The sequence below is a fragment of the Legionella parisiensis genome (genome assembly GCF_001467945.1).
GTDB classification, from domain to species: Bacteria; Pseudomonadota; Gammaproteobacteria; order Legionellales; family Legionellaceae; genus Legionella; species Legionella parisiensis.
The window spans coordinates 1,681,102-1,773,909 of sequence record NZ_LNYQ01000013.1; the positions used below are offsets into that span (position 1 = coordinate 1,681,102).

A 92,808-nucleotide genomic window follows, 5' to 3' on the forward strand; every position below is an offset into this window, starting at 1 on the left:
TTTTTTGAGCTTAAGCAAATCGTTAACATAATGCTGAAGGTGCTCAGGGTTATCAATAAGCAAATAGACTGAAACAACTTTTTCATTAGAAGCGGGACTGGCTTGCACTATAGACAAAGAACTATCAAGCATCAACAGGGAACATAACACAGAGAAACAAGTCTGTTTTGATTTCATCGCTTCTCCCTTGGTACTTATTAGAAACCTGATTAAATTATATACACTTAATAGGGATAAGCAAACGGTCCAACATAACGAAATGGAACCCGGATATTCACAATCCGGTGTTTCCATCCGTTGTCAGACCATTGGAGACTACGATACAACCCATAGTTGCATAAAATCATCGACTTTCATTGCTGCAAGTGTATTCGTATCACTCATTGCCTGCATGATTCGTTCAACATGTTCTACAGGAAGCTGGGTACTTAAGTTCTTTTTAAATTTAGATAGTAAAACAGGAATTCCTTCTTCACGTCTGCGTTTGTGGCCAATAGGATATTCTATGGTAATCAAATCACTTTCAGTGCCATCTTTGAAAACTATTTTGATGCTGTTGGCAATTGAACGCTTTTCTGGATCAAGATAATCACGAGAAAAACGTTCATTTTCAGTAACATGCATTTTTTCGCGCAGCATATCTATTCTGGGATCTGCGGCAACATCATCTTCATAATGCTCGGCTTTTAAATCCCCAAACAATAAGCCAATAGCAACCATGTACTGTAAACAATGATCCCTATCAGCAGGATTGTGCAAAGCACCTTGCTTACTAATAATTCGAATTGCTGACTCATGTGTCACTAAATCAATACGTGCTATATCATCAAATCTGTGTTTTACGATAGGATGCAACACCACAGCGCATTCAACTGCAGTTTGCGCATGAAACTCGGCAGGATAAGATAACTTAAACAAAACGTTTTCCATCACATAACTGCCATAAGGGCGCTGAAATTTAAATATTTTCTTATCAAAAAGAACATCATAGAAGCCCCAGGTTGGAGCACTTAATGCACTTGGATAGCCCATTTCCCCTGCTTTAGCAATTAACGCTAGGCGAACTGCTCTTGAAGTGGCATCTCCTGCCGCCCATGATTTTCTTGAACCTGCATTAGGTGCATGTCTATATGTTCTTAGACTTTGACCATCTACAAAAACCTGAGATAAAGTTCTTAACATCATGTCTTTATCAGCGCCAAAAAACTTGGCTGCCACAGCAGCGCTGGCAACTTTCACCAAAAACACGTGATCCAGACCTACTCGGTTAAAACTGTTTTCCAAAGCAAGACATCCTTGAATTTCATGTGCCTTAATCATAGCGGTAAATACATCCTGCATTAAAATTGGCGCATTGCCCTTGGCGTAACTTTGTCGGGACATATAATCCGCTACGGCAAGGATAGCACCTAAATTATCAGAAGGATGACCCCACTCAGCCGCAAGCCAGGTATCATTGAAATCCAGCCAACGTATCATAGCACCTATATTGAAGGCCGCTTGTACAGGATCTAATTCATATGCTGTGCCAGGGACTCGTGCTCCGCCAACCAGGGTAGCACCAGGAACAACTGGGCCTAGGAGTTTAGTACATTCAGCAAAATTTAATGCCAAAATACCACAACCTAATGTATCCATGAGACATAACCGTGCTGTCTCATATGCTAAAGCGCTATCAATTTTTTCGTTTAGCACATAATCTGCAATATCAATTATAACCTGATCGTAATCAGGCTTAATATTATCTTCTACATAGCTGTGCATAATACCCCTCTTATATCAATTATCTATCTTGGTAATGTTCTCATCAGATCAAGCCGAAGCAATAATTAACTGAGTACCTCCCTGGGCTTCCACTACAGTTCCACCCAGGTTGCTGTGAAATGAAACAATTACCCTCTTGTCTTAATAGCTGTGAACTTTTGGGGTTCAGGTCCAGTATATTCAGACGTGGGTCTTATCAGCTTGTTATTTTCTCTTTGTTCAAAAACATGTGCTGACCATCCCGTAATACGCGACATAACAAAAACCGGCGTAAATAAAAATGTAGGAATGCCACAATAGTGGTATGCAGAAGCACTATAAAAATCAAGATTTGGAAATAATTTTTTTTCATTCCACATGACTTCTTCGATGCGTTCTGAAATATGATATAAAAGAAGGTCGCCTTTCTCCTCACCGAGGCGAAATGACCATTTTTTGATGATGTCAGAACGAGGATCACTGGTAGTATAGACCCGATGTCCAAATCCCATAATAAGAGCTTTATTAAGCAACATTTTCTTTAATTCAGTTTCAGCTTGGTCAGGATTATCAAAACGTCCTATAAGCTCCATTGCTGCCTCATTAGCCCCTCCATGCAAGGAACCTCTTAATGTTCCAATGGCACTTGTAATCGCAGAATAAAAATCAGCCAATGTAGCTGCAGTAACTCGCGCAGCAAAAGTTGATGCATTAAACTCATGCTCCGCATATAAAATCAATGACACATTCATCATTTGAGCTTCTAACTTACTCGGCGTACGCCCATGTAATAATGCAAGAAAATGTGCCCCTGTTGTTTGCTCATCACTCAAACCAGAAATTTCTTTATTGTGAAAATGCCATGCATACCAGTAGCACATTATTCCTGGGAATAATGCTAATAATCTATCCGCAATGTGATACTGTTGTGAAAAGTCATCTTCTGGTTCAATTGTTCCCAAAAATGAACAACCAGTTCTCAGGACATCCATGGGATGTGTGTTTTTAGGGATTAATTTAAGTACTGTTTTTAAAGCATCAGGGAATGTTCTAAGACTAACTAGTTTTTTTGTATATTCATCTAATTCCTTTTGGGTAGGTAATCGCCCGTAAAGTAATAAATAAGCTACTTCCTCAAACGTGGCATATTCTGCTAAGTCATCAATCGAATAGCCCCTGTAATTCAAACCTTTACCTGCTAGTCCAACTGTACAAATTGCTGATTGGCCAGCAACAACACCGGCTAAACCGCCGCTTTTAACACTCATTGTCTTCCTCCATCAATTGGTCTAGTTTTTGTTCGTATTGATAATAACCAAGTACTTCATAAAGCTCTTCCCGAGTTTGCATTTTATCGATCATAGGTTGTTGCGTTCCATCTTGAAGAATTGTCTGATAAGTATTTAACGCTGATTGGGACATCGCTCTAAATGCACTCAATGGATACAAAATTAGCGATACACCAGCCTGTTTTAATTCCTCACGATTGAATAAAGGTGTTTTACCGAACTCAGTAATATTCGCCAATACCGGCACAGGGACTGCCTGAGTAAAAGTCTGATACTCATCCAGACGGGTCATTGCCTCAGGAAATATCATATCTGCACCTAATTCGACGCAAAGCAATGCTCTTTCTATAGCTGCATTCATTCCTTCAACAGCATAAGCGTCCGTTCTTGCCATGATGACAAAATCAGGATCCTGGCGTGCGTCAACTGCTGATTTAATTCGGTCACCCATTTCTTTCGAAGACACAATAGCTTTATTGGGCCTGTGTCCACATCGTTTTGCCAGTACCTGATCCTCAATATGAATGGCAGCAACGCCTGTTTTCTCCATAAGTTTTACTGTCCTGGCAATATTAAACGCATGTCCCCATCCTGTATCAACATCAACAAGAAGAGGTAAAGGACAAGCTTCTGTAATTCGGCGAGCGTCTTCAAGAACTTGTGATAGATTGGTCATGCCAAGATCAGGTATACCATAAGAGGCATTCGCTACACCTGCTCCTGAAAGATATATTGCTTTAGCTCCAGAAAATTGCGCGAGCATGGCAGAATAAGCATTTATGGTACCCAACACGGGTAGCGGTTTATTTTCTTTGACTGTCTGTTTGAAGGCTTTGCCCATGGAACTCACCATTAGCTGTCACTCCTTGATCTTAATATGATATAAAACTAACTAGCCTGGGCCAAAGAAGCAGAATTTAAATTTCCTTTGTGAGTTCAAGTGTTTTGCTTCGCCCAAGCTACAGATTTAGTATTATGCTCTAATGAGAATTTCATCTCAATCGATTTTAATATCACCCCGAATTATATTTTTACGTAAGAAACGTGCCGGTGATAATGCATAATGCAAATTTCTAGGCAAACAGCTTATTTCGTTATTGATTACTGAAGCGAGCCACTCTGCACATAAGGGAATTGTTGTAAGACCTCGAGAACCAAAGCCAGCACAAGCATAAAGTCCTCGATAATAGGAGCCGGATTTAGCTATCCAACGTTTTGCATTGGTTTCCATGCAAGCAAATTGCTCCACAAATTTTTCCGCCTCTGCGATTTTACCAACTAAAGGAAGATAATCAGGAGTTGACGCCCTGACACCTGCCCAATGATTACTAACCTCATCAGACCATAAAACTTCCGGGGCTAATTGTTTAAGCTTAGCCAAATTATCGCGATCATCTTCAGGCTTTATTTGCGATTCGGCTGATTTTAATTCATAGGTAGCACCTAACTGATGAGTACCTTGTAATGCGGGAAGTACATGCCCCTGTCCACATAAAGGCAATTTTAAACAAGCGCTTTGCTCGGTTGTTAAAATTGCTGTCATTTGTCCCCGAATAGGCTTAACAGGCAAATGCTTCGTTTCTTTGAATGAATTAATTTTATGACCATTTGCTAAAATAAGAACATCAGTTTCCAAATCATTCACGACCCATTGATTATCGAAAAACAATTGGTTTACTGAGGTATTAGTCAATAAGGAAATACCATCCGTGTTAATTAAAAATTGACATAATTCCGGAGAGTTTATCCATCCTGACAAAGGAATGTACAACCCAGGCTTATCTAACAAAAATCCTGATAATTGCGAAGCCTGTTCCACATCTACAAGAGTCCCTAACTTTGGATAATGGGCCAGCCAGGAACGTAAGCTGGATTGGGCTGCTTTTTCCTTCTCAGAGTAAGAAAGTAATAAGGAACCGCTTAACTCACCAATTGTTGTCTGCTTTAAAATACCCTGATAAGTGCGCACAGCATATAAAAATGCGGTTAACATAAATTGAGTCAAAGGAGAGCTGTACGCAGATAGTTTAGGAAATAAAACCGCTTGCTGATTTGCCGATCCGCCGCGTGCTATTTGACTTAATTCATCAATAATTGTTACTTTCCACCCACGCTTATTCAGAGCATGTGCTGTAAAACAACCTGCCAAGCCAGCGCCTATAATTACAGCTGATTTTCTGGAATACTTTTCTGGGCTTCCCACATGCCACGGAGTATGGCGTTTTGCAGCTTTTTGTGGTGTTATTTGCGCAAAATGCGCACAAACCATATGGCGTTTGGAACCAAACCCTTTTCTTTTTTTAACAACAAATCCATGTTGGCTTAAACTTGTTTTAACAGAACCTGCAGCTGTATAAGTTGCCAAGGTAGTTTCTTTATTAGACAGCATAGCAATTACTTTCATTAAAGCATCAGACCACATGCTTTGATTTTTTTCTGGGGCAAAACCATCAAGAAACCAAGCGTCAATAAAAGCGGTTCTGAGCTGACTCTCAAGCGATGACTCGCCGCAAATTAATAGCTGCTCATAGCACTCGAGTGCATCTCCTAACATTAATGTCAGAGTCACTCTACCATCACAAAATGAAAGATGATGATATCCGGGAGTTAATACAGGATAACTTGCTATAAGTTGCTGAGCTTGGTTTTCCAATTGTGGCCAGGAAGCTAGACTTTTCGTTAAGTCAGCAAGAGATAAAGGATGCTTTTCACATGAAATAAAGTGTAATTGACATGATTTAGGAGCATATTGCTCCCACAAATCCCAACTTACAAGAAAATTCAAGCCAATTCCAAAACCAGTTTCTGCTATAGTAAATTTTTGTATTTTATCAGAAGAAAGAGACTGCCAACGTTTGATTAAGTCATTTCCATCAATAAATACATAAAGTGATTGATTAATCGCACCCTCTGCAGAATGGTAAACATCATCATACTGTGTTGAAAAAGGCAGAGCTCCATGCCACTCCAACTCTGCCTCATTAATAGGTACAAAAAAATTACTCACATACAACCACTCGATTCGTAGCCATACTTTTGGCTTCTTGTAATTCAGTCGGTTTTCTTTCCTGTATCATCTGCCGTAACTTGGGGACCATGACAAAAAGTACAATTGAAGAACCAATTGCAAATAGACCTAACATTAAAAACACATGGCTGTAACCATCATTAGTAACTAAAGGTGAAACACTCTCTTGTCCTTCGATCATCATGTTTGAACTGTAGCTGGACAAGGCCGCACCGACACCCGTATTTAACATCAACATTCCCATCATCACACCTTGTAATGATGAAGGGGCTAAATAGCCTATCATAGCATAACCAATTGGGGATATTAAAAGCTCACCAATGCTCTGCAAAATATAACTCAAGACAATCCAGCCCGGATTCACCAACCCTTCGTAGTTGGCATAAGTGATACCAATAGGTAATATGACAAAAGCAATACCTATAAAAAGCAATGCCAATGCAAATTGAGTGGGAATATTAATTTGCACTCCATTTTTGCGCATCTTATGCAGCAAAATCCCTAATAATGGCCCCCCAATAACGATAGCTATTGTATTAATATTTTGGAACCATTGCGGTGGAATGACCCCGCTTGCATAATCACGCTGTACATTATGGTCAATAAAGACCGTAAGACCCATGGGCGCTATTTGATAAAGCATCCAAAAGACAGTTCCCACAATCATGAGTACAGCAAAAGCAACTATTTTATCTTTTGCTTCTTTTGTTGGTTGTTGTTTTGCCAAATACAAAATAACACCCAACATTAACAGTCCTGTTAACAATACCAATTTTTTAGCCCAATCTGCATATTGAAGCATTTGGCTTAAAAGAAATGGGAGTAATACAATCAGAAAAATACCTAAAAGAATGGCTTTTTTTTGGGACATTTTGTCTTTTCTGGAAAAAATCGTATCTTTATCTGATAATTGTTGCCAACAATACAAACATATAATTAATGCAATCAAATTTCCCAAGCTGCTAAGAAGAAAGAGTCGTTCATAGTTCTGAGTCAACTGAAATAATCCACTTAAGCTAAAACCAACAAAAAAACCAATATTCATACCCGCATAATTCATTAGAAATGCTGTTTCACGTCGAGTATCTTCTGGAGAAAAGCGTTGAGTTAGCATGCAATTTAAACAAGTCACGTTCAAACCAGAACCCGTTAAGAAAGCCGCCAAGCCATAATAAAGAAATGAAATATCACCGAATGAAAGCAGGATACAACCAATAATTTGCGCCACCATTCCCGCGCAAAACAATGCACGATTAGAGAGCAAACGCCCACCCCAAAAACCACCAAGCAAATGCAGTCCATAATTAAAAGCAATGAAAACACCCATGACGCTATTAGCAGTGCTGATTTGAAGTCCTAACCGCCCTTCCATGTATAAAACAAGCGTTGAATAAAGAACACTGAAGCTTAATGTAGAAACAATCTGAATAAAAAAAAGAGGAACAATTCCTTGCGGCATTGATTGTATGAATTCCTTTTTGTTTGTCATGATCGACATCATCTTACTTCCTTGTTAAAGAACGTCTCTGAATATGACATGTGAAAAAATTACTGTCTAGGGTATTTTTAAAAATTTATTTTTCTTTTTTTCTGTTCCGAAAATGAGTCTGGATTTGACTTTTGGTGCGTTGCAGCAAAAGTCAAAATTGAGAGGTTATCTATCTTCTCTCCCACGGACTACGCTACACCTGAGTTACAAAAAACTCAGGCCAGAGTATTCCCATACTATTTTTTTAATTGGCTTAATACTTCTTCAGCAGCCATTTGTGTTTTTATAATTTCATTTGTTCCATGTGCACTGGAAACAAATCCAGCCTCATACATGGAAGGAGCAAAATAAATACCTTTTCCTAACATTCCATGATAAAACTTTTTAAATAAAACCTCATCTGAGGCCGCAATGTCCGCATAATCAGCAATATGCTTTTTCTCTGTAAAACAAAAGCCAAACATTCCACCTAATGAAGCACTAAAAAATGGGATATCTAATGTTTCAGCGACAGAAGCCAATGCCAAAGTTAATGCTTGGGTAGTCTCACTTAATTGGGTAAAAAATCCTGGTTTTTCAATTTCGGATAAAGTTGCAAGACCTGCTGCCATCGCTAATGGATTGCCAGATAGTGTGCCTGCTTGATAAACTGGCCCCTCAGGAGCCAAAAAGGACATAATATCTGCCCTGCCGCCTAAAGCACCTACAGGCATACCGCCACCAATCACTTTACCAAGGGTAGTAATATCAGGAGTAATTCCGAAAATCCCTTGGGCCCCTGTTAACCCTACTCTAAAGCCAGTCATTACCTCATCAAAGATCAATAAAGCTTTGTATTGATCACATAATTGACGCAATCCTTTCAGGAATTCAGGCTCAGGCAAAACAAATCCCATATTTCCAGCTACAGGCTCTAATATTACTGCGGCAATATCATCAGGAAATTTTTCAAATAATTGCGCAGTTTGTTCTAGATCATTAAAATTTGCGGTTAGTGTATGTTCGGTAACACTTTGTGGAATTCCTGGGGTTGAAGGAATGCCTAATGTGAGTAGACCAGAACCTGCTTTAACTAATAAACTGTCGCTATGCCCGTGATAACACCCGTTAAATTTAATAAATTTATTTTTTTGAGTCACTCCACGAGCCAGTCTGATTGCTGTCATTGTTGCTTCAGTACCAGAGTTCACCATGCGTACTTTTTCAATTGAAGGAATTAAAGAGATGATTTTTTCGGCCAGTTGTACTTCAAGTTCAGTAGGCGCTCCAAAACTTATACCACTATGAAGCACTTTATTCACCGCTTCGATTACAGCTGGATGACAATGTCCAAGGATTAACGGCCCCCAAGAGCCAACATAATCAATATATTCATTATTATCTACATCAACAAGATATGCACCTTTACCATGTTTAAAAAAAATAGGGTCGCCACCAACACTTTTAAACGCTCGCACGGGTGAATTAACTCCTCCAGGGATAAGTGTTTGGGCTTGATGAAACAAATCTGTTGAACGTGTCATAAAAAACCTCCATAATTATGCGGTATAATATTACAGACATTCTTAATATTTGGCAAAAAAAATGCTTTATCTTTACATCGAAGCCCACAATAGCTAAATTACGCCCTTTTAAACGAGTATTATCATGCAAGAATATAAAAAATATATTTGTGTCATCTGTGGTTTTATTTATGATGAAGCCGAGGGATGGCCTGAAGATGGAATTGAACCAGGTACACGTTGGGAAGACGTTCCCGAAAATTGGTTCTGCCCAGATTGTGGCGCCGGTAAAGAAGATTTTGACATGGTTGAAATGGAATAAGTCTTATTAGCAGGAATGTGCACTCTAAATTATTCGTCTTTATAAAATTGTAGCATGAGTGCGATGCAGCGAAACCGGGCGATACTTGGTTTCGCTGCACGGATTACAATTTACGGTTTTACTACAACCAGTATCACTACTCCTATCAACAATAAGGTCGGCATTTCATTATAAATACGAAAAAAACGGGCGCGCTTTTGATTTTTATTTTGTGCAAACCCCTTTAAATAATGTCCACATAGCATGTGATAAATCCATAAAATAACTACCAGACTCAATTTGGCGTGCATCCATCCTGCTTTCAGATAATAAGATGGATTATAACTAAGAAGCCATAATCCCAATAAAGTAGTCATTATTGCAGCAGGCCAAGTTATTCCATAATAAAGTCTTTTTTCCATTATTTTAAAACGAATAAGACTTGTTTCATCATCAGTATCGGCATGATAAACAAACAATCTCGGTAAATAAAACAACCCAGCAAACCAGGCAACCATAGCAATGATATGAAACGCTTTAATATACAACATAATTAATTTCCTGAACGATGCTTTCGTTTTTTTCGAGAATGCTTTATCAAGTTCAACGCCTCTACTCCCAATGAGAAACCCATGGCAAAATAAATATATCCTCGAGGAATATGGAAAGAAAATCCATCAGCAACAAGTACCATGCCAATCAAAATTAAGTAACTTAATGCGAGCATCTTGATTGTGGGATATTCTTTAATAAATGCACTTACTGCTTCACTAGCAAAAATCATAATGAGAATAGCACACGTAATTGCGACTGCCATGACCCAAAAGTGTGAGGTTAATCCCACTGCAGTTAAGACACTATCTAAAGAAAATATAATATCCATTAATGCAATTTGGAAAATAACTGCTTTAAAGGTTGTTTTAAATGCTCCAGTCTTCGTTTCACCAGTTAATACCGGCTCAGTGGTCACATCCTGATGAATTTCTTCTGTTGCTTTCCAAATTAGAAAAGCACCACCTCCCAAAAGAAAAAGATCACGTGCAGAAAACGACATATGAGCCACATAAAGCAAAGGTTTAGTCAATTTGATTAGATCAACTGCTACCATTAATAGAATCAAACGCATAACCCAAGAAAGCGTAAGTCCCAAGCGCCTTGCTTTTTTTCTCTGTTTGGGTGGTAGTTTTTCAGATAAAATAGATAAAATAACAAGATTGTCAATTCCCAAGACAATTTCCAATATGATTAAAACGATTAAGCCTACCGCAATATCAATAAAATCCATCAAAAATCCTCTGATATCAGAAATTGAAAAAATATATCATATACTCTTTATCTTATATTTACCTATATCTTTCTGTAAAATCTAGGGCATAACTTTATTGAAAGCATGATGTTTTTATAAAGGCAAATGATTCACTTTATTCTTTGGCTTCGATATAATATCCGCGTCATATTAATCTTGTGAGATACAGAGATCATCAAATTTATCAAAAAGCTGCTAAAGAGAAACAGAGCTCATGTACAGCCTGTTGCTTCAGCTTATATAATCCCAAGGAATAAGCATTCCATATCTAAAGCAGACATTAGCAACAATGCGCTCAAGGTTCTGAACCGCTTAATTGGTGCGGGGTTTCAGGCATACATTGTTGGAGGTAGTGTCAGAGATTTGCTGCTGCATAAAGCCCCCAAAGATTTTGATGTGGCTACAGATGCAACGCCCAATCAAGTTAAAAATTTATTTAGAAATGGACGAATTATTGGTCGTCGCTTCAAACTTGTCCATATACTCTTCCATCGCGAAATTATTGAAGTTGCCACCTTTAGAAGTCACGTAGCTATTGATGAGAGTCAGCTAACAAATGAACGAGGTATGTTAGTTAGGGATAATGCTTACGGCTCCCTTGATGAAGATGCCTGGAGACGTGATTTCACGATCAACTCACTTTATTACAATATCAACGATTCATCGATTATTGATTTTACTGGCGGCGTAAAAGATGTTGAAGAAAAGCTCATTCGTATGATTGGTGATCCAATAAAACGTTATCAGGAAGACCCTGTACGCATGCTACGTGCAATTCGCTTTAGTGCAAAATTAAACTTTAAACTTGCGCGAGAAACTGAAGCACCCTTCCCTGAGATTAGCCATCTTATTACTCATGTCTCCAACTCACGTTTATTTGATGAGATGACTAAGCTATATCAGTGCGGCAATGCAGTAGCAGTACAAGGATTGCTTATGAAATATGGCTTGTTTCAATATCTATGTCATCAAACTCATGGACTATTAAACAGTTCTTATCCTGTAAATGCGTTATTAACGATAGCTCTTGAGAATACCGATACTCGTATTCATGAGGAAAAGCCAGTTACACCAGCATTTTTATTTGCAGTTCTTTTATGGTTTCCTATGATCGAATGTGCAAAAGAGTTACAAAAGACAGGAATAGATCCGCTTCCTGCTATTGAAAAAGCGATGTCGCTTGTCCTTGCAGAGCAAAATAAAATAATTTCAATTCCTAAACGTTATACACAAATTATTCGTGAAATCTGGTTGTTACAGTACCGCTTCGCCAAGAGACTTGGAGGAAGAGCATTTAATCTTTTACAACACCCACGTTTTAGAGCAGCCTATGATTTCATGGCATTACGTGCTCTTGCAGGTGACGAATCCATGGAGCTTGCACAATGGTGGACAGCATTTCAGGATGCAGACGAAGCAGAACAAACTGAAATGGTTGCGCAGCTCACGCCTGACTTGCCGAAACGAAAACGACGTCGTAAAAAACCTAAAAGTATTAAAGCTAGTGATTCAGAATGAATGTTTGTTATTTAGGGTTGGGCTCAAATCAGCATGTACCTGAGCGTCAACTGAGAAAAGCAATCAAATCAATAAAAGCTCTTCGTTCTACTGTTATTACTAAGATTTCAGCTTTTTATTGGAACAAAGCTTGGGGATTACAAGGCCAACAAGACTTTTGTAATGCTGTGATCGAGCTTTTCACTCTTTTATCACCCTTAGAATTACTTAACGCTTGTCAAAAAATCGAGAAAAAACAAGGAAGAATTCGGAAAAAACACTGGGGCCCCAGAGTTATTGACATTGATATTCTATTATATGCGGATAAAGTCATTCACTCTAAAAAACTGGTGATACCTCACCCATATATCCAATCTAGAAGCTTTGTTTTAATTCCTCTAATTGAAATAAATCCCAAATATAAATTAAAACTAAAATCTGAATCACTTACATAATTTTTGTGCTAATTATCAAATGAGTTGATACAGCACAACCGTTCTCTTCTCTAAAGAAATTCCTAATACGATACTAATAATTTGCTCAAACTAAATTTTTTAATATTTTATGAGGTAAAATAGGTGATTATGGTAAGGAATCTACTATTATTTACAATAACAAATTCAATTGTGAGGCTGCTATGTATAAGAATATTTTATTTGCTACGGATTTGCTCAAGGAACATAATCATCTCACAGAAAAAGCAATCGCGATTGCGAAACAATTTGATGCTAAATTATATCTGTTACACGTCATTGAACTGCCTGCCAGCTTTCAATTGGCTCAAGGCCTCGGCTTTACAGAATTAGCCAACCCCGCGAAAGACGATGCACAAACAGTACTAGCTTTAATAGGCGAAAATTTTAATATTCCACGTGAGCAACAATTTGTTGAGGTAGGTTCAGTTAAAGAACATATCTTCAATAAAGTGAAAGAGTTAAATTGCCAGCTTATTATTATTGGCAGCCATTCTTCTTCTGGTTTGCAATCATTTTTGGGAAGCACAGCAAATGCTGCAGTCAATCATGCTCCATGTGATGTAATAACCTTGCGACTTTAAAAATGGCAAATCGAGTAGGAAGTAAGCAACCCTACATGTGCTAGATACACATATGGCGGTTTGAGATAAAAGCCGCCTTTTCCTATTATCCTTAGTTTATTAATCATTGTTTCTCACCAGCCCTCGAACATCGCCTGTTGCACATCCATTAATCCAGGGGATACAGAGCAACATCGAACTATAAGAAATTTGTATATCGATTATACTAACAATTAATTTTTTTTGCATGAAAAAAAATCTTACCATGGTCATATTGTAAATTAATTATTACACACCTATGAAAAGAAAAAATGAAGAGAAGCTAAATCTATTCGACTCGCTCCCTAACGAGCTTATTGCAACGATTGGCCGTCACGTAGATAAAAACAAGAATCAACTTGAAAACAGCAATAACTTTGCCTTAACTTGCTCTTTGTTTTATAACGCTTACCAGCAAGAACGCTTAAATCACAAACGATTAGTAATTAGCTTAGCCAAATCTGTTGCTGAAGGCAATCAAGACCAGTCAGAAGCAACACTGCAAAAACATCCTGAATTACTACTCTCTAGAACAACAATTGTCGATCAATCAGGGCGGATTTTTAGAAACACAACAGTTTGGGAATATACCTTATGGTCTTTAGATGTTCGCTATATGGCATCGATGATGCTTAAGTGTTTACCTCAGAATAAGCATGGGGAAGAAATACGATTGGTATTGAATAAGCAATTCGAGGAGATTGAAACCCAAGGAGTGACTTATGAATTAGACGGTGTGATTCATCGTGAAAAATACTATGACTTTGCAATCATTGCAACTTTGAACGATTACTTAAATAATTTTAATAGACAAGAATGGACTGAGCGTGATCAATGGTGGTCTACGAAGGTTGGCCAGGTACAAAAGTTACTTCCTGCCCATGTGGCACAACATTATTGTGACCCAGAGGAGTCCCTTGATCCCACACCCACGTTTAAAAAGGAAAAATTTACTCGCTCACTTAACTTCTATAATTGGATAGATGAGGACTTGAAAAATTGGTTTTTGGATTCCAGATTGGGAGTTAGTTTTGCAATGAGTAGAGCATGGGGCGAAAAAGCTCACTCATCATCCCGGGGGTATTTTTTTGGCACATCCGCAGCTCGCGATGCGATGATCGCCTTACACAAAGCAAGAACCGAGGATCTAGTATTACTTAAAGAGCAATTACAAAAACCTCTGCTTCAATCTGACACTGATGCAAATGAAAAAAGATTATTAATACCTTAATTATCATGCCAAGTTTACTCATCTCAATGGCAAATAATTAGGTAAATTCAAAAATGAAAAGCTAACTTCGAATCTAAACCCTAATAAGAAATAGCCACTAAATTCGGGGCAAAGCACTTATCTTTTGCCTTTTGATTTTTTTTTAACATGACTCATTAATCTTCTTTTTTTATTCACTTGTCGTTGAGACAATTTAACTTTTTTATTTGCGAAAGGATTTGTTCCGCCTTTAAACTCCAGCTTTAGAGGGGTTCCAACTAATCCCAGATGTTTAATAAACTCATTGTTAAGATAACGTCTGTAACTATCGGGCAAATCAGCCAATTGATTTCCATGGATTACGATTACCGGGGGATTGTGGCCACCAAGATGGGCATACCTCAATTTTATCCTGCGTCCATTCACGCAAGGAGGGGTATGTTTCATGCTGATGTCTTGAAGTAAACGAGTTAATCGTGGAGTTGAAAAAGATTGAACAGCCGAAGCATAGGCCTCATTTATATCTTTGAATAATCCCCCTACACCACTACCATGCAGAGCAGATATAAACCGAATTTTTGCAAAATTCGCAAAGTGCAATCTTCTGGATAATTCGCTTTTTACATTTTCCTTATGCTCTTCATCCAAACCATCCCATTTGTTCATTGCAATAACCAAGGCTTTACCGGACTCAATAATAAAGCCGAGCAAATTCATATCCTGATCAGTAATGCCCTCTCTAGCATCCAAAACTTGCAAGCATACATTTGCTTCTTCAATAGCTTTAAGTGTTTTGATCACAGAAAACTTTTCAATTTTTTCATCAACTCGTGATTTTCTACGTACCCCTGCGGTATCAATCAAAATATAGTTCTGTTCATCCCTAACAAAAGGAATCGCAATGCTGTCTCGTGTTGTTCCAGGCATATCATATACAACGACTCTTTCCTCACCCAAAATTCGATTAATTAAAGTTGATTTTCCAACATTAGGACGGCCAGCAAAGGCAATTTTAATTACATTATCTTCTTCAATTTTATCCGCTTGAGCTGTAAATGGTAATAAAACATCATCAAGCAACGTTCTAATACCACTGCCATGCGATGAAGAAATAGAGTGAATATCAGTAATTCCTAAAGCATGAAAATCAGCACAGGCAACATCATCATCCAGCCCCTCGGTTTTATTAATCACAAGGTGGACTTTTTTACTTAATTTACGTAAATTACTAGCAATTTTTTCATCAATTCCAGTCAAGCCAGCTCGTCCATCAACCAAAAAAAGCACAATATCAGCTTCATTGAGTGCTATCTCCGATTGTTTGGACATTAAATTATCAACAGCAATATCATCAACACCTATACCACCAGTATCAACAACAATATAGTGTTTGTTATCATGCTGAGCTTGACCATACTGCCTGTCACGAGTTAAACCAGGAAAGTCAGCAACAAGGGCGTCTTGAGTCTTGGTCAGCCTATTAAATAAAGTAGACTTACCAACATTAGGGCGTCCAACAAGTGCAATCACAGGGATCATTTATTAACTCACAGATAATTGATTAAGTATTCCATTGTCTGTTAACACAAATAACTTTCTTCCAGCTACGCTTGGAGAAATACTGACGCCAGCAGAAACCTTTGATCGAGCTATAATTTCACCTGTTTGAGCATCAATAAAATGTAGATAGCCAGTTTTATCACCTACTACTAAATCATTTTTAATTAACGTGGGTTCAGTTAATACTCTCGCTTTTAAACCAGTCTGTTTCCAATTAACTTGACCATTGCGTTTATCAATAGACCAAATGACATCATGGCTGTCTGTTAGATACAATGTATTACCGCTTAAAACCATATTTTTATATACGGAACCTGGTTTTCTCCAAATAAATTGTCCATCTGACAAAGACAGTGCGCCTATGTAACCTTGATAACTGGCGAGATAAACCACATTATTTTCCACAATTGGATCTGCATCAATATCAACTAATCGTTCCACATCACTTGGACCTGATGCATAAGCAATACTGCGCTGCCACATAACTCGGCCAGTTTTTACATCCAATGCATCCAATTTTCCATCAGAAAAACCAATCAACACCAAATTTCCCATAGCAATGGGTGATGAGCTTGCCTTCAAGATTAAACTGGGTGAACCATGCTCTGTCATCCATATTTGTTTACCATCTGCTGTATTAAAGGCATAAACTTTACCATCAATAGTCTTCACGATAACTTTTCCACCCAGAACAGCCGGCGGTGATAAAATTTCACCAGTAACCTTTTTTTGCCATAATTTGTTACCGTTGCTTTTATTTAATACAACCAATGATGAGTTATTGGTGCCCACAACAATATATCCACTGGCTACAGCAGGACCGCTAACTAACCCATGTTTCAACGTTGTAGTCCATTTCACCTGTCCATTATGCTTATTAATAGCACGAACCAACCCACTGGCATCAGCAGTATAAATAACACCACCCTGAACCACTGGTTTCAACCTTAAATATTCCTTATTTTTAGATGACTTACCAGCAACTACCGTCCAGTTTTGCTCAACCTTAACTTTATCCTTTACCAACTTGAGTTCTTTAGGTTTTGGCGTGTTGTCTTTACCCAACATATAATCATCAAGTTTTGAACATCCTTGAACTAAAGCACATAGAATTAAAATAAATAATTTCATTTTCATGAAAATTGAACCTCGAATTTTTACAAAATAATCAATAAAAGATCACTATTATGCATACAAATATAACCGAGCGGCAAAAAATACTATACTTATGAGTTATATGACCTAATACTCGGGCTATAAAAGTTATGCAGACTTTACTTTTTTATCTCCAGAAATCATTGAGTGCGATTTACTTGCTATCTCGTTAGTTTTCATTTCCAAAAATAAATTACCCATCCCATTGTTTTTTACTTCATCTAAAGCTAGTTTATAGGAACTCATAGCTTCTTGATATTGGCCTGTTGCTCCATAAATATCGCCTTTTAACTCATTAATAACAGGTAAGTAAGTTTTATCATCGATACTGCTTAATTCATTAAGAGCATTTGTATAAGACTTTTCAGCTGCCAAAATACGTGCCATACGAATTTTTGCAATTTGTTTTAAAGCAGGCATTTTGCTGTTTGTAGCAACCACTTTCAGCTCATCTGTAGCGTTATCCAGTTTATTTTTTGATACATAAATTTTCGCAAGTGTCAGATGCGCCACATCAGCATAAACCGTACTGCTATGTTGATGAGTCAATTCATTAGCATACGCTCTTACACCTTTAATATTTTGATTTGAAAGAGCAACCATCATTTGCTCATAGGCAACAGAAGCTTGTTGAGTAACCTTTGCTTGATGCCAATGTAAATATCGATAGCCGGCAATGCCAAAGAGTACAAGTGATAATACTACGGTGATAAGATTACCGTATTGCTTCCACCATTTCTTTATCGATTCCAGTTGTTCCTCTTCAGTCATATACACTGACATAACATTCTCCTGCACTCACTCTAAAAAATCTTTCAAGACCTGATTAATCATATTTTGATCCACTGTAATTTGCTCAGCCTCATTACGTAAATCTTTAATACTAATTTGCTCATTAGCCAACTCATCTTCGCCTAAAACTAAAGCCAAGCGCGCACCACTTTTATCTGCTTTTTTGAATTGGCTTTTAAAGCTCCCACCTGCGGTATTTACTGATACCTCTATCTTTGGATAAGCCTTACGTATCCATTCAGAAATTACAAGACCCCGTATTACAGCCTGCTCATTCGTTGCAATAAGATATAATGCGTTCTTTTTACTCTCTTGCTGCAAAAGATTCAAGGTTTCCATAAGTAAGTATATTCTTTCGATACCTAATGCAAAACCTACCGCAGGAGTTGGGTTACCACCTAACTGCTCGATTAATATATCGTAGCGTCCTCCAGCACATACTGTGGATTGGCTTCCTAATTTATCAGTAACCCACTCAAAAACTGTATGCCCGTAATAATCCAGCCCCCTCACCAAAACGGGATTAATTACATAAGGTACCTTTAATGCATCCAAACCATCACAGAAAGACTGAAAATGTGCACGACTTTTTTCACCAAGAACATCGATCAATTTAGGTGCATTAGCCAATAATTGTTGCATCTCAGGGTTTTTACTGTCCAAAATACGCAATGGATTTCGAGTTAACCTGCGTTTACTGTCCTCATCCAACTGATTTTCATGATCAGTCAAATACTCAACGAGAGTTTTTTTATAATCATGGCGTTCGGTTAATTCGCCTAAGGTATTCACTTGTAATTGGACAAAGTCAGCAAATCCTAATTGCTCCCAAAACTTACGGCATAGAGAAATCAACTCCAACTCAACCAGTGCACCTTGCATACCAAATGCTTCAACACCTAATTGATTGAACTGCCTATATCGTCCTTTCTGTGGTCTTTCGTGACGAAACATCGGCCCCATATACCACAGTTTTTGTTGCTGATTATGCAAAAGCCCATTTTGCAGACAAGCACGTACACAGCCAGCTGTTCCTTCAGGTCTTAAAGTAATACTATCCCCATTTAAGTCATTAAAAGTATACATTTCTTTTTCGACTATATCTGTTACTTCACCTATAGTCCTTTTAAATAGCTGTGTGCTTTCAATAAGTGGAAAACGTATTTCCTGATAACCATAGCTGGACAATACACTCACAAATATCTGTTCAATGGAACGCCAAAAAACCATTGCCTCAGGCAAAATATCATTCATTCCACGGATTGCTTGAATTCGTTCAGTCACCTATCTTCTCCATAGGAGACATTTCTGGTTTTGGGTTTAACAAAGATTGCATTTTTGATATGTCAGTGAGTCTAAGCTCTTTAGTTTCAATTGTTGGTGTTTGATTTAATGATAAATCAACAGGAGCTGTCTTTGTCGGAAACATCTGGTGAGTATCTCTGTTCTTTTGCCACCAAACTCCTACAGCAACAATCACACCTACTGCAAACAAAATTGTAAACCAACGGATAATATGTTCCGCTTTATGTGATTCCCGTTTACTTTGCTGCCATAAGAGGGCTCGATCAGTTTTTTTCTCGACAACAAACTGAGCATTAAATATTGCCAGATAGGGCTCGGGTGATGTGCCAAGCAATTTAGCATAAGCACGCAAATATCCTTTAACAAAAACAGGCTCGGGTAATAAATGGAACTCATTATTTTCAATTAATTCAATAATACGAGCCCTTAAATGCAATTTATTGGCAACATATTCAATGGTATATCCTTTTTGTTGGCGAATACTGGCAAGTTGCTCGCCTGGATTATTATTATACTCTGCGATACTCTCATCCAGCGTGGTTGTTGTATTCATTATTTACTCCACTATTATCGACATTGGAATTCAAATTATTCATGCTCAGTTCATATTCTGCAGCTAAACTGTGTTGCCCAACTTTATCAGAAACCTCCTTGGCTAATGATAATAATACCTTGTCATTCAACACTAAATCAGGATGCTTTTGTACAAGAGCAAATGCCTCTGCATCATGTTTGGCTTTAATTTCAAGTTTTAGTAATTCATAAAAAGACACTTTCTGTGAAGGATCCTGATTTAATGCTTTTACAAAATAAAGCTTGGCCTTATCTTCATTAGGGGTTGATAAAGCACAAAGACCTGCGTTTTCATAAGCTCCAGCAGTATGCAAATACTTTAGATCATTGACCGCCTTTAAGAAATAAGCTTCAGCTTTTTTATAATCACCTTGTCGACATAAAAAAGCACCGTAATTATTAAGCTGTGCGCCTCCATTTTTTGCTAGCGATATGGCTTTCAAATAATATTTCTCTGCTTGATCTAATTCTTTGGTTTGTTCAAAATAATAAGCCATTGCTGAATTAACATCAGGTGAGCTAGGTTCTTGCTCCAATGCAGTAAGAATCTTTTTTTTCGCTCTTGGCCTATCACCCTGCTTTAAATAACCTAACCCTAGCTGAACATTATATGATGCAGCCTTACTGAGATCTGGTTTTTTAAAATTTTGTTTTTCGCTTTCTTCATCATGCACGCATGCCTGCAAAAACAGACAAGTCATAACAAGCAAGAGATAAAACTTTTTTAACACGGTATTTTCACACTAAGATTATAAATGATTGCGCATTATAACCGCTTACCAATAAATTAAAAATAATTTGTCACAAATAATGATTTTATTGTAATTTGTGAATTTATAACTTCGCTAAACCCAATGTATGCTTCATTATTCTGCTGCTTGCTGCTCTTGGTTTGTTTTAGGCATAAAATGCAATTTTTGCCATCTTTTGGATCGACTTGTTCTATCCTTAACCTCTCCGGCTAATTGCCCACATGCTGCGTCAATATCATCACCTCGTGTTTTTCGAGTAATTGTATTAATTCCATGTGTGATTAATCTATCTCTAAAAGCATCAATTGTTTCCTGAGATGAGCGCTCGTATTGTGTCATTGGAAAAGGATTAAAAGGAATTAAATTGACTTTTGCTGGAACATTTTTCAATAATTTTATCAATTGATTTGCATGTTCAGGTTGATCATTGACTCCCTTAAGCATTACATATTCAAAAGTGACTTTTCTTCGAGGTTCATTCTTAAAATAGTTTTTGCATAAAGCCATCAATTGATTCAACGGATATTTTTTATTTATAGGAACAAGTTCGTTTCTTAACTCATCATTCGGTGCATGCAGCGAAACAGCCAATGCAACAGGGCTAATGTCTCTTAAACGTTCCAGATCAGGTAAAACCCCTGAAGTACTTAAAGTAACACGACGTTTTGATAATCCATAAGCAAAATCATCCATCATAATATTCATTGCAGACACAACATTATCAAAATTAAGTAAGGGTTCTCCCATACCCATCATTACTACATTTGTTATTTTTTTGTCATGAACTCCTTGTTGTTGTGATAGTTCACGGACAGCCAACCAAACTTGACCAATAATTTCGGCTGTAGATAAATTGCGATTAAAACCTTGTTTTGCGGTAGAACAAAAGGAACAATTCAAAGCACACCCAACTTGAGAGGAAACACATAAAGTTCCACGATTGCTTTCAGGAATAAATACTGTCTCGATACAATTGCCACATTCCAGTTTCAAGAGCCATTTATGGGTACCATCATTGGATTTTTGGCAAGCAACAATTTCTGGTAATTTAATACATGATCGCTCCGCCAATTTTTCTCTTAAGGCTTTGCCAAGATTTGTCATTTTTGCGAAATCGGTAAAACCGGCCTGATGAATCCATTGGATTATCTGCTGAGCTCTGTAAGGTTGTTCTTCCCAGCTATGCAGCAGTTCACGCATTTGTTGATAATTGTAATCAAGCAGATTTACTTTTTGTGTCATTTTTGCTCCAAATTTAATGACGACGCATGAGGAATACAATTAAAGGGAGCCTGTGTGCTGCGCACTCAGGCTACAACTACAATCTACAAAATCTTAGTGTCATTAAATATCAAAAACTAATTCTTATCTCTCACAAATTTCATGGGGCTCAAAGAAAAAGGCTATTTCACGAACCGCGTTTTCAAGACTATCTGAACCATGCACTGCATTTGCATCAATACTATCAGCAAAATCAGCACGTATTGTTCCAGGTGCAGCTTCTTTAGGGTTTGTTGCACCCATAATTTCTCTATTTTTCAATACTGCATTTTCACCTTGCAATGCCTGAATCATTACTGGGCCAGAGATCATGAACTCAACTAAATCTTTAAAGAAAGGTCGTGCGCGATGAATGTCATAAAAATTTTCTGCTTGTTCACGAGAAAGTTGCATCATTTTTGCCGCTATGATATTGAGGCCCGCATTTTCAAAACGAGAATAGATTTGACCAATAACAGATTTAGCTACTGCATCAGGTTTAATAATTGACAATGTTGTTTCTTTTGCCATCATGCACTCCATGGGGGGTTAGTTAAAGTGCAATATTATACATGAAATACAAGCTACATGGCTAATATAAATTCATTTTTATATCGATTATAGTCTCGATGTTCGAAGTAAAGCCGAAGTACACACCGCCATTTCTGATGTCTTATTACATACCTGTTGATGCACTCATAGTGCCCCTATGTTCTTGTCAAAGTATAAGGGCTCTCTATTAATGGCATCTTGCTCAGCATCAATTTTGTACTCAGGTAATGATTTTAATAAATCAACAACGCGAAGAATCGTCTCATAAAATTGAGTACGGTAGGAGTTAGCCCTCCTGCTTAATTCTTCAGTTTGAGCAGCAAAATCACTTATCTGCTCATCAAAATCCATATTCATTTGCATAATTTCGGACAAAATATTTACAATTTTTTCCTTTAAATCTTCCGATAGGGAGAGATTAAGAACCTCATTCATTTTATCTATAAAAAGATATTTATTGCTTTGTACTTCTGTCATATTGCAATGAATCAAAGAATTATTAATTGCTGCGCGGATTTTACTTTTTTTCTCTGAAGAACCAAAGCTCTTAAGTTCTTTTTTTAATGAGGAGATTGCTTTATCCAACTCCGTATTGAATATTTGAGCTATTCTTATCAATGAAGCCTGACTGTTAGCAATTAAATAATCATGTTCTCCTTGCACAGCATTAAACTCATCCCCTAATGCAACTAATTGTTGTCGTTCTTTTTCTATAACTTCACGTGTTGAAGCACCTTGGGCTTCTTCACCTTTAGAGTTTTCTCCAGACAGTAAATAATCGATAAATAATTTTTGTACATAAACATGATAGTCATTTGCTTGTTGCAGGATAATGCCATTAAGTACACTTCTTAATGGAACCTTTAGCATTCGATGATAAAAACTAAATGGGCTTCTAATAGCGACCACTAATTCGGTTTGTGCCAGATTGACGTTGTATCTGCCTAATAAACGTTCAGCCGTTATTATTCCATAAGTTGAAAACCAATGGCTTAATTCAGTATCAATTTCTTCCCCGTTCATTTTTCATCCAATTCAAATTTTCAAAGTATTGTATCTGTTTACAATTTACTATATTGAGCTTAAGACTTTGGTTTTTGAGCACTGGCATACATAAAAATATATGAGCATCGACGCACAGAAAATCAAGGCCTTGTAGCCAAAATAGTAGAATTGTAAAAAGATCCTATGATATAAGACAATTTATTTGATAAGTATAGTGTATTTAGCAGATGTTAAAACGATTAGATATTGATTTACAATTATTAAATAACTTTCTTCAAGTCCAAACGCCACAAGTATGGTTGGATTTCGCTGCAAATCACATCCCATTATTATTAATTGACCACGCTCATTGTGAGCGTAAAGCAGCAGCAACAGCAATTAATTTTATCAGCAAATATCCAGACAAAAAGGAATTGGTTGAAGTGATGGCGCCCTTAGCGCGCGAAGAGTTACTTCATTTTGAAAAAGTCATTAATCTAATGACTGAAAAAGGGATTCAATTTTGTTCTTTGCAGCCATCAGCATATGCTACGCACATGCATCAGCAGATTACAAGCAGGAATGTCCTTCAACGCTTATGTGATCAGTTGATCATCGGTGCCATCATCGAGGCTCGTTCCTGCGAGCGTTTTTATGCCATTATCCCCTATCTTGAGGATCAGGAATTAGCAAAATTTTACACCACTTTAATTAGATCAGAAGCACGTCATTTTAAAGACTATCTGCGCTTGGCAAAATTATATGGCGGGGATATAGAAGAACGCCTGAACTTGTTTTTAACTTTGGAAAATGATTTTATTTTAAAAACTGATACGGTATTTCGCTTCCATAGCGGAATACCGCAATGTAATTAAAGGGCCAACTTTGACCCGATTAAGTATTAGTCAAAGTCTGCCCTGATTGCAACTCTTCCTGTTCTTCAAATTTAAAGGAAGCGCTTTGTGATAAAAAATTAGAAAAGCTTGTAGTTGGAGCAGAATTTAAATCATTAAACACATCCTCAGTTAATGGTGTACCATCCGGGAAATGGACATAAGAACCATCATTGTTAGTATTAGCAGGTACATACTGATTTTCCATTAACCACAGTTCAACAAATTTCTTAAATGCTTTATTTGCATCATTTTCTTTATCGAAAGGTATACCGTCAGCACGTGTTAAAGGGGCGACATCAACTTTCCCATCCTTAAATGTAACTTTATGTTTAATAGCTTCTATCTTTACATCATTATTGCCTTTAATTTTATCAAGTATAACTGACTTAACAGCTTCATACATACGCTCTTTAGGGTGCGTTATTGCTCGGAGAATAGGTGTCTCGTCCCTATTGGTGGCATTTTTTATCAGGTCCACCGCTTCACCTGAAACTTGATTTGACGATATGTTTATTGCTTTATTAAGTTTTGTAAACATATTTAACAAATCCATCATATTAGAGCGCCAATCATTGATGGAAGTTTGTTTCGAATTAATGATATCATCAGCCAATTGTTTTGCTTCATCCCAATGCGTTTGGGGTCCACCCTCTCTTCGCTGATTTTTTGGAAGAAAATGAGACTGCCTTAACTCATCCATCGTCTTAGCCCACTCGCGCTGATGTCGAAATCGTGACTCTTCAAGAGCTTCTAATCGTTTCTTTTCATTTTCTTCCTTGTTGATCCGAGCTATGTCTTTTTCAAACTCTTTATTCGTTTCTTGTTTTTCCTTTGCAATGTCTTCTTCGGTCTTCTGTTGAGTCATAGCCTGCCTCTCTAAAAATTACAAATGAGCAAAATAGAGCCCTTTTGTATTATCATAACACAATACCTGGGGTTTGTCATCCCAATCACTCAGGACGTAACGTTTTAAAATTTTTGAGCTATTTTGATAAGAAGTCATACCCGGTTTATGAGTATGACCATGAATTAATATGTTCACTTGGTAGTATGACATATGCTTAATGATTTCCTCAGTAACCACACCCATTTCTTCCATAGATTTGTTGCTATTCATTTGACTACGAGAGCGAATTTGGTTTACTAACCGTTGACGATATTTTAGCGGTAAACTTAAAAAAAAAGCAGTAAATATTCTATTTCGAGTTAACAATCTAAAACGCTGATGTGCTAAATCTTTAGTACAATACCGATCTCCATGCACTAACAATATTTTTTCCTGCCCTAATTGAATTACAGTCGGCTCAGATAAAACGGTCCATCCGGCAAGATGTGCGAAAGTTTTACCCAATAGGAAATCACGATTACCATGCATGTAAAATAAGTTGATTCCTTGTTTTTTTAAAGAAGATAACTGATGAGCAATCTCCTTGCTCCAATCATCAATTGCATCATCACCTACCCACGCATGAAAAAAATCACCCAGGATATAAATATTTTTAACAGAAATTCGTGCCCATTCAAGAAAATGACTAAAGCGATCCTGAATAGCCTGATCTTCTGGATGCAGATGAAGATCAGAAATAAAAACAACATCTATCATAAGGGCTCTATTTGTATGTGTTCATCGATTAAATAAATTTGACAAGGACCATTGTAATGCTCGATTGCATCACTTAAACGATAAAATCCTGCGATTGACACTAACTCTGCCTCCAGAGATTGACAAAAAATTCTTGCTTCTTTATCTCCAGAAATTCCTGCCAAAGCCCTGCCTCTTAAAGCGCCATACACATGGATACAACCGTCTGCCAGTAATTCAGCACCATGACTTACCGAAGAAGTCACCACGAGATCGCCACCTTTTGCTACCACTTGTTGTCCCGAACGTACTGGTGTAGTAATTAACTTTGTTGGTGATTTTAATGAGTCATGATGGTTGTTTTCAATAGGACGTTCAATAATAGGTTTATCTTGTGTTGAAGATGCATGCAATACAGCCAAACCATGACATTGAGCCAGAGTATTATGTAATACGCTTCCTCCTTGAAGAGCAACAGGGATCATACCATGCGCACGTGCACTCTGGAGTAAAGGCTGCAAATCAAATTCTAACTGTTGTACCGACGATAGATCAAAAACAACAGGAGTATGCTCAAATAATTTAGGAGCTTTGGCGATAGTATCATCAAGTTGTTGCGAAAAAACATCAGAGTTCGTATTTAATACATGTAACACAGTAAATGTATAAAGACGACCTTTTAGTTTAAATGCTTGAGTTTGTGTGGTATTTTCACCCATGAGTATGATATCCATAACCGATATTTTTGTTTATACTAACATGTGAAAACCAATAACAGAAGGATATTAAGGTGGATAAACGGTGGTTTGAACAATATCAGAAAGGAGTCCCGCATGAAATTGACGCAAGTCAGTATTCTTCCCTCGTAGATTTGTTTAAAGAATCCTGCTCGCGCTATGCTAAAAAAACCGCGTATACCAATTTAGGGAGCGGTATTACTTTTGGTGAGCTGGATGAGTTAAGCCGAAATTTTGCTGCTTATCTTCAACAGCTCAAACTGGATAAAGGGGCTCGGGTAGCAATCATGCTTCCTAACGTTCTTCAATACCCGGTAGCCTTATTCGGCATCTTACGTGCAGGCTATATTGTTGTTAATACGAATCCACTTTACACCACAGATGAGCTTATTCATCAAATGAATGACTCAGGTGCAGAAGCAATCATTGTACTTGCTAATTTTGCAAAAACTGTAGAAAAGGCTTTAAGTTCCATTCCTACAGTCAAACATGTTATTGTGACTGAAATAGCGGACCTATTTCCAACTCCAAAACGAATCATTATCAATTCGGTAATTAAATACATAAAAAAAATGGTACCTGCTTATAGTATCCCACATGCGGTAGCTTTTAATTATACTTTGCTTGAAGGAGAACAGTCGACGTTGCATCAGGTAGAGTTGGGACATGACGATATTGCATTTCTACAATATACCGGAGGTACAACAGGCGTAGCAAAAGGTGCTATTTTAACTCATTGCAATATGATCTCCAACGTCCTTCAAGCTGAGGCATGGATTAAACCTATAGTAGGGTTAAATGGCGACGAAACAATTATTACAGCAATACCTCTGTACCATATTTTCTCTCTTACGGCGAATTGTTTGACTTTTTTAAAACAAGGAGCAAAAAATGTGCTGATCACAAATCCCCGTGATATGAAGCACTTTGTTAAAGAAATCAAGAAAGTGCGTTTTTCAGCAATTACGGGTGTTAATACCCTGTTTAATGGTTTACTAAACCAGCCTAAATTTAAAGAAGTTGATTTCAGCAAACTAAAAATTTCACTTGCGGGTGGTATGGCATTGCAAAAAAGTGTAGCCCTTAAATGGCATGAAGTGACCAAAACACCTGTATTAGAAGCTTATGGATTAACTGAAACCAGCCCTGCTGCCATCATGAATCCCATGAATCTGACGGAATATAATGGAAGCATAGGAGTGCCCGTACCTTCTACAGATGTCATCATCATTGATGATGATGAACATGAAGTACCTATAGGAACAAGCGGAGAAATTTGCATTAAAGGCCCACAAGTGACCCCTGGATATTGGAAACGACCTGATGAAACCGCCTTAGTGTTCACCAAGAATGGCTATTTAAAAACTGGGGACATTGGTAAAATGGATGAAGAAGGTTTTATTTACCTCGTCGATCGAAAAAAAGACATGTTACTTGTCTCCGGCTTTAATGTTTATCCAAATGAAGTCGAACAAGTGATTGCAATGCATCCTGGTGTTTTGGAAGTGGGCGTTGTTGGCGTTTTTGATACGGAATCTGGTGAGCGCGTTAAAGCATGTATTGTAAAAAAAGATCCTGCTTTAACTGAGGAGCAAGTGATTGCTTATTGTCGAGAACATCTTACCGCTTATAAAGTTCCCAGAGTAGTTGAGTTTTATGATGAACTACCCAAAACAAATGTTGGAAAAATTCTTCGTCGAGCACTTAAAGACTCCGCTGCTACGTCTCCAAGTCTCCCGGAGAAAAAACCTGCCGTTGCTATGTAAAATAGAATAGGGTCTGCTACAAGACCCTATTCTTTAAAAAATCACAATATAAACATCCCTCTCTGATTATTTTATCAATTGTTTCATTATGCGAGCCGTCGCACCCCATACCCAATCTTTATTTGCAGTGAATTCGCAAGTAACATACCGACGACCATTCCGTTCAATTATAAAATCTTTATAATTTTGAGCATCTTGGACTAATGCCATTGGGATCGATATTAAACGAGTAACTTCTTGATCATTTAGTAGATAAGGATGAAGCGTCTCGATACTTGCAAACCAAGGGTGGATAATCTTGCCCAAAAGGGTTTTTTGAGTAGTTAATTCTTTTATCAAAGTGATGCGCTCCGAGGTAATGCCTAACTCTTCATGTAACTCTCTAAGCGCAGTAGCATAATAGCTTTTATCCCCCTCCTCCCAGGTACCTCCTGGGAAACAAATTTCTCCTGGATGTGCGCGCAGATTATCACTACGTTGTGTCAAAATTAATGAATCAGATAATTGCTCATACAAAACAACCACAGCCGAATGCGCAAACTTTTCCCCTTTAACTTGATTTAAGTCCATTAATAACCGCTGCTATTTTAATAAAACATTCACGATATTCATCTTCCCAGTTTGAGTCAATAACTATTCCTCCACCAGCAGCTAAATGTAAAATATTCTCTTTGGCTGTAACGGTACGAATAGCAATATTCGTATCAAAACGTCCATGCCGAGAAAAATAGCCTATAGAGCCACAATAAATGCCTCGCGCATAAGATTCTTGTTCATTAATAATTCGCATAGATTCAATTTTTGGAGCTCCCGTAATAGAACCGCCAGGAAAACAGGACAAAAATGCATCAAATGGTAGAGTGGTAGCGGTACATTGAGCTTCTATTGTACTCACTAGATGATGTACTGAATTATAGCTTTGTACGTCGAATAAATTAGTTACGCGTACCGAACCTGTTTGAGCGATTTTACCTAAATCATTTCTCAATAAATCAACAATCATGACATTTTCAGCCCGATTTTTTTCACATGATGTTAATTTATTTTTTAATACTTCATCTTCCATAGGGTTAGCTGAGCGTCCTATTGTTCCTTTAATAGGAGATGTTACTAATTTACCCTCTTCATAAAATAGAAAACGCTCAGGGGAAAAACTTAAAATATCAGCATGTGCTGTTCGTAGAAAAGCAGCAAATGGAACAGGGTTTTTCAAACAAATTTTTTTATAAAAAGCCCAACTGTCCCCATCGTAATTAACATGAAATGGCTGAGTCAGATTGACTTGGTAACTCCTTCCTTCTTTTAAAAATTGATAAATGGAGGAAAATGCTTTGATATAGTTTTGTTTGCTCATCAAAGGCATACAATCACTTTTAATAGTCGCATTATCTTGTTGTTTCGCGGGTCTATTCCATAACTCCAATACTTCATCAACAATTTTAGAAGTTGACTGATGGGTATTTGCCGCAAATACAGTTACGGTTTTAGTATGATGATCTGCAATAATTGCCCAATCATACAAACCAAGATTTAGCAAAGGCATATTTTCTAATGTAGGTTGTATGCTGGAATTTATTCCTAATAGCTTTGTCCCAAGATCATAAGAAATATAGCCAAGAGCACCGCCTTGAAAAGGAAGATCTGCAACAGAGGGGATTGGTGATAAGAGTTGACTTATTTTTGTTAATAAGTGCGGCAAAGCATCAGTATTTTGATCGATTTGAATTGAATCATAAGGATAGGCGCTGATTATATCATAACGTCCATGAGCGCGATCTGTGCTTTCTAAAAGGACAAAACCAGGTAGATGAAGTAATTTTTGGTAATACTCACGCAGTGAATCATGATAGTCTAATGAATATAATACAAATCGACTCAAAATATTCCTCTTGGGTAATTATTATAAAAACTGATACTGGTACTGGGGAAGCACAACAGAATCCAATCATTTATGAGGTATTAATCCTCTATTCAATTACTTTACACACAGGGTACCAATTATTTCTATATCATATCGCTCATATCGACACATTTAGTTTTTTTACGGAATACGAATTCCATACTAATTCTCTGGTTTTTGAATTAATTTGTGAGTATGCTATGCAAACGCTTTATTGACAAGGAGCCTTGTATGGCAACAGTTGCTCAATTTGACATTACATATACTCAACTTTTAAATGAACATGGGAAATTGGTCGGACAACTACCTTCTTTTGCCCATGATCATTCTGTGCTCAAAGAACTTTATAAAACTATGGTTCTTACACGGACTTTTGATAAAAAAGCTATAGCTTTACAAAGAACAGGTAAAATGGGAACTTATGCCCCGATTAATGGACAGGAAGCAATTTCAACCGCTATAGGTCATGCAATGCGACCTGAGGATGTACTTGTGCCCTATTATCGCGATTACGCTGCGCAATTTCAACGCGGCGTAAAGATGTCTGAAATACTTGCTTTCTGGGGTGGTGATGAGCGCGGCAGTCAATTTTCCTGTAATACGGAAGACTTACCGATATGTGTTCCAATTGCCTCTCAATGTTTACATGCAACAGGGGTTGCATTTGCCTTTAAATACAGAAATCAACCTCGTGTCGCAGTAGTATGTCTTGGTGAGGGCGGTACCTCCGAAGGCGATTTTTATGAAGCAATGAACGTGGCAGGCACATGGAATTTACCCATTGTTTTCGTAGTCAATAATAACCAATGGGCAATTTCTGTGCCTAGAGATCAACAGACCGGTACCCAAACTATAGCACAAAAAGCTGTAGCAGCTGGCTTTACAGGGATGCAAATTGACGGTAATGACATTCTGGCGACAAGACAAGTTATCGGCGATGCAATCGAAAAAGCACGTCATGGTGAAGGCCCTACTTTAATAGAAGCTATCTCTTACCGTTTATCGGATCATACAACAGCTGATGACGCAACTCGTTATCAGCCTGGGGCTGAAGTTGAAAAAGCCAAACCTAAAGAACCCATATCACGATTTAAAGAATTTCTTATAGAACAAAAAGTCTGGAATGCGCAAGATGAAGAAAATCTGGTAATTCAATGTTCTGAAGAAGTAGAAAAATCAGTTAATGAATACTTGAGTATGGAACCACAGCCAATCAGCAGTATTTTTGATTATCATTATGCCGAACTACCCGAATATTTAGTGGAACAACGTGCAATAGCTATGGAGGAAGCAACTCATGCCTGATATTACTTTAATCGAGGCAGTAACTCAGGCTTTGGCTTATGAGTTAGCTCATGATGACAATGTTGTGGTTTTTGGTGAGGATGTAGGTAAAAATGGTGGTGTCTTTCGCGCCACGGTAGGATTGCAAGAACGTTTCGGTGAAAAAAGAGTTTTTGATACTCCGCTGGCAGAATCCATGATTGCAGGATTAGCAATTGGTATGTCGATACAAGGATTGAAACCAGTTGCTGAATTTCAATTTATGGGGTTTATCTACCCAGCAATGAATCAAATTATTTCTCATGCTGCTCGTATGCGTAATAGAACACGTGGGCGACTACATTGTCCTCTCGTTTTTCGTGCACCCTTTGGCGGCGGCATTCGAGCTCCAGAACATCATTCTGAGAGTACTGAGGCACTATTTGCTCATATTCCTGGATTACAAGTTGTAATTCCCTCCTCACCACGACGTGCTTATGGACTGCTTTTAGCAGCAATGCGTAATCCTGATCCAGTAGTTTTTCTTGAGCCTAAACGTATTTATCGTTTGGTCAAGCAACCTGTAGAAGATAACGGTGAAGCACTTCCCATCGGCAAGTGTTTTACTTTACAGCAGGGTGATGACGTCACATTAGTAAGCTGGGGAGCCAGTATCCACGAAACCCAACAAGCAGCGAAACAATTAGGCAACGAAGGAATTTCTTGCGAAGTCATCGATGTGGCAACAATTAAGCCATTGGATATTGAAACAATTCTAGCCTCAGTAGAGAAAACAGGACGGTGTGTTATCGTTCATGAAGCAGCAAAAACTTGTGGAGTTGGTGCCGAAATTTCCGCACAAATTATGGAAAATTCTATGGCTGATTTAATGGCTCCAGTCCAACGGGTAACCGGATATGATACTGTAATGCCCTATTTCCAGCTGGAAAAACAGTACATTCCAAGTGTTGCACGGATTAAAAACAGTGTTATGAGCATAATGGAGTAATAATGAATATTTTCAATCTACCTGATTTGGGTGAAGGCCTGCCAGATGCCGAAATTCATGAATGGTTTGTCAAAGAAGGCGATAATGTAATAGTTGATCAACCTTTAGTTTCTATGGAAACCGCAAAAGCTGTCGTCGATGTACCTTGTCCTCAGTCTGGAACTATTAGCAAATTATATGGGAAACCTGGAGATGTCATTAAAACAGGTGAACCTTTGGTAGCTTTTAAATCAGCTAGTGTAAAAACAGAAGACAAAGGAACAGTTGTCGGTAATTTAGAAGAAAGCAGTGAAATCACTGAAGATAATTTTACTGTCGGCATCCAGCCCACAGCTAAAAGTCGTATCAAAGCTACACCTGCAGTAAAAATGCTTGCTAAAAAACTTAATGTTGATTTATCTACCGTTAAAGGAACAGGAGAGTTTGGCATCATCACTCGAGGTGATGTTCAGGCGCAAGCTGACAAGAGCTCAGAAATTCCCGCAGGCTTTGAACCTCTGCGTGGAGTAAGACGAGCAATGCTCAATAGTATGACCCAATCTCATGCAGAAGTTGTACCTGTAAGTATTTTTGATGAAGCGGATACTAGTGCTTGGAAGCCAGGTACTGATATTACGATTCGCCTAATCCGTGCAATGATCTACGCCACTAAAAAAGAGCCCGCAATAAATGCATGGTTTGATACAAAACACGGTGCGCGTCAGTGTTTTGATGAGGTGCATCTTGGTTTAGCCATGGATAATGAAGAAGGGTTATTTGTACCTGTTATTCATGATGCAGGGAAACTTTCCGATAGTGATCTACGAAAAAGGATCAATGAGTTTAAAGAATCTGTAAGCAATCGAGAAATTACTGCAGATAAATTGAAAGGAGCTACTATAACACTTTCTAATTTTGGAAAGTTTGCCGGTCGCTTTGCAAGCCCAATTATTGTTCCACCGATGGTCGCTATCCTGGCCGTGGGCAGACTCTATCAGGGAGCTGTTGTCAATGCTCAAGGAACAATCGAAGCACATAATATACTTCCTTTATCGTTAAGTTTTGACCATAGAGCAGTAACTGGAGGCGAGGCAACCCGTTTCTTAGGTGCTGTGATGGAATCGTTACAAAAGGAATAAGACAAAAATCCTCTCCCTTTAAGGGAGAGGATTTGGATGTTATTGCTGCATTTTTTCTTGCATTTTTTCTTGCATTTTACCTTTTATTTTTTCAGCTAACTTCATCTTGCATTGCTGTAATTGTTCTGGACTGAAATTGGTATTAGGTAATTGCTTTTTGCCCATTGCCACAGGTAAAACACAGTCTTTAACTAACTCTTTACCTGCATTCTCCCCTCCTTTAAAATAACCATTTTGCATACAAGAGATTGCAATAGCTTTGCAGGCACCTGATCCTGCCCAGCCAAATAATGAAACGCTCATTAATAAGCTAACTACACCAATCTTTGCACATAATTTATCCATGTTTATTATTCCTTTTTGTTGAGGAAATAAATCCTATTTTTAATCAATTGCATCTAAAATATAGCATAGTATTTATATTTTGTTTTTATAGGTATTTTAAGTTCAAATTAAGCATTTTGTTTCTACAATTCTCTTGGCATTACTTGTTTCATACCTTTTACTTGAGACAAATTTCCTCTCGTGATTCCTATAATCACTGACATATTCACTAGATCCACACTATGTGCAATAGCGTTAACTTTTTTGATAGCATCAACTGTTTTACAGGATTATTAGGATTTCTCTTATCAATCATAATAGACTTGAGTGTTTTATAATGTTTTTAAACATCCTTTTCAGAAATATCAGAAGAGACAAATAAAGAGCGATGATATGTGGAAAAAGCTCAGGAACGACCCTAGGGTTTCAGTACTAGTTAATACTCTTTCTTTTATCACTTAAATACCACAAATAAAAATAGATTATTTAGTGTTATTTCACCCATACAACAAGAGTTGAAGATTGGAGTCAATCGAGATATTCATTATATCCGGTACATAATTTATGATTGAGCAATTTTATTAAGTAATGCTGCGAGTCTACATCCTGCATACGTAGCTTGTTTTTGAACTAATTTCTGAGCATTTTCCTGATATTTATTATCAGGGGTTTCATTAGGATTTATCTGATAAGCACTCTTTATAGCCAGCTTATGGGACATTTTTGCCCATCTAGCAGAATTTATTTCTGTACCAATCATTGAACAGGACATTTTTTGTTCTAATTGTTGTGCTGTATTTTTTACTCGAGCCTCATCAAATTGCCCAAGAAAAAAGCCTGCCCCATTATCCCAGTACTGATGTAAATTACTGCCTACCGGATTTTTACCTAACAAGAATAAATTACCCCCTAAATCACCCTTAGGATGTTGCTCACTGACTCGAGTTATAGCGTGTAATGGTTGATGGATGTCACCTGTTATATGAATTAACATGCGTAACGCAAGTTTTTTATCCGACGGACTCGTCTTTTTAGAGGAAAGTACCGAAGTTGCTTGTTTAATTGTTTTTACTGCATTGGTACTTTCAATAGGAGGTAAGTGAGTTGCATCACTGGAAAAAGGAATATCAATATAGTGCATTACATCATACCAATATACTTCTCTCCATCTAATTTCATCCATCCATGTTGATGAGCTAACAAAACTGGAATTGGGTGTGTTATGGGTGCGTAAACGAAGATATTTATAACACATGCTCCGGGCTTTAGGCGTTAAATTATCATACGCAATTTGTGCCACCACCCTGTGGCCTGCTGCATTCCAAGCATAGCTATTTAAAGTTGCCAAGCAAAAAACAAGTGTATAAATAATTCGTGACATAATTAACCCAAATAGGGAGACCACGCGGGCTCTTGTACATCTCCTTCACGTGCAGGAAGTCTCATTCGTATTCTACCGTCAAGTGAAACGATACCCAATACACCTTTATCCTGATTGTGGGTCGCATAAAGAATTAAACGACCATTTGGTGCAACAGATGGAGACTCATCGTGACCAGAAAAAGTTAGACTAACAATTGGTCCACCGGCTGCACTTTGTAACCCTATGTTAAATTGCTTGTCATCTCGATGCAACATAATGATATTTTTCATATCAGGTGTATAGGAAGCACGTGCATTGTAATTACCTTCAAAAGTTACACGGCTCACCTGACCATTTGCTAAAGAGAGACGATATATTTGTGGTGACCCCCCTCGCCCTGATGTAAATAATATGCTTTTACCATCTGGCGCATAACGTGGCTCGGTATCGATGGCATCACCAAAAGTCAATTGCTTCATATTACCAGTACTGATGTCTACCCCGTAAATTTTGGGTGTTCCGCTTTTAGATAAAACCACTGCCAGCTCTCTTCCGTTAGGAGACCATGCAGGGGCCCCATTGATTCCAGGGAAACTGGTAATTAAACGTCTTTGCCCTGTCTCAACTGAAACAGTAAATATTTGTGCTCTTTTTTTCTCGAAAGAGACATAAGAAATGTTTTTGCCATCTGGAGCCCAAGCAGGAGACATAATAGGCTCAGAGGAAATCAATAAGCTTTGTGGATTATGTCCATCTGCATCAGCAACTTCAAGTGAATAGCGAGTGCTCTTTAGAGTTCTTTGGACAGAAATATAGGCTATGCGAGTGGAGAAAATCCCTCTCTCTCCTGTTAATTTTTGGTATATCTCATCACTGATATGATGGGCTAATGGCCTTACTTGATTCCCGTTAATTTGAAACGTTTTTGTCAATAAAGTAGCCCCATTCGCTACAGCATCAGTTAGGGTAAAGCTCACTTCATAATGATTTCCTGCCCGGATGACATTTCCCGTTACAACACTGTCTGCGCCTAATTGCTTAAGCGTGCTTACTGACGATTGTGCATTGGCACCTTGTGGACCAGAAACAATACGAAATTGCCCTGAGAAATTTAAATCACCTTCAATAACTTGTCCAATTTCTTGGGCAGCACTATCTGAACCAAAAGAATTAATCGCAATAGGTAAAGCTGAGTTAATCCCTTGAGTTAGCTCTAAATCAAGAGCAAAAACTTGCTGTGTAAAAAGCAATAAAAAAAGTGTAATAATTCGGTTAATCACGAGTTTTACCCCCTCACTTGTTCTGGTCGAACGGTTAAACTTATATCACGAAACAGATTAAATGTTTCTGAGTCTGCGGGCACAGGTAGCGGCGATGCTTTATAAATAGCTGTTTGTGCTGAACGGTCAAGCAATGGGTCACCGCTGCTGCGAGTTAAAGTAACTTCCAATACCATTCCATCAGGGGCAAGACGTATTCTGAACTGACTCGATAAACTACTATCAACATTTTCGGGCAATATCCAGTTTCTGCCAATGGCATTTACAATAAGTGCTTTATATTTATCAACTTCACCAGCGATACGTGCCTGTCTTTCAGCATTTTTTGCTGCTTGTGCTTGTTTTGCGGCAGCAGCAGCCTCGGATTGTTTTCTTCTTTCCGCTTCTGCTTTTGCAAGCTCGGCTTTTTCTTTTTCAGCTTGAGCCTTTTCCACCATTTTTTTCTTATTCAAGTCAGCAAGCTTTTTAGCCTCCAATTGCTGTTGCTTTACTAATTCTTCTTTTTGTTTTTTTAAGTCTTCAATGCGCTTCGCTTCCAATGCTTTTTGCTCTTCGAGTTTCTTTAAACGTCTTTTTTCTTCTTCAGCTTGTTTTTTACGAGCAATAGCAATCTTATTTGCCTCTTCTTTAAGTCGAGCAAGTTGTTGTTGTTCTTTTATTCTCTGTTGTTTTGCCGCTTCTGCCTGTCGCTTGAGCTCATTTTGTCGGTTAATTTCAGCTTTTTTTTGTTGCTCCCGTTCCTGTTTCAAGCGATTTACTGTTTCCATAACTTGTTTATTATCAACACTCACTGCTTTCACCACTTCAGTTTGAGGTGTGGCGGCAATAGGTTGATCTACTCCTGGTGTATTTTTGGTTTCCGCAGTTAAAACAGGTCTCTGACTTGAATTGTCTGTTAAAAGCATCACAATTAAAAAAAGATGTAAGCCAAGTGCGGCAAAAAAAGCTTTACGATAACTGGGATTGCTTATCATGCTTGCCCCTCTGATTTTTCTTGAGATGAATCAGTCAATAATCCTACCTGCTCTGCTCCTGCTTGCTTGAGTAATGCCATTGCCTGCACAACTTTACCGTATACAACCCCCTGGTCTCCTTTAACTAAAACGTTAAGTTTTTGGTTTGATTGCTTTGCCAACTCCAATTCTGCTGCAACGCGAACAACTAAGGCCTGGGATTCTATAGGTTCTGCAGGAGTACTGCTGATATTAAGAAAGTAAGTACCTTGCTGATTCACTGAAACGATAATAGGTTCTCTATCTGTAGGTGCCAAAGTTTGACTCGCAGCTTTAGGCAAGTCCACAGTCACTCCTTGGCTCAACATAGGTGCTGTGATCATAAATATTACAAGTAAAACCAACATCACATCGATATATGGTACAACATTAATTTCTGATATGGGGCGCTCACGCTTGGTTTTTGCTCTGATCATTTCAAATTTTACCCTCTTACAGTATCACTGTTTTGTTGTTCTATAAGCGATATTAGTTCTTCCTGAAATAAATCAAATCGATTTAATAAATCATTAGCTCGTGTTGTATAGCGGTTATATGCGATAACCGCTGGTATAGCAGTAAATAAACCCAAAGCTGTAGCTACTAATGCTTCAGAAATACCTGGTGCTACCATAGCAATCGTTGCCTGCTGAGCATGGCCTAATGCCTGAAAAGAAGTCATTATACCCCAAACCGTACCAAATAGTCCTACATAAGGTGCAATAGAACCTACAGAGGCAAAAAAAGGTAAATGTTTTTCTAATTTCTCTGCTTCTTTTGCATGAGTAATTTGCATAACACGTTGTATCGGTTCAACGACTATTTTGCCTTGTTTTCTGGCTCGCACAAATTCTTTGAATCCCGCATGAAAAATAGCCGCCATCCCTTGTCGTTCATCCGAATTACTATCAATATCAGCATATAGCCTGCTTAAATCACCACTATCCCAAAATCTTTGATTAAAACTATCTGTGAGCTGTTTTTTACGATTAAAAAACCAGGCTCGTTGAAATATTAATGTCCAAGAAGTAATGGATGCAGCAGCGAGCAATATCATAACTGATTTAACAACCATACCTGCTTGCATAAAATACATTAATACATTTGCTTGATTACCCATCTATATTATCTCCAGTACCATTTCACGCTTGGCTTCATCTATAACAAATTTCAATAACAATTTTTTTATTCAATGGGGAAAGCGTTTTGGTTTCAAATTACTATTCACGCATACCACTTGAATTTTGGCTTCACACACTATTATTTCCTGCTCATTTTGCATTCTCTGATCGAATAAAAAACTACAAGCGCCTAGTTGTTGCACTTGAGTTTTAATTGTTAATAAATCATCCAATCGAGCAGGTGCTTTATAACGAAGATGTACATCATATATTGCAAAAAGAGTATCCTCTTTCATCAAATCAGAGAGGATCAAATTATTTTTCCTTAGCATTTCTGTACGAGCACGCTCAAAATAACAAAGATAATTCGCATGATAAACAATCCCCATATAATCTACGTCTTCAGCGTAAACACGGAAGGAGTGTTGATGCGTCATTGTGGCATCCATTGATTCATCCTACTCTACTGTATTTAAGCCAAAATGCTGATACGCTCTTGGTGTTGCTATTCTACCTCTTGACGTGCGCATAAGGAATCCTTTTTGTATTAAAAATGGCTCTAAAACATCTTCAATTGTGCCTTTTTCCTCACCAATTGCTGCCGCAATGCTATCAACACCTACCGGCCCACCATTAAATTGTTCAATTACCGCTAGAAGTAATTTTCTATCCATGAGATCGAATCCATGTTGATCTACATCCAACATTTTCAAAGCTTTTTGCGCAATGTCAACACTAATAATCCCGCTCCCCTTAACCTCAGCATAATCTCGAACACGTCGCAATAAACGATTGGCAATACGCGGTGTTCCTCTTGATCGAAGTGCGATCTCTCTTGCTCCGTCGGGTTTGGTTTTTACATTGAGCAATTGAGCGGACCGTGCAACAATTTGTGATAATGAATCAACAGAATAATATTCCAGACGCTGTACAATGCCAAATCGATCTCTAAGGGGCGAAGTAAGCAACCCGGCCCGTGTCGTTGCGCCAATTAAAGTAAAAGGAGGCAGTTCCAATTTGATAGAGCGGGCAGCAGGCCCTTCGCCGATCATAATATCCAATTTATAATCTTCCATGGCAGGATAGAGTATTTCCTCTATTACAGGGCTAAGCCTGTGAATTTCGTCAATAAATAGAACATCATTTGCTTGCAAGTTGGTGAGTATTGCCGCAATATCCCCTGCCCTTTCAATAACCGGTCCTGATGTTTGGCGTAGATTGACACCCATTTCATGTGCAATAATATTGGCCAAAGTAGTTTTGCCAAGGCCAGGCGGGCCAAAAATTAAAACATGATCTAGTGCATCGCTTCGCTTTTTTGCTGCATCGATAAAAATTTGCATCTGCGAACTTACCACATCTTGTCCAATATATTCACTAAGGCTTAGAGGTCTAATGGCACGATCGATAGCCTCTTCTGAGGTAGTACTTTGAGTACTGATTAAGCGGTCACTTTCCAGCATAAAGTTCTTTTAAGAGTTCAGATGAATGGTAGCATTTTATCATATGTTTTTTGAATAGCAGCTTATTTGTTAATAGATATTTATGAGCCGCATGAAGGTGATGTCTAAAAAGTAAATATCCATTAGCCCGGATTACAGTTTTACCTTCATCCGGGTCACCAAATCCCTTAGATATAAAAGATTATACTTGGCTTATTTGATAAGATAATCCCTCTTTTTGTGTGAATTCATAAGAGTCTGATGCAGGTAGTTCCGGAGACGATACTGAAGGTTTAAAGAACCGTATTAAATTCTTTTCTCGATCAAACTCTTCCTCTATTGGAGCAAACGATTTAAATTCATCAAGGCAATTGAAAAAGCGAACTGTTGAGCATATTGCAGTCACACAAAAAACTGATAATACAGATAGTGCAAAAAAAGGATTAATCGCTACTAATGGGGCTGCCATAAGAACACAATATGAAAAGATTGTACTTGATAGTGCGGCCCAAAATAATAATTCTAATGAAGTAAGAATATTCTCGAGAACAACCCCATTTTTTCTTAACGACTTTATTTCTTTAAGTTCTTTTAAAACTTCTTTAGTGTTTAATTCTCCATTTTTTGCACTCTCAAGTCCTAATACAAGAAGTTCATATAGTTTAATAGACTCCTTTTCTGATTCACCATCAAGCGCATCAATATATAGCTTGTGATAATAAGCTTTAAGCGCCTTTAATTGTCTTTCAATTTCTTCATTAAATTCTACTCCGCGAAACAATGCATCAATTTTTCTATCGCATTCGTTTAAACGTTTTTCCATTGCTGTCGACATAATTCATCCCTTAATCTAATAAAAAATTGGCACTTGTAGTGATCAGTAAATAATCAAGGACGTTTTATAGCATAATTGAAAAAACAGTTAAAGCGAACCAAGTAACTTAACCTTTAGAACTAATCTCACATCATAGTCATCTTTTCAAAAAATTGCTCCTCTGCAAGAGATTGCTCAGCGATTGCCGCGCTTAATACGTTTATGGGAGAAACGCAGTTTAAAAAAAGACACCAAACTTAGTTCTCGCTTCTCTTCTTCATTCAGTTGATAACATGATTTAATATCATCATAACATTGGAATAAATTACCTATTGATTTAATCATTAGAGCAGCACCAGCAATAAGTTAGTCCGAATCCTAAAATTAGATTGAGTAGGGTTACTGTAGTTGCACAAAGAAAAACATAGTAGTTACTAAACACCAAAAAGTCATTTCCAGTGCTTTCACAATGTTATAAAAAACAATACCTAGCGTGCTTTCAAAAGTTGTATTATGAATTTTTTGTAACAACTCAACTGCAGAAAATTGACCATTTTGACTGTAACAAGATTGTCAATAAACAATTCATAACACTCTACAATCTTTTTGGGTACATATTGCTGAAAGAAAAAAGTTTATTTAAACAAATTGACCTATTGACTCCATAATTAATTTTCGTGCCCTAAAAATACGAGATCGCACCGTTCCAACAGGGCAGTCCATTTTTTTTGCAATATCTTCATAAGATTTACCATCCAGGATATACATCCCATAACAAAGGCGTAACTCCTCAGATAAAGTAGAAAGAATTGACTCCAGTTGTTCGCCGAACTCGATATTAATCAATAGATATTCTGGGGACAATTGCACCGAAGGATAATAATTATCAGCATATTCTGCCTCCATATCCATACGCAAATTAGCAGCACGGTAATGGTTTTTGATTGTATTTTGTGTAATTCTATATAACCAAGTAGAGAATTGACTTTTCTTTTTAAAATAATGTAGATAGCGATAGACTTTAATTAATACTTCTTGCGCCAGATCACTAACATTTGCCCTATCTTGAATATGTAAGTAAATAATTTGCTGTATTTTATTATTATAGCGGGAAAACAACAGATTATAAGCTTCCATTTCTCCCTGTCTCGCCAAATTAATCAAGTCCTCATCGCTATAAGAAGTTTCTTTATTCATCACTTCCTCATAATTCCATTATAAGAACGAATGGTCAATATTTGCACTATATGTCTAATTATATACTACTTTGACTTATTTGGAGATGTAATAAACGTAATTGATGGCTTGTTATCTGGTCAAGAAATATAACTATCCGCTTTTTTTGACTTGAATTCGCAAATTCGATAAGTTGAAAAAGAGCGTTGTGAATGAGGATAATGGCTTGAGTATAAGTCTCCCTCCTATCCTGATCCATTTCCAAAACCCATGCATTGTTTGTAAATTGAATTTTTTTAACTGATGAGTATGGCCTCTGATTGGCCCAATCAATTTTCAGTAAGATAAAAATAAAGCCAAGTAAAATGGGTTTGATAAATAGAGCTATTGATGAATAAAGGATCAAAATGGCAGTCATGAGATAGATCACTAAAATCAAACGCAAATAAGTCTTTGACTTTCCTGGCTCAATTACTATTTCGGATAATCGCGACAATTTTCTTTAACTCTTGATCGTGAGGCTCTTCATGACCCATTAACCAAGCGAATAACTCCGGATCAGTGCAACTTAATAGTGAATTAAAAGCCTCGAATTCTTGTGCAGACAAATGCACTAGCTGATACTCCATAAAATGCTGCAAAATAAGATCCAATTCTAGCATTCCTCGGCGGCAATGCCATGCAAGTCTTGCTTTTTCCTTGGGATCCAACATGGGTAAATCTCTTTATAATAAGTTACAGACACATAATACACTACTGTCTTTATAAACGGAAATCATTAAACCTCTTTAAAACACTACTATGGCGAGTTTAAAAAATCAGATAAACTCCGTATATTTCAATTGACAGTTACTTCGAAGTGACTGTTTTTTTAGGTTTAAAACGATGAGCACAACTTTTACACATTTAATCAATCACAGAGTATTAACTACCTTCAAAGCATTAGAGAAAGAATTAGTACTTCTACCTCATAAAAATTATTTGTTTGATTTATCTTATCTTACAGTGATTGATGTTGAGGGCAATAAAGCTATTGATTTTCTTCAAGGACAGTTAACCTGCGACTTGAACTTCTTATCTGACATACAAATGATTGAAGGTGCACAGTGTAATCTTAAAGGACGAATTCTCGCTTTAATGGATATAATTACCTGGCAAGGAGTTAAGCTAGTACTACCTGAAGATTTACAAGAGAGCACGATTAACTCATTAAGCAAATATGCATTACTGTCTCGCGTTATGCTTAAAAAAAACACCCAATTTAATATTTTTGGATTTTATCTACAAAATCATGAAGATATTACTCCTGATACAAAGTTTTTCCCTGATGCACTTTATGCTCACACTTATACTAACCATTCATGTTCTTATCATTTAGGTAATGGATTTTATATTTTTCTAGTCCAGACTGATTATGCACATGCGATACAAGAACATTTTATGAAAAAGGAGCAATTTCTTGGTTCTTTAACCTGGCACACTTTAAGATTATTCCAACATCAAATAGAAATTTACCCCGAATCCCGAGGCTTATTTTTACCGCATAGACTTGGTTTACAACAAACACCATACATCAGTTTCACTAAAGGATGCTATAAAGGGCAAGAAATTATTGCTCGAATGCACTATAAAGCGACGATAAAACACCAATTGAAAATCTATGAAATTGAAACTGAGAAAAAAATTTATTCCGGACAAAAGCTATTAAGTAAGCCTGCAGGAACGGAAATTGGTGAATTAGTTGACTTTTCTATTCTAAAATCTGGACGGTATTTAATTGCTGTAAGTGTATTGAATGAAGCAGAGCGGAATGTGTTTTTTGAGGGACATAATCAACTAGTAGAGTTAACTAATGCATCACTTACCTTATCAAATCCACTTGCTTGACATAATCTTGTTGAAACCAGTGGGTTGAACCCACTGGTTCTTGCTTTATCATAAACTGATCAAAAAGATGAAGATCTTTCTCAAACGATAGTCCTATTATGCTTCTTGCTCAACCAGTGCATAAGATTGTAAAGTTGTTTGAGTCAAATCCAGTAATTCCCTGATCGCAACAAAAAACATAGTATAGTTTAGAATTGAACTTGCTTTTAGATCCGCCAATATAAAGCGCCAACGTTGAATTAATGCACGATGAGACTCTCCCCAAGAAGCAAGACGTGCCTGTAAATCCGGATTATCGCCATCATAGTTAATTAGTCCAGCAGTGAGTTGACGTTGCTGCCAATCCAAATCATCTCGCAATGCTTCTCTGGAGAGAGACTCCCAATGATTCTCACTTGGATGTATAATAATTTGTTTTCTTATCCAGGCGAGATCCAGGAACTCCCCAATTCCGAAATAAATCTCAGCAACCTGTGCTACCTTCATATTTCTCTTGTAAGCGATTTCGATAATGTCGGTTGCCGCAAATAAACCTCGAGTTACAGTTAGATCATGTGCCAGTGCTGGTGGAATTCCTTCACCAATAAGCTCTTGATAATGTTCATCATATTTTGCCCGTCGTTCTTCATTTAAAATCACGGGTATGGACATCTTCAACTCAACAACACCTTGGGCGTAGAGTTTTACAACTTCAGAAATATCCACGGCCCTACGTTGACTACGCAAGAACCAACGAGTAATGCGTCGAGCCAATCTGGAATAAAGCATCATCATTTCGATCTGCTTTTTAGCACTTATTTTAGTACCCAATTCTTCGATCTGTTTCCAAACAGCTTCTAAATTAAGGACAGATCGAGTAATTACATATGCTCTTACGATTGCAGAAACAGGGGCTCCTGTTTCATCCTGTAGTCTGTAAATGTAAGTAAAGCCCATCTCATTGACTATAATATTGCTTAATCGAGTCGCTATTATTTCTCTTTTTAGTGGATGAGATTGCATTTGTTTGCTAAACCGCTCTTGCAAAGGTTTCGGAAATGAGCTAATTAAAAATTGTGTCATATACACCTCTTCGGGAACACCTGAAGCCAGAATTTGTTCCTTAAGAATTGTTTTACTGTAACACATCAATACAGCAATGCTGGGACGCATCAAGCCTTTACCCATTAATTTGCGTTCCAAAATAACCTTATCGTCAGGCAAGTACTCAAGATTACGATCAATTTTTCCAGTGCGTTCCAATTCACTAATATAGCGGCTTTGTAAATCCAATGCTTGCAGCGGCTGCGATGCGGTTAAACTGATGGCTCTCGTTTGCAAGAAATTGTCACGTAGTACCAACTTGCTGACCTCATCGGTCATTTCAATTAACAATTCATTGCGTTGTTTTGGAGTCAAATCACCGACTGCTACAATGCTGTTCAACAAGATCTTTATATTTACTTCTTTATCCGAACAATTCACACCACCCGAATTATCAATGAAGTCGGTATACACCATCCCCCCACATAATGAGTATTCTACTCGTGCTAATTGGGTTAATCCCAAGTTACCGCCCTCACCTACAACTTTGCACTGTAATTGTTTTGCATTGACTCGAGTTCCATCATTGGTTCGGTCACCGACATTAGCATTTGATTCTGTACTGGCCTTAACATAAGTACCAATTCCTGCACTCCATAGTAAGTCAACTTTAGCTTTTAAAATTGCTTTAATTAACTCATTTGGCTCAATCTCGGTTTGTTTAATTCCAAAAGCCGCTTGCATTTCCTTGCTGACAGGGATGGATTTGGCATTCCGATTAAACACACCTCCACCCTTGGAAATAAGCTTTTTATCATAATCGGTCCAATTTGAACGTGGTAAATGAAATAAACGCTCTCTTTCTTTGTAACTGACTTCTGCATTAGGATCAGGATCAACAAAAATATGGATGTGGTTAAATGCACCAATTAACTTGATATGTTTTGACAACAGCATACCATTACCAAAAACATCTCCAGCCATATCTCCGATACCAACAACAGTAAAATCGTTATTTTCAATGTCTATATCTAATTCATAGAAATGACGCTTCACTGATTCCCATGCACCTTTGGCTGTAATTCCCATTTTCTTATGGTCATAACCTATTGATCCACCTGATGCAAAAGCATCACCTAACCAAAAGCCATATTCCAAAGAAATGGCATTAGCAAGGTCAGAGAAGGTTGCCGTACCTTTATCTGCAGCAACAACAAGATAAGGATCATCCTCATCAAAACATATAACGTTTGAAGGCTTGACTACTTTACCATCAATGTAATTATCTGTGATATCAAGAAGACCACGAATAAATAATTGGTAACAACCGATTCCCTCAGCCATTATTTCTTCACGAGTACCGTTCACAGGTAAAAACTTAGGTACAAAACCACCTTTTGCGCCACTAGGTACAATAACTGAGTTTTTCACTTGCTGCGCTTTCATTAATCCAAGTATTTCTGTACGGAAATCTTCCCTGCGGTCAGACCAACGCAAACCGCCGCGAGCAACTTTGCCGCAACGTAAATGAACCCCTTCAAAACGTGGAGAGTAAACAAAAATTTCAAACATCGGATGTGGTTTTGGCACACCGGGGATAATTTTACTGTTTAACTTAAGTGAAATATAAGGTTTATGGTGTCCATCTTCATTTATTTGATAAAAGTTAGTACGTAATGTAGCACTAATAGCATGAATGTATTGTCTGATTATTTTATCTTCATCAAGATTTGATACTGTATCAAGATCATTTAATATTTCTATGGATAAATCAGCAAAACGATCTTCTCGATTAGAATCATCCGCAGGATTACAGCGAATTTCAAATAAATTCACTAATTTTTTAGCAATAGCAACATTATTATTTAACGCCATTTCCATATAGTCTTGGCTAAAAGTAATACCTATTTGCTTAAAATATTTGGCATAGGTACGTAAAACAGCCACTTCACGCCAATTCAGTCCTGCTGATAAAACCAACTGATTAAATCCGTCATTTTCAGCTTGACCAAACCAAACTTTAGCAAAGGCGTTCTGGAATAATTCTTTAATCTCATCAAGATCAAATTCAATAGGCTTATTATATTGCATGGCAAAATCATTAACCCAAGCTATTTTACCATCCTCAAACTTCAATGCATAAGGACGTTCACTTATAGCGCGCAAACCGAGTTTTTCCAATATTGGCAAAACATCAGATAAAGGAATAGTGGTATCATGCTGATATACTTTTAATCTAAAGCTATTTTCTGATTCATCCAGGGGCTTATAAAAATTAATACCTAATGGTTCTTCCGGGGTAAGCAATTCAATATGTTTAATATCATAGACTGCAGTCCTTGCAGGGAACATATCACTATAAGCTCCCGGAAATGCATTTTTATAACGGGCATAGAGACTATTTGCCTGTTCTTCCCCATAAGCCTCAAATAAATGAGTTTGCAAGTCATCTGTCCATGATCGCCCTGCCTCAATCAATTTTCTTTCAATTTCTTTTAAATCATATTCAAGTGGTAAATTCGGGTTAATTTTAATAATAAAGTGAACACGTGCCAAAACTGACTCGGTAAACTGAGTCGAATAAGTAGTTTCAATGGAGTTAAAACTCTCGTCAAGAATTTGCTTCATGGCCATTCTTAACTCGGTATTAATCCTGTCTTTAGGGACATATACCAAGCAAGAGACAAAGCGCCGATATACATCCACTCGTGCGAACAAACGAATACGTTTTCTGTCTTGCATGTAAAAAATACCCATTGCAATTTCCAGAAGTTCATCTTCTGTTCCTTGAATCAAATCGTCACGCGGTAACGTTTCAAGAATATTTAATAAAACCTTTCCTGCATGACTGCGTGGATTTAATCCGGAATTTTCCATAATATGAGCTACCTTGCGTCGCAAGAAGGGAATTTGCTTCGGATTAGTATGATAAGCAGCAGAAGTATAAAGTCCAATAATTCTTCTTTCGCCAATCACCATTCCTTGTTCATTAAATCGTTTAACGCCTATGTAATCGGTATAAGCGTCACGATGAACGCTTGCTAATGTATTCGTTTTTGACGTAACTAAAATTCGTGGAGACAAGGTAAATTCACGTGCTTCAGGTGCCATTGCAGAAATACTACGTGCCATTGATTTAGTAACACTTTCACGCAAAAGTCCTAACCCGGTATTAGGAACAGCTTGTAAAACAGTTTCTTTACCTTTTTCTACCAACTCATAATCTCTCATCCCCAGAAACGTAAAATGGTGGTCTTCAATCCAATGTAAGAATGCCTTTGTTTCTTCCACCTCATCCAAGTCAAGCACTGAAGATACTTTATCAATCTCAGCAATTGCCTCTCGCACTTCAGAGCGCATTTTTTCCCAGTCTTCAAAAACGACTCTGTTATCTTCAAGTGCTCGCTCACATCCTTTATGCAATTCTTCAAGTACTTTAGGATCAGTTTGTCGATCAATTTCTAGAAATATGGGAGCCTCATGGATTACGCCTTTTTCATCTAACATTTGATTACGGGGTAAGATGCAGCAAACTCGATTATCTTTATCTCTTTTAACTCGAATACCCCCCATATGAATAGTTAGATGAGAGGATAAGCCCATTCTATGGATTACCAGACGAATCGAATCAACTAAAAATGGCATATCATCACAAATCACCTCAATGACGGTATGTGTTGTTTGCCATCCATGACGTTCATAATCTGGATTATAAATTCTAACTTTTGTTTCATGTGGCGCACGTTCGCTAATTAAAGCCCAAAAATTTACTACCGCTCCGTAAAGATCATCGATAGTCCATGCATTAAGATCTTCAAGTGCTACAGTACCATAAAGCTGCTTGGCAAATTCGGCGCAAAATTCGGTTTGATCACCAACCATAGAACTTCGAATTCTATTTACAATGGCTTCAATCAATACATTTTTACCTTCTTCAAATTTATAAGACATTGTTGCTTTACCTCGTCGATTTGCCTCAGCCCTACAGCGAGAATTATTGTTTAAATATAAAGAACCAGCCACTCTTATCCAGCCAGTAAACAAACTGTCTGGATAAGAGTGGCCCAAAAAATCATATACTCAACATGAGTTAATATTAAGAATCACTAATGGCTATGGTTTTTGTATTAACAAACTCTAAGATACCTTCTTTCGATAATTCACGACCATACCCCGACTCTCTTATCCCACCAAATGGTAACCTGGGATCTGAAGCTACAAAAGCGTTAACAAAACAAGCACCCGCTTCTATCTCATAAGTAGCTATATGCTCCCCTTTCTCCAAATCACGAGTAAACACTGCAGCACCCAAGCCATATTGACTTTGATTTGCATATGCAAGGGCTTCTTTCTCATCATTGGCTGTAATGAGAGCAATAACAGGTCCAAATAACTCTTCATCGAATGCCGGCATGCCCGGCCTCACCTGAGTTAATAAAGTTGGTGGATAATAAAACCCTTTTCCGGCGGGAATTATACCACCTACCAATAATTTAGCACCTTGTTTCAGTGATTTTTCTACTTGAATTTGTAAGTTTTCACGTAAGTCGGAACGGGCTAATGGACCAAGTTTGGTTTCTGAATCGAGCGGATTCCCCACTTTAAATGTAGCCATTTGCTCCATTATCTTCTGTGTCAATTCCTTTTCAATGGATTTTAAAACAATGATACGCTTAGCAGCAATACAGACTTGACCTGTGTTACTGAGTCTTGAACTCACAATACAGCGTGCAGCAAGATCAAGATCAGCATCTTCAAGAACGAGATAGGGATCGCTACCACCAAGCTCTAAAACTGATTTTTTTAAAAATTTTCCTGCATGACTAGCGACAGCACGTCCTGCTCGTCCACTTCCTGTCAAGGTAACAGCAATGACATGAGTATGTTCTATAACTTTGGCCGCTCCATCATTATCAACGATCAAATGTTGGAAAACGTGCGCTGGAAACCCTGCCTCTTGAAATAATTCTTCTATTTTGATGCCCGTTCCCGTTGAAATGGGTGCATGCTTCATTACAGCAACGTTTCCAGCCATAAGTGTGGGTACAGCAAAACGGAAAACCTGCCAAAAGGGAAAATTCCAAGGCATGATGGCAAAAACAATTCCAAGAGGGCGATAACATACTTTTGCTTTTTTCATATCTGTTTGGATTACTTTTGGAGAAAGGTATTCTTCTGCGTGTTCCGCAAAATACTCGCATAACCAGGCACACTTGGTAATTTCAGCTCTACCCGCCGTAATTGGTTTACCCATTTCAATTGCCATTAAATGAGCCAACTCATCTGTTTTTGTTTTTAAGAGTTGGGACAGCTGCAACATTAATGCCTTTCTTTTGCTAAAAGACGTTTTTTTCCATTCCAAATACGCTTCGTGTGATTCGTTAAGCTTTTTATCAACTTCCTTCTCATTCATGCAATCATAGCTTTGCAATATTTGTTCAGTTGCGGGATTTACAGTTTGAATTATCATAATGTCTCCGTACAGAATCAAGTATATTTAATTAAAGTTATCAACTCTCCTTGCACACTACTTTTGATTATTGATACTATTTTCATATTCTTAGATTTTCAGAAAAAGCAATAGTAGTTTAAATCAATAAATTAGTACAATTATTAAATATTTCGGAAAATCCATATTTTAAGAGAACGTGTTTTAAGCAATGGTTTTCTAATAACACTAGGATAATTAATGAACTTAAGCAAACAGCAATTCCATCCATTACACTACGTAGCGGCTTGGTCAGTGCATCTCTTTACTGCGAGTGCAGCCTGTATCGGTGTCTTTTCATTAGTAAAGATTTATCAGCACGAATACATTTTCGCTTTATGGCTCATGTATATTACTGTTGCTATCGATGCAGTTGATGGAAGTCTGGCGCGCCTGGTCAATATAAAGAAAATTTTGCCGAAGATAGATGGGGCTCTGCTTGATAATATTGTTGATTACTTAAATTATGTTATTACGCCATGTTTTTTCTTACTCGTGAAACCAGGTATGCTTCCGGCAGAATATTCTGTCTTTCTTATTGCAGCAGTTTCCATTACCTCTGCTTATCAGTTTTGCCAATCTGATGCAAAAACTCCAGACCATTTTTTTAAAGGATTTCCTTGTTACTGGAATATTACTATTTTATACATGTTTATTTTCAATACTTCTGCTTCAACAAATGCTATTATATTAATCATTCTCTCAATACTTATTTTTGTACCTGTAAAATATGTATATCCCTCAAGACTTGACTATTTAACAGACTCTAGAATATTAAAAGTACTCATGCATGTCTGTTCTATTATCTATGCTGTTAGTTCGATTTGCATACTTATTAGCTATCCAAATACAAATATCATTTGTCTTAGTCTGTCTGTGGCTTATGTTGGAATGTACTTATTTTTAAGTTTTTACAGGACTTATTATCCGATGATTAAGGCAAAAATTGCCGCACAAAAAGAATAGTTTGTATTGTGGGATAGACTTTGTATTTTTTATGATTAAAATAACCCACAAAATACACTTATTGAGGTAGTTATGTCTTTATTTAACCAAATTAAGAAATCAATTATTTTTTCTCTCATACTCATTAGCTCGGTTCAAGCAGCAAGTATTTTCCCGCGTGGATGTGAAGTTACGGGGTTTGGGTACAGTCAAAATTATCTGATTTTAAATGAAACAGGCAATCAGGCTTATTATTTAATACAAAATCATTCTGATTCTAAAATTGAATTGGAGCGTGTAAACACAGAAGAGGCTTTTATGAGTCCCCCGTTACATGCTACATTGGATTCAATGAGTTGGGGTGCATTTGCTTCTGATGTGAAAAACTTAAATTTTAAATGTTATAAACGTGTTGACGAAAATACAACTCTAGTAGACTGCCGTAATGTCTTAGAAGTATGTCAGTATCCGAGAGTTAAGTTTGCTTTGAGCAATATGGGAAATTATTGGATATCATTCAATAAGTCCCAAAGTGCAATTATCCAAGAGTCAGTGGCAAAAGGAATTTACTTAAAATGGTGATACGTGGCTAGAAAAACATTTATTATTATAGGGTTTCTTGGCTCACTTATAATCCTGTGTGGTCTTTTAAAGTTTTTTGGGACCACCCCACCTAAACTTCATTCTCAACTTTACTTTTTTACTGGGGGTATTGCATTACTTATAACAGCTATATACTTTAGAATGCTTTACTTTATAGCGCTTCAACTAATACTTATTGCAGGGCATGCAGCGATTTTATTAGGTAGTGGGCCTTATACTCAGTTTTTCCTACCTATATTGATGTGCTGCCAATTACTTACCTTCTATTTGATGTTTGGTAAGGAAAATAGTGTATTTTTAATATTGGGAATTTTTGGCATTGCCTTGCTTTCTATGGGATTTGCCTATAATGATAAATGGATATTTTTCTCAGGAAGTACACTCGTTGCTGTATATGCTTACTATAGTGAGTATAAAGGATTATCTCCTTCTTATATTTGGGCAATTCTGAATACAGTCATTGCGCTAATTGCACTTTACCGAATTCTCTTGGTGTAAACCCAATCCAATGAGTCGCAACCCTACAGATTTATATAGAAAAACCTGGGTTGCTTTACGCTTTACCCAGGCTACGAAACTACAGATAATTACTTGGATGGAGCAATTTCGACATTCAATTTAGCAATAATATCGCTGTGGACATGTACCTCAACCACAAAATTACCAATTGAATGCAGTGGACCTTCTGGCATCACAATTTCACGTTTGACAACATCAATACCTTTATCTGTCAACGCATCTTTGATTTCATTAACGCCTACAGAACCATACAACTTACCTTCGTCACTTGCCATAGCGTTAATAACTAAAGTAGTATCATTCAATTTAGCTGCACGCTGTTCAGCAGTAGCGAATGCTTGTTGGGCTTTTTTCTCAAGCTCAACTCTGCGTTGCTCAAATAGCTCAATGTTCTTAGGTGTTGCAAACACAGCTTTATTTTGTGGTATCAAGAAATTTCTACCATAACCTGATTTTACATTTACCTTATCACCTAGGTTACCTAAATTTCTCACTTTTTCTAATAAGATAACTTCCATCTTAATAACCCCTTAAATTGATTCGCCAACCCCTGAAGGGAAATACGATCTAAAATTAACTAAACTATCTAATGAACCAAGGACAATGTAGGCACATAATACAAAAGTGGGTTTCACTAATATTAACAACATTAATAAAATGAAGACTCTCACTTGTCTCTTACGAGAAAAAATAAAATAAACCAGACCAAATCCAGAAGCCAAGAAATAACAAAGCACTATGGGAAGTACATTCATAGCTAAAGGAATTTCATAAAAAGTTGCTAACGAAACCCCCAAGAATACTAAAAATGAAAGTCTCCCGCTGCGAAACGCCATTAATTCATTCCTGAAGCCTCCAGGTAAAAATAATTTTGCTTGCATTGCTCGGGCAAACATCAAGGAAATTGTCGCAGAAACAAGAACACTTAATATCTGGATTCCGAAAAATAATTGCGCCAAAATTACTGAATTTATGTCATTAAGAGCAGGCTCAACTAATTCCTGGTATTGTGCCAAAATCATTTTAAATAATTTAAATTGCTCGACAATAAAACCTGGAATCCAAAGTTGAATGAGTAGACAGCCCAAAAAAGCCAGTACAAAAAATACCCCGGCGGCTACCTGCCATCGTTCAGTATTTCGCAAACCCAATGCCGCAAAATAACATGGAAGATAGGCAATAAGAGTATTAATTAGTGCTCCGGATAATGGAATTAACATCATCAATGGAACAGAATGAATAACAAGCGCAGGCAATAAAACATCAAAGCCGGATTTTGCACCCTTCCTTAGAGTCACCAAACTTACTAAGGCAACTGAAAGCCAGGATGCAAAGGGTAATATTGAAAAAATCACAGCATAAACAATTGATTGCCGTTTGCTTTCAAGTATTACCTTGCATTGTTTTGTTATAAAATTACCTGCGCGCATCATTATTATTTATTTATGGCTATCACAATATGGCAGAAGACCAAGGAATCTGGCTTGCATAATTGCTCTTGCTAATTGTCTTTGAAAACGAGTTTGAGTACCAGTAATACGACTTGGTACAATTTTACCCGTTTCGGAAATATAATTTTTAAGTAAATTGATATCCTTATAATCTATTTCATTACCGCCTTCAGCACTAAAACGGCACATTTTTTTTCTACGAAAATAAGCTGACATAACTAGGGTTCCTCTTAAGCAGATCTGGTTTCTTTTTCTTTCTTCATCAAAACAGATTCGGTTGTAATCGCTTGTTTTTGACGAGTAATTAAGTTTCTGATAATTGCATCATTAAATTTGAATGCATTTTTTATTTCATCCAGAGCTTCAAGGCTACACTCAATATTTAAAAGAATGTAATGCGCTTTGTGTACATCATTTATTGGATAAGCTAATTGACGACGACCTAGATCTTCTTTGCGATGGATCGCCCCATTGTGTTTGCTTATGATCCCTTCATAGCGCTCTACCATTGCTGGTACTTGTTCGCTCTGATCCGGGTGCACAAGAAACATAATTTCATAATGTCTCATGATTTCTCCTTATGGATAAAAAGCCTTCTGTTATTTGAAACAACAGTAAGGCAAGGTTTAAAAAAAGCTGCTAATTATAACCATTTTAGTCGCATCATACAATTATCAAACAGTTAAAAATAATTAAATACCTGAATTAGGTAAATCAAACTACCTATTTAAAATTTTTTTATTAATTTATAGTGACAAATATCTATGAATTAGGTTACCGTGCATAACTTAAATGTATCTGATTTATAATCAACTTATTTGAAAGTTACAGAGGTAATTAATGGATATAATTTCTCTTCAGTTTGAAGAACCTTTAATGATTCATATTGGTGATGTAGCTATTAAAATTTTAGCTTTTAAAACACAAGAACATGGAAATATAAAATTTGGTGTCGATGCACCCAGATCAGTGAACGTTCATAGAGAAGAAATTTTTCATGCGATTAAGCAAAAAAAGCTTTTAGAAACCGTTGAATAATTCATCTCAAATGAGTCAGGTATCATCGCGTTCGATTATTTTTTTTTCCGGTTTAATTCTGGCCTTATCCTCTGTTATTCTTTTAATAAATCATTTCTTTTATAAATATCCGGGTAATAACTACTTTCCTGAAAATATCCCATTTCTCGCTTTAGTCCTAATTCTTTTAAACCTGGGGCTCATCCTCTATTTTCCCAAAGACAATAAAATCAGGCAAGTTGGACGGGAGCTGGTTTACTTTTTTGCAGTCATGTGTGTCATTGCCTTCGCAACAAATGCAGTGCAATTAACTCCATTCCCAATCATTGATCCACTTATTGTCATGTTTGAAGAGAAATATATGCATATCTACATGGAGTCCATAGTAACCTGGACCCATAATCATCCTCAATTCAAATATTTACTCGGTATCGTCTATGACAGCCTTCCATATCAAATGAGTATTTTGCCTGTACTGATCATTATCACATGTCGCTTTCATCTAATTAGAGAATATTATTTCTATTTGTTATGCACGGCTTTAATTGGTTTTGGCTTTTATTATTTCTTTCCTACTACTGCTCCAGCAAGCGTCACCAATAGTCCATTCTTCTCCCCAGAGCAAATTGCTACAGGCTTCAAATTCAAACAAATTCATCAATATATTAATCCAACTACAAATGAAGGAGGATTAATAGCCCTTCCCTCTTTTCACGCAATTTGGGCAGTTTTAAGTATAAATCTTCTTAGGGAATGGCCAATCCCTTGCGTTTTATTATCTATAATTAATCTCTTTCTTATTGTCTCGTGTGTCTTACTGGGATGGCACTATTTAATTGATATCATTGGGGGCTTTATCATTTTATGGATTAGCTACTACTTATTTAAATACTGTTCAATTAAAAATATAGACTCATCCGGAAGTCGGGGCCCAGCACAGCGAACTCCGTGACTTAATAAGCTACATAAAATCTCGTTCTCGTTCTAAATTTTTCTTAGTAAACCTGTAGGACGAGCAAGTTCATTTTGAATTATTTTGTTGTTGTTTAAAATAAATGCATTGTTACTTTTTAATAATTCTTTTTTAAGAACTGATTCCAGTGTTACCCCAGTCAGCTCACTTAAAAGAGGATGTACCTGCACAACCAAGGCTCCTTCATATCTTCCAATTTTAACGGGTTCATTAATCACTCTCACTGGAGTTCCCACGGGAACCATTCGAAATAAAAATTCGATATCATCGGGAAACATGCGAATACACCCTGCACTAACGCGCGAGCCAATTCCATTCGCTCGGTTTGTTCCATGAATAAGGAACGTTGGCCATCCCAAACGCAAAGCATGTTGGCCTAAAGGATTATATGGTCCTGAAGGAAATTCATCCGGAAGAAAATCTCCATTTTTTTCTGCTTCAACTCGTAGATTTTCTGTCGGGCGCCATTTGGGATTTGCTTCTTTGGCTACAATTTTAGTAACTCCTAAAGGAGTATTCCAACCTTTCCGACCAATCCCTACAGGAAACGTAATCACCACATTTTCATTTTCAGGAAAATAGTACAGACGATATTCTGCTAAATTAATTACAATTCCCTTTCTAGGAACATTAGGCAATATATATTGTGTAGGAATTATAAGTCCTGAACGTGTTAAAGAGCGCCTTGCATCAATTTGAGGGTTTGCTCTGAGTATCTCGTAATATCCAACATCGAAACGTTTTCCTATCTCATTAATCGTTTCATTTAACTCTGATTGTACATATTGAACCTCGCCAACCACATCACCTGTTTCTGGAATAACCAAGGTGGTTGCATTGGAAACAAATAAACAAAAGAATTGCATAAAAATCAAGAAAAACAACCTTTGTTTAATGAAGATTATTTTCAGTGAATTATCCATAACCATAGTCTGATGAATGAAAAGAAAGCAGCCTGGATGGAGTATAACGCAACCCAGGCTCAATATTTCATAAAAATAACAAAAGCCAATTAAAAGCTTTCATCCACTTTAAAACGTTCACCATACTTGGATTCAAGAGTCTTAAATAAATTTTCCAAATTATTTGATCCAAAATCCTTAGCATAGTTCATTGGGCCACCACGAAACGGAGCAAACCCTGTACCGAAAATCATACCTGCATCAAGCAAATCTGCATCAGCAACAACTCCCTCGCGTAAACAAGCTGCTGATTCATTAACCATTCTTAGGATTAAGCGATCTGCAATATGAGGAGGAATTGGTGTGGTAGGTTGTTTTTTAATTGGTTTCCCATTTTTGTACTGATAAAGCCCCTGACCTGTTTTCCGACCAAGTTTGCCTGCTTTAACCATATCACGCAGCTTTTGTGGTACAGTTCCTCCAAAGTGTCCTGTTAAATTTTCAGCAACAGCCAAACCGACATCTAACCCCACTGTATCAGCAAGTTCTACAGGCCCCATGAACATACCAAAAGACAGAGCTGCTTCGTCAATAGTTTCAGCACTATATCCCTCATCCAGTAGCTGTACGCACTCCATGAGGTAAGGCATCAATACGCGATTTACTAAAAATCCTGGGCTGGACTTAACCGGTAATGGCAGTTTGCCAATTTGATTGACAAAAGCGCACGAATTAAGCTCAACTTTCTTCGATGTTTGTGTACTGCTCACTACTTCAACCAGATCCATCTTAGCAACAGGATTGAAGAAATGAATTCCAACCAGACGATTAGGATTAATCATGACGCTACTCATTTCATCCAATGGAATGCTGGAGGTATTAGTAGCAATGATGGCATCCTTCTTGGCAAGTTTTTCAACTTTTTTCATGATTTCTTGCTTTACTGCAAGATTTTCAAATACCGCCTCAATAATCACGTCAGCGCGAGCAATACCATGCCCTTCAGGATCAGGGATTAAATTATCCATTGCAGCTTGTATAAGGCGCGGCTTTCGTAATTTTTTCTTGTATAAGTCGTATGCACGCCCAATTGCCGGAGCAATTTGAGTATAAGACTGATCTTGCAAAGTGACTCGCAAGCCGCGTAGAGCACACCATGCAGCAATATCGCCGCCCATGACACCAGCACCTATAACGTGCACATGATTTGCATTGAAATTACTGCCTTTTGCAAAACCTTTTAAACGTTCACGCAAGGTAAAAGCACGGATTAAGTTTTTTGAAGTAATTCCAGTAGATACTAAATGCTCCACAGAATCTATTTCTTTCAAATAAGCCCTATCGCCTGTACCGCCTTCTTTCTCCCATAAATCAACAATGGCATAAGGTGCAGGATAATGTTCTCTTCGCACTCGTTTAGCAATAGTACGACGCATTAAAGCAGCAATAGGTTTTCTTAGCCAAGCACTGTTAGTAAGTCCTTGTACAAATGAAGGTTTATGCTTTGGTGGTTTATTTTTAATGAAATAAACCGCTGCCCGTTTTAGCTGACGTAGAGGAACAACCTCATCCACCATACCTAAGCTCTTAGCTTTTGCAGCATGTACTGCATTACCGGTTAGAATGATTTGTGACAAAGCGTTAAAACCACCAATCAATTGAGGTAATCGTACAGAACCGCCCCAACCTGGATGTATACCTAACATCACTTCAGGCAGACCGATTCGAGTATCTTTTTCATCACTAGCGACTCGGTAGGTACAGGCCAAAGCTAGTTCGTAGCCACCACCCATGCAAAATCCGTCAATCATGGCAACACTAGGAATTTTTAGAGCCTGTAAACGAGCAAATACAGCTTGCCCTTTTCGCAAGAAATCTACTGCTTGGGCTGGAGTTTCAAATTTTGAAAAGGCATTTACGTCTGCTCCGGCAATAAATCCTTTTTCTTTAGCTGAATAAACAATTAAGCCAATAGCATTATTATCTTGTGTGATTTCATGCAAAAGGCTGTTGAGTTCATCTAACACTTCCTCATTAATACTATTTATAGATGTGTCTTTTCTATCCAGTCCTAACCACAGGATATTATCGCTATCGCGTTTCAAGTCCCAATGTTTATAATTATTCATGTCCTTTCACCTCAGTCACTCGTTCAAGATACATAGCCCCGCCCTGTCCTCCACCGATACAGATAGAAGCCATTCCTCGCGACTCATTTCTTTGCTCTAATGATTTTAAAACGTGTAATACGATACGTGCACCACTTGCGCCTATAGGATGTCCTGCTGCAATTGCACCGCCATCACGATTAAGTTTCTCAGATGAGGGGCCCCCCCACGCCTTTTCTAAACCTAGTTGGGTACGACAATAATTCTCATCATTCCAAGCAGCAACACAACCCAAAACTTGAGCGGCAAACGCCTCATTAATTTCCCAGCAATCCATGTCTTCTGGTTTTAATTTGTGTCTTTGTAAGATAGGAGTTGCTGCATGTACGGGCCCAAGTCCCATTTGCGAAGGATCAAGAGCTGCCCATTGTGAATCCACTATTCTTCCCATCACCTGCAAACCATATTTTTTCACTGCATCTGCACTGGCCAACAACAACAAACAAGCCCCGTCAGTGATTTGGGAACTATTACCCGGAGTTACCATGCCATATTTTTTATCAAAAAAGGGCTTTAATTTCGTTAATTTCTCTACGGTTGAATCTGCTCGTAATCCATCATCTTTTGAATAAATATGCCCTTTAGAGCCAATGATCGGTGTTACTTCCTCCATTCTATTCTCATCATAAGCCTTTGCCAGTCTTAAATGGCTTTGATTGGCAAATTCATCCATTTGTTCACGAGTAATATTAAAGCGGTAAGCAACTTTTTCGGCGGTTTGTCCCATGTTCATACCGACAATAGGGTCAGTAAGACCACGTAGCAGAGCAATCACAGGGGCAAGATATCCTGGTCTAAACTGTGTGATTAACCCTAATTTTTGACCCATACCCTTAGCAGAGTACCAACTGGCTAACCAGGATGCCATTTTTTGGTTGAACAATAATGGAGCATGGCTCATTGCATCTGTGCCCCCCGCAAGAACCAAATCACTGCGCCCGTTTGCAATCTGGATGGCTGCATTATCCAATGCTTGCATCCCGGAAGCACAATTTCTCATCACTGTAAATGCAGGTACTTTCTCACCACAACCCAGGCGCAAAGAAATTACGCGAGCAATATTTGCCTCATCTGGGCTAGGCATTGCACATCCAATAATTACTTCATCCAACTCTGTTGGAGCGAAGGGTTGTCGATTTAATAATGCTATCCCTGCAGCTACCGCTAAATCAGATCCAGAAAAAGGACCTACTCCCTTGGCCTTGAGAAATGGTGTTCGATTTCCATCAACAATATACACATCTCGACCATGTAAATTCGACTTCTGTTTCATCGATCCTCCTTATTTTTAAAGTGCGGTTACATCGCTGCAACGATGTTGCGTTAAAGAGTAGATTACCCCCAATTATTCTGTATTAAACTGAGAAGCATGTTTCTTTAGAAATAATCCAGATCCTTTAACTGAACTACATACCTCTTCACTGGTAGCAGCTCTGATTTATGAATGATAAAGAGTAGCAGTAATCATGAAAATTTGGAAATTTTTATAAAGCATTACATAAAAAATTATTAAACTAACTTCTTGAAAAAAATGAATACTCTACGATTAACAAAGCAATTTATCTTCCTTTGCATAATTATAGATCATATTGGCAATTTATAATTTTTTCCCCACCGCATTCAACCTTAATTTATAGGTAATGCATATTGACGACATAAAAATACCTGTTATACTGCGCAACCATTGATTGGAGAGATGGCCGAGTGGTCGAAGGCGCTCCCCTGCTAAGGGAGTATGGGAGAAATCCCATCGAGGGTTCGAATCCCTCTCTCTCCGCCAGTCAACGCGCCCGTAGCTCAGTTGGATAGAGTATCTGGCTACGAACCAGGGGGTCGGAGGTTCGAATCCTTCCGGGCGCGCCATTTTTAGCTTAGTAAAATCAACGATTTACCCCAAATCTTGGGGTCTTTCCCAATTACGGGGGCACTCCCCAATTAACAACACAACACCCTAACACGGGTTCTATAATTTTCAAAGTTACGAAAGCCATAAGCTCTCCGTTGTATAAGTTTCATCTTACGATGAAAGCCTTCAGTGATGCCATTTGATTTACTAAACCGCCACATTCTAACAATCTCCTCTTGCCATAGATGGAACGTTTTACCAAGTGAAACCAGAGCGCTAAAGGAGCTATTCTTAAGCGCATTAATCATGTCTAAAAATTTAGGTATATGTTTACGACACCAGTGTTGATTCATTGCTTTATATAAAGTAATTGATGAAGCTGTTGTTGAAATTGATAGATAGCGTCTATTGCTGGGTTTTCAGCAAGAAAAACATCACGCTTATGAAGCTTCTGTGGCGATAATTTATCGGGTCGTGCTCTTAATAGAGCCAATATGCCACGATTACTTTTTACTTTGCTGGATAGCTCTCTATAGGTTGTCATGCATTGATGTTGTAGCAAGCGAATGACATGAAATCTATCGGCCACTATTTTTGCATTTGGGAAATATTTTTTAACGATAGAGCAATAGGTACTACTTAAATCCATACAGACGACCTTTACCTTTTCTCGACCCGTTAAACTACGAAGGTACTTTGCTAAATCAGGCTCACTACAACCTTTGACAATATCAAAAATCTTATGTTTACGAAGGTCACAAAGAGTCGTAGCGAATCATTGCTTACGGCTAAAGAAATGTTCGTCGATACCAAGAACGATGGGGCATGGAGTATTCATCAGCTCGCGAGCTTGCTCCTTATAGTGGCGATGATACCACCGCTCTATCGTTGCCTTCCCTTTATTAAATTGCTGGGCCAAGTCTTTTTGTGAGATGCCTTGAGTATGGGCGTGGAATATAGCAGCGCTGTAAGCGCCAGGTTGAGCGTTGATGTTTTATTGATACCTGGAAATTGCTGATTCCCATAACAGTTACACGCATTACAATAGAGCTTATAGGCTTTAAATCGCAACAGGCTACGACGATGACCAATGAGCTCATGCGCTACTTCACGAGCATAGCAGGATTTCTTGCGAACCGCTTTGCTTGCACAATGACTACAGCGGGGTAATCGATTATAAGATACATCTAATATTAGTGGTTGATAACCACTCACCTTTTCTATGGTAAATCCAGGTAAATTTAAGATAAGATTATGCTTAGGCACTTTAATCTCCAATTTGATCGCGAAATCAATTAGTTAGTATAAACTAACTTGATTAAAGTGCCCCCTTAATTGGGGTAAAGCCTGAATCTGTCATCGTCCAAAATTTTATTTATGCACCAACGCCGTATGGGATTAAATTAACGATGCCCCTTTGAGGGACCCCATAATTTATTGATGATTTCAATTTTTGATGTGCAATTTAGTTTGTTCATGATTATGTGAAAAGTTCTTTGAATGGTTCGACTTGAGACTTCTAGAATTTCGGCAATTTTATGGACAGAAAATCCATTATACCAAAGATAGATGACATCTTTCTCCCGAGTGCCTAATTTCGGAATGTTTTTTATGTTAAATGGAATACTATCATAATCAAATACATAGGAATTATCATCCCTGTTTAACTTACAGTCATTTTGTTGCTGCAAATTTTTATTGATGAACTCATGAAATTTAATGTTAAATAATTCTTTAAACTCAGAACCGATGTCAAATTTCTTCAGGGATCCTATTAAGGGCTGAAAGCGTTGATAAAAATGGTTGCAAAAATCTAACAATTTTGCTTGTTCATTGAGATAAAAACACACAATTTCACGATTGTCTTCATGACTTGAGAAATAATAATGACATATCTTATATGTATTCTCTGCCTTATCTTCAACTAAATCAATATAACCGATACCATTGGCAAGATGATATTTTTTCTTTAACCTGGTAATTATTTCGCTTTGTACATTAGAGTACTCGTTCAAATAAAAACCTGGCTTTTGGGAATAGTTAAGTATTGCCAGTGGCAAATCATGCAAGAACGTTGAAGCCAATAAATCGCTATAAATTTTTGAATTACTTTCTAATTGGATAAATTTCCCGCTCTGATAGACTTCTATGAAGCCAAAAGTTTTTATCTTCGACAGCTCAAAAAATGGTTGGCAGAACTCGTCGAGTGCTCCAGAGTGGATAATTGGATGATTGAAGTCAAACTTATTCATGGCGTATATAGTTCATCTACATATTATGAAGTATATAATAGAATTAAACTATGATACCTTTTATCAAATATTTAAAAATTAGGTGGATCGGTTTTTTGGCAGCATCGTGACTGTCTTAATCGATTAGCTGTTTTAATTTTATGTTATCGTTAATAGGGTAAATATCTAATAATTTATCCTGTGTTTAATTAAATAGCAACATCATTAAAGAATCAATGTGAGTTTAAAACTATACCTCGGATTAGTATTGTTGTTAAATAATATGTCGCGTTCTCTATCGATCACGATTATTCCTTTTTTTTTCATAGGTAATCATTCTCTTTGGCAAGGAAACAGCACTGCTATTGGATACGCTATTGCCAGTTACCCTCTTGGCAGCCTTATCTTTTCTATGCTAGTTGGTCGCCAATATGATGCTTATGCCCCTAAAAAAGTACTTCAATTGACTGTTATTGGCGTTATCTTGGCGAATCTCCTCATCATCTACGCAATACGTATGGAGGATCAATATATTTTTTTCTTTGGCTTATTCTTGACTGGGTTGGGTGAGTCAACAGCTGTTGTGAGTAAAGCCATTGTCTGTTCGATAAGTGAGCAATCAAAAAAGATTTTCAACCTGGCGACACTAGAGATTGGCGCTGGGAGTGGTTGGCTGATTGGACCACTTTTAGGTGCAATGACCTATGAATTTTCCTTCATACATCAAGTACTAAGAGGCTTACCGTATTTCATCTTGCTCATTTTTTATCTGTGCCTCATGGTTGTGATTGTCAAAGTAGCTATTCCCATGACAGCCAACAAACATCAAGATATCAAATCAAGCCAGAAGCCCAAATCAATGATGAAAATTTGGTTGCCACTACTCATCTGGTGTCTGTATATCTTTGGCACCGAAATTTTTACTCATTTATTAACAGTTTTTATGATACAACAAAAATCAATAGACCTTGTTAAAATAGGTACTATTGTATCTTATATGGGTATGATATATGTTTTATTAAGTATTTTTGTTGTTATCACCAAAATTATCGCTCTTAAGGTGCCATCACAAGTTCTTATCTTTTCTCATCTTACACTATTCATCGCGAGCATATTACTCATCTGGAAGCGTGAACACACTGTCTACATTTCAGTGGCCTTATTCGCAATTGGCCAGGTTTTTGCTATGCCTGCGGGTATTGCCTTATTAGAATCACAAGTGGTTTCAGAGCACCGGGGTTTGATAATAGGTTTTGCTTCAACATTTATGGCTCTTAGTATTTTATGTGTCGGATTATTTGTAGCCCCACTGATGAGCATTGAGTTGAGCTTACCATTTAAAATTTCTGGTGGTTTATTTTTATTAAGCAGTTGCTTGTCACTAGTATGCACAATAATAAATCATTCAAAATAAGAGCCATTAGCCCCAATGCAAAACCAAGAAAATCACTGTTATAACCATTTATATCTGGTGGCATTAGTTATAATTTATTTACTAATCGTTAATAGCGTTAAAAATAAAGCCACAACTATTCACTTAATATATTCACCTAAAAAAGGCATGCATGGCCCCTGAACGACTCGAGATATAATTGCATATAACAACCGAACTGGTTTTATTGAACACAGAACCCCTATACAAAAATGCATACTAGATATAATTCATATGTCGCATTTTAGCCAATCTGAATAATATTCACTTAATAACCACGCCTTAAAATGACTATTAAACATACACATTGAATAGGAGTCGATCATGAATTCAAGAATAATACTTATCCGTTCTAAGAACCCGAATAAAATACACCAGAAAGGTCATCGCAAACATCATACTCAAAATCATAATTATCACCGCGAACATGACCATAATCATACACATGAGCAATCTAAAAAAAATGTAACAAAATTGAATTATGAAATGTTTCATAATTTTCGTTATAATCAACAATCCTGGATAAATAAATACAACAAAATCCTAGTTGATTCAAGGTTAGACTTAGCATTGGGATTGATTATAAATAATGTTTTGGATGCTCTTGGGGTTACTTCAGAAACTAAAGAAAAAGAAATATTTGAACGAATAATAAATGAACCCAATTTGCCGCTTAATCTAAATAGCGAGGGTTGGGTAACTCGCAGTTCGATTGAAAATAGTATCAATTACATGGTTAATAAAATAAAACTAGTGGAAGTTAAAGAGCAATTTCGGGACAAAACACAAATTAATCAACAAGAAAAGCTTGATATTTTTCAAAATAATTTTTCCAGGAAAGTGTTGGACTTATTACCGGATTTGTTGGTTGGGCAAACGGGAAATCTTAGGCATGGTTTTGTAGATAAATCTGTACAGGCCGCGTCGCTTAAAATATGCACATTACTTGTGATGCTCGATAATATATACTATGGCTGGGAAAACAATACCCAAAATGAAACTGAAGACCGTGCTAACCGTTCATTCAATTTTATTCTTATGGCTATAATTGTCATGGCGGTAATGTCATTACTTACTTATTTAGCAGAAAAAAAAGCAGCAAATCGTAAAGAAGATTTAGAGAGTTTAAAAAATGACTATGACAAAACCATGAAAGAAGTAAAGCATATAAGAGCAACCATAAATAGCACAGAAGCAGTTGTTAAGGAAATCTATAAGCAAAAAGCTTCATATTTTTATGACGCGAAAATAAATAAAAAAGAAGCGCAACAAATAATCGTTAACATGTGTGATAGAAAAACACGAGATGAGGTATTAGATCGGTTTAATCAAGTTTTTGAGCGCGTTGGAGAGGATGAAATTTATTTAAGCACACTGCATAAATGCATCCGGTCGATTTTAAAAGGCGATTATGACACACACGATGAATTAGAATCCAAGTTAAATGATATTAAGAGCAATTTTGAAAACCTGCTTAAACTAACAAAAAGTGAGAAAGATCCAGCTAATATTATCTTGGCTGGCAAAGATTTTGCTTTTGGGTACCCGAAACATATTTCAAATAAATGCACTGATTCCTTCTTTGGAATCAGATTTTTCGAACAGAAATCAACACGAGATCGATTTCTATTACGTGAATGTGAGGAAAACAATGAACTGGACCAACACTATGATTATAGTTTTCAAGATTAGCTTGTAACTAATTAATCAATTCAGTATGATGGTCAGAAATTGATTAGTCAAAAATTAATTTCTGACCATATTTTGACTTGATTGTATTTTTCATTCACAGGGGGAATACCATGCTTAAATGGTTACAGCAATATAATACTCACAACAAAGAAATAAAGGAAATTGACACAGAGTTTCGCAAGATGCATCAAGAAGAGCAGGAATCTGCAAAAAAATTTTATGAAACTCATAAAGAATTCTATACAAAGAAAACAGAAGACCCCACCGCTACTCACGAAACATCGCCATTTTGCTTAAAACCCAAATAATACTAATTCTATCAATTTAATTGAAATTGAGTCATGGTTCAAAAACACCGCATTTTATTGAATACTAGGCGAGCGAGGGGCAATGAAGTTGTATGCGGCGCATATCCTGATTTTTGCAAATCAAGCAGCTGAATGCCCCAAGTTTCATGATCGCGATGTTCCGCTTTGGCAATAAACGTACAGTATAGAGAATCTACATCCACTCCAGCTAAATTTCCTTCGCTACAATGAAATAGCTTATCAGCAGTAAGAACAACCTGATGAATGAAAGCCTTGGTTACGGGGATCTATAATAGAACGCCTCATTATTATCTTCTTCAAATGCTTGATTGGCTGCAAGAAGCGCTTTATCTCTTTGGGCATAAAAGGCCACGACTGCATTCATGAGTATTGGAAATGTGGGTGATGGTTTGCTCATTGCGGATGGCTTTAAGCCCAATAATTCGTTTCATTGAGTTAGAAAGACATTTGTCGTGGCACATTTTGTGAGTAGTTATTATTATGATTCTTCTTTTTATTTTAGTCGATAAACTATGTATCATACACCAACTCGTTGATCGATAACTGCTCTAAAACTCTCTATGCAAATTTATAAAAGTGTGTTCAGTAAGTTTGACTCATGTCGATTTTTGTTCCAGATCCTCGGACTCACCTAAACCTTTAAAGTCACAAAGCATATTTTCATATCAAATCGATCGACATAAGATGATTTTTAGACACAAAATGGCGATTTGGGGGCTATTTCCCTTTCCGGACACCATCTTACACCCAGCATACTATACTTAGTGTATATAAATTTCACTAAAATCTCCTGGGTGTAATTATGAGAAGTGATAAGATTGAATATTTAGGCGAAGAAAATAAACCTCAATCAGAATATAAAGTAGTTATTGTTGGTATGGGGCCATCTGGGCTAATGGCAGCTTATCATGCACTTTGGGATGTTCAACAACACTCGCCACGTTTTTGCAATATTTTGATGATTGAAAAAAGAGCAGAAAAAGATTTAGCTTTACGGCCTCAGTATATCGTTTTAGATAATGATGCAAAAAAAAATCTCTTAAATATGTTTGTCGCTGTTCTTGATGATGGTGATATTAAGTTTTTAAACAACATTTCTATTGCTCCGGAAATGAAGATAAGTAGTATACAAAGGTTTATCAAAAGGCGTATCGATGATCTAACAGATACATATACTTTTCTTCAAATTGATTACCGGTATCAAACTTTGCCTGTTGTATGTCAATTGGGAACTGGAACTATTACACTTCATGATTTACATGAAGATGAGTACTCAGATGTAACATTCGAATATTTGATAGCTGCAGATGGTGCAAGAGCTGAGACACTAGATTTAGTCAATAGCAACCTTAATAGAGAACAGCAAGTAATCAGGAAAACACCTAAAAAACTATCTTTCATGAATGATACATACCATATGGGTACCTTTGTTAGATTATCTATGAATAATGGTGGTAGTTTAAGAGAAACTCTTCCAGAAAAAGAATTTCTAGCAGCGTATAAAAAACGCGGCCATTTTAATTTATTCAATACTAAAAAAACTGATTTATTATACTTTTTACGGTTTGATAAAAACTCTTTGTATAAGAGCAATGAAAAGTATGTAAATTTTGGGTATATTGGTGAAATAGGAAGCAACCTATATCATACTATTAAAGCTATTGATGATGAGCTTAAACAGATAGACGATAATCTAAAAATAATAGATTCAGAAATAAAGGCTCTATTCGAATCTATATCTGAGATAGATAAGAAACTTAAGAGAAATGATTTAGATGAAGAAAATAAGAAATTGCTAAAAGATATTAAAGAAGATGCAAAACAACAGATTGCATTATTAACGGAGCAAAAAATTCATCTGGTAGTTGCTAGAAAAAATTTAAATGATGTCAAAGAGGCTACAGTCATTGAAAAAGTGAAATCTGATGTGGCTACTAAGTTGAAAATAGGTGAAGATGAAATAAACATTACATTTACAAAAAGTAGGTCTAATCCCAACAAAGATAAACTCAAAATAACAACCTTTAAAGGTGACAGCCAACTATGTAATAAAGCTCATGTAAGTCTTAACAAACATTATATTGTGTTAATTGGGGATTCGTTTTTTACACCATTATACCCTCTTGGACACGGATTAAATGATAGTTTTCGTGCGGCCGAATCACTTGGAATATGTATTGAAGGTTTAGCATCATTAGATGGCTATGATGACTTGTTAAAAAAACAAGCCAAATCTAGAATTGATAATATGAGCTCTATAAGAATAGGTTCTTCAGTTCTTACTACTAAGCTAAATAATATCTTTTTTGCTAATGCTCTAGAAGAAGGGGTTCAGGGATATTCATATGAAAATCAAATTAAGATAGATGGTTCATTCTTTGAAAATGAAATATTGTTTTCTGATACCTCCAAAGATTATGAACCTAGAATTAAGAAATATTTTGCAGATAAACTCAATAAACTTAATGAAATCATGCAACTCGCTATAGATAATCCAGATCTTGACTTAAGTTATATCTACCGTGAACTTAGTGACGAAGTTCAGAAATTAAATGATATATGCGAAAATAATCGTATGATTGTTGCTTCTGCTAAAGACTATATTTTAATGGGTTTAGACTCAACTATAGTATCACTTAATAATTTTAATGAAACTTTGCTGCGTGATAGGAATATCGAAGAACCAAAATATTATGAAAATCATGCACGTATATTAAAAGATTTGCTTTCTCTAAAAGAGTTCATTAGGGCGCAATCGGATGAAATAAATGAAAAATACATGGACTATATTTCAAACTTACCAGATGAAGATATAAATAAAAAAGATAAAAATGGTAAAACCCCACTATATTATGCCATTACTTTAAATAATACCGGGGCTGTAAAATTGTTACTCGAACGGGGAGCAGATATTAATCTTTATTTCGATGATAAGGACTTCATTAAGAACATTCCACTTAAAAATCTAGAATTGCTTCGTATTTTAATAGAAGCAGGACATGATCCATTTGCAGAACAGAATTATGAAGATCCGGTTATTATACCAATTAATACTATTTTAAATAACCGTTATCCAGATGGGTTGATCTATGCCTGTAATTGTTTTCTCTTGTATTTTGAATATCCGGCATTGAATGTGAGTCAAGAATGTCTCAATGAGTTTATTGATTGTATTCAAGTGTTGAAACAAGATGAAGAGCTCTACCGGAATTATCTTGAAAAGATTAAGCCTAATCTACTTGTTTTTTTTAACAGCATTGTAATGAACAAAACTAATCATGATATAGAAGATCTCGAGGGAAAAATCATTGCTTTTATGAATAACGAGGAACACGATCTTGAGGATTTACATAATTTATTTATTGACGAGGTGAGTAAACGCATAGAGGATGTTTCATCCACGATGAAAATGCAGTAATTGCTTAGAAGGTATGCTGTGTGAATTCCGACGTGGTCACGTCAGCCAAGGAGGGTCGAATACCGGGGCCTATACTCCCAGATAGCCTTAAAGGCCGGGTGTTTTTCCGCAGGGAAAATATAAGGCATCCGAAACGCTTAACCATGCCAATCACCTTCTCGTTCAAAACACACTCGCTAGATAGTTCACGATTTTTCTTTTTATAAAGAAAACAGAAGAAAAAAGGAGGCGTATGCTAGCTGAAGGATTCAGTTTTATCTATCTTCTTGTAAAATAACTCTATAGTATCTATTTATTCAACAACGGCGTAAGCTTTCAACATTCTCTTGAGAAAGTGTCAAATCTTTTATTTCTAATTGTACCGTATTCGCAATGATTTCCATTAGTTTGCATTCGGCATTTTCAGGATTGCAAATATCAAGTAAGATCTTCCTGAATAAGTATTGCTCCTCATTATCATACCCCAAAGCAATATTAATAGACTTTATGAGTTCTTGACGATCGCAATCATTGATTAACTCTCTTATCTTCCAGCCATCTTCGATTTGTAGGACTGGTGCAAGTCCTTGATGCATCATGTTGCCTAAATCCAATACAGATTTGAGCACACTCGAATTAAGTTGCTCCAGTATTACTTCGAGATTACTCAAGCTTGAAATTTTGGCGAGTCTTTTATTGCATTCAGCTTCAAGTTTTATCATCTCCTCCTTAGAGTAACCAAGGTAAAACTGCTCTGCAACCTTCTCATAAGGATCTTCATCATTCTCAGGGTTTTCCTTCGCATTTTTAAGCGCTTCGTATACCATTCGTGTACTTTGAAAATCTAATTTATTATTATTATTATCCTCAAGTAAGCTTTTTCCAGTCATATAAAGGGCCCCAAGTTGTTGTAGATAAGGTAAGTATTGTTGATTATTTTCTGATAATGGCCACTTTTCTTTATTTAGATTTATTAACATTCGAAGAAAATTAACTTCACTACATAATGTTTGAAAAGTATTATTTAGAACTAAAGTGTCAGAACTATGAAATTTCTTCAATAGAAATTCATCTAAAATATCTTTTGTAATAAAATCAATTGGGTTTTCCAAAAGGTCATCAAGGCTAGATGTGACATCAAAGGTTACAAACTCATACTCAGGATGAACTCTATCCAAGTACTCTTTACATATTCCATAGATATTTTGTGCTAGAACTTCAGGGTCGTTTAAATTAAAAAGACATGTAAACTCTCTGATCTCTGCTCCTCTTGTAGGAATCATTATTTTACCATCTTCTATGATTTTTGAAATATTCACTCCTGTCCATGCTAAGTGCTTTCCATCCGGAGATCGAACTATTTCGGTGTTTACTAGTTTTAAGTAATTTTCATCCAAAGAGTGGACAAACTCTGTGTTTAGCGTAAAGAATTCTCTTTCTCGCTCTAGTGGTTGCACCCATTTGGTTAGCCATTCCCGATAATTTTCATTGTTCCCCATAGCTGATAGGAAAACATGGTATATTCCCCCCATTTTTGAACTTAAAAATCGATTTGCCCACACTGCTCCCATAAGTTCAAGTTCTGCTAGAGTTTCCTTATACTTCTTTTGCTTCTCTAAGTCATTATTAAGGTCTTCAATTTGTTGGTAAAGCGTCATTGATTTTTGTATAAAGTCAAACATGAACCCCCACAAATAAGAATAGGATGTATTTTACTGTCCGTTTCTTTTGCTGGTATTTGTTTATCAGTATAGTTGATAAAATTCATTGATTCCTCTCCGCCAACCAATCTTGTCTTCCTTTTGCGTTTCGCCGAGATAGTAGCGTTAGGAGCTTCATATACGTGTAGCAGATTTGTAACAAAGTGTAATATAACTATAGTTATTTCAAGCAGTTCTAGACAGTAATTGCTAAATTGTTACATCGCAAGCTGCTGATTTTATTATATTTTAATCTTGATCAACTTGGCTGCGAACCAGGGGGTCGGAGGTTCGAATCCCTCAGGGCGCGCCATTTAAACCAGTAGGATCAGGGAGTTAAGTTCCTTGTTGTAAAGACTAAAAAAAGTACTGTAGCAAATTTGTAACACTTTTTTAAAATCCTACTATATTATGACTCCTCTTTTCAAACCTAACGAATTAATTCGGTTAGCTGCACCCCTCAATAGATCCCCAGATAAGTGCGTATAACGCAAAAGCATCTCAAAGCTGGACCATCCACCAAAATGTCACTAACTGGTAAATATTGCTCGTCAACAGCTGGACTCACAAACCCTACAAAGAACGCGAGTAAACTGTCCAGGAGATATGTAAGATGATTGAAATTTCAAAGCCTACACTCTATCAATATTTACGCGAAGCTGAGCTAGATAGTAATAAAACTATCACTTCTTATGCAATAATGAATGTTTAGGCATAACATGTAAAATTTGAAGAAGGTAATTATATATGAAATTTGGACATACTATTATTTATGTTACAGATGTAAAGGCGTCATTGTCTTTTTTCGAAAAAGCATTTGGTTTAAAAACTCGTTTTATCCATGAATCTGGATATGGAGAATTAGAAACAGGTGAAACTACCCTGGCTTTTGCTTCTCACGATTTAGGATCAAGCAATCTTTCTAGTGGTTACATAGCTGGAGACAAATCTATTAAACCACTTGGGGTGGAAATTGCCTTAATTACTGACTCGGTTATCCAGGCACATGCTCATGCTGTAGCCGTAGGTGCAACGTCTCTTCTAGAACCCTTAGTAAAACCTTGGGGACAAACAATATCTTATATTCGTTGTCCAGACGGCACTTTAGTTGAACTATGCTCACCCTTATTAACCTAGGAATTTGTAATGTCCTCTAAACAAGGCACTGTTGATTTTATTCTTGAGCAAATTACAACTGCAGGAACAGTTTATGCAAAAAAAATGTTTGGGGAATATGCCATTTACTGTGATGACAAAGTAGTAGCTTTAGTCTGTGATGATCAACTGTTTGTAAAACCAACCAAAGCAGGAAAGGCTTTTATTACTAATTATATTGAAGGGCATCCATACGCTGGTGCAAAACCTTATTTACTAATTTCGGGGGAAATGTGGGATGAAAGAGAGTGGCTAACAGCGCTCATTCAAATTACTGCATCAGAATTACCATTGACAAAAAAGAAGGCTCCTAGCCGCAAGCGTATAAAAACATAATATGCTCTCCAAAGGGGTATCTTCCTTAGCGTACGTTTCCGTACCTTTGGACTTCAAACCCCATTAGTTTTTTTGCTATCCCTGCACCAACTGCTCACCATCGATAATTACACCCAGAAAGTAGCCATATTATTTTTTAATTATTATCTTACCTATAAAAAAATTGTATACCCCAGATACAAATATTCAATTTCATTTTTTATATTCTCATCGGTAGGATACGGAGCGATCATTTTATACTGTCCAACGTTGCATCTCGCGGAGCATTTCATATCTCCCTTGAGCGAGGGACTGTTCCTAATGGGAGCATCTAAATATTACGTTATGGAAAAAAACGATGACTGCATTGAAATTAGAAATTTTAAAAAAAAGAGCGGAAATTGACAGCAGCTTTACAAGAGAATCTGCTCATCAGAAACAAATACTACAAGAGATTCAAGAGGAACTCGAGCTCGAGAATAAAAAGCTATCCCCTAAAGATCGCCTCGCATTAGAGGATGTCTTTTTCTGGGGAACGTTCACAAAGGAGTCTGAGCGATTATCTCATTCTCTCGTAACAAAAGCAGTATTATATTGTAAGCTCAGAAAAATATTGGAAGAGTTAAACTACTTCATCGATGATCACTTTTATCAAGAACTCGGCATCAAGGATACGTTAAGTAAAAAAGAAATCGAGCGCATCTTATGCAATTTCTTCAGAGAAGTTGATGATGCAATTGAACTTATCAATCATAATCGATCAGTATATGAGTTGGTGGTGGATTTTTTAAAATCAGCCCTTAATTTTGTTTGTTATGTATTGTCGTTTACCACACATCCCGGATTCTTTAGTACATCAGCGCAACCATTGTATGAAACCAAATCGAGCGTCATAAAACTCATCGATTTAAAAAATGAATTAGCTCAATTATCCAACCTTGATGCAAAAGATGATGAAGATTTACAGACATCATTAAATACAGGAAAGAAATTCTAAATTGTCGGGCAACTAATTGCCCGACTATAATCCCGCTCATCGAATTACCAATCCAAATTTATTCCAAAAAACAATGAACCTCATTCAAAACGAACGTAGCCTTTATGGAGCAACGCGCAATCAAGGTTTCAACTCCCCATCAACTGACAATGGAAAAAATACCAATATCTTCATCATTCTTGATGAAAAGATCGCATCCATTTCATCAATTTTGAATTTTCAAAGCACTTATTCAGGAAAAGAAATGAAAAATTTGAGGGGAAAATAAGATTTTCAAACAAGTCATTTTCTATAATAGCAAAAGATGGTGTAGTCCTGATTTTGCTCTTCATCAAACCTTGAATTACGTTAAACTCATCACCTTTCTAAAATTGTTAATTTTACAACAATTAATATGAGTAATCTTTAATAACCAAAGTGGTCCTCAAATTCGAATATGAGTGAGAATTATTCAGTAGGTTCTGATAAATACTGAACAAACATAAATTCCAATTTTACTTTAATCAGCACCTATAAAGAGTTCTTGAAATACCATTATCAGACCTTAATATAAGCTACATCGTGGAATTTATTATCCCCCCAATAAAATAGCCTTGATTTAAACTTCCAAGATTCGCAATTCTAACTCTTGGTATACATATCAACCCCTGCCCCACTACTTCTGGAACAATATTATTTTCTAGAATCTCTAGCAAAGTTTTTCCTAGTACTGGTTTTATTACAGCTCTTTCTTCATTTTCCATCCAGTAAAGCTGAAGATAAACTTTTGTTGCCTTTGGATTGTCAAAACCAACATAAGAAAAGGTTTCTTGAATAACCCCACTCTGAGCGGTATTCACATCCATATTGGGTACAGCGCGAAGAGCCTCATGAATCTGACTGAACAGATTTTTAAAATTGATTACATCAATGTTTATATTATGTGAAATAGTAAGTGTTAATTGCGGCATTGTTTATTTTCCTACTGAATTTTAGGTATTTCAATCAATGTAAGAATATTTATGGCACCATGAAAAAATAAAATTTTTACATTGCTCCATTATTCTCCTTTTTGTTGATTTAGAATCAATACTTATTAATCCCTCCTTATCTTTGCTTTTGGCTAATCTATTAAAAACACAAAACTTTAACCCTTAACTTTATAATTTTCAAAATTTCCAAACCCATAAGCACGGCTCTGATTCAGTTTCATCTTGCGATGGAAGCATTCTGTAATGCCGTTTTTATGGATTTGGGTGTCGTGATATAAGGATAATTCCTAAATCTACTGGAATAATATTCACTAAATTATTTTTCAAAATGAGCATTGAAATTTCACTTAAATATCACTATAGATTAATCACAATGCACTTTATAAGGAGGATGAATAACAACTACTCAAGAAGTAACATTTAAATCATATCTCTTATCGTTAAATTGAAAAATTTTTTGTTTCATTGTTAAAAATTAATTTAAAATTAAGAGGATTTAAGCTATGTCATCAGTTCAAATAACATTTCGTTCTGTTTCATACTCATCGGCAATTGAATGCCATATCGAGAAACATTGTAACAAACTCAAGAGAATCTATAGAAAAATAAATCATTGTCGAGTGGTCATCGATAGGGAGCAAAATAATCGACTTAAAGGAATAATGTTTCGTGTAAGCATTAATCTGACTATACTCGGCAAGGAAATCAGCAGTAGAAAGCAGAATCAAAATTTATATATTGCTCTACGTGATTGTTTTGCAGCTATTGAAAAATTATTAGAAAAACAGTTTAAAAGGAAAAATACAACCAGAAGATATCCTTTCTCTCTTGGTGAGCATCATATGCATGCAGAGCTACAATTATAGTGAAACTAAATAATATTTTTCTTTCAATTGCTAGTGGGGTAACTATATTAATACTGCCCCACTAATAAACATAAAAGCTGTTGTTAGTATATTTTCCCTCTCTAAAATAGATTAAAAATAGTACTCTTTATCTCTTGAAATTTAATTTGTTAGCCCTATCTACAGAGTATTCCAAACTAAATTATGAGGAGAATGTAATGAGCAAGTTAGTTCGAAGAAATTATTTTCCTGCAAATAACGTTGTAGGAAGCTTATTAGAACAATTTTTTAATACAGTACAAAATCAGGATGAAAACGATACCTCATTTATTGAAACCAGCGCATGGGCACCATCTGTTGATCTTAAAGAAGAAAGTGACCGATTTCTTGTGATTGCTGATCTTCCTGGAGTAAAAAAGGAAGATATGGATATTTCTTTAGAAAACCATGTACTCACCATAAAAGGTGAACGAAACATTGAAAAAACTGAAAATCAGAAAGACTATACCAGGAGAGAGCGAGTTCAAGGTCAATTTTACCGACGCTTTTACTTACCTGAAACAGCCAATGATAACCTCATTAGCGCTCGTTATACTAATGGCGTTTTAGAAATAATTATTCCTAAAAAAGAAAAAGCAGCTCCGAAAAAAATTGATATTTCAGTAACAGAATAAGCGGATTTTCATTGAGGTTTACTGAAACATCAGATAAAGCATCATAAAACGCTCGCTTACCCTAGGAAAAACACCATTTTTCAGGGTGTATTGTTTTATACACCCTGATGTAGCAATTGAATATAACAGCCAAGTTCCTTCATCCTAGTCGAATTCAACCGTCTAATGTGATTTCAATTAATAAGATAAATATCCAATTGGCTCTTTTACCTATTACACAATCAGTTAGTCTATACATCACTCCCTATGTACATATAAATTGGTGAAAAAAATTTATACAAAATTCATTCTTGTTAAAACACAAAAAGCGTTGAGTTATTTCAATTCAGGTCGTCTCTAGGCCTGTGGATTGAGAATCCATATTATCCCATTAAGGTAGCTTGCAAAAATAAGCCATATTAAATAAGGTATTAATAATAGTGTGATCCCTCTTTCCGTATTTTTAATTTTTAAGATGATGATTGCATTCAAACTAATCATTACCACTATCCATAAAAAACTAAATCCTATCCAATGCAGTTGAAAAAAGAGTGGTGTCCACATCCAATTCATGATGAGTTGTACTAGATAAAGATTAAATACCATTTTAGTTTGGGGTTTGCTACGATTTTCCCATAATCTAAACCCAACAATCGCGAGAAATGCATATAATACGGACCAAACAACGGAAAAAACCCACCCAGGAGGAGTTAGAGTTGATTTATATAGCCCATCATACCAAGAATAAATATTCGCTTGCGTTAATAGACCTAAAAAGAAACCTATTAATTCAAAAGATAAAATCCAAATAATCAATTTAATGCCTTTTGTTTTGCTCAAAATCTTCGCTCCATATTTTTGTTAGTCTTTAACTGATTATAATAATTTAAAGCCATCACCCTCGCCTCATGATGATTAATAATCGGCTTAGGATAATTTGTATTTAAATAGATCCTATTACACTCGGTTGACTCCCAAGGTGCATGAATTGACTGGTTGTCTAATTGAGAAAGCTCCGGAACCCAATGACGAATATAACTGCCATCAGGATCAAATTTTTGACTTTGTAATACTGGATTGAAAATACGAAAATAAGGTGCTGCATCAGCACCACATCCGGCGACCCATTGCCAACTCGCACTATTATTTGCTAAATCCGCATCGACAAGTGTATCTAAAAACCAATCGGCGCCCAAACGCCAATCTATGAATAAGCCCTTAGTCAGGAATGACGCAGCAATCATACGGACACGATTGTGCATGTATCCTGTTGCCCATAACTCTCTCATGCCCGCATCAATGATTGGATAACCGGTCAACCCTTTCTGCCAGCAAGCCAACAACTTCTCATCGTTGTGCCACGGAAATGCATCAAACTCCTTCCTGAAATTCTCCGATGGAAGTTTTGGGAAATGATAAAGTAAATACACTGAAAACTCCCGCCATCCGAGTTCTGAAAGAAAATGTTCCGCTGATGATAAATCACAACCAGGATCAAGCTTTGCAAACTCAATTGCTCTTAAAATGGTCCATGGACTAATTTCACCAAAATGCAAATGAGGGGATAAGCGTGAGGTTGCATTTTTAATAGGAAAGTCTCGATTTTTTTTATAACCATTAAGATGGCTCCCAATAAATTCATGAAGTTTAAGTTGGGCACCATCTTCTCCAGGAGTCCAATATTCGCTAAATCGGGCAGCCCAATTGGTGGTGGGCAATAATTTCCACTCCATAAGCTTATCGCTTCGCACGTCAATTCCAGCTGGACGATGTTCCAAATGACTAGCTGGTTGAATATTGAGCATTTGCTTACAGTATTTCCAGTAGGGAGTAAATACTTTAAAATAATCCCCGGTTTTATTTTTAATCGTCCAAGGTTCATGAAGCAAGCCGCCGTTAGAACTTAGTACTTCAATGCCCTGTTCTAACAATGTTGTTTTAATCTTTGTATCACGTGGAATAGTAGCTGGCTCATAACAGCGATTCCAATAGACATAATCAACAGAAATGGTTTTGGTTAAATCCAAAATAATCTCTAATGGATCGCCCTTGCGAAGAATAAGATTTAATCCACATTGCGCTAGAGAATCACTTAAAGAGCTTAGGCTATGATGAAGCCACCAGGCTTGGGCCCCTCCTAAAACACTATTATTTTCATCATAAATATAGAGCGGAATAATAAATTGATGATGAGAACACGCATCAATAAATGCAGGATTATCATTCAATCTTAAATCGTGTCTAAACCAGATTAATGCGGTAGTCATATAAATCTCAGGTAGATAGCCAATGTTCTAATTTATCATAATAAATTCATAGAAATGAGTAGAATAAGTGCGTTACATTGGAAAAAGCCTGGCTCATATTTTCTTAAAGCACTGAAGATGTCACATTTGATTTTTTGAAAGTAACAATCAAATTTGAATCTTTCGTATTGGTGGCCATAGAGTTCGGATCATAGCACTTTGGTAATTCAAATGCTTGACTGTAATTACTTTGAGAGTAGCTTACACTTTTGCTATTATCTTGTTCTCGCGTAATTTTTTGCGCTACGTTTAAGTTCACTATCAACTGCCCCTCTTTAACAGAGACATCAACTTTACTATCAGCGCCTTTTGGTAATTTTATTTTGTAGATAATCTCATTTTTTCTTTCCTTAATTTCAATATTATTTGTACTACCAAACGGCATTAGAGTGTGTTGATTCACCAAGTTATGTTGCATTTGTGAAAATTGACTTTTCATAAATTGATCCATAGCTTGCTGCATTTGATTCATTTGCTTCAAAATAGCATTAGGTGATTGAAAGAAAGGTTCGTTACTAAAGGGATCCACTGTTGCTTGCTGATTACTCGTTTGCGCTTGATTATTTAGTTTTGCCTCAAGTGCTATGGCTCCTGCTGATATCATAGTGATAAGAGGAACAGAGATTATAGGAAGCAGTTTGTTTTTCATCTAAATCTCCTTTCTAAATGTGATTTCGAAAATTCAATTTTTTTTGGATAAGCAGTTATGAGTTCATAGTTATACTCAATTTTACTCATCAAAAAACATGACTTCGCCAGGAGCAAAATCATACAAACCACCAATAATTTTAATGATTTTTTGATCCCTTAGCTCCTTTATAATATTACTTTTATTTAGAATATTCCGAATACTATGTTGATCTTTTTTACTAATCGTTTTCATAAATACTCCAATCCGATAACTGATTTATTCTTGCTTCTTTTGAATTTCCATAACGTTATTCTCTATGGTGTTACAAATATCATTCAGAGGTAAATGACTCAAATTCTCAATTGAAAAGGGGTTTTGTAGCTCCACACCTATTTGGTCTAATGAAAAAAGAGCATAGGCGACCAAAGTCACGATAATCGGGTTAATATACGCAGAGTAATTCACTAGAGCTACAGGAAGTATAATCAAAAATAAAAGGATAAATCGACGTGATTTGATTGCCATCACAAAAGGCATGGGCGTTTTTAATATCCGTTCGCATGCTCCTTGACAATCCAAAACTGTTTGACGAAGCTCTTCTGCTTTCAAAAAAGAAAACTGGTTTAATTTTCCACTTTCTTGCTTCTGCGACAACATTGAAGCCAGCTTTGATGAGATTAAATTAGGTTTGTGCTGCCAATGCTGCAATTCAGCATATGTATCATTAGATAATAAATGTTTTATTTCTTCTATAGATGTAACGCCCCTAAGACTATTTTTCATAAGATAAGGCATTGCCGCAATTAGACCTAGTATTTTATCTATTTCGTCCCTATTTGAAGACTCTATGTAACTTGTTATAATAATTGCCAAGTTTCTACTGCTATTAACCACATTGCCCCATAGTTTTCTTGCTTCCCACCAACGATCGTATCCCGCATTAACACGAAAAACTAAAATCAACCCCATAATTACCCCTGCATACTCAAAAGGACTTATCGGCAGAGACAGCGAGGGAATTGAAATACTTAATAAAGAGATAGAACACGCATAGATACATGCCGCCAAGACCTTTTTCCATACTCTGGGAGTAACCGAGCCATTAATGGCTAGCGCACACTCCATGAAATTAGGATATTCATATTGGTTTATAATTTTCTTATTTTCTTTCATAGCAATCACACCTGGTTTATGCTTACAACTTCTAGTTTTTTCGCATAATAGTTATATCTAAGAATCAATTAGCACTCGATCTTTATCTTTCAATTAACGCTTTTGCGTTTCGAAAACTGATCAAGGTGGCATTCAATTGCCGATGAGTTTGAACTGATGTCATAGCTTAAATCCTCTTAATTTAAATTAATTTTAAAAAATAAAACAAAAATTTTTCAATTTAATAGTAAGAGTCGAAACGTCTATTTACATCGTAAGAAGTTGTTATTAATCCTCATCAAAATAAAGCATTGTAGTGTTAATAGGGATTATTCGATCAAATTTCAAGATATTTTTTAAATAATTTTTAAGAAAAATTAGCATTCCATCATAACAATAAACCTTTAAGTGCTATATCATGAAGCAACATAGGCTTAGCCAGGCCTATGTTGCTTGAATAATTATTATTCTGAGGTAATTGCTATTTTTTTCTCAGTAGCTGCTTCTTTTTTAGGAATTAAAATTTCCAGCACTCCATGCGTATAACGTGCTGTGATTTTTGAATCATCTGCTGTTTGCGGCAAACTAAAACGTCGGTAAAATTGGCCTTGAGTCCGTTCTCTGCGTGTATAACCACTGCGCTCTTCTGACTTTTCAAAATGACGCTCTCCTTTTAAAGTCAACACATGTTGCTCCAAAGAAATATCGATGTCTTCGATTTTTACACCAGGAATATCAGCGAGCACTACAAAACGGTCTTTTTCTTCTTTGATATCCACAAGAGGAGACCACGAGCTTGTTTCAATATAGGAGGTATCCTCTCGAAGCGGATTAAAAAAGTTTTCCAGTAAGCCATTCATTTCTTGATACATAGGCAATGTTCTTCGTAAAGTATTCATAGTATCTCCTTGATTAGTGTTTTAGATAATCTAAAAATAGGGTCTTGATGGTCTCATTTCAAGGCCCCAAAATTTTTTCTTGCTCTCATAGAACTAAATCGCTTATTCTTGCGCGCCATATTATGGCCCCATATAGGGTGTACATTATTTATTAGTTAAGGGGAATGAGTGCAATGTGAATCACTTGCTCGAAGTTGCAATTAAATTGTTATCAGAGCGCCACCATACGGGGCAGGGTTTAAAACAAGAACTTGAAAAAGGTTTTTCAAACCATCCAGAACTTCACAAAGTGATAGAGTCAACAGTAAATCGACTTAAGGAGCTTCATTTACTCAATGACCATCATAAAGCTGAAACTTTAGCAGCTCGTTATGCACATAAAGGAAACCGATTTATTTCGCAAGTACTACATCAAAAGGGAGTCAATAACGAAGCCATTCTTCAAGCACTTCAAAATATGGGTGATGAATACTCCAAAGCAATGGATGAAGCACGTCGAAAAATGAGAGGTATGCATGGTGAATCATCTAAGCAAAAGAAAACACTACTGTATCGTTTTTAAGTGGCCGGCTGTTCTTTTGATTCGATAAAGCAAGTATGTATTACATTGACAGAGCAAGGTCTCCTTGATTCATCAGATAAATCAAAGGAGCCACTTGAATAAGGATTGTACTACCTTAAGCTTTTACTTAGAACCAAGCTTGTTTGCAGTTCAAATTTGAAAACCGACGATTTCTCGTCGGCTTGGGAAACATTGCACAGGCTGTAAAAATGCAGGCATTTACAGCCTAAATTCCAGCTATATCTATAGTATTCATTTGTATATCCATTCGCTTATTAGCACGCACAATAGAAACAGTGACTTGGTCCCCTACTTTTATTTCCGTAAGCATATTATATAACACATCATAATTAGGAACAGCATGACCATTAAGAGCTACAATAATATCACCTAATATGATTCGTCCCCAAGCATCTCGATGAGTACCTCTTAAATGCGCTAGAGACGCAGGAGTATCAGGTAAAACATCCGCAATCAATATCCCTTTATGTATACCCAATTGACGTGCAATAGTAGATGGAACACTTTGAATACCTATTCCAGACAATACCACTCGACCATTTTTTATAATTTGCGTTACGATACGTTCAATATCATCCGCAGGAACAGCAAAACCAATTCCAGCAGATGAACCTGAAGTAGAGTAGATCAAGGTGTTCATGCCAATTAACTGCCCAGCACTGTTTAGTAAAGGCCCGCCAGAGTTACCAGGATTAATTGGAGTATCTGTTTGAATCATGTTCCGGATTGTAACCCCACCGATCCCAGGAACTTTCCTCCCCAATGCAGAAATAACTCCTTTCGATAAGCTATGATCCAAGCCATAAGGATTACCTATTGCAATCGCCTTTTGACCCACTATAAGATCATTAAGATGGACTATTTGAAATGGCGTAAATTGCTTTAATAAAACCAGGGCTTGCGGTGCATCAATCTTTAAAACCGCAATGTCTTTACGAGGCTCTGCTCCAACTACTTTTGCAGGAACAGTCATTTTACCCAGAGTAATTGCCAGCTTATCCGCTTCCTTAATCACGTGATAATTCGTCACAACATATCCGTTATTATCCCAGATAATTCCAGAGCCAGCCCCATCTTTGACTTCCATTCTTTCAAGTGAAGAATTGGTGACTGTTGTCAATCTGTGAACATAGACTACTTTAGGTGACGCTTCATGAAAAACTTTAATTGTATTTTGTTCATCAGGAAGAAGAGAGTTTAGATCCAAACTGTACCCTGGGAAAACCAGAATAATGTATAAAGCAAAAGAAATAAAATATATAAACCGTTGTTTTGCCATCGATATATCTCCACTAATTAGCTTAAACCTAGGGCTCTTGCATAACCAGCATTGAAAAGACAATATTGAAGAAAAAAACTTAAAAAGTGAACTGCCCCAGGACTTCAAAATATTTTGCAACCTATTGGAAACACAGTCAATTGCTCCAATAAATGCTAGTTCCTGTTACTCATTCCTGCCATTTGCTGTATAACTCGCTGTCAAAGAATTGCTGCTGATATTCGGAACCTTAGTACCAAGCTTAAAACTGCTTTATCAATTCTTTAACAGAATCCATTATAAATGACTTGAAATGTTCCTTCGGATATTACTTAAAATTGTCTAAATTTTACTCCGTAAATATATTGAATACGCTACTCTCAGTAATTAAAGAATCGTTAAAAGATATAGTGTGTCCATAAAACTAGATTTCATACACGTGCTCTGTGTTACACTACACATTCACTTTTTCTCTTTTCCACGTGACAAGGTAAACTCATGCATATTTCACAAACAGTACAATGGATTCAATCAATAGTTATATCACTTAATCTATGTCCTTTTGCAAAACGTGAAATGGATAATAATGCTGTAAGAATTGGAATGAGTTCTGCCACCAGTTTCGAAGAGGGAATAGACTCCTTAAAAAAAGAAATTGAGCACTTAAACATCAATCCTACTACGGGTACTACACTTCTTCTTTTTCCTTATTTTTTAAGTGATTTTCTTATATATTTAGACTTCGTTGATCTTGCCAATGAAAATATAGTGCAGACAGGACATCAAGGGATATATCAATTAGCTACATTTCACCCGGCATACCAATTTCATGATACCAATATTGATGATGTAACTAATTATACCAATCGTTCTCCCTACCCCATGTTACATATATTAAGAGAAGATATGCTGGATCGTGCAATTGACTATTATGGAAACACTGAAGCAATTCCAGCGAACAACATCCTTCGCCTCCAGAGTCTTGGATTAGCAGAAGTAAAAAAACTTTGGGTTGAATCGTATTCGTGATATGGATTAAAGCTGACTACCCCCAACAATTATCTCTTGTACTTATTTTCCACCGTATTAAATTTTCTCAACATTTTGAACATTTGAAGTCGACATTTGAGCTAGGTTCTTCCTTTTTTCCTTCCAATATTTAGAAAATAAGAAAGGAAAGATCTGCCCCAAATGAGTTTCAAACTAAAACCAGGCCTATATTACGAAGATCTGCTTTGTAGAAACTAACAACTTCCTAAGAATAGAAATAGAAAAATCAAACGCACGTATTCTTTCATAGTATTTTTGTAATTCCATCTCTCTTAAATCTTCTGATTAGGAACTGCTATACTACAACAAACATTAATTACTCCCCTCATTTAATAGTTAAGATAAAGGTTTAAATAGCTTAATGTCAAAAATAAAAATATATAGACCCCAAAATTTCCGTACCTTTTTCTTCGAAATGGCGACTCCTTATCGTTGGTGGTTTTTTTTCATGCTGCTTGTGGGTATTTATTCATCCATCCATAGTGTGTTACAGCCCTATGTTTTAAAAATTCTTTTGGATGCAGTCGCTCATGCCGAACAGAAAAAGTTTCTCGAAGTCAGTCTGAAGCCAGCGTTATTACTTATTATCTTGGGATTTATAATTACCTTTATATGGCGTCTTTATAATTATATCGTTTTGCGGTCATTACCAAAAATGAAGGCAGATATCATTGCTGCAACCACTGCATATTTAAGAGATCAGTCATACGTTTTTTTTCAAGATCATTTAAGTGGCTCAATTAGTGCAAAAATTTCCGATTTAACAAGCAACATCCAGAATATCGTTAATACTTGGTTTAATATATCCAGGCAAGGTTTAACCATTATCTTTTCTATTGCTATGGTTGGTTTGGTTAGTCCTTATTTCAGCTTAATTTTTTTCGTTATATCAATCGCTTTTATTGCTACAGCATATTATTGTTCTCACAGTATTAAGCCCTATGCCAAAGCTTACGCTGAAGCACGAGCAAAAAATGTAGGAAACATTGTTGATTGTTTTTCTAACGTGCTTAATATGCTTTTATTTGCCAGAGAAAGCTATGAAGCACAATATTTAGAAAAAACAACAGCCAGTGCTGTTGAACATGATAAATCCATGCAATTTAAAAATATGCTCAATGCCTCCCTACTTGGTGGGTTTGCTTGGATTTTACAAGGGTCATCTATATTGTTACTACTTTTTCTCGGTAATAAAGGGACAATTTCTGTTGGGGATTTTGTATTGATCTTTATATTAGCAATTACAGTGATTGATCAGATCTGGTTTCTTACCGAGAGCTTATTAGTTGTGGGTGAACAAGCAGGACAATGTCAACAAGCTATTGATACGATTTTTACAGAGCATTATCAACAACCAAATCCAGAGGCCCCATCTCTTAACATTACTCATGGGAAAATTCTCATTGATAAGGTTTGTTTTGGCTATAAATCTGATGACATTATTATTGAAGACCTAAGTACTCATATACAAGGGGGTTCTAAAGTCGGCTTGGTTGGTTACAGTGGAGCCGGAAAAAGCACATTGGTTCAACTCATCATGCGTCTTTATGATGTCCAAAATGGAAAGATTTTAATAGACCAGCAGGATATTAATACAGTGAGCAAAAAAAGTCTGCGCGAAAATATAGCGTTTATACCTCAAAACCCTAGTTTATTTCATCGCACTGTTTATGAAAATATACTGTATGGCAGAATTGGTGCTTGTTATGAGGAGGTTCTTAATGCCGCTAAAAAAGCTCATGCGCATGAATTTATTATCAACTTACCTCAAGGATATGACACCTATGTTGGAGAAAGAGGGATTAAATTATCTGGCGGACAATGTCAAAGAATTGCGATTGCAAGAGCGATTTTAAAAGATGCGCCTATTTTGATCTTAGATGAAGCCACAAGCTCACTGGATTCTTTAACAGAAAAGCTGATCCAAGAATCATTACACATTGCAATGAGCAACCGAACGGTTATCGTGATAGCACATAGATTATCAACCATTTTATCTATGGATAATATTCTAGTTATGGACAAGGGTAAAATCATCGAAATGGGTAACCATAAACAGCTAATTGATGCCGGCGGTTTTTATAATACATTATGGAACGCTCAAAGCGGACATAGTTTTATTTAAAAAAATAGAACGTGAACAAAAAAACATTGGGGTCACAAACTCAGACTACTACAACAAATGGGCTGAACAGTCTGAGTCTGATCCTTTGGTTATGAAGTTAATATTTTATTTTTTATGTAAACACCTGCTGGTTTTAAATTACTGTCAAGCCATGCTCCACTCAAACAGGTATTCGTTTTCCAAATAGCTCCTGAACGAAAATCATCCGAGTAGTTCCAGTTCGTCCATCCTATTTGTTTACTAGCCATTAACTGCATGTACCGATCGGACATAGTAAAATCGTTCGCACCATCTCCGCTAAAGGTTTGGGTCCCAAATTCCGTTACAAAAATAGGTAAGACTTGAGATGCACTATCAAGAGCATTTAAATACTGTTCCCTATGGGAGGCTGCGTAAAAATGAAAGGTATACATAACATTAGGGAATGGTACTGGATTGTTAATAATTTCCTGATAAGTACCTCCTTCAGAAACCCCTAAGGAACTCCATCCCCTGGTACCGACGAGAATGGGTGCATTAGGATCAATGGCGCGGATTACTGGAATAATCTGCTCAGCATAATTTCTAATTGTGGTCCAACTGACACCATTAGGCTCATTTGCAATTTCATATAAAAGATTATTTTTGTTTTTATTTGCTGTAGTGATATCCGTAAAGAATTTTTTTGCGCGAGTTAAATTATAGTTAGGATCACCAGGATTCAGTATATGCCAATCTACTATTACATAGATTCCTCGATCATAAGCTTCATTAATAAGATTATTCACTTGATTGGTATATTTAACTGGATCTGTTTCATAGCCTCCTTCTTGAACATAAAGAGACAATCTGATTACATTAGCTTTCAAGTTATCAATCAAATAGTCCATAGATCCGGAGGTGATGCACGTTCCCACTCCGTACCATTGCAAACCATGGGTACTCATTCCCTTTAACTGTATTGGATTTCCCATTTTATTACATAGTTTGGCGCCACAAACAGTTAACTGACCATTTATAGCTAAAGGCGTGCTTCCTGTTTGCGAAGTTAACGTAATTGTCTCGATACCGTTTGCAGTAGCAGTTAAGGGTTGAGGTGAAAAATCTACAGAATATCCTGCAACCTCTTCAGAGGAAACAGTATAAATAATGCCATCGGTAAGTAGAACAGTATCTGAACCAGAACCATTGGCTAAAGAGACCGTTTTGATTACCGCTGCCGCTCCATCATTAGGAGTAAATGTCAAAGTCAAGGCAGATAAGGTTGCAGGGCCCCCCGTTACGTTTAAAGTTACCGAAGCTTGAGCAACCTGTACACAATGATACGTTAAATGAGTAGAAGGTGCGTTCGATCCCGCAACTACGCTGGAAGGTGAAAATGTTGGAGCGCAATTATATCCATTAAAATTAATGGGGGCAGTTGAAAGTTGGTACATACTACCCTCTTTTAGTTGCGTCACCGTCTCAGAGGTATTCCAGGAAACGGTTTGAGTTAGAGAGCCTCCGTCCTGATTACTTAATAATACGGTAGGATTACTACTGTAACCGCTTAATTCACTGGGTAATGCTTGCAAATTAATGGTGATTTTTCCTGTTTGTGGCGTTTTGGTATAACTTATAGTCGAAGTGACTTGCTGATTTACGGTCAATGCAAAACTATTAGGAACAGCACTTCCTTGATAAGTATTCCCCATACCGTCAGCTACTGTATCAGCAGACAGGGTATAATTTCCAACAGCTAAGTCATTAACATTAATTGTTGTATCCCATGCAAGTTGTATATCATTTATTTTCTGACCATTCATGAATAAATGAACTAAAGCATAGTTTTGTGTCACTTGATCGGGTTTCTTAGTAGAATTTTTTAGTATTAAAGTACCTGTCTCTACAGGAGTTTCTATATATACATTAGTACTTCCTTCGATATGAGTATCTGAACTTACTCCATATTTAATAAAAATAGAGCTGCCTATAGGTAATTTCGAATCGGCCCCTGGGTATGAGGGAAAATGCAAATTAAAGGTAGCCAGGTATTTACCATCAGTTTGTGCTTGGGAAGTGATATTCAGTGCATTATCAGGATAAGGTAATGGACTAAAATCCCCCCAAAAATTAGTATTTAACGCGGATGAATTCTTAAATGTTACGGTTGCATTTTGAAAATCCACGGGTTTGTTACATCCATTAGTCAATTTTAAAGTAACTGATTTCCAATGTTGATCCCCTGTTGTTATAAATTGTGTTGAAATACAGGCCGTTGGCTGAGGAATAAGGGGGGAAGATACTGGTTGTGCAACCCCTGCTTGAGCAATTGCAATCAATGTTCCCAAACCTAAAAGGTGATATCTCATAAATCGTTCCTTATGAATTAATTGAGACAACTAAAATTAAATTTAAAAAAAACTTCATCCCTAAATTTTTTATTAGGGTCAAAGACCATATACTAAAAATTTTTTAAAGTAAAACCAGGTTGTTAAGTTTGGAAAAGTTTATGTGTCTGGGTATTTTTACTGCGAACGAACATAAGCAGAATCTACTTCTTTTCTTAAAAATTAAAAATCCAAGTTTCGAATTAATTTGGTTCTAAAAACCAGTCGGGAATGTCTCGTTTACTCCAATGCCCCAAATGCCGTTTACGTATTTTATAATACTGTCGGTATGCTTTTATTGGATCTTCTTGTTTAAATTCATCGGGTAAAGCCTGGGGTCTCTTAGTCAAACCATGATCTACAAGAGGTGGAAGTGCCAAAGTCAAAATCACATCATAAGATTTGTGATTGTATGTGTGGTTAAATCGATATTTGTATTCTTCATTTAATGCACAGGCTAATTTTTTCAGCCATAGCCAATTAGACAATGATTCATTCACCCATAATACACATGGATGTTTTAAATGGGTCGGTTTATAAGGCGCTTCGATTTGATGCAACCACAAGACGGAGCATAGGAGTTGTGCCGATTCAAGTAACATTTTAACCACATGCTTATCACAGTGAAAACGAGCACATTGGGTTATATCCGAATCTAAGTAAAAAATATTCATTTTATCTCGGGTTCAATTTCAGCAGCTTAGACTTTGCCCTAACAAACCATAGTTTTAATAGATTGTAGTCGAAGCAAGTTACCAACTAGTTTGGCTGAAAAAATTAAAATTTTATTGGATTAAATTTCCATTATTTTCCAGCAAAGAATAACAGACATTGATTATCCTCCGATCTTTCTTTTTATTTTTCAAGGGCCCCTTGTAATCTGGAGTTTTGATAGATAACTTGCTTTTGGTAGTCAAATACCCCGAAAACAGTACTTTAAAATACTCGAGGATTAAATCAGGATGCTTCATTTAGAAAAAATTTTATATTTGCCAATATAAGTCAACTTATCAGATGTAAAAGATCGGTAACAGGACTGTTTATTTTAAGCTCGATATGGTAAATCAACATCTGAGACTTCTGCATGGTAAAAAATGACCTTAAAGGTGTACGAGAAAAAATTTCAAGTCAGCAGTGTCAAAAAACAAAATCGATAGCACTACAATATCAAATTATCTCATGAGTTATTATATGGCAAATAAAACGAAACGGGTCATTGTCGCTGCAATAGGAACTTTCCTAGAATGGGCTGAATTTACTTATTTCGCTTATATTGCCAATATTATTGCTGTATTGTTTTTTCCCGAGCTGAGTAGTCGTCTGGGGTTAATTGCAACTTTTTCTGTTTTTGCTGTTGGCTATTTTTTTCGACCATTAGGCTCTCTTTATTTTGGATATCTAGGGGATAAGCTGGGCCGACGCCTTGCGTTGCAGGCATCGATAATGCTTATGGGCGTTTCTTCGCTATTGATTGGGAGTCTTCCTACCTACAATAGTATTGGAGTTCTGGCACCAATTTTATTGGTTTTATTACGATGTACTCAAGGTTTTGCTGTTTCAGGTGAGTTTAATGGCAGTGCTATCTATTTGATTGAGCATGATCTAGAAAAACCTTGTCAGGCTGGCAGCTGGACAGGATTTGCTTCAGCATTAGGAATGATGTTTGGTGGATTGATGGCTACTTTAATTTCTTTTAACCAGATGCCCGTCTGGGCCTGGCGTATTCCTTTTCTATTAGGCACTTTATCTTGCTTCTGTGCTTTGTATTTTCGAAGAAACTTGAGTGAATCCCCTGCTTTTTTAGCAATGACAAAGGAAAGGGTAACAAACCCTCTAAAAATTTTATTTAAAAATTACAAAAATAAATTGCTCAAAGCCGCATTACTAGTGGCCGCATTGAGTATTTATATCTATATCATGAATGTTTATTATGCTACTCATTTAACAAAATACACTACATTGCAGGCCACTGAAACAAAACTCATTGTAACCCTAGCACAAGGATTTGTTGCTTTATTTATCTTTTCAATAGGTATTCTCGCTGATCAGATTAATGAGCAACGTCTGATTGCGATTGGTTTAATTGGTTATTTTATATCTGCTCCTTTGGCTTATTTAGTTCCTCAAACCAATTCATTTATCTTGATTTTGTCAGCACAAATTCCATATGCTTTATGCAATGCCCTAGTTGGCGTACCTATATTTAAGCTATTGAATGATTTTTTTCCAACTCATATAAGGTATAGTGGTGTATCTATTGCCTGGGGAGTAAGTACAGCTATTTTTGGCGGAACAGCTCCATTGGTTGCAGTTTATTTACAAAACTTATTCACACTCGCGATTGCCCCTGTATTTTATATACTTTTATCAGCTGCCATTGCCTTGCTTGTTTTGCAAAATGAAAAAGCATAAGGTAGATCTTGCAAGATTAGATCTATTATTGCTCATCCTGTTGTTTTTTATGACTTGGCAATCCATCCTTTTCCATACGTTTTGGTATCTTTTAAATTTTTAACACCAAAGAAACATTACTCTTATTCGGGATGAGCCTCTTTTCGTCAATGGAGAAACCTACCCCTATTACAGTATAGAGGTAGCAGAAAAATTTTTTACAGAGGGAGAGGTGTCTCTCTTGTTCCAAACCTCCTGATGCATCGATTTTTTGGATAGCGTCTTATATCCAAACTATCTATGTTTAAATATCCGATTTATATCTGGCTCAGCTTCAACTATATTATCTGAACTGGTAATAGCTTCTTCTTTATCCGTAACTGTTTCTTTTTCTACTGAGTTCTTTTTGTCTTTTTCTTCATCCAACACTTGTTTGGATATATCCAAAAAAGACCATCTTTTTGTAGCATTGCCAGTTTTTTTTGCACCATTAGTTTCTTTCGACATCATTGTTTTACTCCTTGCGAACAAATTATGAACATTACAAGCACGATATATTAACTTTAGCAGATATAGGTAATTTAATTATACTTTAAATGTCAGGGTAGGCTCTTCCTGCGGATACTCAAGTTCGAAACCCTTTTCAATTAAAGGACCAAAATATTCGGCAATTGTGCGGACAGGCTTTTCCAAATATAAAGATTCCCCAGGTTTTGCTTTAGGATTAATATTTTCTTTCTTAATCCAATTTTGCATCATTTCCTCATTATAAATATTGATCTCTTTCGTTTGCATATTGATTGTAGCAAACATGGTCAATTCTCGTTCAGGACTATTATTATCAAACATCGCCACAGATACATTAGAACCTACTAACTCCTCTTGATTTAAAGATTTCATCATTTCTCCAGGAACTGCTTGATGTGATCCCAGAAGACCTTCTGTATGCTCATATCGTTGCGTCGTTTTCCCTCGACCATGCGCTCGTTCAACAGCAGATGTTACATCCGTAGAAATCGCAACAATATCTACTTCACCATAGCGCTGATTCGCCTCTCGAAGCTCATCAGGTTTTAATTTGGTTTGGTCATGAAGAAAACCAGGGTATCGTTCTCCACCCAGTGTCGTGCTTTTTTTTGCTATAACTTGCATTACCCTTTCTTTAACCAACAAGGCCTCTTCGTATGTGAATTGAGAGTATTTCAGGGGATCTACTTCTGGTTTCTGCAGAAAAGGCTTAAGCCTATCCGCATTATGATGAACGAGTTGATTCCATGCTATAGGTTCAGGCTCATATTGGCCAATAACTTTTGAAACGAGTTTAAGGCAACTCCCTTTTCCAGAGGCAACTCCTCCAGTAGTAAATACAG

Annotated in this window: 85 protein-coding genes, 2 tRNA genes and 3 pseudogenes (1 of these 90 only partly in view); 31 read left to right on the forward strand and 59 right to left on the reverse strand. The window is 36.8% G+C overall.

The window, feature by feature from the left end; translation table 11 throughout:
* From Lpar_RS13510 to hemL, 7 genes are all read right to left on the reverse strand, one after another.
* On the reverse strand, positions 1-177 hold the 5' portion of the coding sequence (locus tag Lpar_RS13510) for a glycoside hydrolase family 18 protein (RefSeq protein ID WP_058518421.1). The gene continues 1,272 nt to the left of window position 1, outside the view; only the first 177 of its 1,449 coding nucleotides appear in the window; it begins with the start codon at positions 175-177; its stop codon lies beyond the left edge, outside the window.
* A 138-nt stretch (positions 178-315) separates the two neighbouring features.
* Positions 316-1,764, reverse strand: a complete 1,449-nt coding sequence (locus Lpar_RS13515) for a bifunctional 2-methylcitrate dehydratase/aconitate hydratase (protein WP_058518422.1) — start codon at positions 1,762-1,764, stop codon at positions 316-318.
* Positions 1,765-1,892: 128 nt separating this feature from the next.
* Entirely contained in the window at positions 1,893-3,011 is a 1,119-nt protein-coding gene (gene prpC / locus Lpar_RS13520) for a bifunctional 2-methylcitrate synthase/citrate synthase (RefSeq protein ID WP_058518423.1), read from the reverse strand.
* Positions 3,001-3,885: a methylisocitrate lyase gene (gene prpB / locus Lpar_RS13525; RefSeq protein WP_058518424.1), complete on the reverse strand. Its 885-nt coding sequence runs from the start codon at positions 3,883-3,885 to the stop codon at positions 3,001-3,003. The genes prpC and prpB overlap by 11 nt, the downstream gene beginning before the upstream one ends.
* A 144-nt stretch (positions 3,886-4,029) precedes the next feature.
* Positions 4,030-6,039, reverse strand: a complete 2,010-nt coding sequence (gene mnmC, locus Lpar_RS13530) for a bifunctional tRNA (5-methylaminomethyl-2-thiouridine)(34)-methyltransferase MnmC2/FAD-dependent 5-carboxymethylaminomethyl-2-thiouridine(34) oxidoreductase MnmC1 (protein WP_058518425.1) — start codon at positions 6,037-6,039, stop codon at positions 4,030-4,032.
* A complete protein-coding gene (locus Lpar_RS13535; RefSeq protein ID WP_058518426.1) occupies positions 6,032-7,558 on the reverse strand; it encodes a peptide MFS transporter in 1,527 nt (508 codons plus the stop codon). The genes mnmC and Lpar_RS13535 overlap by 8 nt, the downstream gene beginning before the upstream one ends.
* A 227-nt stretch (positions 7,559-7,785) precedes the next feature.
* On the reverse strand, positions 7,786-9,072 hold the full coding sequence (gene hemL, locus Lpar_RS13540) for a glutamate-1-semialdehyde 2,1-aminomutase (protein ID WP_058518427.1): 1,287 nt from the start codon (positions 9,070-9,072) through the stop codon (positions 7,786-7,788).
* Between the two features lie 124 nt (positions 9,073-9,196).
* Here hemL and Lpar_RS13545 point away from each other — a divergent pair, with 124 nt between their 5' ends.
* On the forward strand, positions 9,197-9,373 hold the full coding sequence (locus tag Lpar_RS13545; protein ID WP_019232400.1) for a rubredoxin: 177 nt from the start codon (positions 9,197-9,199) through the stop codon (positions 9,371-9,373).
* A 110-nt stretch (positions 9,374-9,483) separates the two neighbouring features.
* Here the strand turns inward: Lpar_RS13545 and hemJ are convergent, their stop codons facing one another.
* Both hemJ and Lpar_RS13555 read right to left on the reverse strand, forming a co-directional pair.
* Positions 9,484-9,903, reverse strand: a complete 420-nt coding sequence (gene hemJ, locus Lpar_RS13550) for a protoporphyrinogen oxidase HemJ (protein ID WP_058518428.1) — start codon at positions 9,901-9,903, stop codon at positions 9,484-9,486.
* 2 nt (positions 9,904-9,905) lie between these two features.
* Positions 9,906-10,637 (reverse strand): TerC family protein, encoded by a 732-nt coding sequence (locus tag Lpar_RS13555; protein ID WP_058518429.1) that lies wholly within the window; start codon positions 10,635-10,637, stop codon positions 9,906-9,908.
* A gap of 213 nt (positions 10,638-10,850) precedes the next feature.
* Between Lpar_RS13555 and pcnB the strand changes: the two genes are divergently transcribed.
* The 4 genes from pcnB (at position 10,851) to Lpar_RS13575 (ending at position 14,461) form a co-directional block, all read left to right on the forward strand.
* The gene (gene pcnB, locus Lpar_RS13560) at positions 10,851-12,176 is read left to right on the forward strand and encodes a polynucleotide adenylyltransferase PcnB (RefSeq protein WP_058518430.1); all 1,326 of its coding nucleotides are present in this window, start codon (positions 10,851-10,853) and stop codon (positions 12,174-12,176) included.
* On the forward strand, positions 12,173-12,610 hold the full coding sequence (gene folK, locus Lpar_RS13565; RefSeq protein WP_058518431.1) for a 2-amino-4-hydroxy-6-hydroxymethyldihydropteridine diphosphokinase: 438 nt from the start codon (positions 12,173-12,175) through the stop codon (positions 12,608-12,610). The genes pcnB and folK overlap by 4 nt, the downstream gene beginning before the upstream one ends.
* Before the next feature lie 182 nt (positions 12,611-12,792).
* A complete protein-coding gene (locus Lpar_RS13570) occupies positions 12,793-13,212 on the forward strand; it encodes a universal stress protein (protein WP_058518432.1) in 420 nt (139 codons plus the stop codon).
* Positions 13,213-13,489: 277 nt separating this feature from the next.
* On the forward strand, positions 13,490-14,461 hold the full coding sequence (locus tag Lpar_RS13575) for a hypothetical protein (RefSeq protein ID WP_058518433.1): 972 nt from the start codon (positions 13,490-13,492) through the stop codon (positions 14,459-14,461).
* 117 nt (positions 14,462-14,578) lie between these two features.
* Here the strand turns inward: Lpar_RS13575 and der are convergent, their stop codons facing one another.
* The 9 genes from der to Lpar_RS13620 all read right to left on the reverse strand — a co-directional run bounded on the left by der (position 14,579) and on the right by Lpar_RS13620 (position 23,412).
* Entirely contained in the window at positions 14,579-15,979 is a 1,401-nt protein-coding gene (gene der, locus Lpar_RS13580; protein WP_058518434.1) for a ribosome biogenesis GTPase Der, read from the reverse strand.
* A gap of 3 nt (positions 15,980-15,982) precedes the next feature.
* A complete protein-coding gene (gene bamB / locus Lpar_RS13585; RefSeq protein WP_058518435.1) occupies positions 15,983-17,137 on the reverse strand; it encodes an outer membrane protein assembly factor BamB in 1,155 nt (384 codons plus the stop codon).
* Between the two features lie 126 nt (positions 17,138-17,263).
* Positions 17,264-17,938: a YfgM family protein gene (locus Lpar_RS13590; protein WP_058518436.1), complete on the reverse strand. Its 675-nt coding sequence runs from the start codon at positions 17,936-17,938 to the stop codon at positions 17,264-17,266.
* Positions 17,939-17,953: 15 nt separating this feature from the next.
* Positions 17,954-19,231, reverse strand: a complete 1,278-nt coding sequence (gene hisS / locus Lpar_RS13595) for a histidine--tRNA ligase (protein WP_058518437.1) — start codon at positions 19,229-19,231, stop codon at positions 17,954-17,956.
* The gene (locus Lpar_RS13600) at positions 19,224-19,805 is read right to left on the reverse strand and encodes a helix-turn-helix domain-containing protein (RefSeq protein WP_058518438.1); all 582 of its coding nucleotides are present in this window, start codon (positions 19,803-19,805) and stop codon (positions 19,224-19,226) included. Before Lpar_RS13600 ends, hisS begins: the two co-directional genes overlap by 8 nt.
* Positions 19,780-20,556, reverse strand: coding sequence for a type IV pilus biogenesis/stability protein PilW (gene pilW, locus Lpar_RS13605; protein WP_058518439.1), 777 nt, complete (start codon positions 20,554-20,556; stop codon positions 19,780-19,782). Before pilW ends, Lpar_RS13600 begins: the two co-directional genes overlap by 26 nt.
* Positions 20,557-20,691: 135 nt before the next feature.
* Positions 20,692-21,819, reverse strand: a complete 1,128-nt coding sequence (gene rlmN, locus Lpar_RS13610) for a dual-specificity RNA methyltransferase RlmN (RefSeq protein WP_058518440.1) — start codon at positions 21,817-21,819, stop codon at positions 20,692-20,694.
* A 123-nt stretch (positions 21,820-21,942) separates the two neighbouring features.
* Positions 21,943-22,368 carry a nucleoside-diphosphate kinase gene (ndk, locus tag Lpar_RS13615; protein ID WP_058518441.1) on the reverse strand — a complete coding sequence of 142 codons (426 nt, stop codon included), beginning with the start codon at positions 22,366-22,368 and terminating at the stop codon, positions 21,943-21,945.
* A gap of 165 nt (positions 22,369-22,533) precedes the next feature.
* Positions 22,534-23,412, reverse strand: coding sequence for a hypothetical protein (locus tag Lpar_RS13620; protein ID WP_058518442.1), 879 nt, complete (start codon positions 23,410-23,412; stop codon positions 22,534-22,536).
* Positions 23,413-23,621: 209 nt separating this feature from the next.
* Here Lpar_RS13620 and Lpar_RS13625 point away from each other — a divergent pair, with 209 nt between their 5' ends.
* Positions 23,622-24,248, forward strand: a complete 627-nt coding sequence (locus Lpar_RS13625) for a MiaE family protein (protein WP_058518443.1) — start codon at positions 23,622-23,624, stop codon at positions 24,246-24,248.
* Positions 24,249-24,267: 19 nt separating this feature from the next.
* On the opposite strand, the gene Lpar_RS13630 is transcribed toward Lpar_RS13625, so the two are convergent.
* From Lpar_RS13630 to minC, 3 genes are read right to left on the reverse strand one after another with little or no spacing between them, the layout of a single operon-like run.
* Positions 24,268-25,134: a hypothetical protein gene (locus Lpar_RS13630; protein WP_058518444.1), complete on the reverse strand. Its 867-nt coding sequence runs from the start codon at positions 25,132-25,134 to the stop codon at positions 24,268-24,270.
* An 18-nt stretch (positions 25,135-25,152) separates the two neighbouring features.
* Positions 25,153-25,872 (reverse strand): UDP-2,3-diacylglucosamine diphosphatase, encoded by a 720-nt coding sequence (locus Lpar_RS13635; RefSeq protein WP_058518445.1) that lies wholly within the window; start codon positions 25,870-25,872, stop codon positions 25,153-25,155.
* Positions 25,869-26,570 (reverse strand): septum site-determining protein MinC, encoded by a 702-nt coding sequence (gene minC / locus Lpar_RS13640; RefSeq protein ID WP_058518446.1) that lies wholly within the window; start codon positions 26,568-26,570, stop codon positions 25,869-25,871. The genes Lpar_RS13635 and minC overlap by 4 nt, the downstream gene beginning before the upstream one ends.
* A 71-nt stretch (positions 26,571-26,641) precedes the next feature.
* On the opposite strand from minC, the gene Lpar_RS13645 reads away from it, so the two are divergent.
* Positions 26,642-28,354, forward strand: a complete 1,713-nt coding sequence (locus tag Lpar_RS13645; protein WP_058518447.1) for an AMP-binding protein — start codon at positions 26,642-26,644, stop codon at positions 28,352-28,354.
* Positions 28,355-28,420: 66 nt separating this feature from the next.
* On the opposite strand, the gene Lpar_RS13650 is transcribed toward Lpar_RS13645, so the two are convergent.
* Entirely contained in the window at positions 28,421-28,924 is a 504-nt protein-coding gene (locus tag Lpar_RS13650; protein WP_058518448.1) for an NUDIX hydrolase, read from the reverse strand.
* Positions 28,905-30,233: an aminodeoxychorismate synthase component I gene (gene pabB, locus Lpar_RS13655; protein ID WP_058518449.1), complete on the reverse strand. Its 1,329-nt coding sequence runs from the start codon at positions 30,231-30,233 to the stop codon at positions 28,905-28,907. Before pabB ends, Lpar_RS13650 begins: the two co-directional genes overlap by 20 nt.
* 252 nt (positions 30,234-30,485) lie before the next feature.
* Here pabB and pdhA point away from each other — a divergent pair, with 252 nt between their 5' ends.
* From pdhA to Lpar_RS13675, 3 genes are read left to right on the forward strand one after another with little or no spacing between them, the layout of a single operon-like run.
* On the forward strand, positions 30,486-31,559 hold the full coding sequence (gene pdhA, locus Lpar_RS13665) for a pyruvate dehydrogenase (acetyl-transferring) E1 component subunit alpha (protein ID WP_058518451.1): 1,074 nt from the start codon (positions 30,486-30,488) through the stop codon (positions 31,557-31,559).
* Positions 31,552-32,526 (forward strand): alpha-ketoacid dehydrogenase subunit beta, encoded by a 975-nt coding sequence (locus Lpar_RS13670; RefSeq protein ID WP_058518452.1) that lies wholly within the window; start codon positions 31,552-31,554, stop codon positions 32,524-32,526. The genes pdhA and Lpar_RS13670 overlap by 8 nt, the downstream gene beginning before the upstream one ends.
* A 2-nt stretch (positions 32,527-32,528) precedes the next feature.
* Positions 32,529-33,644 (forward strand): dihydrolipoamide acetyltransferase family protein, encoded by a 1,116-nt coding sequence (locus Lpar_RS13675; RefSeq protein ID WP_058518453.1) that lies wholly within the window; start codon positions 32,529-32,531, stop codon positions 33,642-33,644.
* Positions 33,645-33,683: 39 nt separating this feature from the next.
* On the opposite strand, the gene Lpar_RS13680 is transcribed toward Lpar_RS13675, so the two are convergent.
* From Lpar_RS13680 to Lpar_RS13735, 11 genes are all read right to left on the reverse strand, one after another.
* A complete protein-coding gene (locus Lpar_RS13680) occupies positions 33,684-33,989 on the reverse strand; it encodes a hypothetical protein (protein ID WP_058518454.1) in 306 nt (101 codons plus the stop codon).
* Between the two features lie 541 nt (positions 33,990-34,530).
* Positions 34,531-35,349, reverse strand: a complete 819-nt coding sequence (locus Lpar_RS13685; RefSeq protein ID WP_058518455.1) for a S1/P1 nuclease — start codon at positions 35,347-35,349, stop codon at positions 34,531-34,533.
* 2 nt (positions 35,350-35,351) lie between these two features.
* Positions 35,352-36,611: a Tol-Pal system beta propeller repeat protein TolB gene (tolB, locus tag Lpar_RS13690; RefSeq protein WP_058518456.1), complete on the reverse strand. Its 1,260-nt coding sequence runs from the start codon at positions 36,609-36,611 to the stop codon at positions 35,352-35,354.
* Positions 36,612-36,616: 5 nt separating this feature from the next.
* Positions 36,617-37,585 (reverse strand): cell envelope integrity protein TolA, encoded by a 969-nt coding sequence (gene tolA, locus Lpar_RS13695; RefSeq protein ID WP_058518457.1) that lies wholly within the window; start codon positions 37,583-37,585, stop codon positions 36,617-36,619.
* Positions 37,582-38,040, reverse strand: coding sequence for a protein TolR (gene tolR, locus Lpar_RS13700; RefSeq protein ID WP_058518458.1), 459 nt, complete (start codon positions 38,038-38,040; stop codon positions 37,582-37,584). The genes tolA and tolR overlap by 4 nt, the downstream gene beginning before the upstream one ends.
* A gap of 8 nt (positions 38,041-38,048) precedes the next feature.
* On the reverse strand, positions 38,049-38,723 hold the full coding sequence (gene tolQ, locus Lpar_RS13705; RefSeq protein ID WP_058518459.1) for a protein TolQ: 675 nt from the start codon (positions 38,721-38,723) through the stop codon (positions 38,049-38,051).
* A 69-nt stretch (positions 38,724-38,792) separates the two neighbouring features.
* Complete coding sequence (locus Lpar_RS13710) at positions 38,793-39,173, reverse strand: YbgC/FadM family acyl-CoA thioesterase (protein WP_058518460.1); 381 nt, start codon at positions 39,171-39,173, stop codon at positions 38,793-38,795.
* A 9-nt stretch (positions 39,174-39,182) separates the two neighbouring features.
* Positions 39,183-40,187, reverse strand: coding sequence for a Holliday junction branch migration DNA helicase RuvB (gene ruvB, locus Lpar_RS13715; RefSeq protein ID WP_058518461.1), 1,005 nt, complete (start codon positions 40,185-40,187; stop codon positions 39,183-39,185).
* A gap of 181 nt (positions 40,188-40,368) precedes the next feature.
* Positions 40,369-41,001 (reverse strand): DUF5638 domain-containing protein, encoded by a 633-nt coding sequence (locus Lpar_RS13720; protein ID WP_058518462.1) that lies wholly within the window; start codon positions 40,999-41,001, stop codon positions 40,369-40,371.
* A gap of 618 nt (positions 41,002-41,619) precedes the next feature.
* Positions 41,620-42,177 (reverse strand): sigma-70 family RNA polymerase sigma factor, encoded by a 558-nt coding sequence (locus Lpar_RS13725; protein WP_058518463.1) that lies wholly within the window; start codon positions 42,175-42,177, stop codon positions 41,620-41,622.
* Between the two features lie 446 nt (positions 42,178-42,623).
* Positions 42,624-42,869, reverse strand: coding sequence for an FAD assembly factor SdhE (locus Lpar_RS13735; RefSeq protein WP_058518465.1), 246 nt, complete (start codon positions 42,867-42,869; stop codon positions 42,624-42,626).
* Between the two features lie 172 nt (positions 42,870-43,041).
* Here Lpar_RS13735 and ygfZ point away from each other — a divergent pair, with 172 nt between their 5' ends.
* Entirely contained in the window at positions 43,042-44,043 is a 1,002-nt protein-coding gene (gene ygfZ / locus Lpar_RS13740) for a CAF17-like 4Fe-4S cluster assembly/insertion protein YgfZ (protein ID WP_058518466.1), read from the forward strand.
* Positions 44,044-44,139: 96 nt separating this feature from the next.
* Here the strand turns inward: ygfZ and Lpar_RS13745 are convergent, their stop codons facing one another.
* Entirely contained in the window at positions 44,140-49,017 is a 4,878-nt protein-coding gene (locus Lpar_RS13745) for an NAD-glutamate dehydrogenase (RefSeq protein ID WP_058519278.1), read from the reverse strand.
* A gap of 145 nt (positions 49,018-49,162) precedes the next feature.
* Positions 49,163-50,536, reverse strand: a complete 1,374-nt coding sequence (locus Lpar_RS13750) for an NAD-dependent succinate-semialdehyde dehydrogenase (protein WP_058518467.1) — start codon at positions 50,534-50,536, stop codon at positions 49,163-49,165.
* A 219-nt stretch (positions 50,537-50,755) separates the two neighbouring features.
* On the opposite strand from Lpar_RS13750, the gene pcsA reads away from it, so the two are divergent.
* From pcsA to Lpar_RS13765, 3 genes are all read left to right on the forward strand, one after another.
* Positions 50,756-51,520, forward strand: a complete 765-nt coding sequence (pcsA, locus tag Lpar_RS13755) for a phosphatidylcholine synthase (protein ID WP_058518468.1) — start codon at positions 50,756-50,758, stop codon at positions 51,518-51,520.
* Between the two features lie 72 nt (positions 51,521-51,592).
* On the forward strand, positions 51,593-52,081 hold the full coding sequence (locus tag Lpar_RS13760) for a hypothetical protein (RefSeq protein WP_058518469.1): 489 nt from the start codon (positions 51,593-51,595) through the stop codon (positions 52,079-52,081).
* Between the two features lie 162 nt (positions 52,082-52,243).
* Positions 52,244-52,600, forward strand: a complete 357-nt coding sequence (locus Lpar_RS13765) for a hypothetical protein (RefSeq protein WP_237759415.1) — start codon at positions 52,244-52,246, stop codon at positions 52,598-52,600.
* A gap of 89 nt (positions 52,601-52,689) precedes the next feature.
* Here Lpar_RS13765 and rplI read toward each other — a convergent pair whose 3' ends face one another.
* The 4 genes from rplI to rpsF are packed head-to-tail and all read right to left on the reverse strand — an operon-like array spanning position 52,690 to position 54,641.
* On the reverse strand, positions 52,690-53,139 hold the full coding sequence (rplI, locus tag Lpar_RS13770) for a 50S ribosomal protein L9 (RefSeq protein ID WP_058518471.1): 450 nt from the start codon (positions 53,137-53,139) through the stop codon (positions 52,690-52,692).
* Positions 53,140-53,151: 12 nt separating this feature from the next.
* Positions 53,152-54,054: a hypothetical protein gene (locus Lpar_RS13775; RefSeq protein WP_172465767.1), complete on the reverse strand. Its 903-nt coding sequence runs from the start codon at positions 54,052-54,054 to the stop codon at positions 53,152-53,154.
* A 6-nt stretch (positions 54,055-54,060) separates the two neighbouring features.
* On the reverse strand, positions 54,061-54,288 hold the full coding sequence (gene rpsR / locus Lpar_RS13780) for a 30S ribosomal protein S18 (RefSeq protein ID WP_010653600.1): 228 nt from the start codon (positions 54,286-54,288) through the stop codon (positions 54,061-54,063).
* A 14-nt stretch (positions 54,289-54,302) separates the two neighbouring features.
* On the reverse strand, positions 54,303-54,641 hold the full coding sequence (gene rpsF, locus Lpar_RS13785; protein ID WP_058518472.1) for a 30S ribosomal protein S6: 339 nt from the start codon (positions 54,639-54,641) through the stop codon (positions 54,303-54,305).
* A gap of 271 nt (positions 54,642-54,912) precedes the next feature.
* Here rpsF and Lpar_RS13790 point away from each other — a divergent pair, with 271 nt between their 5' ends.
* Entirely contained in the window at positions 54,913-55,110 is a 198-nt protein-coding gene (locus Lpar_RS13790; RefSeq protein WP_058518473.1) for a carbon storage regulator, read from the forward strand.
* A 10-nt stretch (positions 55,111-55,120) separates the two neighbouring features.
* A complete protein-coding gene (locus Lpar_RS13795; RefSeq protein WP_058519280.1) occupies positions 55,121-56,041 on the forward strand; it encodes a phosphatase PAP2 family protein in 921 nt (306 codons plus the stop codon).
* 32 nt (positions 56,042-56,073) lie between these two features.
* Here Lpar_RS13795 and Lpar_RS13800 read toward each other — a convergent pair whose 3' ends face one another.
* From Lpar_RS13800 to Lpar_RS13810, 3 genes are all read right to left on the reverse strand, one after another.
* Complete coding sequence (locus Lpar_RS13800) at positions 56,074-56,928, reverse strand: L,D-transpeptidase family protein (RefSeq protein ID WP_237759416.1); 855 nt, start codon at positions 56,926-56,928, stop codon at positions 56,074-56,076.
* 146 nt (positions 56,929-57,074) lie between these two features.
* Positions 57,075-59,093, reverse strand: coding sequence for a 3-hydroxyacyl-CoA dehydrogenase NAD-binding domain-containing protein (locus Lpar_RS13805; RefSeq protein ID WP_058518474.1), 2,019 nt, complete (start codon positions 59,091-59,093; stop codon positions 57,075-57,077).
* The gene (locus tag Lpar_RS13810) at positions 59,086-60,405 is read right to left on the reverse strand and encodes an acetyl-CoA C-acetyltransferase (protein ID WP_058518475.1); all 1,320 of its coding nucleotides are present in this window, start codon (positions 60,403-60,405) and stop codon (positions 59,086-59,088) included. The genes Lpar_RS13805 and Lpar_RS13810 overlap by 8 nt, the downstream gene beginning before the upstream one ends.
* Positions 60,406-60,822: 417 nt before the next feature.
* On the opposite strand from Lpar_RS13810, the gene Lpar_RS13815 reads away from it, so the two are divergent.
* Together Lpar_RS13815 and Lpar_RS13820 are read left to right on the forward strand one after the other, a co-directional pair.
* A tRNA-Ser gene (locus tag Lpar_RS13815) sits at positions 60,823-60,912 on the forward strand.
* A gap of 6 nt (positions 60,913-60,918) precedes the next feature.
* Positions 60,919-60,995: transfer RNA gene (locus Lpar_RS13820), tRNA-Arg, on the forward strand.
* 72 nt (positions 60,996-61,067) lie between these two features.
* Here the strand turns inward: Lpar_RS13820 and Lpar_RS13825 are convergent.
* A pseudogene (locus Lpar_RS13825) lies at positions 61,068-62,244 on the reverse strand (ISL3 family transposase).
* A gap of 137 nt (positions 62,245-62,381) precedes the next feature.
* Positions 62,382-63,230, reverse strand: a complete 849-nt coding sequence (locus tag Lpar_RS13830) for a helix-turn-helix transcriptional regulator (RefSeq protein ID WP_058518476.1) — start codon at positions 63,228-63,230, stop codon at positions 62,382-62,384.
* Between the two features lie 217 nt (positions 63,231-63,447).
* Between Lpar_RS13830 and Lpar_RS13835 the strand changes: the two genes are divergently transcribed.
* The 4 genes from Lpar_RS13835 (at position 63,448) to Lpar_RS13850 (ending at position 70,080) form a co-directional block, all read left to right on the forward strand.
* On the forward strand, positions 63,448-64,623 hold the full coding sequence (locus Lpar_RS13835; RefSeq protein WP_058518477.1) for an MFS transporter: 1,176 nt from the start codon (positions 63,448-63,450) through the stop codon (positions 64,621-64,623).
* A gap of 342 nt (positions 64,624-64,965) precedes the next feature.
* Entirely contained in the window at positions 64,966-66,333 is a 1,368-nt protein-coding gene (locus tag Lpar_RS13840) for a hypothetical protein (protein WP_058518478.1), read from the forward strand.
* Between the two features lie 110 nt (positions 66,334-66,443).
* Positions 66,444-66,641 (forward strand): hypothetical protein, encoded by a 198-nt coding sequence (locus tag Lpar_RS13845; RefSeq protein ID WP_058518479.1) that lies wholly within the window; start codon positions 66,444-66,446, stop codon positions 66,639-66,641.
* Positions 66,642-67,464: 823 nt separating this feature from the next.
* Positions 67,465-70,080, forward strand: coding sequence for an ankyrin repeat domain-containing protein (locus Lpar_RS13850; RefSeq protein WP_058518480.1), 2,616 nt, complete (start codon positions 67,465-67,467; stop codon positions 70,078-70,080).
* Between the two features lie 296 nt (positions 70,081-70,376).
* Here Lpar_RS13850 and Lpar_RS13855 read toward each other — a convergent pair whose 3' ends face one another.
* The gene (locus Lpar_RS13855; RefSeq protein WP_058518481.1) at positions 70,377-71,741 is read right to left on the reverse strand and encodes a hypothetical protein; all 1,365 of its coding nucleotides are present in this window, start codon (positions 71,739-71,741) and stop codon (positions 70,377-70,379) included.
* A 765-nt stretch (positions 71,742-72,506) separates the two neighbouring features.
* Here Lpar_RS13855 and Lpar_RS13860 point away from each other — a divergent pair.
* The 3 genes from Lpar_RS13860 to Lpar_RS13870 all read left to right on the forward strand — a co-directional run bounded on the left by Lpar_RS13860 (position 72,507) and on the right by Lpar_RS13870 (position 74,226).
* A complete protein-coding gene (locus Lpar_RS13860; protein WP_058518482.1) occupies positions 72,507-72,896 on the forward strand; it encodes a VOC family protein in 390 nt (129 codons plus the stop codon).
* 9 nt (positions 72,897-72,905) lie between these two features.
* Positions 72,906-73,250: a TfoX/Sxy family protein gene (locus tag Lpar_RS13865; protein ID WP_058518483.1), complete on the forward strand. Its 345-nt coding sequence runs from the start codon at positions 72,906-72,908 to the stop codon at positions 73,248-73,250.
* A 337-nt stretch (positions 73,251-73,587) separates the two neighbouring features.
* The gene (locus Lpar_RS13870) at positions 73,588-74,226 is read left to right on the forward strand and encodes a hypothetical protein (protein ID WP_058518484.1); all 639 of its coding nucleotides are present in this window, start codon (positions 73,588-73,590) and stop codon (positions 74,224-74,226) included.
* Between the two features lie 554 nt (positions 74,227-74,780).
* Here the strand turns inward: Lpar_RS13870 and Lpar_RS13880 are convergent.
* A complete protein-coding gene (locus Lpar_RS13880) occupies positions 74,781-75,176 on the reverse strand; it encodes a hypothetical protein (RefSeq protein ID WP_058518486.1) in 396 nt (131 codons plus the stop codon).
* A 160-nt stretch (positions 75,177-75,336) separates the two neighbouring features.
* Positions 75,337-75,448: pseudogene (locus Lpar_RS19700) on the reverse strand (transposase); the annotation flags it as partial.
* 252 nt (positions 75,449-75,700) lie between these two features.
* On the opposite strand from Lpar_RS19700, the gene hpf reads away from it, so the two are divergent.
* On the forward strand, positions 75,701-76,063 hold the full coding sequence (hpf, locus tag Lpar_RS18590) for a ribosome hibernation-promoting factor, HPF/YfiA family (RefSeq protein WP_082650393.1): 363 nt from the start codon (positions 75,701-75,703) through the stop codon (positions 76,061-76,063).
* A 197-nt stretch (positions 76,064-76,260) separates the two neighbouring features.
* Positions 76,261-76,716: an Hsp20/alpha crystallin family protein gene (locus Lpar_RS13890; RefSeq protein WP_058518488.1), complete on the forward strand. Its 456-nt coding sequence runs from the start codon at positions 76,261-76,263 to the stop codon at positions 76,714-76,716.
* A 336-nt stretch (positions 76,717-77,052) separates the two neighbouring features.
* Here Lpar_RS13890 and Lpar_RS13895 read toward each other — a convergent pair whose 3' ends face one another.
* The 6 genes from Lpar_RS13895 to Lpar_RS13915 form a co-directional block, all read right to left on the reverse strand.
* On the reverse strand, positions 77,053-77,535 hold the full coding sequence (locus tag Lpar_RS13895) for a TspO/MBR family protein (RefSeq protein WP_058518489.1): 483 nt from the start codon (positions 77,533-77,535) through the stop codon (positions 77,053-77,055).
* Complete coding sequence (locus Lpar_RS13900) at positions 77,532-78,962, reverse strand: cryptochrome/photolyase family protein (RefSeq protein ID WP_058518490.1); 1,431 nt, start codon at positions 78,960-78,962, stop codon at positions 77,532-77,534. The genes Lpar_RS13895 and Lpar_RS13900 overlap by 4 nt, the downstream gene beginning before the upstream one ends.
* Before the next feature lie 103 nt (positions 78,963-79,065).
* Positions 79,066-79,650 carry an Hsp20/alpha crystallin family protein gene (locus Lpar_RS13905; RefSeq protein ID WP_058518491.1) on the reverse strand — a complete coding sequence of 195 codons (585 nt, stop codon included), beginning with the start codon at positions 79,648-79,650 and terminating at the stop codon, positions 79,066-79,068.
* 81 nt (positions 79,651-79,731) lie between these two features.
* A complete protein-coding gene (locus Lpar_RS18925) occupies positions 79,732-79,884 on the reverse strand; it encodes a hypothetical protein (protein WP_156416213.1) in 153 nt (50 codons plus the stop codon).
* Positions 79,885-79,908: 24 nt separating this feature from the next.
* Complete coding sequence (locus Lpar_RS13910; protein WP_058518492.1) at positions 79,909-80,805, reverse strand: bestrophin family protein; 897 nt, start codon at positions 80,803-80,805, stop codon at positions 79,909-79,911.
* 443 nt (positions 80,806-81,248) lie between these two features.
* Positions 81,249-81,683 carry an Hsp20/alpha crystallin family protein gene (locus Lpar_RS13915; protein WP_058518493.1) on the reverse strand — a complete coding sequence of 145 codons (435 nt, stop codon included), beginning with the start codon at positions 81,681-81,683 and terminating at the stop codon, positions 81,249-81,251.
* A gap of 175 nt (positions 81,684-81,858) precedes the next feature.
* On the opposite strand from Lpar_RS13915, the gene Lpar_RS13920 reads away from it, so the two are divergent.
* Positions 81,859-82,245 (forward strand): regulatory protein RecX, encoded by a 387-nt coding sequence (locus Lpar_RS13920; RefSeq protein WP_065236076.1) that lies wholly within the window; start codon positions 81,859-81,861, stop codon positions 82,243-82,245.
* A 226-nt stretch (positions 82,246-82,471) separates the two neighbouring features.
* Here Lpar_RS13920 and Lpar_RS13925 read toward each other — a convergent pair whose 3' ends face one another.
* The gene (locus tag Lpar_RS13925) at positions 82,472-83,545 is read right to left on the reverse strand and encodes a S1C family serine protease (RefSeq protein ID WP_058518494.1); all 1,074 of its coding nucleotides are present in this window, start codon (positions 83,543-83,545) and stop codon (positions 82,472-82,474) included.
* Between the two features lie 477 nt (positions 83,546-84,022).
* Here Lpar_RS13925 and Lpar_RS13930 point away from each other — a divergent pair, with 477 nt between their 5' ends.
* On the forward strand, positions 84,023-84,553 hold the full coding sequence (locus tag Lpar_RS13930; RefSeq protein WP_065236077.1) for a DUF1415 domain-containing protein: 531 nt from the start codon (positions 84,023-84,025) through the stop codon (positions 84,551-84,553).
* A 382-nt stretch (positions 84,554-84,935) separates the two neighbouring features.
* Complete coding sequence (locus Lpar_RS13935) at positions 84,936-86,699, forward strand: ABC transporter ATP-binding protein (RefSeq protein WP_065236078.1); 1,764 nt, start codon at positions 84,936-84,938, stop codon at positions 86,697-86,699.
* A gap of 89 nt (positions 86,700-86,788) precedes the next feature.
* Here Lpar_RS13935 and Lpar_RS19260 read toward each other — a convergent pair whose 3' ends face one another.
* Together Lpar_RS19260 and Lpar_RS13945 are read right to left on the reverse strand one after the other, a co-directional pair.
* The gene (locus tag Lpar_RS19260) at positions 86,789-89,029 is read right to left on the reverse strand and encodes a glycoside hydrolase family 5 protein (protein ID WP_058518495.1); all 2,241 of its coding nucleotides are present in this window, start codon (positions 89,027-89,029) and stop codon (positions 86,789-86,791) included.
* A gap of 221 nt (positions 89,030-89,250) precedes the next feature.
* Positions 89,251-89,721 (reverse strand): pyrimidine dimer DNA glycosylase/endonuclease V, encoded by a 471-nt coding sequence (locus Lpar_RS13945; protein ID WP_058518496.1) that lies wholly within the window; start codon positions 89,719-89,721, stop codon positions 89,251-89,253.
* A 517-nt stretch (positions 89,722-90,238) separates the two neighbouring features.
* Here Lpar_RS13945 and Lpar_RS13950 point away from each other — a divergent pair.
* Complete coding sequence (locus Lpar_RS13950; protein ID WP_172465766.1) at positions 90,239-91,459, forward strand: MFS transporter; 1,221 nt, start codon at positions 90,239-90,241, stop codon at positions 91,457-91,459.
* A 273-nt stretch (positions 91,460-91,732) separates the two neighbouring features.
* Here the strand turns inward: Lpar_RS13950 and Lpar_RS13955 are convergent, their stop codons facing one another.
* Both Lpar_RS13955 and Lpar_RS19420 read right to left on the reverse strand, forming a co-directional pair.
* Positions 91,733-91,948 (reverse strand): hypothetical protein, encoded by a 216-nt coding sequence (locus tag Lpar_RS13955; protein WP_058518497.1) that lies wholly within the window; start codon positions 91,946-91,948, stop codon positions 91,733-91,735.
* A 75-nt stretch (positions 91,949-92,023) separates the two neighbouring features.
* Positions 92,024-92,808 (reverse strand): annotated as a pseudogene (locus tag Lpar_RS19420) (hypothetical protein); the annotation flags it as partial.

Bases quoted from the DNA above. Each gene is read 5' to 3' on its own strand.
- Lpar_RS13515 (WP_058518422.1), bottom strand. From the start codon at position 1,764: ATGCACAGCTATGTAGAAGATAATATTAAGCCTGATTACGATCAGGTT.
- prpC (WP_058518423.1), bottom strand. From the start codon at position 3,011: ATGAGTGTTAAAAGCGGCGGTTTAGCCGGTGTTGTTGCTGGCCAATCA.
- prpB (WP_058518424.1), bottom strand. From the start codon at position 3,885: ATGGTGAGTTCCATGGGCAAAGCCTTCAAACAGACAGTCAAAGAAAAT.
- Lpar_RS13535 (WP_058518426.1), bottom strand. From the start codon at position 7,558: ATGTCGATCATGACAAACAAAAAGGAATTCATACAATCAATGCCGCAA.
- hemL (WP_058518427.1), bottom strand. From the start codon at position 9,072: ATGACACGTTCAACAGATTTGTTTCATCAAGCCCAAACACTTATCCCT.
- Lpar_RS13545 (WP_019232400.1), top strand. From the start codon at position 9,197: ATGCAAGAATATAAAAAATATATTTGTGTCATCTGTGGTTTTATTTAT.
- hemJ (WP_058518428.1), bottom strand. From the start codon at position 9,903: ATGTTGTATATTAAAGCGTTTCATATCATTGCTATGGTTGCCTGGTTT.
- Lpar_RS13555 (WP_058518429.1), bottom strand. From the start codon at position 10,637: ATGGATTTTATTGATATTGCGGTAGGCTTAATCGTTTTAATCATATTG.
- folK (WP_058518431.1), top strand. From the start codon at position 12,173: ATGAATGTTTGTTATTTAGGGTTGGGCTCAAATCAGCATGTACCTGAG.
- Lpar_RS13570 (WP_058518432.1), top strand. From the start codon at position 12,793: ATGTATAAGAATATTTTATTTGCTACGGATTTGCTCAAGGAACATAAT.
- Lpar_RS13575 (WP_058518433.1), top strand. From the start codon at position 13,490: ATGAAAAGAAAAAATGAAGAGAAGCTAAATCTATTCGACTCGCTCCCT.
- der (WP_058518434.1), bottom strand. From the start codon at position 15,979: ATGATCCCTGTGATTGCACTTGTTGGACGCCCTAATGTTGGTAAGTCT.
- bamB (WP_058518435.1), bottom strand. From the start codon at position 17,137: ATGAAAATGAAATTATTTATTTTAATTCTATGTGCTTTAGTTCAAGGA.
- Lpar_RS13590 (WP_058518436.1), bottom strand. From the start codon at position 17,938: ATGTCAGTGTATATGACTGAAGAGGAACAACTGGAATCGATAAAGAAA.
- Lpar_RS13600 (WP_058518438.1), bottom strand. From the start codon at position 19,805: ATGAATACAACAACCACGCTGGATGAGAGTATCGCAGAGTATAATAAT.
- rlmN (WP_058518440.1), bottom strand. From the start codon at position 21,819: ATGACACAAAAAGTAAATCTGCTTGATTACAATTATCAACAAATGCGT.
- ndk (WP_058518441.1), bottom strand. From the start codon at position 22,368: ATGGCAAAAGAAACAACATTGTCAATTATTAAACCTGATGCAGTAGCT.
- Lpar_RS13620 (WP_058518442.1), bottom strand. From the start codon at position 23,412: ATGAACGGGGAAGAAATTGATACTGAATTAAGCCATTGGTTTTCAACT.
- Lpar_RS13625 (WP_058518443.1), top strand. From the start codon at position 23,622: ATGTTAAAACGATTAGATATTGATTTACAATTATTAAATAACTTTCTT.
- Lpar_RS13630 (WP_058518444.1), bottom strand. From the start codon at position 25,134: ATGACTCAACAGAAGACCGAAGAAGACATTGCAAAGGAAAAACAAGAA.
- Lpar_RS13635 (WP_058518445.1), bottom strand. From the start codon at position 25,872: ATGATAGATGTTGTTTTTATTTCTGATCTTCATCTGCATCCAGAAGAT.
- minC (WP_058518446.1), bottom strand. From the start codon at position 26,570: ATGGGTGAAAATACCACACAAACTCAAGCATTTAAACTAAAAGGTCGT.
- Lpar_RS13650 (WP_058518448.1), bottom strand. From the start codon at position 28,924: ATGGACTTAAATCAAGTTAAAGGGGAAAAGTTTGCGCATTCGGCTGTG.
- pdhA (WP_058518451.1), top strand. From the start codon at position 30,486: ATGGCAACAGTTGCTCAATTTGACATTACATATACTCAACTTTTAAAT.
- Lpar_RS13670 (WP_058518452.1), top strand. From the start codon at position 31,552: ATGCCTGATATTACTTTAATCGAGGCAGTAACTCAGGCTTTGGCTTAT.
- Lpar_RS13675 (WP_058518453.1), top strand. From the start codon at position 32,529: ATGAATATTTTCAATCTACCTGATTTGGGTGAAGGCCTGCCAGATGCC.
- Lpar_RS13680 (WP_058518454.1), bottom strand. From the start codon at position 33,989: ATGGATAAATTATGTGCAAAGATTGGTGTAGTTAGCTTATTAATGAGC.
- Lpar_RS13685 (WP_058518455.1), bottom strand. From the start codon at position 35,349: ATGTCACGAATTATTTATACACTTGTTTTTTGCTTGGCAACTTTAAAT.
- tolA (WP_058518457.1), bottom strand. From the start codon at position 37,585: ATGATAAGCAATCCCAGTTATCGTAAAGCTTTTTTTGCCGCACTTGGC.
- tolR (WP_058518458.1), bottom strand. From the start codon at position 38,040: ATGATCAGAGCAAAAACCAAGCGTGAGCGCCCCATATCAGAAATTAAT.
- tolQ (WP_058518459.1), bottom strand. From the start codon at position 38,723: ATGGGTAATCAAGCAAATGTATTAATGTATTTTATGCAAGCAGGTATG.
- Lpar_RS13710 (WP_058518460.1), bottom strand. From the start codon at position 39,173: ATGGATGCCACAATGACGCATCAACACTCCTTCCGTGTTTACGCTGAA.
- ruvB (WP_058518461.1), bottom strand. From the start codon at position 40,187: ATGCTGGAAAGTGACCGCTTAATCAGTACTCAAAGTACTACCTCAGAA.
- Lpar_RS13720 (WP_058518462.1), bottom strand. From the start codon at position 41,001: ATGTCGACAGCAATGGAAAAACGTTTAAACGAATGCGATAGAAAAATT.
- Lpar_RS13725 (WP_058518463.1), bottom strand. From the start codon at position 42,177: ATGAATAAAGAAACTTCTTATAGCGATGAGGACTTGATTAATTTGGCG.
- Lpar_RS13735 (WP_058518465.1), bottom strand. From the start codon at position 42,869: ATGTTGGATCCCAAGGAAAAAGCAAGACTTGCATGGCATTGCCGCCGA.
- ygfZ (WP_058518466.1), top strand. From the start codon at position 43,042: ATGAGCACAACTTTTACACATTTAATCAATCACAGAGTATTAACTACC.
- Lpar_RS13745 (WP_058519278.1), bottom strand. From the start codon at position 49,017: ATGTCTTATAAATTTGAAGAAGGTAAAAATGTATTGATTGAAGCCATT.
- Lpar_RS13750 (WP_058518467.1), bottom strand. From the start codon at position 50,536: ATGATAATTCAAACTGTAAATCCCGCAACTGAACAAATATTGCAAAGC.
- pcsA (WP_058518468.1), top strand. From the start codon at position 50,756: ATGAACTTAAGCAAACAGCAATTCCATCCATTACACTACGTAGCGGCT.
- Lpar_RS13760 (WP_058518469.1), top strand. From the start codon at position 51,593: ATGTCTTTATTTAACCAAATTAAGAAATCAATTATTTTTTCTCTCATA.
- Lpar_RS13765 (WP_237759415.1), top strand. From the start codon at position 52,244: ATGCTTTACTTTATAGCGCTTCAACTAATACTTATTGCAGGGCATGCA.
- rplI (WP_058518471.1), bottom strand. From the start codon at position 53,139: ATGGAAGTTATCTTATTAGAAAAAGTGAGAAATTTAGGTAACCTAGGT.
- Lpar_RS13775 (WP_172465767.1), bottom strand. From the start codon at position 54,054: ATGATGCGCGCAGGTAATTTTATAACAAAACAATGCAAGGTAATACTT.
- rpsR (WP_010653600.1), bottom strand. From the start codon at position 54,288: ATGTCAGCTTATTTTCGTAGAAAAAAAATGTGCCGTTTTAGTGCTGAA.
- rpsF (WP_058518472.1), bottom strand. From the start codon at position 54,641: ATGAGACATTATGAAATTATGTTTCTTGTGCACCCGGATCAGAGCGAA.
- Lpar_RS13790 (WP_058518473.1), top strand. From the start codon at position 54,913: ATGGATATAATTTCTCTTCAGTTTGAAGAACCTTTAATGATTCATATT.
- Lpar_RS13795 (WP_058519280.1), top strand. From the start codon at position 55,121: ATGAGTCAGGTATCATCGCGTTCGATTATTTTTTTTTCCGGTTTAATT.
- Lpar_RS13800 (WP_237759416.1), bottom strand. From the start codon at position 56,928: ATGCAATTCTTTTGTTTATTTGTTTCCAATGCAACCACCTTGGTTATT.
- Lpar_RS13805 (WP_058518474.1), bottom strand. From the start codon at position 59,093: ATGAATAATTATAAACATTGGGACTTGAAACGCGATAGCGATAATATC.
- Lpar_RS13810 (WP_058518475.1), bottom strand. From the start codon at position 60,405: ATGAAACAGAAGTCGAATTTACATGGTCGAGATGTGTATATTGTTGAT.
- Lpar_RS13830 (WP_058518476.1), bottom strand. From the start codon at position 63,230: ATGAATAAGTTTGACTTCAATCATCCAATTATCCACTCTGGAGCACTC.
- Lpar_RS13840 (WP_058518478.1), top strand. From the start codon at position 64,966: ATGAATTCAAGAATAATACTTATCCGTTCTAAGAACCCGAATAAAATA.
- Lpar_RS13845 (WP_058518479.1), top strand. From the start codon at position 66,444: ATGCTTAAATGGTTACAGCAATATAATACTCACAACAAAGAAATAAAG.
- Lpar_RS13850 (WP_058518480.1), top strand. From the start codon at position 67,465: ATGAGAAGTGATAAGATTGAATATTTAGGCGAAGAAAATAAACCTCAA.
- Lpar_RS13855 (WP_058518481.1), bottom strand. From the start codon at position 71,741: ATGTTTGACTTTATACAAAAATCAATGACGCTTTACCAACAAATTGAA.
- Lpar_RS13860 (WP_058518482.1), top strand. From the start codon at position 72,507: ATGAAATTTGGACATACTATTATTTATGTTACAGATGTAAAGGCGTCA.
- Lpar_RS13865 (WP_058518483.1), top strand. From the start codon at position 72,906: ATGTCCTCTAAACAAGGCACTGTTGATTTTATTCTTGAGCAAATTACA.
- Lpar_RS13870 (WP_058518484.1), top strand. From the start codon at position 73,588: ATGACTGCATTGAAATTAGAAATTTTAAAAAAAAGAGCGGAAATTGAC.
- Lpar_RS13880 (WP_058518486.1), bottom strand. From the start codon at position 75,176: ATGCCGCAATTAACACTTACTATTTCACATAATATAAACATTGATGTA.
- hpf (WP_082650393.1), top strand. From the start codon at position 75,701: ATGTCATCAGTTCAAATAACATTTCGTTCTGTTTCATACTCATCGGCA.
- Lpar_RS13890 (WP_058518488.1), top strand. From the start codon at position 76,261: ATGAGCAAGTTAGTTCGAAGAAATTATTTTCCTGCAAATAACGTTGTA.
- Lpar_RS13900 (WP_058518490.1), bottom strand. From the start codon at position 78,962: ATGACTACCGCATTAATCTGGTTTAGACACGATTTAAGATTGAATGAT.
- Lpar_RS13905 (WP_058518491.1), bottom strand. From the start codon at position 79,650: ATGAAAAACAAACTGCTTCCTATAATCTCTGTTCCTCTTATCACTATG.
- Lpar_RS18925 (WP_156416213.1), bottom strand. From the start codon at position 79,884: ATGAAAACGATTAGTAAAAAAGATCAACATAGTATTCGGAATATTCTA.
- Lpar_RS13910 (WP_058518492.1), bottom strand. From the start codon at position 80,805: ATGAAAGAAAATAAGAAAATTATAAACCAATATGAATATCCTAATTTC.
- Lpar_RS13915 (WP_058518493.1), bottom strand. From the start codon at position 81,683: ATGAATACTTTACGAAGAACATTGCCTATGTATCAAGAAATGAATGGC.
- Lpar_RS13925 (WP_058518494.1), bottom strand. From the start codon at position 83,545: ATGGCAAAACAACGGTTTATATATTTTATTTCTTTTGCTTTATACATT.
- Lpar_RS13930 (WP_065236077.1), top strand. From the start codon at position 84,023: ATGCATATTTCACAAACAGTACAATGGATTCAATCAATAGTTATATCA.
- Lpar_RS13935 (WP_065236078.1), top strand. From the start codon at position 84,936: ATGTCAAAAATAAAAATATATAGACCCCAAAATTTCCGTACCTTTTTC.
- Lpar_RS19260 (WP_058518495.1), bottom strand. From the start codon at position 89,029: ATGAGATATCACCTTTTAGGTTTGGGAACATTGATTGCAATTGCTCAA.
- Lpar_RS13945 (WP_058518496.1), bottom strand. From the start codon at position 89,721: ATGAATATTTTTTACTTAGATTCGGATATAACCCAATGTGCTCGTTTT.
- Lpar_RS13950 (WP_172465766.1), top strand. From the start codon at position 90,239: ATGGCAAATAAAACGAAACGGGTCATTGTCGCTGCAATAGGAACTTTC.
- Lpar_RS13955 (WP_058518497.1), bottom strand. From the start codon at position 91,948: ATGATGTCGAAAGAAACTAATGGTGCAAAAAAAACTGGCAATGCTACA.